Source organism: Tenggerimyces flavus, assembly GCF_016907715.1.
Taxonomy (GTDB): domain Bacteria; phylum Actinomycetota; class Actinomycetes; order Propionibacteriales; family Actinopolymorphaceae; genus Tenggerimyces; species Tenggerimyces flavus.
In genome coordinates this window covers 6884741-6998567 of sequence record NZ_JAFBCM010000001.1, presented here as the reverse complement: position 1 = coordinate 6998567, position 113827 = coordinate 6884741, and the positions used below count along the sequence as shown (strand labels likewise).

The 113827-nt window shown below is 69.7% G+C and carries 105 protein-coding genes (2 of these 105 cut by a window edge); 58 read left to right on the top strand and 47 right to left on the bottom strand.

The genetic code is table 11. The annotated features are described in order from the left end of the window. Positions 1-264: the 5' end (the start) of a serine/threonine-protein kinase gene (locus tag JOD67_RS32645; RefSeq protein ID WP_205121540.1), read on the bottom strand. 711 nt of this gene lie to the left of the window's left edge; 264 of the gene's 975 nt are visible here — the first part of the coding sequence; the start codon lies at positions 262-264; the stop codon falls past the left edge of the window. 143 nt (positions 265-407) lie between these two features. Here JOD67_RS32645 and JOD67_RS32640 point away from each other — a divergent pair, with 143 nt between their 5' ends. Both JOD67_RS32640 and JOD67_RS32635 read left to right on the top strand, forming a co-directional pair. After that, positions 408-2732: a BTAD domain-containing putative transcriptional regulator gene (locus JOD67_RS32640; RefSeq protein ID WP_205121539.1), complete on the top strand. Its 2325-nt coding sequence runs from the start codon at positions 408-410 to the stop codon at positions 2730-2732. A 12-nt stretch (positions 2733-2744) separates the two neighbouring features. Next, complete coding sequence (locus JOD67_RS32635) at positions 2745-3464, top strand: hypothetical protein (RefSeq protein ID WP_205121538.1); 720 nt, start codon at positions 2745-2747, stop codon at positions 3462-3464. Here the strand turns inward: JOD67_RS32635 and JOD67_RS32630 are convergent. The 3 genes from JOD67_RS32630 to JOD67_RS32625 are packed head-to-tail and all read right to left on the bottom strand — an operon-like array spanning position 3461 to position 5477. Continuing rightward, the gene (locus JOD67_RS32630) at positions 3461-3898 is read right to left on the bottom strand and encodes a DNA glycosylase AlkZ-like family protein (protein ID WP_307782637.1); all 438 of its coding nucleotides are present in this window, start codon (positions 3896-3898) and stop codon (positions 3461-3463) included. The two genes, JOD67_RS32635 and JOD67_RS32630, sit on opposite strands and share 4 nt — an antisense overlap. Continuing rightward, positions 3895-4287, bottom strand: a complete 393-nt coding sequence (locus tag JOD67_RS42195; RefSeq protein ID WP_307782636.1) for a DNA glycosylase AlkZ-like family protein — start codon at positions 4285-4287, stop codon at positions 3895-3897. The genes JOD67_RS32630 and JOD67_RS42195 overlap by 4 nt, the downstream gene beginning before the upstream one ends. Further along, positions 4284-5477: an epoxide hydrolase family protein gene (locus tag JOD67_RS32625; protein WP_205121537.1), complete on the bottom strand. Its 1194-nt coding sequence runs from the start codon at positions 5475-5477 to the stop codon at positions 4284-4286. The genes JOD67_RS42195 and JOD67_RS32625 overlap by 4 nt, the downstream gene beginning before the upstream one ends. Before the next feature lie 62 nt (positions 5478-5539). On the opposite strand from JOD67_RS32625, the gene JOD67_RS32620 reads away from it, so the two are divergent. The 6 genes from JOD67_RS32620 to JOD67_RS32595 all read left to right on the top strand — a co-directional run bounded on the left by JOD67_RS32620 (position 5540) and on the right by JOD67_RS32595 (position 13310). Then, positions 5540-6490: a helix-turn-helix transcriptional regulator gene (locus tag JOD67_RS32620; protein ID WP_205121536.1), complete on the top strand. Its 951-nt coding sequence runs from the start codon at positions 5540-5542 to the stop codon at positions 6488-6490. 772 nt (positions 6491-7262) lie between these two features. Further along, the gene (locus JOD67_RS32615; protein ID WP_205121535.1) at positions 7263-8111 is read left to right on the top strand and encodes an alpha/beta hydrolase; all 849 of its coding nucleotides are present in this window, start codon (positions 7263-7265) and stop codon (positions 8109-8111) included. 5 nt (positions 8112-8116) lie between these two features. Next, complete coding sequence (locus tag JOD67_RS32610) at positions 8117-9016, top strand: sensor histidine kinase (RefSeq protein WP_205121534.1); 900 nt, start codon at positions 8117-8119, stop codon at positions 9014-9016. After that, complete coding sequence (locus tag JOD67_RS32605) at positions 9013-9669, top strand: response regulator (protein WP_205121533.1); 657 nt, start codon at positions 9013-9015, stop codon at positions 9667-9669. The genes JOD67_RS32610 and JOD67_RS32605 overlap by 4 nt, the downstream gene beginning before the upstream one ends. A gap of 18 nt (positions 9670-9687) precedes the next feature. Further along, positions 9688-10839: a cytochrome P450 gene (locus tag JOD67_RS32600; protein WP_205121532.1), complete on the top strand. Its 1152-nt coding sequence runs from the start codon at positions 9688-9690 to the stop codon at positions 10837-10839. 83 nt (positions 10840-10922) lie between these two features. Further along, complete coding sequence (locus JOD67_RS32595; RefSeq protein ID WP_307782754.1) at positions 10923-13310, top strand: glycosyltransferase; 2388 nt, start codon at positions 10923-10925, stop codon at positions 13308-13310. Between the two features lie 3 nt (positions 13311-13313). Here the strand turns inward: JOD67_RS32595 and JOD67_RS32590 are convergent, their stop codons facing one another. Genes JOD67_RS32590 through JOD67_RS32555 form a run of 8 tightly spaced genes read right to left on the bottom strand, consistent with a single transcriptional unit; the run spans position 13314 to position 23884 of the window. Beyond that, a complete protein-coding gene (locus JOD67_RS32590) occupies positions 13314-15212 on the bottom strand; it encodes a glycoside hydrolase family 15 protein (protein ID WP_205121530.1) in 1899 nt (632 codons plus the stop codon). A 38-nt stretch (positions 15213-15250) separates the two neighbouring features. Continuing rightward, positions 15251-15967, bottom strand: coding sequence for a TetR/AcrR family transcriptional regulator (locus JOD67_RS32585; RefSeq protein WP_205121529.1), 717 nt, complete (start codon positions 15965-15967; stop codon positions 15251-15253). Next, positions 15964-16725, bottom strand: a complete 762-nt coding sequence (locus JOD67_RS32580) for an enoyl-CoA hydratase family protein (protein WP_205121528.1) — start codon at positions 16723-16725, stop codon at positions 15964-15966. Before JOD67_RS32580 ends, JOD67_RS32585 begins: the two co-directional genes overlap by 4 nt. Positions 16726-16736: 11 nt before the next feature. Beyond that, the gene (locus JOD67_RS32575) at positions 16737-17900 is read right to left on the bottom strand and encodes an acyl-CoA dehydrogenase family protein (protein ID WP_205121527.1); all 1164 of its coding nucleotides are present in this window, start codon (positions 17898-17900) and stop codon (positions 16737-16739) included. Further along, positions 17897-19804, bottom strand: coding sequence for an ATP-binding protein (locus JOD67_RS32570; protein WP_205121526.1), 1908 nt, complete (start codon positions 19802-19804; stop codon positions 17897-17899). The genes JOD67_RS32575 and JOD67_RS32570 overlap by 4 nt, the downstream gene beginning before the upstream one ends. Before the next feature lie 5 nt (positions 19805-19809). Then, positions 19810-21342, bottom strand: coding sequence for an acyl-CoA carboxylase subunit beta (locus JOD67_RS32565; RefSeq protein WP_443735051.1), 1533 nt, complete (start codon positions 21340-21342; stop codon positions 19810-19812). 59 nt (positions 21343-21401) lie between these two features. Then, positions 21402-23093, bottom strand: a complete 1692-nt coding sequence (locus JOD67_RS32560; protein ID WP_205121524.1) for an acyclic terpene utilization AtuA family protein — start codon at positions 23091-23093, stop codon at positions 21402-21404. Continuing rightward, complete coding sequence (locus JOD67_RS32555; protein WP_307782635.1) at positions 23090-23884, bottom strand: TIGR03084 family metal-binding protein; 795 nt, start codon at positions 23882-23884, stop codon at positions 23090-23092. The genes JOD67_RS32560 and JOD67_RS32555 overlap by 4 nt, the downstream gene beginning before the upstream one ends. A 78-nt stretch (positions 23885-23962) precedes the next feature. Between JOD67_RS32555 and JOD67_RS32550 the strand changes: the two genes are divergently transcribed. From JOD67_RS32550 to JOD67_RS32540, 3 genes are read left to right on the top strand one after another with little or no spacing between them, the layout of a single operon-like run. Further along, entirely contained in the window at positions 23963-25177 is a 1215-nt protein-coding gene (locus JOD67_RS32550) for an acetyl-CoA C-acetyltransferase (RefSeq protein WP_205121523.1), read from the top strand. A gap of 26 nt (positions 25178-25203) precedes the next feature. Next, on the top strand, positions 25204-27360 hold the full coding sequence (locus JOD67_RS32545; RefSeq protein WP_205121522.1) for a 3-hydroxyacyl-CoA dehydrogenase NAD-binding domain-containing protein: 2157 nt from the start codon (positions 25204-25206) through the stop codon (positions 27358-27360). Beyond that, on the top strand, positions 27361-27747 hold the full coding sequence (locus JOD67_RS32540; protein WP_205121521.1) for a RidA family protein: 387 nt from the start codon (positions 27361-27363) through the stop codon (positions 27745-27747). On the opposite strand, the gene JOD67_RS32535 is transcribed toward JOD67_RS32540, so the two are convergent. Beyond that, a complete protein-coding gene (locus JOD67_RS32535) occupies positions 27731-28234 on the bottom strand; it encodes a GNAT family N-acetyltransferase (protein ID WP_205121520.1) in 504 nt (167 codons plus the stop codon). The genes JOD67_RS32540 and JOD67_RS32535 overlap by 17 nt on opposite strands. Positions 28235-28363: 129 nt before the next feature. On the opposite strand from JOD67_RS32535, the gene JOD67_RS32530 reads away from it, so the two are divergent. From JOD67_RS32530 to JOD67_RS32520, 3 genes are all read left to right on the top strand, one after another. After that, a complete protein-coding gene (locus JOD67_RS32530) occupies positions 28364-31693 on the top strand; it encodes a BTAD domain-containing putative transcriptional regulator (RefSeq protein WP_205121519.1) in 3330 nt (1109 codons plus the stop codon). A 136-nt stretch (positions 31694-31829) separates the two neighbouring features. Next, on the top strand, positions 31830-33242 hold the full coding sequence (locus JOD67_RS32525) for an IS1380 family transposase (RefSeq protein ID WP_205121175.1): 1413 nt from the start codon (positions 31830-31832) through the stop codon (positions 33240-33242). A gap of 271 nt (positions 33243-33513) precedes the next feature. Further along, a complete protein-coding gene (locus tag JOD67_RS32520) occupies positions 33514-34758 on the top strand; it encodes an IS110 family RNA-guided transposase (RefSeq protein WP_205117517.1) in 1245 nt (414 codons plus the stop codon). A gap of 228 nt (positions 34759-34986) precedes the next feature. Here the strand turns inward: JOD67_RS32520 and JOD67_RS32515 are convergent, their stop codons facing one another. The 4 genes from JOD67_RS32515 to JOD67_RS32500 form a co-directional block, all read right to left on the bottom strand. Then, entirely contained in the window at positions 34987-35655 is a 669-nt protein-coding gene (locus JOD67_RS32515) for an alpha/beta fold hydrolase (RefSeq protein WP_205121518.1), read from the bottom strand. Further along, positions 35652-36074 carry an OsmC family protein gene (locus tag JOD67_RS32510; RefSeq protein ID WP_205121517.1) on the bottom strand — a complete coding sequence of 141 codons (423 nt, stop codon included), beginning with the start codon at positions 36072-36074 and terminating at the stop codon, positions 35652-35654. The genes JOD67_RS32515 and JOD67_RS32510 overlap by 4 nt, the downstream gene beginning before the upstream one ends. Before the next feature lie 26 nt (positions 36075-36100). Continuing rightward, positions 36101-36790, bottom strand: coding sequence for a peptidoglycan DD-metalloendopeptidase family protein (locus JOD67_RS32505; RefSeq protein WP_205121516.1), 690 nt, complete (start codon positions 36788-36790; stop codon positions 36101-36103). A 98-nt stretch (positions 36791-36888) separates the two neighbouring features. Continuing rightward, on the bottom strand, positions 36889-38655 hold the full coding sequence (locus JOD67_RS32500; protein WP_205121515.1) for a hypothetical protein: 1767 nt from the start codon (positions 38653-38655) through the stop codon (positions 36889-36891). Positions 38656-38862: 207 nt separating this feature from the next. Between JOD67_RS32500 and JOD67_RS32495 the strand changes: the two genes are divergently transcribed. The 3 genes from JOD67_RS32495 to dprE2 are packed head-to-tail and all read left to right on the top strand — an operon-like array spanning position 38863 to position 41877. Continuing rightward, positions 38863-39780, top strand: coding sequence for a decaprenyl-phosphate phosphoribosyltransferase (locus JOD67_RS32495; RefSeq protein WP_205121514.1), 918 nt, complete (start codon positions 38863-38865; stop codon positions 39778-39780). After that, positions 39773-41125, top strand: a complete 1353-nt coding sequence (gene dprE1 / locus JOD67_RS32490) for a decaprenylphosphoryl-beta-D-ribose oxidase (protein WP_205121513.1) — start codon at positions 39773-39775, stop codon at positions 41123-41125. The genes JOD67_RS32495 and dprE1 overlap by 8 nt, the downstream gene beginning before the upstream one ends. Beyond that, positions 41122-41877, top strand: coding sequence for a decaprenylphospho-beta-D-erythro-pentofuranosid-2-ulose 2-reductase (gene dprE2, locus JOD67_RS32485; RefSeq protein ID WP_205121512.1), 756 nt, complete (start codon positions 41122-41124; stop codon positions 41875-41877). Before dprE1 ends, dprE2 begins: the two co-directional genes overlap by 4 nt. On the opposite strand, the gene JOD67_RS32480 is transcribed toward dprE2, so the two are convergent. Genes JOD67_RS32480 through JOD67_RS32470 form a run of 3 tightly spaced genes read right to left on the bottom strand, consistent with a single transcriptional unit; the run spans position 41874 to position 45333 of the window. After that, entirely contained in the window at positions 41874-43559 is a 1686-nt protein-coding gene (locus JOD67_RS32480; protein ID WP_205121511.1) for an extracellular solute-binding protein, read from the bottom strand. The genes dprE2 and JOD67_RS32480 overlap by 4 nt on opposite strands. A gap of 19 nt (positions 43560-43578) precedes the next feature. Beyond that, entirely contained in the window at positions 43579-44451 is an 873-nt protein-coding gene (locus tag JOD67_RS32475) for a carbohydrate ABC transporter permease (RefSeq protein ID WP_205121510.1), read from the bottom strand. Continuing rightward, a complete protein-coding gene (locus tag JOD67_RS32470; protein ID WP_205121509.1) occupies positions 44452-45333 on the bottom strand; it encodes an ABC transporter permease in 882 nt (293 codons plus the stop codon). Between the two features lie 236 nt (positions 45334-45569). Here JOD67_RS32470 and JOD67_RS32465 point away from each other — a divergent pair, with 236 nt between their 5' ends. Both JOD67_RS32465 and JOD67_RS32460 read left to right on the top strand, forming a co-directional pair. Then, positions 45570-47315, top strand: coding sequence for an ABC transporter ATP-binding protein (locus tag JOD67_RS32465; protein WP_205121508.1), 1746 nt, complete (start codon positions 45570-45572; stop codon positions 47313-47315). After that, complete coding sequence (locus JOD67_RS32460) at positions 47312-49150, top strand: ABC transporter ATP-binding protein (RefSeq protein WP_239554135.1); 1839 nt, start codon at positions 47312-47314, stop codon at positions 49148-49150. The genes JOD67_RS32465 and JOD67_RS32460 overlap by 4 nt, the downstream gene beginning before the upstream one ends. On the opposite strand, the gene JOD67_RS32455 is transcribed toward JOD67_RS32460, so the two are convergent. Further along, complete coding sequence (locus JOD67_RS32455; RefSeq protein WP_205121507.1) at positions 49147-49749, bottom strand: TetR family transcriptional regulator; 603 nt, start codon at positions 49747-49749, stop codon at positions 49147-49149. The two genes, JOD67_RS32460 and JOD67_RS32455, sit on opposite strands and share 4 nt — an antisense overlap. Positions 49750-49835: 86 nt before the next feature. Here JOD67_RS32455 and JOD67_RS32450 point away from each other — a divergent pair, with 86 nt between their 5' ends. Further along, on the top strand, positions 49836-50696 hold the full coding sequence (locus JOD67_RS32450) for an oxidoreductase (RefSeq protein WP_205121506.1): 861 nt from the start codon (positions 49836-49838) through the stop codon (positions 50694-50696). Positions 50697-50849: 153 nt separating this feature from the next. Here JOD67_RS32450 and JOD67_RS32445 read toward each other — a convergent pair whose 3' ends face one another. Next, a complete protein-coding gene (locus JOD67_RS32445) occupies positions 50850-52103 on the bottom strand; it encodes an HNH endonuclease signature motif containing protein (RefSeq protein ID WP_205121505.1) in 1254 nt (417 codons plus the stop codon). Between the two features lie 602 nt (positions 52104-52705). Here JOD67_RS32445 and JOD67_RS32440 point away from each other — a divergent pair. Further along, positions 52706-53251 (top strand): AAA family ATPase, encoded by a 546-nt coding sequence (locus tag JOD67_RS32440; RefSeq protein WP_307782634.1) that lies wholly within the window; start codon positions 52706-52708, stop codon positions 53249-53251. On the opposite strand, the gene JOD67_RS32435 is transcribed toward JOD67_RS32440, so the two are convergent. Next, positions 53213-56287 (bottom strand): alpha-L-rhamnosidase, encoded by a 3075-nt coding sequence (locus tag JOD67_RS32435; protein WP_205121504.1) that lies wholly within the window; start codon positions 56285-56287, stop codon positions 53213-53215. The two genes, JOD67_RS32440 and JOD67_RS32435, sit on opposite strands and share 39 nt — an antisense overlap. A gap of 101 nt (positions 56288-56388) precedes the next feature. Here JOD67_RS32435 and JOD67_RS32430 point away from each other — a divergent pair, with 101 nt between their 5' ends. The 4 genes from JOD67_RS32430 to JOD67_RS32415 all read left to right on the top strand — a co-directional run bounded on the left by JOD67_RS32430 (position 56389) and on the right by JOD67_RS32415 (position 58870). Then, positions 56389-56883: a DnaJ family domain-containing protein gene (locus JOD67_RS32430; RefSeq protein WP_205121503.1), complete on the top strand. Its 495-nt coding sequence runs from the start codon at positions 56389-56391 to the stop codon at positions 56881-56883. A gap of 66 nt (positions 56884-56949) precedes the next feature. After that, complete coding sequence (locus JOD67_RS32425) at positions 56950-57888, top strand: anti-sigma factor RsbA family regulatory protein (RefSeq protein WP_307782633.1); 939 nt, start codon at positions 56950-56952, stop codon at positions 57886-57888. Between the two features lie 99 nt (positions 57889-57987). Beyond that, the gene (locus tag JOD67_RS32420) at positions 57988-58365 is read left to right on the top strand and encodes a VOC family protein (protein WP_205121501.1); all 378 of its coding nucleotides are present in this window, start codon (positions 57988-57990) and stop codon (positions 58363-58365) included. Between the two features lie 115 nt (positions 58366-58480). Then, positions 58481-58870, top strand: a complete 390-nt coding sequence (locus JOD67_RS32415) for a rhodanese-like domain-containing protein (RefSeq protein ID WP_205121500.1) — start codon at positions 58481-58483, stop codon at positions 58868-58870. Between the two features lie 64 nt (positions 58871-58934). Here JOD67_RS32415 and JOD67_RS32410 read toward each other — a convergent pair whose 3' ends face one another. From JOD67_RS32410 to JOD67_RS32395, 4 genes are read right to left on the bottom strand one after another with little or no spacing between them, the layout of a single operon-like run. Further along, positions 58935-59786: an ABC transporter permease gene (locus JOD67_RS32410; protein WP_205121499.1), complete on the bottom strand. Its 852-nt coding sequence runs from the start codon at positions 59784-59786 to the stop codon at positions 58935-58937. Continuing rightward, entirely contained in the window at positions 59783-60547 is a 765-nt protein-coding gene (locus tag JOD67_RS32405; protein WP_239554134.1) for an ABC transporter ATP-binding protein, read from the bottom strand. The genes JOD67_RS32410 and JOD67_RS32405 overlap by 4 nt, the downstream gene beginning before the upstream one ends. A gap of 10 nt (positions 60548-60557) precedes the next feature. Next, positions 60558-61406: a DUF4097 family beta strand repeat-containing protein gene (locus tag JOD67_RS32400; protein ID WP_205121497.1), complete on the bottom strand. Its 849-nt coding sequence runs from the start codon at positions 61404-61406 to the stop codon at positions 60558-60560. A 9-nt stretch (positions 61407-61415) separates the two neighbouring features. Then, entirely contained in the window at positions 61416-61901 is a 486-nt protein-coding gene (locus tag JOD67_RS32395; RefSeq protein WP_205121496.1) for a hypothetical protein, read from the bottom strand. Positions 61902-62018: 117 nt separating this feature from the next. Here JOD67_RS32395 and JOD67_RS32390 point away from each other — a divergent pair, with 117 nt between their 5' ends. The 8 genes from JOD67_RS32390 (at position 62019) to JOD67_RS32355 (ending at position 70096) form a co-directional block, all read left to right on the top strand. Then, a complete protein-coding gene (locus JOD67_RS32390) occupies positions 62019-62438 on the top strand; it encodes a VOC family protein (RefSeq protein ID WP_205121495.1) in 420 nt (139 codons plus the stop codon). 93 nt (positions 62439-62531) lie between these two features. Next, entirely contained in the window at positions 62532-63392 is an 861-nt protein-coding gene (locus JOD67_RS32385) for a tetratricopeptide repeat protein (protein ID WP_205121494.1), read from the top strand. Positions 63393-63593: 201 nt separating this feature from the next. Next, complete coding sequence (locus JOD67_RS32380) at positions 63594-64271, top strand: TetR/AcrR family transcriptional regulator (protein ID WP_239556105.1); 678 nt, start codon at positions 63594-63596, stop codon at positions 64269-64271. 19 nt (positions 64272-64290) lie between these two features. Continuing rightward, positions 64291-65031, top strand: coding sequence for an SDR family oxidoreductase (locus JOD67_RS32375; protein ID WP_205121492.1), 741 nt, complete (start codon positions 64291-64293; stop codon positions 65029-65031). Between the two features lie 140 nt (positions 65032-65171). After that, positions 65172-65798, top strand: a complete 627-nt coding sequence (locus tag JOD67_RS32370; RefSeq protein ID WP_205121491.1) for a hypothetical protein — start codon at positions 65172-65174, stop codon at positions 65796-65798. Between the two features lie 32 nt (positions 65799-65830). Continuing rightward, positions 65831-67858 carry a right-handed parallel beta-helix repeat-containing protein gene (locus JOD67_RS32365; RefSeq protein WP_205121490.1) on the top strand — a complete coding sequence of 676 codons (2028 nt, stop codon included), beginning with the start codon at positions 65831-65833 and terminating at the stop codon, positions 67856-67858. Positions 67859-67885: 27 nt separating this feature from the next. Beyond that, positions 67886-69511, top strand: a complete 1626-nt coding sequence (locus JOD67_RS32360; protein WP_205121489.1) for an alkaline phosphatase D family protein — start codon at positions 67886-67888, stop codon at positions 69509-69511. A gap of 63 nt (positions 69512-69574) precedes the next feature. Next, positions 69575-70096, top strand: a complete 522-nt coding sequence (locus JOD67_RS32355) for an alpha/beta fold hydrolase (RefSeq protein ID WP_205121488.1) — start codon at positions 69575-69577, stop codon at positions 70094-70096. Here JOD67_RS32355 and JOD67_RS32350 read toward each other — a convergent pair. After that, the gene (locus tag JOD67_RS32350; protein ID WP_205121487.1) at positions 70071-72758 is read right to left on the bottom strand and encodes a helix-turn-helix transcriptional regulator; all 2688 of its coding nucleotides are present in this window, start codon (positions 72756-72758) and stop codon (positions 70071-70073) included. The genes JOD67_RS32355 and JOD67_RS32350 overlap by 26 nt on opposite strands. Before the next feature lie 86 nt (positions 72759-72844). On the opposite strand from JOD67_RS32350, the gene JOD67_RS32345 reads away from it, so the two are divergent. The 4 genes from JOD67_RS32345 to JOD67_RS32330 are packed head-to-tail and all read left to right on the top strand — an operon-like array spanning position 72845 to position 76156. Continuing rightward, on the top strand, positions 72845-73216 hold the full coding sequence (locus JOD67_RS32345) for a VOC family protein (protein ID WP_205121486.1): 372 nt from the start codon (positions 72845-72847) through the stop codon (positions 73214-73216). Beyond that, positions 73213-74790, top strand: coding sequence for an MFS transporter (locus JOD67_RS32340; RefSeq protein WP_205121485.1), 1578 nt, complete (start codon positions 73213-73215; stop codon positions 74788-74790). Before JOD67_RS32345 ends, JOD67_RS32340 begins: the two co-directional genes overlap by 4 nt. Next, complete coding sequence (locus JOD67_RS32335; RefSeq protein WP_205121484.1) at positions 74787-75590, top strand: DUF899 family protein; 804 nt, start codon at positions 74787-74789, stop codon at positions 75588-75590. Before JOD67_RS32340 ends, JOD67_RS32335 begins: the two co-directional genes overlap by 4 nt. Continuing rightward, positions 75587-76156, top strand: coding sequence for a dihydrofolate reductase family protein (locus tag JOD67_RS32330; protein ID WP_205121483.1), 570 nt, complete (start codon positions 75587-75589; stop codon positions 76154-76156). Before JOD67_RS32335 ends, JOD67_RS32330 begins: the two co-directional genes overlap by 4 nt. 226 nt (positions 76157-76382) lie before the next feature. On the opposite strand, the gene JOD67_RS32325 is transcribed toward JOD67_RS32330, so the two are convergent. Further along, positions 76383-77108, bottom strand: a complete 726-nt coding sequence (locus JOD67_RS32325) for an LLM class flavin-dependent oxidoreductase (RefSeq protein WP_205121482.1) — start codon at positions 77106-77108, stop codon at positions 76383-76385. Positions 77109-77237: 129 nt separating this feature from the next. Here JOD67_RS32325 and JOD67_RS32320 point away from each other — a divergent pair, with 129 nt between their 5' ends. The 3 genes from JOD67_RS32320 to JOD67_RS32310 all read left to right on the top strand — a co-directional run bounded on the left by JOD67_RS32320 (position 77238) and on the right by JOD67_RS32310 (position 80038). Continuing rightward, the gene (locus JOD67_RS32320; protein ID WP_307782632.1) at positions 77238-78332 is read left to right on the top strand and encodes a calcium:cation antiporter; all 1095 of its coding nucleotides are present in this window, start codon (positions 77238-77240) and stop codon (positions 78330-78332) included. 66 nt (positions 78333-78398) lie between these two features. After that, positions 78399-79310 carry an aminotransferase class IV gene (locus JOD67_RS32315; protein ID WP_205121481.1) on the top strand — a complete coding sequence of 304 codons (912 nt, stop codon included), beginning with the start codon at positions 78399-78401 and terminating at the stop codon, positions 79308-79310. Continuing rightward, positions 79307-80038, top strand: a complete 732-nt coding sequence (locus JOD67_RS32310; RefSeq protein WP_205121480.1) for a sulfotransferase-like domain-containing protein — start codon at positions 79307-79309, stop codon at positions 80036-80038. The genes JOD67_RS32315 and JOD67_RS32310 overlap by 4 nt, the downstream gene beginning before the upstream one ends. On the opposite strand, the gene JOD67_RS32305 is transcribed toward JOD67_RS32310, so the two are convergent. Genes JOD67_RS32305 through JOD67_RS32265 form a run of 9 tightly spaced genes read right to left on the bottom strand, consistent with a single transcriptional unit; the run spans position 80031 to position 88602 of the window. Continuing rightward, on the bottom strand, positions 80031-80780 hold the full coding sequence (locus JOD67_RS32305) for an SDR family oxidoreductase (protein WP_205121479.1): 750 nt from the start codon (positions 80778-80780) through the stop codon (positions 80031-80033). The two genes, JOD67_RS32310 and JOD67_RS32305, sit on opposite strands and share 8 nt — an antisense overlap. Beyond that, entirely contained in the window at positions 80770-81993 is a 1224-nt protein-coding gene (locus JOD67_RS32300; protein ID WP_205121478.1) for an acyl-CoA dehydrogenase family protein, read from the bottom strand. The genes JOD67_RS32305 and JOD67_RS32300 overlap by 11 nt, the downstream gene beginning before the upstream one ends. 11 nt (positions 81994-82004) lie before the next feature. Beyond that, positions 82005-83000, bottom strand: a complete 996-nt coding sequence (locus JOD67_RS32295; RefSeq protein WP_205121477.1) for a phosphotransferase family protein — start codon at positions 82998-83000, stop codon at positions 82005-82007. Beyond that, the gene (locus tag JOD67_RS32290; RefSeq protein WP_205121476.1) at positions 82997-83479 is read right to left on the bottom strand and encodes a tetratricopeptide repeat protein; all 483 of its coding nucleotides are present in this window, start codon (positions 83477-83479) and stop codon (positions 82997-82999) included. The genes JOD67_RS32295 and JOD67_RS32290 overlap by 4 nt, the downstream gene beginning before the upstream one ends. Continuing rightward, entirely contained in the window at positions 83476-84645 is a 1170-nt protein-coding gene (locus JOD67_RS32285) for an FAD-dependent oxidoreductase (RefSeq protein ID WP_205121475.1), read from the bottom strand. The genes JOD67_RS32290 and JOD67_RS32285 overlap by 4 nt, the downstream gene beginning before the upstream one ends. Position 84646: 1 nt before the next feature. Then, entirely contained in the window at positions 84647-85249 is a 603-nt protein-coding gene (locus JOD67_RS32280; protein ID WP_205121474.1) for a TetR/AcrR family transcriptional regulator, read from the bottom strand. 47 nt (positions 85250-85296) lie between these two features. Further along, entirely contained in the window at positions 85297-87051 is a 1755-nt protein-coding gene (locus JOD67_RS32275) for a SulP family inorganic anion transporter (protein WP_205121473.1), read from the bottom strand. 36 nt (positions 87052-87087) lie between these two features. Continuing rightward, positions 87088-87885 (bottom strand): MBL fold metallo-hydrolase, encoded by a 798-nt coding sequence (locus tag JOD67_RS32270; protein WP_205121472.1) that lies wholly within the window; start codon positions 87883-87885, stop codon positions 87088-87090. A gap of 12 nt (positions 87886-87897) precedes the next feature. Further along, the gene (locus tag JOD67_RS32265) at positions 87898-88602 is read right to left on the bottom strand and encodes a hypothetical protein (RefSeq protein WP_205121471.1); all 705 of its coding nucleotides are present in this window, start codon (positions 88600-88602) and stop codon (positions 87898-87900) included. 104 nt (positions 88603-88706) lie between these two features. On the opposite strand from JOD67_RS32265, the gene JOD67_RS32260 reads away from it, so the two are divergent. From JOD67_RS32260 to JOD67_RS32250, 3 genes are read left to right on the top strand one after another with little or no spacing between them, the layout of a single operon-like run. Continuing rightward, the gene (locus tag JOD67_RS32260) at positions 88707-89009 is read left to right on the top strand and encodes a hypothetical protein (protein WP_205121470.1); all 303 of its coding nucleotides are present in this window, start codon (positions 88707-88709) and stop codon (positions 89007-89009) included. Beyond that, the gene (locus JOD67_RS32255; RefSeq protein WP_205121469.1) at positions 89006-89896 is read left to right on the top strand and encodes a hypothetical protein; all 891 of its coding nucleotides are present in this window, start codon (positions 89006-89008) and stop codon (positions 89894-89896) included. The genes JOD67_RS32260 and JOD67_RS32255 overlap by 4 nt, the downstream gene beginning before the upstream one ends. Positions 89897-89926: 30 nt before the next feature. After that, positions 89927-90415 (top strand): YbaB/EbfC family nucleoid-associated protein, encoded by a 489-nt coding sequence (locus JOD67_RS32250; RefSeq protein ID WP_205121468.1) that lies wholly within the window; start codon positions 89927-89929, stop codon positions 90413-90415. Here JOD67_RS32250 and JOD67_RS32245 read toward each other — a convergent pair. Continuing rightward, the gene (locus JOD67_RS32245) at positions 90412-91923 is read right to left on the bottom strand and encodes a beta-N-acetylhexosaminidase (protein WP_205121467.1); all 1512 of its coding nucleotides are present in this window, start codon (positions 91921-91923) and stop codon (positions 90412-90414) included. The genes JOD67_RS32250 and JOD67_RS32245 overlap by 4 nt on opposite strands. 179 nt (positions 91924-92102) lie before the next feature. On the opposite strand from JOD67_RS32245, the gene JOD67_RS32240 reads away from it, so the two are divergent. From JOD67_RS32240 to JOD67_RS32230, 3 genes are read left to right on the top strand one after another with little or no spacing between them, the layout of a single operon-like run. After that, positions 92103-94061: an ABC transporter substrate-binding protein gene (locus JOD67_RS32240; protein WP_205121466.1), complete on the top strand. Its 1959-nt coding sequence runs from the start codon at positions 92103-92105 to the stop codon at positions 94059-94061. Between the two features lie 2 nt (positions 94062-94063). Beyond that, on the top strand, positions 94064-95056 hold the full coding sequence (locus JOD67_RS32235; RefSeq protein WP_205121465.1) for an ABC transporter permease: 993 nt from the start codon (positions 94064-94066) through the stop codon (positions 95054-95056). After that, on the top strand, positions 95057-96139 hold the full coding sequence (locus tag JOD67_RS32230; RefSeq protein ID WP_307782631.1) for an ABC transporter permease: 1083 nt from the start codon (positions 95057-95059) through the stop codon (positions 96137-96139). Positions 96140-96149: 10 nt separating this feature from the next. On the opposite strand, the gene JOD67_RS32225 is transcribed toward JOD67_RS32230, so the two are convergent. The 3 genes from JOD67_RS32225 to JOD67_RS32215 are packed head-to-tail and all read right to left on the bottom strand — an operon-like array spanning position 96150 to position 98619. Continuing rightward, a complete protein-coding gene (locus tag JOD67_RS32225; RefSeq protein ID WP_205121464.1) occupies positions 96150-97670 on the bottom strand; it encodes an amidohydrolase family protein in 1521 nt (506 codons plus the stop codon). Positions 97671-97724: 54 nt separating this feature from the next. Beyond that, on the bottom strand, positions 97725-97880 hold the full coding sequence (locus tag JOD67_RS32220) for a hypothetical protein (RefSeq protein ID WP_205121463.1): 156 nt from the start codon (positions 97878-97880) through the stop codon (positions 97725-97727). A gap of 1 nt (position 97881) precedes the next feature. Then, positions 97882-98619: a class E sortase gene (locus JOD67_RS32215; RefSeq protein WP_307782630.1), complete on the bottom strand. Its 738-nt coding sequence runs from the start codon at positions 98617-98619 to the stop codon at positions 97882-97884. A gap of 244 nt (positions 98620-98863) precedes the next feature. Here JOD67_RS32215 and JOD67_RS32210 point away from each other — a divergent pair, with 244 nt between their 5' ends. Continuing rightward, on the top strand, positions 98864-99829 hold the full coding sequence (locus JOD67_RS32210; protein ID WP_205121461.1) for an FAD-dependent oxidoreductase: 966 nt from the start codon (positions 98864-98866) through the stop codon (positions 99827-99829). Here JOD67_RS32210 and JOD67_RS32205 read toward each other — a convergent pair. Next, complete coding sequence (locus JOD67_RS32205; RefSeq protein WP_205121460.1) at positions 99811-100809, bottom strand: helix-turn-helix transcriptional regulator; 999 nt, start codon at positions 100807-100809, stop codon at positions 99811-99813. The genes JOD67_RS32210 and JOD67_RS32205 overlap by 19 nt on opposite strands. 76 nt (positions 100810-100885) lie before the next feature. Here JOD67_RS32205 and JOD67_RS32200 point away from each other — a divergent pair, with 76 nt between their 5' ends. After that, positions 100886-102175: an FAD-binding protein gene (locus JOD67_RS32200; RefSeq protein WP_205121459.1), complete on the top strand. Its 1290-nt coding sequence runs from the start codon at positions 100886-100888 to the stop codon at positions 102173-102175. A gap of 359 nt (positions 102176-102534) precedes the next feature. Here the strand turns inward: JOD67_RS32200 and JOD67_RS32195 are convergent, their stop codons facing one another. Beyond that, positions 102535-103002 carry a single-stranded DNA-binding protein gene (locus JOD67_RS32195; RefSeq protein WP_205121458.1) on the bottom strand — a complete coding sequence of 156 codons (468 nt, stop codon included), beginning with the start codon at positions 103000-103002 and terminating at the stop codon, positions 102535-102537. A 98-nt stretch (positions 103003-103100) separates the two neighbouring features. Further along, a complete protein-coding gene (locus JOD67_RS32190) occupies positions 103101-106190 on the bottom strand; it encodes an AfsR/SARP family transcriptional regulator (RefSeq protein WP_205121457.1) in 3090 nt (1029 codons plus the stop codon). Between the two features lie 94 nt (positions 106191-106284). On the opposite strand from JOD67_RS32190, the gene JOD67_RS32185 reads away from it, so the two are divergent. The 5 genes from JOD67_RS32185 to JOD67_RS32165 all read left to right on the top strand — a co-directional run bounded on the left by JOD67_RS32185 (position 106285) and on the right by JOD67_RS32165 (position 109388). After that, a complete protein-coding gene (locus JOD67_RS32185) occupies positions 106285-106809 on the top strand; it encodes a glycosyltransferase family protein (RefSeq protein WP_205121456.1) in 525 nt (174 codons plus the stop codon). Positions 106810-106938: 129 nt separating this feature from the next. Beyond that, complete coding sequence (locus JOD67_RS32180) at positions 106939-107184, top strand: STAS domain-containing protein (protein WP_205121455.1); 246 nt, start codon at positions 106939-106941, stop codon at positions 107182-107184. A 124-nt stretch (positions 107185-107308) separates the two neighbouring features. Further along, a complete protein-coding gene (locus tag JOD67_RS32175; protein WP_205121454.1) occupies positions 107309-108130 on the top strand; it encodes a DUF1206 domain-containing protein in 822 nt (273 codons plus the stop codon). Between the two features lie 39 nt (positions 108131-108169). Continuing rightward, the gene (locus tag JOD67_RS32170; RefSeq protein WP_205121453.1) at positions 108170-108916 is read left to right on the top strand and encodes an ANTAR domain-containing protein; all 747 of its coding nucleotides are present in this window, start codon (positions 108170-108172) and stop codon (positions 108914-108916) included. 214 nt (positions 108917-109130) lie between these two features. Next, positions 109131-109388, top strand: coding sequence for a DUF2188 domain-containing protein (locus JOD67_RS32165; RefSeq protein ID WP_205121452.1), 258 nt, complete (start codon positions 109131-109133; stop codon positions 109386-109388). Here the strand turns inward: JOD67_RS32165 and JOD67_RS40615 are convergent. Then, on the bottom strand, positions 109380-109703 hold the full coding sequence (locus JOD67_RS40615) for a hypothetical protein (RefSeq protein ID WP_239554133.1): 324 nt from the start codon (positions 109701-109703) through the stop codon (positions 109380-109382). The genes JOD67_RS32165 and JOD67_RS40615 overlap by 9 nt on opposite strands. Here JOD67_RS40615 and JOD67_RS32155 point away from each other — a divergent pair. From JOD67_RS32155 to JOD67_RS32135, 5 genes are all read left to right on the top strand, one after another. Further along, complete coding sequence (locus JOD67_RS32155) at positions 109687-110169, top strand: hypothetical protein (RefSeq protein WP_205121451.1); 483 nt, start codon at positions 109687-109689, stop codon at positions 110167-110169. The genes JOD67_RS40615 and JOD67_RS32155 overlap by 17 nt on opposite strands. Before the next feature lie 138 nt (positions 110170-110307). Next, positions 110308-110724 carry an STAS domain-containing protein gene (locus JOD67_RS32150; protein ID WP_307782629.1) on the top strand — a complete coding sequence of 139 codons (417 nt, stop codon included), beginning with the start codon at positions 110308-110310 and terminating at the stop codon, positions 110722-110724. Between the two features lie 13 nt (positions 110725-110737). Next, on the top strand, positions 110738-111028 hold the full coding sequence (locus JOD67_RS32145) for a PadR family transcriptional regulator (RefSeq protein WP_205121449.1): 291 nt from the start codon (positions 110738-110740) through the stop codon (positions 111026-111028). Positions 111029-111161: 133 nt separating this feature from the next. Beyond that, entirely contained in the window at positions 111162-111551 is a 390-nt protein-coding gene (locus JOD67_RS32140; protein WP_205121448.1) for an STAS domain-containing protein, read from the top strand. Between the two features lie 116 nt (positions 111552-111667). Further along, a complete protein-coding gene (locus JOD67_RS32135) occupies positions 111668-113689 on the top strand; it encodes a family 43 glycosylhydrolase (RefSeq protein WP_205121447.1) in 2022 nt (673 codons plus the stop codon). Here the strand turns inward: JOD67_RS32135 and JOD67_RS32130 are convergent. Beyond that, a protein-coding gene (locus JOD67_RS32130; protein ID WP_205121446.1) for a hypothetical protein crosses the window boundary here: on the bottom strand, positions 113640-113827 show its 3' portion. It continues 211 nt past the right edge of the window; the window shows 188 of its 399 coding nt (coding positions 212-399); its start codon lies beyond the right edge, outside the window; the stop codon is at positions 113640-113642. The two genes, JOD67_RS32135 and JOD67_RS32130, sit on opposite strands and share 50 nt — an antisense overlap.

Genomic DNA, 113827 nt, shown 5'->3' with positions numbered 1-113827 from the left:
GGCGTAGTCCATGACGAAGTACGGGCGGCTGTCCTCGAGCTCGCCGATGTCCATCACGCGCACGACCCGCGGATGGTCGATCCGGCGCAGCAGCCGCGCCTCCTCGAGGAAGCGCCCGTGCACGTCGGCCTGATGCGCCCAGTTGTCGGCCAGGATCTTGATCGCGACGGGTGCGTCGAGCAGGTCGTCGTTCGCCAGCCACACGGTCGCGAAGGCACCGGAGCCGACCCGCTTGACCAAGCGGTACCGCCCCACGTGCTCCATCGCCCGAACACCCCTCCCCGTCGGTGTGCGGTTCGACCATACTCGGGACGCGGCGAGCCTTGACCGTTGCCGACCGATGTCCCTAGCGTGATGGGATCTTTCGGTATCGGCCGAATCCACGCAACCTTCCTACGGGGGAAGGCATGAACGAGCCGTCGTACCGGGTGCTCGGTCCGCTCCAGGTCGCGATGAACGGTTCCGCCGTCGCGCTCGGAGGAGTCAAGCCGCGTACCGTCCTCGGCACCCTGCTGCTCAGCCCCCACAAGCCGGTCTCCACTGACCTGCTCATCGACGTCCTCTGGCCGGCGGGGCCGCCGCGCTCGGCGATCGCGAACATCCGCACCTATCTCCATGCGCTCCGCGGCCGGTTGCCCGACACGGTCGCGATCCGGACGACCACGGTCGGATACGTCGCCGAAGTCGCCCCGGATCTGCTGGACGCGGCCAGGTTCGAACGGCTCGTCCACTCCGCGCGACCCGAGGACCTGGACGAGGCCTGCGGGCTCTGGCGCGGCCGCGTCCTGGAGGACCTGCCCGGCAACCCGACCTGGGCACCGACGATCGCGCGCCTCACCGAGCTGCGCCTCGCCGCGGTCGAACGCCGCGCCGCGCTCGCGACCACTCCGGCACAGCACGAGGCCGCGGTCGCCGAGCTGCGCGAGCTGCTCGCCGACCACCCGCTGCGCGAGGGTCTGTGGCGGCAACTGATGGTCGCGCTCCGGCGCTGCGGCCGGACCGCCGAGGCGATGCGCGCGTACGCCGACGCCGAGGTCGTGCTGCGCCGCGAGCTCGCGGTCGGTCCCGGACAGGAGCTGCGGCAGCTGCTCGAGGCGATCCGGGGCGGCGAAACCACGGACCCCACCGACGAGGCGGTGTTCGGCGGTCAGCCGATGCGGCCGCGGGATCTCGTCGAGCTGCTCGCCGGCACCGTGGGTCGCGGCCGGGTCGACCGCGAGCCGGCTGCGGCGGAGGACATCGTGCGGGCGTGCGACCAGCTGCCGCTCGCCGTCCGCGCGGCCGCGAACCGGCTCGCCGCCAGGCCGCACGTCTCGCTCCGGGCGTACGCGGACAGGCTGCGCGACGAACGCCGGCGCCTCGACGAGCTGCGGCCGGTCCGAACCGAGCTGCGCCGGATCACCGAGAGCCTGCCGTCCGCGGCGCGGCGCGCGCTGTGGATGGTGAGCCTGTTCGGGCCCGTTCAGCTCCCCGGCTGGCTGGTCGACGCCGCCGGCGGGCGGGAGGAGCTGGTCCGGGCGCGGCTGCTGGAGACGGTCGGCGAGAGCAGGTACCGGCTGCCCGATCTGGTCCGCTGCTACGGCGCCGAGCTCGCCCGCGAACAGCCCGACCGGCGCGAGGGACTCGCCGGCGTCCTGCAGACCTGGCTGCTGCTCGCCGACGCCGCGCGGCAGCAGATGCCGGTCCGTTTCTTCGGGACGACGCCCGAGCTGCCGCCGGGTCGCCGCACACCGCCGGCGGACGCGATGGCGTGGTTCGAGCAGGAGCTGCCCGGGCTCGTCGCCGCGATCGAGGTCGCGGCCGACGTGGGCTGCGACGAGCTCGCCTGGCAGCTGGCCGCGACGCTCGCCCCGTACTTCGACCTGACCGGCGGGTTCGACCCGTGGGAACGGTCGCACCGCGCCGGGCTCGAGGCGGCGCGGCGCGTACGCGACCTGCGCGGGCAGGCGACGCTGCTGCGCAACCTCGGCCAGCTCGACATCTACCGCGACCGCTACGACGCGGCCGCGACCGCGCTCGGCCGGTCGCGCACGCTGTTCGCGCAGTCCGGCGACCAGGTCGGCGCCGCGGTCGCGACCTGCGGGCTGGCGACCGTGCAGCGGGTGCGCGGCCGGTACGACCCGGCGATCGTGCTGTACGAGGAGGCGCTCGCGCTGCTCGTCGCGGCCGGCGACCAGCACGGCGAGGCCGTGGCGCTCAGCGGTATCGGGCAGGTCTGGCTCGCCCGCGGCCGGCCGGAGCTCGCCGAGCCGATGCTGCTGCGGGCGTACAACCTCGCGCTCGCCCTCGACGACCGGCACCGGCAGGGCCAGGTGCTGCGCCGGCTCGCGATGATGCAGCGCGACCTCGGCCGGGTCGACGAGGCGCTGCTCTCGCTGCGGCGGGCGCTGGCGTTGTTCACCGAGCTCGCCGACGAGCACTGCACGGCGTACGTCCGCCAGCTGATCGGCGAGCTGCACCTCGACCGGCGCGAGCCGACGCGGGCTCGGCCGCTGCTCGTCGACTCGCTGAACGCGCACCGCCGCAGCGGCGACAAGCGCGGCGAGGCCGTGGTGGCGACGTTGCTCGGCGAGCTGCACGGTGCTGCCGGGCGGACGAAGCGCGCCCGTTCGTACCTCCGCCAGGCCCGCACGCTGTGGCAGCAGCTGTCGGCGCCGGCCGAGGAGGCCGCGGTGACGGCCCGGCTCAGCGGGCTGCGGCGGCCATGTATGGATCGTGTATCGGCGGTGTAGATCCTTCGCTCTATGAGGAGCATCGCGTGGCGTTTGATCGCTGTCGCGGCAACCGCGATCGCAGTGTCGTTCCCCATGTCGACCGGTGTCGCGTTCGCGGCCACCGGCGTCGTCGAGACCAGTGGTGCCGCTCTGACCGTCCGAGCCGGCCCTGGAGCCGGGCTGGACGCGTGGTCGAGCGTCGCGAACGGGTCCACCGTGTCGATCGTGTGCCAGACCGAGGGTTCCTCGGTCACGGGCTCGCAGGGCACGAGCACGATCTGGGACATGCTGTCCAACGGTGGCTTCGTGTCCGACGCGTACGTGCACACGGGGTCGGATGGCTACGTCGAGAAGAAGTGCTCGTACGTCGGCGCACCGCCGCGGGCCAATCCGCGCGGCGTGAACGCGGCGATCTCCTGGCAGTTCGCGCGGCTCGGCTCGACTGCGCACGAGGGCTGGTGCATGCGGTTCCAGGCCCAGTCGTACGGCTGGGGCGCGTCGGGCTGGGCGTCCGCCGAGGTCGGCGGCGACTGGATCCAGTCGCACGGCTACATGCGGACGACAGGCATCCCGCCGCGCGGCGCGATCGTCTGGTACCACAACTCCGCCGGCACCGGGCACGTCGTCGTCAGCCTCGGCGAGGGCAAGATCATCGGCACCTCGGTGAGCGGCAAGGTCGGCGTCGCGGGCTATCTGTACCGAACGGGCTACCGGGGCTGGAGCGTCCCGCACTTCCCGGCAGCGGGCTAGCTGTCGCTGACTCGCACGTCGTCGCCGCCGAGGAAGGCGACCAGCCGGTACGCCTCCTCGGAGACGGCGTCCGCGTCGGCCGTGGCCAGCGGCGCGAACGGGGACACCCACAGCGTGGTGCCGTCGAGGTTCCACATGCCGCGGAAGAAGCCGTCGACGAGCAGCGTGCCCCTCTTCGCGCCGTTGCCGGGAGGCAGGGGGACCGCGCGGCCGTCGTCGATCACGCGCGTGCGGTCGTCGTGGGACAGCAGCAGGTTGTCGTACTCCGGCAGGAACCTCGGCGGCGCGGGCGTGTCCGGGTCGGGGAGCGGCGCGTCGGGTACGTCGTACAGCACGCCGCCCTTCTCGTTCGCGAACGTGCGCAGCTTCGGCGCCAACCGGTCGACCACCTCACGCAGCTTGGTCAGCCCGGACCACGCCTGCACGTCCATCACCGTGGCAGGCCAGCGTAGGCGCGTACGGCGTCCAGATCGACCCCGTTCAGGAACCGCCCGAAGCCGCCGCGGAACCCCCGCACGAGCGCCGGCGCCACGAGCGGGCGCAGCAGCAGGCAGTCCGACGCCGTCGCGAGATGGACCGTCCCCCGCATCAGCGAGGCCCGGACCAGCGTGCGGTCGGTCAGCGGCTCGGCCAGGTCCTTCGGGTCGAAGCTCGCGAGCCGGATCCAGAGGCCGACGTACGGAGCCAGCGGTGCCTGCGCCTGCATGCCGACGAGGTGCGCCACGGCCTCGACAGCGGACAGGTCGGCGCGTTCGAGGAGCAGCTGGCGCGCGAGCAGCGCGCGGTTGAGCGCGCGCTGCCCGAGCGTCTGAGCGTGGGTCACCGGTGGCTCCGGAAGAAGGTGCGGATGTCGTCGACCAGCAACTCTGGCACCTCCATGGCGGGGAAGTGGCCGCCGCGGTCGTACTCGGTCCACGCCGTGTACGCGCCGTAAGGGTCGACCTCGCGCCGGACCGACAGGTCGGCCTCGAACACCGCGACCGCGGTCGGCGGCATCGGCGGCGCCTCCCAGCCGCCACCTTCGGCGGCTGGCTCGTCCGAGCGGCTGGCGAACTGGCGGTACGCCTCCATGCCCTCGTACACCGAGTGCGCGCTGGACCAGCCGAGCTCGTTGAACCAGTAGATGCTCACGTTGGTCAGGAGCTGGTCGAGGTCGACCGCGTCCTCGGGCAGCTCGGCCTTGGAGTCGGTCCACTCCTTGAACTTCTCCACGATCCACGCGAGCTGCGCGACCGGTGAGTCGGTGAGGCCGTACGAGAGCGTCTGCGGCCGGGTCGACTGGATGCTCAGGTAGCCGATGCCGTCCTGGCGCCACGCGTTGAACCGCTCCGCCCGCTCCAGCTGGCTGCCTTCGAGCCCGTCGAGCGAGAGCTCCGGACCGAACGGGAACGGGGCCGGGCCGTTGACGTGCGACGCGATGACCTGTCCCGGCGCGACCATCGGCAGCATCCCGACGATGCCGGAGCCGACGTCGGTGCCCTGGGCGAGGAACCGGTCGTACCCGAGCCGGGTCATGACCTCGGCGAACGCGGCGGCGACGCGGAATAGGTTGCCCCAGCCGGCCTCGGTGACGGGGGAGTAGCCGTACCCCGGGATGGACGGGAGCACGAGGTGCACCGCGTCCTCGGCCTTGCCGCCATGGGCGACCGGGTCGGTGAGCGGGCCGACGACATTCGCGAACTCGGCGAACGAGCTCGGCCACCCGTGCACCATCAGCAGCGGCCGGGCGGTGGGCTCGGCGGAGCGGACGTGCGCGAAGTGGATCGGCTGCCGGTCGACCTCGGTGACGAACTGCGGCAGCTCGTTCAGCTGTGCCTCGGCCTTGCGCCAGTCGTAGGTGTGCTGCCAGTAGTCCGCGATCCGCTTCAGGTAGCTGGTCGGGACGCCGCGGGTCCAGCCGACGCCTGGGAGCTCGCCGGGCCAGCGGGTGTGGGCGAGCCGGGCGCGGAGGTCGTCGAGCTCGGCCTGCGGAACGTCGATGCGGAAGGAGCGGATGGCTGTGGTGGTCGTCATGAGAAGGACCCTAGAAACGATTGCGGAACGGTTCTTTCCGCGTTAGTTAGGATTCTGAAGAAATGTTGGAGACCTCGGCTCGACTGCTGCGACTGCTCTCCTTGTTGCAGGCGCACCAGCACTGGACCGGCCCGGCGCTCGCGGAGCGGCTGGGCGTGACCGCTCGGACCGTACGCAACGACGTCGACCGGCTGCGCAACCTCGGCTATCCGGTCGACGCCACGCCCGGTGTGGCCGGCGGCTACCGGCTCGGCGCGGGCGCCGCGCTGCCGCCGCTGCTGCTCGACGACGAGGAGGCGGTGGCGGTCGCGGTCGGCCTGCGGACCGCGGCCGGCGGCTCGGTCGCGGGGATCGAGGAGACCTCGGTCCGCGCGCTGGCCAAGCTCGAGCAGGTGCTGCCGTCGCGGTTGCGGCACCGGGTCAGCGCGCTGCAGAGCTTCCTGGTGCCGATCCCGGGGCAGGGTCCGGTCGTCGATCCTTCGGTGCTGACCTCGTTGGTGGCGGTATGCCGGGACCACGAGCGCCTGCGCTTCGACTACGCGACGCACACCGGCGCCGCCTCGGTGCGCACGGTCGAGCCGTACCGGCTCGCGCACCTGCGCGGCCGCTGGTACCTCGTCGCGTACGACCTGGACCGGTCGGACTGGCGGACGTTCCGCGTCGACCGGCTGACGCCGCGGATCCCGACCGGGCCGCGCTTCGTCCCGCGCGAGCTGCCTCCTGAGGGCGTGGCGTCGTACGTCGACCGCGGCGTGTCGCAGGCGATGTGGGAGTTCCGCGCGCGGATCCGGGTCTTCGCGCCCCTGTCCGTCGCGGCGCGGCTGCCGGCGTCCGCGGGTGTGCTGACGGAGATCGACGAGTCGTCGTGCTACCTGGACGCGGGCTCGGACGATCCGGGCATGCTGCTGCGGTACCTGAGCATGCTCGACCTCGACTTCTCCGTCGCCGAGGCTCCGGAGCTGGTGAACGAGTTCCGCAAGCTCGCCGACCGCTACACCCGTGCGCTGGATTGACGTACGACCTGAGGCTTATGCCGGTGCTCGGGATCTCTCCCCAGAGCTGACGTGGCCGCTCGTGCGGCGGCCATAGCGTCCTAGGCATGATCCTCCTTACCGCGTTGACGATTCTCGCCTCCTTCCTCGGATTGACGGCCACGCTGCGATTCCCCGAGACCCTCCTCGACCCGCCCTCGTTCGGTACCGCGCTCGTGCACGACCGACCGTTCCTCGTCGCGCTTAGCCTCGCCGGACTGCTCGCTTCCGGTGTGCTGGTCGCCGTCGTCGCCAGACGTGGTCCCATGCGATGGCTCGGCATCGTCGGCGGTGGGAGCTGGGCCGTGAGCGCCGTACTCACCGCGCTCTGGGCGTTCGCGGGAGTGCCCGTCGCCACGCCGGCGTTCGTGCTCGCGGCGATCGTCGCCCCGATCGCCCTTGCCGGCTGGACGATCGGCTTGCGCAAGGGCCGCGTGCTCACCGTTCTCGGCGTGCTCGGGCTCGCCGCCGTCGCTGCCCGTTCGGTCGTCTGGGCCGTGAACGCCGCGCTCCCGCCCGCCGAGGGCCTCTACCTCACCAACGCCATCCTCACCACGGTCGCGCTCGTCGGCCTCCCGCTCTGGCTGGCGTGGCTGATCGGCCGTGCCCTCCTTGCCCCCGTCCTCGCGATCGCCGCCGTGGCGGTCACGTTCACCGCGACCCCCATCCCGAACGGCACCGGCGCACCCACCGTCCCCAGCGCCATCTCCTCGGTCTTCTACGTGATGATCGAGGCGTTCCCAAGCTTGTACCGATGCCGCAGAACCTCGCCGAGCTCCAGGTGGACCGCCAACACTCGCGGGCCGAGCAGCCGGAGGTGCCGAACGGTGTCACCAGGCAGCCCGTCGACGCCGACGGTGCGCCGGCCGAACGCATCTGCGCGCGCGGCGCCACCACCGAACGCCAGATCCTCTTCCTCCCCGGCGGTGGCTTCACGTCGATCGCGGGCAACGGTCAGCGCAGGTTCGCGGCCGCGATCTCGCAACGCACCAAGGCGTGTGTCCTCCTCACCCATTATCGCCTCGCTCCCGAACACCCCTTCCCGGCGGGACGCGACGACGGCGTCACCGCCTACCGATGGCTGGCCCGCCAGACGAAGGCCGAGAACCTCGCCATCCTGGGTGACTCCGCCGGCGGCAACCTCACGTTGGCGACCGCGCTGAAGCTCCGCGAGGACGGCGACGACCTGCCCGCCTCGCTCACGGCCACCTCCGCGCCGGCCGACCTGGCCCTGACCGGCGGGACGTTCCGCACGCTGAAAGACCGCGACCCGCTGCTCACCGAGTCACATCGCAAGCTCGTTTACGACTCCTACACGAAGAACGGCACCATCGACGTCGGCGACCCGCTGATGTCGCCGCTACGCGCCGACCTGACCGGCCTCCCGCCCACGTTGCTGATGGTCGGCACCCAGGAAGTCCTGCTCGGCGACAACCTCGCCCTCGGCGACAAGCTGCGGAAAGCGCGCGTCGAGGTCGACGTCCAGGCCTGGCCGGGCCAGGTGCACGCCTGGAGCCTCGTCCTGGAGGAGGCGCCCGAATCCACGATGACGAACGACCAGATCGCCGCGCACCTCCTGCGGGCTTGGGCGTCCGTACGATGAGCGCCATGCGTGGGTGGCCGGTCGCGGCGTACTGGGTCGTGATCGTCGTCGACTTCGCCAGCGCGATCTTCGGCCTGCTGTCCCCGGCCCAGCTGATCGTTCCCATGGTGGCGGCGTACGTCGTCGCGAGGTACGGTCCGCGGCGCCAGCTCTGGCTCACCGCGATCCCGGTCGTGCCGTTCGTCGTGCTCTGGTTGGCGAACGACGGTCCAGCCTGGGACGCCGCGATGCTGGTCGGGATCTACGGCTCCTGCCTGCTGCTCGGCGTCACGGTTGCGGACCGGCGGTCCTACCGGCAGGCGAAGGAGGAGCTCGCCCGCGCCTCCGAACGCAACCGGATCGCCCGCGAGCTGCACGACATCGTCGCGCACAACCTCGCGGTGATGGTCGCGCTCGCCGACGGTGCCGTCGCCTCGGCGGCGACGCCGGAGCGATCGACCGATCTGATGGCGAAGGTGTCGACGACCGGCCGCCAGGCGCTTTCGGAGGTACGGCAGCTCGTCGGCCTCCTGCGCGAGGACTCCCGTTCGGCCGATCTGGACGGTCTCGTCGACCAGGTGCGAGCCGCCGGTCTGCATGTGACGCTGACGAGAACGGGCGACGCGCCGCGGCTCGGACCGGGCGTCGAGCTGACCATCTACCGGATCGTCCAAGAGGCGTTGACGAACACGATGAAGCACGCCGGTCCCGACGCGACCGCCACCGTGCGCGTGCACTACGACGTGGCTGCCGTCGAGGTCGAGGTGGTCGACGACGGCGCGGGACGGGCAGCGGAGGAATCGGCCAGCGGGCATGGCCTGACCGGCATCCGCGAACGCGTCGCCGCGTACGGAGGATCCGTCGACGCCGGCCCCCGAGCCGATGGCGGCTGGCGCGTCAACGCGAGATTGACGGTGCCCTCGTGACGATCCGGGTCCTGCTGGTGGACGACCAGCCGTGGCTGCGCCTGGGGTTCCGCGCGGTGCTGGAGCAGGAGCCCGACCTGGAGGTCGTCGGCGAGGCGGGCGACGGCGAGCAGGCCGTCTCGTCGACGCTCGCGTTGCGGCCGGACGTGGTGCTGATGGACGTACGGATGCCGAAGCTCGACGGCATCGAGGCGACCCGCCGGATCGTCGCCGCCACGGATGCGGCCCGCGTGCTGGTCCTCACCACGTTCGACCTCGACGAGTACGTCTACGCGGCGCTGCGCGCCGGCGCGAGCGGCTTCCTGCTCAAGGACGCGCTGCCCGCCGACCTGATCGCCGGCATCCGCGTCGTGGCCGCTGGCGACGCCGCGGTCGCGCCCGGCGTGACCCGCCGGCTGATCTCCACGCTCGCCTCGCGGCTGCCCACCACGACCGAGCCCGCGACGCTCGACGGCCTGACCGAACGGGAACGCGAGGTCCTCCTCGAGCTCGCCCGCGCGCGGTCCAACGCCGAGATCGCCGCCCGGCTCTACATCTCCGAGGCCACCGTGAAGGTGCACGTCGGCCGCGTCCTCGCCAAGCTCGGCCTGCGCGACCGCGCGCAGGCGGTCGTCTTCGCCTACGAGCACGGCGTCATCCAGCCCGGCTCGTAGCGCGCTACGGTCGAACGAATGGAACGCTCCCCGCTCGGCGCCGCGGTCACGCTCGACGACCTGGCCGGTCCCGACCTGCACGCGACTCTCGCCAAGCTGCGCGCGAGCGAGCCCGTCTCGTGGATCCCCGCGTTGAACGGCTGGCTGGTGACCGACCGGGAGCTCGCCGTCCAGGTCATGCGCGACCCGGACACGTTCACCGTCGACGACCCGCGCTTCTCGACCGCGCAGGTGGTGGGGCCGAGCATGCTCTCCCTCGACGGCGCCGAGCATGCGCGGCACCGCGTCCCGTTCGGGAAGGCGTTCGGGCTGGCCCGGACCCGCGAGCACTTCGCCGAGTTCGTCGAGACGCGGACCGCGAGCCTGATCGACGAGATCGAGCCGACGAACGCCGCCGAGCTCCGGCGCGCCGTCGCCGGCCCGCTCGCGGTCGCCGTCGTCGCGGAGGCACTGGGTCTGGACGACGCCGATCCGACCACGATCCTCGGCTGGTACGACTCGATCGTCCGCTCGGTCTCCGACGTCTCGGCCGGCCACGCGGTCAGCGCGGCCGGCGCCGAGGCGTTCGCCAACCTCGACGTCAGCGTCCGCGGCTCGATCGGCGGCGACTCGCTGCTCGCCACCGCGGCGGATTCGGGCGGGCTGAACGAGACCGAGGTGGTGTCGAACGCCGCCGTCATCATGTTCGGCGGCATCGAGACCACCGAGGGCATGATCGCCAACGCGGTCTGGCATCTGCTCACGAACCCCGAGCAGCTCGCCCAGATCACGGCCGACCCGGGCCTGATCCCGAACGCGGTCGAGGAGTCCCTCCGCCTCGAGCCTGCTGCCGCCGTCGTCGACCGCTACACCACCCGCGCCGTCGAGTTCGGCGGCGCGCGGCTCGGCGAACGCGAGCTGGTCACGGTCTCCCTCGCCGGAGCCAATCGCGATCCCGCGGCGTTCCCGGATCCGGACGCGTTCGACCTCGGCCGGACGAACACGCGCCAACAGCTCGCGTTCGCGCAGGGCCCGCACATCTGCGTCGGCATGCACGTGGCCCGCTCCGAGGCCCAGGTCGCGGTTCGGCAGCTGCTCGAACGGCTGCCGAACCTCCGCCTCGCCGAGCCCACGGCGCCCGTCGGCCTGGTGTTCCGCAAGCCGCCCGCGCTGCATGTCCGCTGGGGCTGAGCGGGTCAGCGATACTGGAGCCGCCGCGACAAGTACGTCGGCTCGCTTCGAACGGGCCGGCGGTGACGTAACGGGGAGTCGTTCTGCCGCCACCGCCGAAGGTCGTCGCCCGTACCGGCGCGGCCCGGTCCGCCCGCAGAGGCGGGCTGGAGATCGCGGTCGCTACGGCGATCATCGGTGCCGTCAGCTACGGCTACGGGATCGTGCTCGCGCACCTGCTGCCCGGCGCCGAATACGCGGTCTTCGCCGCAGGCCAGACGCTGATGCTGCTCGCCGGAACGGCCGCGAGCGCGTGCATCCCGTGGGCGCTGGCCAAGGCCGTCCGAGCCCATCCCGCCGGGTCGACCGAGCGCCGCGAGGCGATGGCGTTCGCCCTCGTCGTCTCCGGCGTCGGCAGCCTGCTCGCGATCGGCGTGCTGGGTACGGTCGCCGCCCTGTTCGCGCCGCTCAACGCCGCGTTCGCGATCGGCATCTCCGGAGCGGGCGTCGTTCTGTCCGGGGTCGCGGTCGGTTGGATGCAGGGCGAGCTGCGGTTCACCAGCCTCGCGGTGCTGCGCGTCGTCGAGGTCGTCCTGCGGGTGCTGGTCGGCGTCGGTGCGGTCACCGTCGGGCTCGGTGCCGCGGGCGCGTTGGGCGGGTTCCTCGCCGGGGCGCTCGCGCTCGGCCTCCTCGGGCTGACCCGGCCGGGCTCCGACGGGCGCCGCGCGTGGCGGGACCTCGCGTGGATCCCGCGGACGCTGACCGAGACCTGGCGCTGGGCCGAGACCGGTGGCCTCGCCGTCGTCCAGATCGGGCTCGCCGCCCTCACCGCGATCGACATCGTGATGACGCCGATCGTGACCGGTGCGAGTCCGGACGCCGGCAGCTTCCAGCTCGCCGCGACGCTCGGCCGCGCGCCGCTGTTCGTCGCCACGGCGCTGGCCGTCGTTCTCTTCCCGCAACTCCCGTCGGTGCCGGCCATCCGGACCGCCGTACGGGGCTTCGGCTGGCTCGCGCTCACCGCCGCCGTCGCGCTGCTCACGCTGCCGCCGACCGTGCTCGGCTGGATCGTTCCGCCGCACCTGCTCGTGGCCTGGCACATCATGCCGGCGGCGACCATAGCGGGCATCGGGTACGGGGTGGTCGCGCTGCTGGTCACCGTGCTGCAGGGCGCCGGGCGGTTCCGCCAGGCGCTGCTGTCGCTGGCGGCGGCCGCGGTGCTGGTGGCGGGTGGGCTGGTCGCCGGCTGGCACCTCGCGGGGATCGTCGGGCTGTCCCGCGGTGTCGCCGTCGCGTCCCTGCTCGCGGCCGCGGGCTTCGTCGCGACCACCTGGCGGCTGCTGCCCCGGCACTTCTACTCCGCGCTGATCGGCCCGGTCCTGACGGTCGGGGCGGGCGGGGTCGTGCTGCTGCTCGTCCGGAACCATCCCATGGCGTGGGTGTTCGTCGGCGCGCTGCTCGGCGTGCTCGCGTTCTGGCGGTCCAAGGGCGGTCGCCATCCGACCCCGCGTGTCCACGCGGTCGATCCGTCCGGCCGGCTGCGCGTTCTGCAGCTCGGCCTCGAAGACCCGCGGCGTACGCACGAGCTCACCCGGCGGCTCGCCGAGCAGCACGACCTCACCGTGCTGACGCCGCGCTACCCGGGCTGCGTCGACGGCGTGGTCGACGGCGTGCGGTACGTCCACGTCGGCCTCGGGTCGACGCGGCTGCGCCGGGTGCTCACGTACGCGACGGTCCTGCCGTTCGTGGCTCGCCGCTACGCCGACCGGCTGGACGTCGACCTCGTCGTGGAGGACGTCGTCGTGCCGACCACCTCTCTCGAGCGGTTCGCCGCCCGCGTGCACCGGCACGTCGTCACGGTGTCGGAGGTGATGGCCCATCGGCCGCACGTCCGCAGCCCGCGCGCGATGGGCAGCGGAGTCGACGAACGCGCGTTCGCCTCCACGCCTCGGCAGGGCGAAGACGTCGTGTACGTCGGCCGGCTCGACCTCGCGCAGAAGGGCGTCGACCTGCTGCTCCGGGCGTACGCACGGGTCGCCGACCGGCTCAGTGGTGCCCTGGTGATCGCGGGGACCGGTCCCGACCGGGCCGAGCTCGAACGGCTGGCGGACGAGCTGGGCATGGCCGACCGGGTCCGCTTCCTCGGCTGGGTCGACGGTCCGGCCAAGTTCGAGCTGCTCGCCGGAGCGCGGGTCGTCGCCGTTCCGTCGCGGTTCGAACCGTTCGGGACCGTCGCGATCGAGGCGCTCGCGGTCGGTTCCGTGGTCGTCGCGTTCGACCTCGACCGGCTCCGTGACGTCGTTCCGGACGACTGCGGCCGGCGCGTCCCGGCGTTCGACGTCGTGGCGTACGGCGAGGCGCTGGTCGACGCCGCGACGGATCCGACCTGGGCGCAGGCGATCCAGCGCCGCCGCCAGTTCGCACGCCAGTTCTCCTGGGGTGCCCTGGCCGAGCGGCAGAACCGCGCCCTTCGAGCCACCGTCAGTCGGTAGCTCTCACGGCCGGATGGACGTGTCGTGGTTGCGGCGTTCGGCGCGGATGACCGCGGTGACTGCGTTGACCAGCGCCAGATGGGTGAACGCCTGCGGGAAGTTGCCGAGGTGCCGTCCGGTGTGCGGGTCGATCTCCTCGGCGTACAGCTGCAGCGAGCTGCCCAACGACAGCAGGCGTTCGCACAGCGTGCGGGCGCGGGGGAGCTCGCCGATCATCGCCAGCGCGGACACCAGCCAGAACGAGCAGATCGTGAAGGTGCCCTCCTCGCCGCTCAGCCCGTCCTCGGTCTCCTCGACCCGGTAGCGCAGCACGAGGCCGTTCTCGGTGAGCTCGTCGGCGATCGCGAGCACGGTCGCCTTCACCCGTTCGTCGGTCGGCGGCAGGAAGCCCATCAACGGGATCAGCAACACCGACGCGTCCAGCGCCGACGTCCCGTAGTGCTGGGTGAACACGCCCCGGTCGTCGAGCGCGTTCGCGAGGATGTCGGCGCGCATCTCCTCGGCCGCCGCGTGCCAGTGCTGCTCGCGTTCCCGGTCGCCGCGCTGCCGGGCGAGCCGCGACCCGGCGTCGGCGGCCAGCCAGCAGGCGACCTTGGACGCGGTGAAGTGCTGCGCGCCGGAACGCACCTCCCAGATGCCCTGGTCGGGCTCGCGCCACCGTTCCAGCGCCCGGTCGACCTGCGTCACGACGATCGCCCACAGCCGGTCGTCCAGCCCGTCGCGGGAATGGGTGTAGAGCTGGATCGACCCGACGACCGCGCCCCAGACGTCGTGCTGGTGCTGGCCGTACGCGGCGTTGCCGACCCGGACCGGCCCGGAGTTCTCGTAGCCGGACAGGTGCGGGAGCGTGCGTTCCTCCAACGAGCGTTCGCCGTCGATGCCGTACATCACCTGCAGCTCGCCCTCGGCGGCGACGTCGGCGACGAAGTGGAAGAAGTCGTTCGCCTCCCAGTCGAAGCCCAGCGTGAACATCGCCCACAGCGCGAACGTCGAGTCGCGGATCCAGGTGTAGCGGTAGTCCCAGTTGCGTTCGCCGCCGAGCGCCTCCGGTAGCGACGTGGTCGCCGCGGCCGCCACCGCGCCCGAGGGGGCGAACGTCAGGCCCTTCAGCGTCAGCGCGCTGCGCTGCAGGTAGGACCGCCAGGGGTGGTCGGGGAACTTGCCGCGGTCCAACCAGTGCTGCCAGTGGTGCGCGGTCCAGCGCATCCGGTCGTCGGCCTCCTCGTACGTCTGCGGCGGCGCGTGCTCACTCCACGACAGCGCGACGAACCGGGTCTGGCCCTCCTTGAGCAGGGTCCGCGCGACCGCGCGTGGACCCTCGAAGCCGATGTTCATGTCCGATGTCAATCGCAGGTTGACGTCGGACTCGCGGCTCGACGCGACGGCGTCCCGGTAGCCGGGGCCGGTGTGCTTCCACTCCGCCTGCTCGCGCCCGTAGTTGAACATCGGGTCGCAGTCCATGTGCACCTGGACCTCGCCGGTGGCGCACCGCACCATCCGCAGCAGCACGTGGTCGGCGTCGTAGTCCGTAGGTGCGCGGCGGTGGGTGTGGGACCGCTCCTCCTCGTGGTGCCACGGGCCCATCAGCAGCGCGTCGGTGACGATCAGCCAGCCGCCGCGGGTCCACCAGCTGGTCTCGAGCACCATCGTTCCGGGCACGTACCGGCGGGCCGCGGGAACGGTCTCGGTCGCCGGGCCGATGCGGAAGCCGCCCGCACTGCGGTCGAGCACCGATCCGAACACGCTCTCCGAGTCCATCCGGGGCAGGCACATCCACTCGATGTTGCCGCTCGGCGCCACCAGAGCCGTCGTCTCGCAGTCGGACAGGAACGCGTACTCCGCGATCGGCGGGAACGGGCTGCCGGAGCCGGCGTGCCGTTCCGTGCTGGGGCCGAAACCCATGGCTGATCTCCTGTGCTGTCGCCTGCGGTCGCCTCGGACTAACGGACCGATTCTGCCCTAGTCGGCCTGGAGCGACCGGCTCGCTCAGTTTCGCTCCGGCCGATCGACTCCTGTCCCAGGTCGGCCGGCTTCTTCGACGAGCCGGCCGCTCTCCCCGCGCTGGCGACGAGTGCAGCGTCGAGCGTTTCGGCCCATTGACGTACGACCAGGCGGCGTCGGCGGGAGTCGTCCTTGAGGATGCTGCCGAGCGCGAGCCCGCGGGCCAGGTCGAGCGTGCCTTGGACGAGCTCGCGTACGCCTGGCCGCGTCTCGTCCGCGCCGAGCAGGTCGACCGCGGTCTGATGGGAGACCCGGCCGATCTTCTGTTCGAGCGGGACGACCCGCGCCCGCAGGCCTTCGTCGGCCGAGGCGGCGAGCCACAGCTGGAGGGCGGCGCGGAACAGCGAGCCGGTGTAGATCCGCACGATCAGGTTGACGACGGCCTCGGTGTGGTTGCTGCCGGTGGGCAGCTTGGTCGCGGCGTCGCGCAGCTCGGCGAGCCGGACGTCGGACATGTGGTCCAGCGCGACCGTGAACAGGTCCTCGCGGGTGGGGAAGTGGTGCTGCGCCGCACCGCGCGAGACGCCGGCGCGCTCGGCGACGAGCGCGACCGTGGTGCCGGCCCAGCCGACCTCGGCGAGGCAGTCGACGGCAGCCTCCAGCAGCCGCTGCCGGGTGGCCCGGCTGCGGTCCTGTTGGGGCTGGCGCAGGCTCACGTGTCGACGTCCCAGCGGGGCCGGCGGCGTTCGAGGAACGCCGACATGCCCTCGCGGGCCTCCTCCGAGGCGAACAGCTTCGCGCTGCGGGTCACGAGTGCTTCGCCGTCGGTGTCGAACGCCTCGAGCAGGTGTCGGGTCGTGAGCGGCTTGGTCTCGCGCAGGCCTTGCGGGGAGGCCTTTCGGAGCGCGGTGAGCAGGGTGTCGAGTGCTTCGTCGACGTTCTCCGCGGCCTCGGTGACCAGCCCGATGCTCGCCGCGGTGGCGACGTCGAACGACTCGCCGGTGAGGTAGTAGCGGCTGGCCGCTCGTTCGGGCAGCCGCGTCCGGGTGCTCAGCGAGATGATCGCCGGCGCGAGGCCACGCAGGACCTCGGAGAACGCGAACGTCGACTTCGGGCCGGCCAGCACGATGTCGCACGCGCCGATCAGGCCGACCCCACCTGCTCGGACATGGCCGTCGACGCGCGCGACGACCGGCTTCGGGTGCTCGAGGACCTGCCTCAGTAGGGCGAGTAGGCGGCGCGTTCCCTGCTCCATGCCTTCGGCGCGCGCCTCGGCGAGGTCGGCGCCGGCGCAGAACGTCCCGCCGGTGTGGCTGAGCACGACCGCGCGGACGTCGTCGTCCTTGGCCGCCGTGTCGAGGTGCCCGGTGAGCTCGGCGAGCAGCCGGCTGGACAACGCGTTGCGGTTGTCGGGCGAGTCCAGCGTGATCGTGGCGATCGCGCGCGTGGTGTCGTAGTGAACGAGTTCGCTCATGTCGTGATTCCCTAGTAGCTCTTGGGCAGGCCGAGGGTGTTCTGGGCGACGTAGTTGAGCAGCATCTCGCGGCTGACCGGTGCGATCCGGCTGACCCGGGAGACGCCGAGCAGCGTGCCGAGGCCGTACTCGCTCGCCAGCCCGTTGCCGCCGTGGGACTGGATGGCCTGGTCGACCGCGCGGACGTTGACCTCGGCCGCCGCGTACTTCGCCATGTTGGCGGCGTCGGCGGCGCCCATGTCGTCGCCCGCGTCGTACAGCGTCGCTGCTTTCTGCATCATCAGCTTCGCGAGCTCCAGCTCGACCTTCACCTGGGCGAGCGGGTGGGCGATGCCCTGGTGGCTGCCGATCGGCCCGGACCAGACCGTGCGTTCCTTCGCGTACGCGACCGCCTTGTCCAGCGCGTACCTGGCGGTGCCGATGGCGAGCGCGGCGACCATGATGCGTTCGGGGTTGAGGCCGGCGAACAGCTGCAGCAGCGCGGCGTCCTCGCTCCCAACGAGCGCGTCGGCGGGCAGCTGTACGTCGTCGAGGTAGAGCATGTACTGCCGTTCCGGCATCAGGACGTCCATCTCGATCGGCTTGAACTCGAAGCCGGGAGCGTCGGTCGGGACGATCCAGAGCGCGGGCTTGAGCTTGCCGGTCTTGGCGTCCTCGGTCCGGCCGACCACCATGACGGCCTCGGCCTGGTCGACGCCGGAGATGAACACCTTGCGGCCGTTGACGATCCAGCCACCGCCGTCGCTGTCGCGGCGGCCCGTGGTGGTGAGCTTGTGCGAGTTCGAGCCGGCCTCGGGCTCGGTGATCGCGAACGCCATGATCGACGAGCCGTCGGAGAAACCGGGCAGCCACCTGCGTTGCTGGTCCGGTGTGCCGTACCGGCTGATGATCGAGGCGCAGATCGCCGGTGTGACGACCATCATGAGCAGACCCGAGCCGGCCGCCGACAGCTCCTCCAGGATCAGCGAGAGCTCGTAGATGCCGGCACCCCCGCCGCCGAACTCCTCGGGGATGTTGACGCCGAGGAAGCCGAGCTTGGCGGCCTCGGCCCACAGCTCGTCGAGCGGCTCGCCGGCCCGGATCTTGCGCAGCGCGTAGTCGTGGCCGTACTTGGTGCCGAGCTCGGCGGCGACCTGGCGCAGGTCGCGGCGTTCCTCGGATTCGACGAAGCTCATGGTCCCTCCTCGGAACGGACGATCGCGAGCACACTGTCCAGGTCTACCTGTCGGCCGACCTCGACCGGAAGCTCGGCAACGACGCCGTTGGCCGGCGCCAGCACGGGGTGTTCCATCTTCATTGCCTCCAGCCAGAGCAGCGGCTGGCCCTTGGTGACCGGATCGCCCACCTGGATGGCGATTCTCGCGACGGTGCCGGGCATCGGCGCGAGCAGCGAACCGGGGACGACGTCGCCGGCCGGGTCCTGGAAACGTGGCAGTTGTTTCAGCCGGACCGCGCCGAGCGCGGAGTCGACGAACACGTCGTCGCCGTACCTCGCGACGGCGAACGCCCTGCGTACGCCGGCAACCTCCAGCACGACCTCGGTGGGGGAGCTGCCGATCAGCTCCATGCCGTCGTGGCCCTCGAGACCTCGCCGGGTGAGCCGGTAGGCGATGTCGTGTCCTTCGTAGCGCTTGCGCTGCGGCTGCGAGCTGAGGTTGCGCCAGCCGCTCGGCAAGCCAGGGTTGACGTTTGCTGCCGTCCGGTTCGCCGCAGCGTCGGCGAGCGCTGCGGCCAGCGCGGACAGCTTCTCCGCTTCCTCGTCGGCGAGCGGTGCGCGCACCTCGTGGCGGTCGAGGAATCCGGTGTCGGTCTCGCCGGCGAGGAACTCCTCGTGCCGCAGGACGTTGACGAGCAGGTCGCGGTTCGTCCGCGGGCCGTGCAGGATCGCGCGTTGAAGGGCGCCGGCCAGCCTGGCCGCCGCCTCCCCTCGGGTGGGTGCGTGGGCGATGACCTTCGCGAGCATCGCGTCGTAGTGCGGGCTGATCGTGCTGCCGTTCTCTACTCCAGAGTCGACCCGCGGCGCGGAGATCTCGATGCGATGCAGCACGCCGGTCTGCGGTTGCCAGTCCTTGGCGGGATCCTCGGCGTACAGGCGGACCTCGATCGCGTGGCGCTGTGGCGTCGGCTGCTGAGCAGGGAGCGCCTCGCCGGCGGCGATCCGCAGCTGCAGGGCGACAAGGTCGAGTCCGGTCACGCACTCGGTGACGGGGTGCTCGACCTGCAGCCTGGTGTTCATCTCCAGGAAGAAGAACTGGCCGTCGTCGTCGGCGAGGAACTCGACCGTGCCCGCGCCGACGTACCCGACCGATCGCGCGGCCACGACGGCAGCGTCGAACAGCCGTTGTCGCAGTCCAACGTGGCGTTCGACGAGCGGGGACGGGGTCTCCTCGACGACCTTCTGGTAGCGGCGCTGGATCGAGCACTCGCGTTCGCCGACCGGCCAGATCGTGCCGTGCTGGTCGGCGAGCAGCTGCACCTCGACGTGATGGCCGCGCTCGACGTACGGCTCGCAGAACACGGTCGCGTCACCGAACGCCGCGAGCGCTTCCGCCTGCGCGGACCGCAGCGCCTCTGGTAGCTCGGCCTTCGTGCGGACGATGCGCATGCCGCGACCGCCACCGCCGGCGGAGGCCTTGACCAGTACGGGCTTGCCGTCGTCGAGCAGCAGCTCCGGATCGAGCTCGGTGAGCACCGGAACGCCCGCGGCGGCCATCGACCGCTTGGCCTCGATCTTGTCGCCCATCGTCTCGATCGCCTTGGCCGATGGGCCGATCCAGACGATCCCCGCGGCCTCGACCGAGCGGGCGAAGTCAGCGTTCTCGGACAGAAAGCCGTAGCCGGGATGGATCGCGGTCGCGCCCGCGCGCCTGGCCGCGTCGATGATCAGGTCGCCGCGGAGGTAGGTGTCGACCGGTGCGTTGCCCGGCAGCCGTACGGCGGCGTCGGCCTCGCGGACGTGTGGCGCGTCGGCGTCCGCGTCGGAGTAGACCGCGACGGTCGCGAGGCCGAGCTCTCTACAGGTACGGAAGATCCGCCGCGCGATCTCACCGCGGTTGGCGACCAGAACGGAGTCGAACATCGCCCTCACATCCGGAAGACGCCGTAGCCGGTGGTGCCCTTGACTTCCGCGTTGTGGATCGCGGACAGGCAGAGGCCGAGCACGGTGCGGGTGTCGCGTGGGTCGATGACACCGTCGTCGTACAGGCGTCCGGACAGGAACGTCGGCAGCGACTCCGCCTCGATCTGGCCCTCGACCGCGGCGCGCATCGCCGCGTCGCCGTCCTCGTCGAACGGTGCTCCGCGCGCTTCCGCCGCCGCGCGGGCGACGATCGACAGCACGCCGGCGAGCTGCTGCGGTCCCATCACCGCGGACTTCGCGCTCGGCCACGCGAACAGGAAGCGTGGTCCGTACGCCCGTCCGCACATGCCGTAGTGCCCGGCGCCGTACGACGCGCCCATCAGCACCGACAGGTGCGGGACGGTCGAGTTGGAGACGGCGTTGATCATCTGCGCGCCGTGCTTGATGATGCCGCCCTGCTCGTACTCCTTGCCGACCATGTAGCCGGTCGTGTTGTGCAGGAACAGCAGCGGAGTGTCGACCTGGTTGGCGAGCTGGATGAACTGCGCCGCCTTCTGCGACTCCGCGCTGAACAGCACGCCGCGCGCGTTCGCCAGGATGCCGATCGGGTAGCCGTGCAGGCGTGCCCAACCGGTGACGAGGCTGCCGCCGTAGAGCGGCTTGAACTCGTCGAACTCCGAGCCGTCGACGATGCGTGCGATCACCTCGCGCGGGTCGAACGGCGTCTTGAGGTCGGGGGGAACGATGCCGAGCAGCTCTTCCTCGTCGTACTTCGGCGGCTCCGCTGCGGTGGGTGTCAAGCCGAGCTTGCGCCAGTTCAGCCTTGCGACGATGCGGCGGCCGAGGCGGAGCGCGTCGTGCTCGTCGGTGGCGTAGTAGTCCGCGAGGCCCGACGTTCTCGCATGCATGTCGGCGCCGCCCAGCGACTCGTCGTCGGACTCCTCGCCGGTGGCCATCTTGACCAGCGGTGGTCCGCCGAGGAAGACCTTGGACTGCTGCTTGACCATCACGACGTGGTCGGACATGGCGGGCAGGTAGGCGCCGCCGGCGGTGGAGTTGCCGAACACCAGCGCGATGGTCGGGATGCCGGCCTTGGAGAGCCTGGTCAGGTCACGGAAGACCTGGCCGCCGGGGATGAAGATCTCCTTCTGGGTAGGCAGATCCGCGCCGCCGGACTCGACCAGGCTGATCAGCGGCAGCCTGTTCTCGCGCGCGATCTCCTGTGCGCGCAGGGTCTTCTTGAGGCTCCACGGGTTGGTCGTGCCACCGCGCACGGTGGGGTCGTTGGCGACGAGCACGCACTCAACTCCCTCGACGACGCCGATGCCGGTGACGACGCTGGCGCCGACGGCGAAGTCACTGCCCCAGCCGGCGAGCGGGGAGAGCTCGAGGAACGGGCTGTCCGCGTCGATCAGCAGCTCGATGCGTTCGCGGGGTAGGAGCTTGCCGCGCTGGTGATGGCGCGCGACGTACTTGTCCCCGCCGCCGGCGATCGCCTTGGCGTGCTCGGCTTCCAGCTCGTCGAGCTTGGCCAGCATCGCGTCCTGGTTGGCCGTGTGTGTTGCCGATCCAGGGTCGAGGGTGGAGCTCAGTGCGGTCATAGCAGTTCCTCGGGTACGTCGACGTAGCGGCTGCGAAGCCACTCGCCGAGCGCCTTCGCCTGAGGGTCGAAGCGGGCGTTGAAGGCCACTCCCTCGCCGAGGATGCCGTCGATGACGAAGTTGACGGCACGCAGGTGAGGGAGCAGGTGGCGTTCGATCGTCAGGCCGCTCGTCTCAGGAAGGAGCTCTCGCAGTCTCCGCACGCTCATCGATCGGACGAGCCATCGATAGGCCTCGTCGCTTCGTACCCAAAGTCCGACGTTCGCACTGCCGCCTTTGTCACCGCTTCTCGCACCGACGACTGTACCCAACGGAACGCGTTTGTACTTGGTGGGCTGTGGAAAGTCGGGGACCTGTGGATCGTCGACCGGTTCCAAGATGCGGTTGTCGGTGGCCGGTGCGATGGTTCTCCTGCTGCCGTCCGGCAGAACCGCGACGTGGTCGACTTGGCTCGCTTCCACGTACGCGGGTTCGAAGACGCCGTACGGAGCGGCATCACCAGGAGGTGCGGTCAGATGGAAGCCCGGATAGCTCGCGAGACCGATTTCGACCGCGGCGTTGGAGAACGCGCGGCCGACAGCTTTGGCGTCGGCACTGCGTGCCACGCAGCGGAGGGTCGCGCTGGCCCGTTCCTCGGTGTCGGCGTCGACGTGGTCGGTGCGCACCAGGTCCCACGTGACGTCGGCGGCGACGGTGTCTTTCAGCTGTTGGCGAACGAGCTCGGCCTTGGCCTCGATGTCCAAGCCGGTAAGGACGAACTCGACCTCGTTGCGGAAGCCGCCGAGCCGGTTGACCGAGACCTTGAGCGTAGGCGGCGGCGGTTCGCCTCGCACACCGGTGATGCGGACGCGGTCCTCGCCGTCGTCGTCGCTGAGCTGGATGGTGTCCATCCGCGCGGTGACGTCCGGGCCGGCGTAGCGGGCGCCGCCGATCTCGTACAGAAGCTGTGCGGTGACGGTGCCTGTCGTGACGGCCCCGCCGGTGCCTTCGTGCTTGGTGATGACGCTGCTGCCGTCCTGGTGGACCTCGGCGATGGGGAAGCCGGGGTGCCGGAGGTCTTTGAGATCGGTGAAGAACGCGTAGTTGCCGCCGGTGGCCTGGGTGCCGCACTCGATGACGTGACCGGCGACGACCGCACCGGCGAGCTGGTCGTAGTCGGTGTGCGCCCAGCCGTGGTGTGCTGCCGCGGGCCCGACGACGAGCGAGGCGTCGGTGACGCGCCCAGTGACAACGACGTCGGCGCCTTCGTTCAGGCACTCGGCGATGCCCCAGGCACCGAGGTACGCGTTGGCGGCCAGTGGCTTGCCTTCGATGCCGAGCTCGGCCACGCGTGGAAGCAGGTCGTCGCCTTCGACGTGGGCGATCCTGGCCTCGAGCCCAAGGCGTTGGGTGAGCTTGCGGATCTCGTCGGCAAGGCCCGCGGGGTTGACGCCGCCGGCGTTCGTGACGACCTTGACGCCCTTGTCGAGAGCGGTGCCGAGGTGCTGCTCGAGCTGGCGGAGGAACGTCTTGGCGTAGCCGAGTGCGGGATCCTTCGCGCGGTCGCGGGCGAGGATGAGCATGGTGAGCTCGGCGAGATAGTCGCCGGTCAGGACGTCCAGCTCGCCACCTTCGAGCATCTCGCCGAACGCCGCGAACCGGTCGCCGTAGAAGCCGGACGCGTTGCCAATCCGGATCGGACTCGTCATCGCGCACCTCCCGCTGGGCGGCCGGCCCCTGGTGGGCCGGCGAAGGTCTGGGCGATGTCCAGCCACCTGTCCGCGTCGGCTCCGTGGGCGACGAGCGCGAGGTCGGTGCGGTGGCGGCGTTGGGTAGCGAGCAGGCAGAGGTCCAGGGCCGGGCCGGTCACCTGCTGATCCGCGTCCTCCGGGCCCCAGGTCCACTCGCTGCTTCCGTCCGGGGCGGTGAGCGCGACCCGGAACTCCTCGGTCGGCGCCGGCAGTTGGCGGAGAGCGAACGCGAAGTCGCGGGTGCGGACGGCGAGGTGCGCCACGTGCCGGAGCCGGTCGGTCGGTTCACGGGTCATCCCGAGGGCGTCCGCGACGTCGAGGCCGTGCGCCCAGGTCTCCATGATCCGGGCGGAGGCCATCGACACGGCGCCGATGGGCACACCGTACCAAGGGAGCTTGGTCCCCGGTGGCGTCGCCCGGAGCGCGTCGGCGAGCGTCGAGCGGCTGCGTCGCCACCGTTCGAGGATCTCGGCCGGCAGCGCCGTCGCACCGGCCTGGGCGCCGCGATCGACGAACCTGTCGAAGTCGTCGAGGGCCTCGCGAATCCGTTCCCCGAAGGCGTCGGGTGCGGTGGCCGCCGTGATCGCGGCTTCCTCGGTCCAGGCCAGGTGCGCGATCTGGTGCGCGATCGTCCAGCCCGGCGCGGGCGTGGGGAGGTCCCAGGACGCGGCAGGCAGGTCGGCGACCAGCCGATCGAGGTCGGCGCATTCGTCGGCCAGGTCGGCCAGTACGGGCGCGAGCTCCACCACGAGGCGCAGCGTGTCACGGACGGTGAAAAGAATCAAGCGTGCTGGTTTTTGCCAGCAATCCCTCACTACAGTGGAGGTGTGACGACCGAGGCGTTTGTCTACGATGCGATCCGGACTCCCCGCGGACGTGGGAAGCAGACCGGTTCCCTGCACGGCACCAAGCCGATCTCCCTGGTGGTCGGCCTCATCGACGAGCTGCGCAAGCGCAACCCCACGCTCGACGAGGACCGGCTCTCCGATCTGCTGCTCGGCGTCGTCTCGCCGGTCGGCGACCAGGGGTCCGACATCGCGCGGACCGCGGTGCTGGCGGCCGGGCTGCCCGACACCGTCGGCGGCGTACAGCTGAACCGGTTCTGTGCCTCCGGGCTCGAGGCGGTCAACATCGCCGCGCAGAAGGTGCGCTCCGGCTGGGACGACCTCGTCATCGCCGGCGGTGTCGAGTCGATGTCGCGCGTCCCGATGTTCTCCGACGGCGGTGCCTGGGCGATGGACCCGGCCACGAACTACGACACGTACTTCGTGCCGCAGGGCATCTCCGCCGACCTGATCGCGACGATCGAGGGCTTCAGCCGCGAGGACGTCGACGCGTACGCCGTCCGCTCCCAGCAGCTCGCCGCGCGGGCCTGGCAGGAGGGCTACTTCGCGAACGCGGTGATCCCGGTCGTCGACCAGAACGGGATCGTCATCCTCGACCGCGACGAGCACGCGCGACCGGACACGACGGTGGAAGGCCTGGCGAAGCTGCCGCCCTCGTTCGCCGGCATCGGTGAGCTGGGCGGGTTCGACGCGGTCGCGCTGCAGAAGTACCACTGGGTCGAACGCATCGACCACGTCCACCACGCGGGCAACAGCTCCGGCATCGTCGACGGCGCCGCGCTGGTGCTCGTCGGCTCGGAGCAGGTCGGCGCCGAGCTCGGCCTCACTCCGCGGGCACGCATCGTGGCCACCGCGACGACCGGCGCCGACTCGACGATCATGCTGACCGGCCCGATTCCCGCGACGCGCAAGGTTCTCGACCGCGCCGGGCTCACCGCCGACGACATCGACCTGTTCGAGATCAACGAGGCTTTCGCCTCCGTCGTGCTCAAGTACCAGCGCGACCTCGATATCCCCGAGGAGAAGCTGAACGTCAACGGCGGCGCCATCGCGATGGGGCACCCGCTCGGCGCGACCGGCGCGATGCTGTTCGGCACGATCGTCGACGAGCTCGAACGCCGCCAGGCCCACCGCGCCGTCGTCACGTTGTGCATCGGCGGCGGCATGGGCGTCGCCACCATCGTCGAACGCATGTGAGACCTTCCACAAGTAAGGGACCAAAGATGATCCGCTGGGAGCAGGACGCCGACGGCGTCGTTGTGCTGACGATGGACGATCCGAACGCGTCGGTGAACACGATGAGCTACGCGTTCGGCGATGTCCTGGGCGAGACCATCGACCGGCTCGAGGCCGAGCGCGACACCCTCACCGGCGTCGTCGTCATCTCGGCCAAGAAGACGTTCTTCGCCGGCGCGAACCTCGAGGAGATCCGCGCGGTCACCCCGGACGACGCGCCACAGCTGTCCGCCCGCCTGGTCCGGATCAAGGATCAGTTCCGCAGACTGGAGAAGCTCGGCAAGCCGGTCGTCGCCGCGATCAACGGCAGCGCTCTCGGCGCGGGGCTGGAGATCGCGCTCGCCTGCCACCGTCGGATCGCGGCCGACGTTTCCGGTTCGCAGCTCGGGTTCCCCGAGGTCACCATCGGCGCGCTGCCGGGCCTGGGCGGGATCATCCGTACGGTCCGCATGGTCGGCATCCAGAACGCGCTGCTCAACTTCGTCCTGCAGGGCCAGCGACTCAAGCCCGCTAAGGCGCTCGAGGTCGGCCTGGTCGACGAGCTCGTCGCGAACGTCGACGACCTGCTCCCGAAGGCGAAGGAGTGGATCGCCGCGAACTCCGAGCCCGTCCAGCCCTGGGACAAGGACGGCCACCGCATCCCCGGCGGCACTCCGGCACAGGCCTCGTTCGCGGCGAACCTCCCGGCGTTCCCGGCCAACCTGCGCAAGCAGCTCAAGGGCGCCAACCTGCCAGCCCCGCGGGCGATCCTGGCCGTCGCGATCGAAGGCGCTCAGGTCGACTTCGAGACCGCGCAGACGATCGAGTCGCGGTACTTCGTCGAGCTCCTGTCCGGCCAGGTCTCGACGAACATGATCAAGGCGTTCTTCTTCGACCTCAACCACCTCAACGCCGGCGGCTCGCGACCCGAGGGGTACGAGCCCTACCGCGCCAAGAAGGCCGGGGTGCTCGGCGCGGGCATGATGGGCGCCGCGATCGCGTACGTCTGCGCGCGTGCCGGCATCGACGTCGTGCTGAAGGACGTGTCGCTCGAGGCCGCCGAGCGCGGCAAGGCGTACTCGGTCGGCCTGTACGACAAGGCGGTCTCGCGCGGCCGGTCGACGCAGGACGAGGCCGCGGAGGGATTGGCGAGGATCGTCCCGACCGCGTCGGCCGACGACCTGGCGGGCTGCGACTTCGTGATCGAGGCGGTCTTCGAGAACCCGGAGCTCAAGCACCAGGTGTTCGGTGAGATCGAGCCGGTCGTGCTGCCGGAGGCCGTGCTCGCGTCGAACACGTCGACGCTGCCGATCACCGGGCTCGCCGAGGGCGTGAAGCGGCAGGAGGACTTCATCGGCATGCACTTCTTCTCGCCGGTGGAGAAGATGCCGCTGGTCGAGATCATCGTGGGCGCGCAGACGTCCGACGCGACGCTGGCGAAGACGTTCGACCTGGCGCGACGGCTCGGCAAGACGCCGATCGTCGTCAACGACAGCAGGGGATTCTTCACCTCGCGCGTGATCGGGCGCTTCTTCGACGAGGCCGCCGCGATGGTCGGCGAGGGGCTGTCGCCCGCGTCGATCGAGCAGGCGGGCATGCAGGCCGGGTACCCGACGCCGCCGCTGCAGCTGAGCGACGAGGTGGCGTTGAGCCTGCTGCAGAAGGCGCGCCGCGCGTCGCGCGCGGCTGTCGAAGCTTCCGGCAGAACGTGGGAGGTGCACGGCGCGGAGGTCGTGCACGACCGGCTGGTCGACGAGTTCGGCCGTCCGGGACGTGCCGGCGGCGCGGGCTTCTACGAGTACGTCGACGGCAAGCGCGTCGGCCTGTGGCCTGGCCTCGCGTCGACCTTCTTGAACACAAGCACAGATGAGGGAATCCCGTTCGAGGACATGAAGGACCGGCTGCTGTTCGCCGAAGCGCTGGACACCATCCGCTGCCTCGCCGAGGGCGTGCTGCGTTCGGTGCCGGACGCGAACATCGGCTCGATCTTCGGCATCGGTTTCCCACCCTGGACGGGTGGAGCGATCCAGTTCGTCAACGGCTATCCCGGCGGTCCCGCCGCGTTCCTCGCACGTGCCCGCGAGCTCGAGTCGCGGTACGGTGCGCGCTTCACGCCCCCCGGGCTGCTGGTCGAGAAGGCCGCACGGAACGAGGTTTTCGAGTAGATGGAAGCGATCCCGCACTCGCCGAGCGAGGGTGTCTATCCGGCCGTGTCGGACTACGTGCACGCGATGGAGGTACGCGGGGCGGAACGGATGCTGTTCGTGTCCGGGACGATGGGGCTCGATCCGTCCGGTGTGCCGGGGTCGTCGCTGGAACACCAGCTCGAGCTGATCTGGAACAACCTGCGGGCGATCCTCGCCTCGGCGGACATGACCGTGGACAACATCGTGCGGCTGACCAGCTACCTGCGGGACGCCTCGTACGCCGGGCCGAACGCCGTGGCACGAGTCGCCGCGCTGGGCGACCGGCTCATTCCGACGACGGCGATCGTCGTCCAGACGCTGTCCGAGGACTGGCTCGTCGAGATCGAGGTCATCGCGGTGGCGTGAGCTCCCGCACCAGGAACCACCCTGGGTCCTCGAACCGGTGCGAGACGCCGTGCTGGTCGCGCATCGACCACACGTCGACGTACTCGACCGCCGGAACGAAGCCGAGCCGTTCGTAGAGGCGAGCCGCTCCCGGATTGTCGGCCCCGACCCCGAGCCCGATCCGCTCACAGCCTCGCGCGGCGGCACGCTCCATGGCCGCCTGGATGAGCGCCGTCCCGATGCCGCGGCCCCGCAGTTCCTCGCGGTACACCACCAGCCCGTTGAGCTCCGGACAGTCCGGCACCGCTTCGAGCACAGTCGGGCTCGCGCACCCGTCCCAGCGAATCTCGCCGTGCCCTACCGGCACGTCGCCGTCCCAGGCGACGAGGTAGGTCGACAGCCCGGCGACCTGACGCTGGTACTTGTGCTCGTGCCACCGGTTCGGCCCGGTCGAGTCGACGCGCTCCAGCACCTCGACGTCCGACGCCCGGCACTCGGTGACCTCCACCCTGCCGAGCCTAGGCGGCCCAAAGGGCCGAAGGTACGTAGAACTACGGATACCGGCGCAGGCGTCGAGAGGCCATGCTCGATAACGGACGCGAGGTGGCACGGCCTCGGGGCGAGCGTTGGAGGCATGATGAGCGGCGGCGACGGCAGGCGTTCGGCCGGCAAGGCCGTACCCCGCGCGGTGCCGCAGGGCACGATCCCGCGGCAGCGGCTGACCGAGCTCCTCGACGAAGGCGCCCGGCGCAGGCTCGTCACGATCACCGCCGACGCCGGGTTCGGCAAGTCCACGCTGCTCGCCAGCTGGGCCGACGACCGCCCGTGCGCCTGGTACACGCTCACCGCCGCCGACCGCCCGCTCGCCGCGATGGTCGCCGGCCTCGTCGACGCCCTACGGCTGCGCGTCCCCGCGCTCTCCCCGGCCGTCGCCGCGGCCCGCGACACCCACCGTGGCCCGGACGCCGACGCCGAGCAGCCGATGCGGGCTCTCGCGTACGCGGAACTGCTCGCCGACGTTCTCCAACGCGAGCTCGCCGACGACCTCGTCCTCGTCCTCGACGACCTGCACGAGATCACCGCCGACGATCCGGCCGCCAAGCTGGTCGAGGGCCTCGTCCGCGTCGCGCCGCCGCTGCTGCACATCGTGTGCGCGTCCCGTACGCAGGTCCCCTTCGGCATCGACCGGCTCCGCGGCCGCGGGCAGGTGCTCGAGATCGACGCGCAGACGCTCGTGTTCACCGCCGACGAGACCGGCGAGGTGCTCCGCGCCGTCCTCGGCAGCGACGGCGCCAAGGAGGTCGCCGCCACCATCCACACCGCGGTCCAGGGCTGGCCGGCCGCGGTACGTCTGGCCGGCGAGGCGCTGCGCACGGTCGGACCCGGCGAACGCAAGGCCCGGCTACGTCGCGCGCTGAGGCCGGGGGCGCCGGTGTACGACTACCTCGCCGAGGAGGTGTTCGCCGGCGAGCCCACGAACGTACGCCGCTTCCTGTCCGTCGCCGCGATCCTGCCGAGGGTCGACGCCGACCTGTGCGAACACCTCGGTCTCGACCGCGCCATCGACGTCCTGGACGCGCTCGACGCCCGTGGCCTGTTCCTCTCCGGCAGCGAGACCGAGGGGTACCAGCTCAACCCGCTCGTCCGCGACTTCGCGCTCACCCGGATGCCGCTGCCCGCCGAGGAGCGCGAGGGCGTCACCGAACGAGCCGGCCGCTGGTACGCCGACGCCGGCGAGCACCGCGACGCGCTCAGCTGCCTGACCGAGCTCGACGACGCCGCGCCGGTCGCCGCGCTGCTGCGCGAGAGCGGCCACGTGATGATCGCGCAAGGAGCCGCCGAGGCCGTGATCGCGGCCGTCGGCAAGATCCCGGACGCACTGCGCGACGCGGAGATGGACCAGCTCGAGGGCGAGGCCCGCCAGATGCTCGGCGACTGGCAGGGCGCGCAGCTCTGCTTCGGCCGCGTCATCGCGCCGACCGGGCCGATCCCGGTCTCCCTGGCTCGCCGCGCCGGCCTCATCTATCACCTGCGCGGACACCTCGACGAGGCGATGGACATGTACTCCCGAGGTGCGCTCGACGGCAGCGACGACCACGAGGAGGCCCTGTTGCAAGCCTGGTGGGCAGCCGCGCACTGGATGCGCGGCGACATCGAGGAGTGCAGGAAGCGCGGCGCGATCGCGTTCGCCAAGGCACGTTCGCTCGGCGACGACCGGGCACTGGCCGCGGCGTACACCGTGCTCGGCATGCTGGCCGGCTTCGACAGCGACCCGCGCGCCCACGCGGCGCACTACCTGCACGCGCTCGACCACGCCGAACGGGCAGGCGACGTCCTGCAGTCGATCCGGATCCGCGTCAACCGCGGCTCCCATCACAACTCCGAGGCGAACTACGCGCGAGCGATCGCCGAGCTCGACGTCGCGATCCGGCTCGCCGATCTGGCGGGCTTCGGGGCGTTTCGCGCACTGGCGTTGAGCAATCGCGGCGAAGCGCTACTCGGGCTCGGTCGGCTCGACGAGGCGATCAAGGAGTTGGAGGCGTCGCGCGCGCTCTACCAACGGCTGGAGTCGCGGCTGGTCGCGCAGCCGCTCACGATCCTCGGTGAGGTCTATCGCGAACGCGGCGACCTCGCGATGGCCCGCGCCTGTTACGAGGAGTCGATCTCGATCGGCAACGACATCGGCGATGTGCAGTCGCTCGTTCCCGCGCTGGCCGGGCTGGCTCGCGTCCTGGTCGAGGAGGAGCCGGAACGGGCGGCCGACCTCGCCGCCCTCGCGCGCCGGGCGGTCGCGTACGGCCCGGTGCTCGGGCACTCGGTGGCGTTGCTCTCGCTCGGCTGGGTCACGTTGCACCACGGGGATCCGGAGGCCGCGATCGAGACGGCCGACGAAGCCGCGGCGGTGTGCCGGCGGCGGCGCGACCGGGCCGGGCTCGCCGCCGCGCTGGAGCTCAAGGCCGCGGCGGTCGGGCACTCCGGCGCCGCGGTCGGCGACCCGTCCGAACAGCTGTTGCTGGAGGCGTTGAGCATCCGGCGCGAGATCGGCGACCCGCTGGGTGAGGCGCGGCTGGAGCTGATGCTGGCGTCGCACGCGGCCGGCTCGTCGGCGGCGCGCGAGCTCGCGGAGAGCGCGCACCAGCGCTTCCTCGCCTGCGGGGCGACGCGGCACGCGGCGACCGCGCAGCTGATCGCGGAACGTTCCGGCCCGCCGGCTGTCGAGGTCGAGTGCCTCGGCGGCTTCCGGGTGCTGCGCGACGGCCGCGCGGTGGCGCTGTCGGAGTGGCCGTCGCGGAAGGCCCGCGACCTGCTGAAGATCCTGGTCGCGCGTCGCTCGCACCCGGTGCCGCGGTCGCAGTTGCTCGACCTGCTCTGGCCGGGCGAGGACGAGGGCGCGGTGTCGCCGCGGCTGTCGGTGGCGCTGTCGACGGTGCGCGCGGTGCTGGATCCGGACAAGCGCTACCCGGCAGACCGGTTCGTGGGCGGCGACCGATCGACGGTGTGGCTGGACGACAGCGTGCTCGCGGTCGACGTCGAGGCGTTCCTGCGCGACGCGCAAGCCGGCCTGGAGGCGCTGGCCGCCGGGCGGATCGCGCAGAGCGTGCTGCTGCTCCGCGCGGCCGAGGCGGCGTACGCGGGCGACTTCCTCGAGGAGGACGTCTACCAGGACTGGGCGACGGGACTGCGGGACGAGGCCCGTGCCCTGTACATCCGGGTCGCGCGGGCGCTCGCCGATCGCTCGGTCGACATTGGCGAGTACGACGCGGCGGCCGGCTATCTGCTGCGGATCCTGCAGCGCGACGCGTACGACGAACGCGCCCACCTCGCTCTGGTCTCGTCGTACGTGGCGAGCGGCGCCCACGGCGAGGCGCGCCGCGCGTACCGCACGTACGCCTCCCGCCTGGGCGAGCTCGGCGTCGAACCCGCCCCGTTCCCCGGCCACACCACCCGCACCGGCGCCGTCGGCTAGCGAGGGTTCGAATGAACCCCGATCCACCGAGTGGGCTGGGTGGTCGGGCGGGTCGTTGCGCACGAATGCCCTTCTGGGCGGGGACGATGGGACTTGTCGAGAGTTCCAGGTCACCGGCGAGAAGGGCATCCGTGAGATGCGAGTCTCTCATAGTGTTTCGGCGGTTTTTGATGATCCGAATCTGGTTTCGTGCGCGGGATTGGTTCCGGTGCTGTCGTTGGCGCGGCGGTGCGGGCTGGCGCAGTTGGCCGGCGCGAGGGTCAGCATCGATGCCCCGGGTGGGGCGAACCCGCAGCTGAAGGTGCCGGCGCTGGTCGCCGGAATGGTCGCCGGCGCGGACTCGATTGATGACCTGGACCTGCTGCGGCACGGCGGGATGGACCGGTTGTTCGGCGGGGTGCGGGCACCGTCGACGTTGGGCACCTTCCTTCGCTGTTTCACCTTCGGCCATGTCCGGCAGCTAGACGCGGTCGCGGCAGCGTTCTTGGTGAACCTGGCCAGGCACACTCCGCTGCTGCCCGACGGCGATGAGTTGGTGTTCGTCGATGTCGACGACACCATCCGGCGAACCCATGGTCACGCCAAGCAGGGCGTCGGCTGCGGCTACTCCGGTGTGAGCGGTTTGAACGCGCTGCTCGCGACCGTGTCCACATCCACCGGCGCGCCGGTGATCGCCGCCACCCGGCTGCGGAAAGGGTCGACGCATTCGGCTCGCGGCGCCGCCACGCTGATCGGCGACGCGATCGGCACCGTCCGGAAGGCCGACGCGTCCGGCATGGTCATCGTGCGTGCGGACTCCGCGTTCTACACCCACCACACGATCGCCGCGATCCGCCGGGCCCGGGCCCGGTTCTCGGTGACGGCCCGGATGACACCGGCCGTGGTCGCCGCGATCAGCGCCATCGACGAGCAGACCTGGACGCCGATCCACTACCCCAACGCGGTCTTCGACGAAGCCGAGCAGTGCTGGATCTCCGATGCCGAAGTCGCCGAAATCGGCTACACCGCCTTCGGTAACCGCCGCGCCGGTGAACAGGTCACCGCCCGACTGATCGTGCGCCGAGTCCGCCGCCTCAACCCCACCAGCCACGTTCCCCGCAACATCCAACGCCACCTCCAAACCGACGCGGTGCAGGGCGAGTTGTTCGCGGCCTACCGCTATCACGCGGTGTTCACCGACTCTCCGATGCTGCTGCTACAGGCCGAAACTCAGCACCGCGGCCACGCCATCGTCGAACAAGTCATCGCCGACCTGAAGAACTCCGCCCTGGCCCACCTACCGTCCGGCCGGTTCAACGCCAACGCCGCCTGGCTGGTCTGCGCCGCGATCGCGTTCAACCTGACCCGCGCCGCCGGCACCCTCGCCTCGACCTTCCACGCCCGCGCCACCACCGCGACCATCCGCGCCCACCTGATCAACCTGCCCGCCCGGATCGCCCGATCCGCCCGCCGCCTCACCCTCCACCTACCACGGAACTGGCCCTGGGAACACGACTGGCAACAACTGTTCACCACCGCTGCTCAGCACGCCCCACCACACCCCGCCTAATGGGACCTGATCGGCGAGCCTCGAACGGATGATGTCTGGTTGGAGGAACGCTGGTCGCCGAGCCGCTGGCCGGTGAGCACTTCTGCCGCCTGGATCGATGTTCGACTCCTAGGGTTAGATCGTGCGCCGGCCGGTTGGTGAGGCTTCCTGTAGCGCTGATGGGGTGTCGTGCCCGTCGATGATGGCGTGAGCACTGATCCATTAGGTTGCCGCCGGGTTGCCTTCGGCTCGGACAGGTTCCAGCGACTCGGCGCACCTTGGGAGGTGATCGATGATCTTCGTTGGCGATGACTGGGCCGAGGATCATCACGACATTCACGTGATGGACGACAACGGTGAACGGTTGGCCTCGCGCCGGCTGCCGGAAGGGCTGCCCGGGATCCGGGCGTTGCATGACGTGGTCGCCAGCCACGCCGCCGTCCATGCCGAGGATCATGGCGTGGACCCGGCCGGGGTGGTGGTCGGGATCGAGACCGACCGTGGTCTGTGGGTCAACGCGTTGGTCGCGGCCGGGTACCAGGTGTATGCGATCAACCCACTGGCGGTGGCCCGCTACCGCGACCGCCACCATCTGTCGGGAGCCAAGTCCGACGCCGGTGATGCGAAACTGCTCGCCGACCTGGTCCGCACCGACCGCCACAACCACCGGCCGATCGCCGGTGACAGTGCGGGTGCTGAGGCTGTCAAGGTGTTGGCCCGCGGCCACCAGAACCTGATCTGGGCCCGCACCAGGCAGACCAACGCGCTGCGCTCGGCGCTGCGCGAGTACTACCCGGGCGCGCTGGTCGCCTTCGACGATCTCACCGACCGGGACGCGCTGGCCGTGCTCGAGCGCGCGGCGACCCCCGACCAGGGTGCCCGGCTGAGCGTCTCGTCGATCCGGTCAGCGCTGAAGCAGGCCGGGCGCCGCCGCAACCTCGACACCCGGGCCCGCGAGATCCAGGCCGCGTTGCGCACCGAGCAGCTGGCCGCACCCGTCCCAGTGGCGGCCGCGTTCGCGGCCACCACCCGCGCCGCGGTCGGCATCATCGCCGAGATGAACCGCCAGATCAGCGAGCTCGAAACCGAACTCGCAGCCCATTTTGAGCACCACCCGGACGCCGACATCTACCGCTCCCTGCCAGGACTCGGTGTCATCCTCGGCGCCCGGGTGCTCGGTGAGTTCGGGGACGACCCCACTCGCTACACCACCACCAAGTCTCGCAAGAACTACGCCGGCACGTCACCGTTGACCATCGCCTCGGGCAAGAAACGCGCCGTGCTCGCCCGCCACGTCCGCAACCGCCGCCTCTACGACGCCATCGACGCCTGGGCCTTCTGCTCCCTCACCCGAAGCCCCGGAGCACGCGCCCTCTACGACCAACACCGCGCCGCCGGCGACCTCCACCACCAAGCCCTCCGCGCCCTCGGCAACCGCCTCGTCGGCATCCTCCACGGATGCCTACGCCACCACACCCACTACGACGAACACACCGCCTGGGCCCACCGAAACCAAGATCAACAAACCGCCGCTTGACAACTTACGGACCTGGGGTGTCTAACCACCCCGACCACCCGGCCCTCAACGGGCCCGACCGAAGACCACACATGGAACAGCCGGCACCGCCCGGCAACCTCCTAGCGCCCAAACAACACCAGCCACAACAACGAACAGCAAACCCCCCGAAAACCGCACCACCAAACCCGAACGGTGGATCCGGGATGAAGGGCACCTTCATTCGAACCTATTGAATGAAGGTGCCCTTCATTCGAAACGGTGGGGGCTGCCGGCGAGGAAGGTGCGGACGAGGTGGACGAACGCGTCCGGGTCCTCCTTGTGGATGCCGTGGCCGACGGGGATCGAGACGAACTCGCCGCGCGGGATGCGTTCGGCAACCAGGCGCATTTGGTCCTGCGGGAACGGGCTCGTCGGACCGCCGCCGAGCACCAACGTCGGCACGGTGATCGAGCCGAGCTCGTCCAGCCAGGTCGCACCGGGGTTGTTGACCTCGGCCAGCAGGTCCACCCGCGCAGTCCAGTCGTACGGCAACGGACCCGGCGGGCGCTCCGGGACGGGACGCTGCTGCGGGAACGGCGGCGGCGTCTCCTCGAGCACCAGCGCCGAGAGCCGGGTGGGATGCCGTGCGGCCAGGAGGTAGGCGGCCACGCCACCCATCGAGTGCCCGACGAGCACCGGCCGAGCCAGTCCCTGCTCGTCGAGGAGCGCCAGGATGTCGGCGGCCAGCAGCTCGAACGAGTAGCGCTCCGCCCGCTCCGAGGCGCCGTGGCCGCGCAGGTCAGGGACGTACGACCGCCACGAAGACAGCAGAGGCAGCACCGAATCCCAGGACGAACGGTCCGACGTCAGCCCGTGCAGCAGCACCATCGGCCGCCCAGCGGCAGGCCCGTGGATCGAGAACGCCAGCGCGCTCACTCGATGGTCGTGGCGATCGGCGTTCCGGCCTCGACCGTACGGCCGACCGTGCACAGCCGGTCGTGCGACCGCTGCACGATCTCCGGCAGCACTGCACGAGCCGCGTCACCGGCGGCGTCGTCGGGGAACTTCACCCGGAACGTCACCCCGATGTCGGTCAGCCGGTTGCCCGATTCGTCGCGCAGCTTCTGCGCGTCGACGTTCACCTCGAACGACTCCGGCGTGGCCCGCCGGCCGGTCACCGTCTCGACGTCGAGCGCCGTGCAGGCGCCGATCGCCGCGAGGAGGAGCTCGACGGGGGTGAAGTCGGTGTCCGCGGAGCCCACCGTGACCGTGCCGCCCCGGACGTTGGTCGCGGTGAACGCACCGTCACCGACGTGGGACAGGGACACGGAGCGGAGCGAGGAGTCGTTCGCCATGCCTCAACCCTGCCAGATCGGCTGAGCTACAGCGTCTGCCAGTGGATGACGTACGGCGGGTTCGGGAACAGCCGCCGCGTCGTCTCGCGCCCGCCGCCCTGCCGCTCGGGGTCGTAGATCAGTCCGTCCGCGTCGGCGCCCACCCAGTGCTGCGCGAGCTGGAACTTCCGGACCGCCGCCTTGGTCAGGTCGAGGTAGTTGCCGGTGACCGGCAGCCCGGCGCGGACGACCCCGTTGAGCCGCGCCTGCAGCGCGCGCACCGAGTCGGAGTCGCGGGTCCCGAACGCGAGCCGCCGCCACCAGATCGGGTGCACGAGCGGCGTCGCGGTCGACGTGCGGTCGAGCCGCGGCTTGCGGTGGTTCAGGTAGCGGTACGGGCTGTGCCGCTCCTCGTAGTGCAGGTGCGGGCCGGTCGTGTTGCCGGTGTTGCCGGACTCCGCGAGCTGCTCGCCCGCCTTCACAGTCTCGCCCACCTCGACGAGGATCTTGGACAGGTGCGCGTACAGGTGCCGGATCCCATCGGTCTCCAGCCACACGTACCGCCCGTACGACCCGTCGGTCCCGGGATGCAGCTTGGCGACCCGCCCCGTCGCGGTGGCGAACACCGGCGTCCCCGTCCGCGCCCGGTAGTCGCGGCCGGTGTGGTAACCCGCCTTCCAGTCGCCTGGAACGCCGAACTCGCAGGTCACGTGCGGATCGGGGACTGGTGCGGCCATGTCTGTTCCCTCCCTGGGAGCTGTTCGGAACCATCGTCCGCAGGGGAGTTCAGGCAGCCTTCGAAGCGCCTTCAGCCAGTCTTAAAGTCCCGTGCAAGCTACGGGTTCTGGACGCCCATGCGGCTGGGGGAGCCCGGGGTCATCGGGCCGCACGAGGCGAGCTGGTGGGACTTCCGCCACGACCACAGAGCCGCCTCGGCCACGGGGGCGGAGTTCCTCAGGAAGTAGTAGCCACTCAGGTTCCGCACGGCGTCCTTGCGGACGTAGTCCTGGCTCGGGACGATCGGCAGGTAGTCCGTGTCCAGCCGCGGGTCGGAGAAGATCGGCTCCTTGAACGACCCATGGATGTGGATGAACGTCGGCTTGGTCTCGGTGAAGACGTACTCCGCGAGCGCCTGGTGGTCGCCGGTGTTCATCGCGCGGGCGATGTGCGCGTCCATCAGGCCGCCGAGGTCGTAGATCTTGTGCCGCGACGTGAGCAGCGTGCCGCCGAGGTCGGGGGTGAGGTACGACGCGTTCTGGATCCCGAGCAGGTCGGCGTAGGTGTTCCACATCCGCCCGTAGCGCTCGGCGACGAAGCAGGCGGTCAGCGTCGGGCGGGTCCGCCAGGTCTGCGACTTGTCGGCCATGATCAACAGCGTCGGAACGACCGCCGCCAGCGTCAGTACGCCGACCACGACCTGCGTCCGCCGGTGCGGCATCGCCAGCCAGTGCACGAGGAGCGCGGCGAGCAGCGGCGCCGACGTCACCCAGAACGGCGTCGCGAACCGCAGCTGGATCATCCAGTCCTCGTTGAGCAACGCGTACGCGGCGAACGAGGGCAGGAACACCGCGGTCAGCCCGTACAGCCCGAGCTTGAACGCGGACGACACCCGCCACGTAGGCGCCGGCCGAAGCAGCTGCACGAACGTCATCCCGACCAGCAGCAGCGCGAGGAACGTGACCGGCCAGCCCACGTGCTCGACGAGCTGGGTGACCTTCGCCAGGCCCGCGAAGTCCAAGCCGTTCTGGGACTTCGCCACCGCGGTGTTCGGCACCAGCAGTCCCCAGGTCTGGTACCGCAGGAACAGCAACGCGGCGGCCGGGATCGCGAACGTCGCCCCGGCGATCACGAGAGCCTTGAACGAGCGGCCGAGGTTCGGCCGGCGCAGCTGGCTGGCGACGAGCAACGGGTACGCCAATACGAAGATCAGCCCGTCCGGCCGGGTGAGGGCGAGCAGCAGCACGAGCACCGACGACAGCATCGCGACCCTGGCGGACAGCACGTTCCGCTTGACGGCCGCGGTCACCAGCAGCGCGGCGAGCAGGGCGACCAGCGCGGCGTAGAGCGGGTTCTCCATGCCGGAGACGGTCCAGCCGACGAACGACGGGTTGATCGCGAGGATCAGTCCGGCCACCAGCGTCGCCACGATCGCCCGCCTGCGCGGGAAGATCTGGCCGAAGATCCGCCGCAGGCAGAGGAAGATGACGATCACGCAGACGACGGCGATCGCGCGCGGGACGTACGCGTAGTCGGGGATTCCGCCGAGCGTGTTGGTGCCGTCGTCCAGCACGCCGAAGTAGTGCAGCACGGTGAGCAGTGCGGTCCACAACGGGTTGGAGTAGCCCTCGACCGACTCGGCGCCGGGCTGGTGGACGATGCCGTACCCCTCGGCGATGTTGCGGGCGTACGCGAACGAGATCGCGGCGTCGTCGACGATCCAGCGGCCGAAGAGGGCCGCGTGGAAGAGGTACGCGCCCAGCGGGACCAGGAACGAGCCGGCCAGATCCACCACGAAGGCGACGAACGACGATGAACGGGGGGTCGGGTGTCGTTCCACGTCAGGGTCCACCGCCGAGTCGGTGGGCGCCAGGCTGACAGACACGAGAACTCCTCGTCGGGTCTTGCGATGGATTCTTGTTCGCTCGGGGTGAGCCTGCCCACGAAACGGGGAACGCTCACCACCAGATCCCGCTGAATCCCCGGTAGATCCCCCCGGTCGGCCGAAATGCGCTGACTCTGTGTTGTTATCGTGCCGACCGCAAAGCGATGCTTTCCCCGTGCGTGACGATAGCGTGAGTTGATTCCTTCGGTGACAACGGACGTCGACAAGAGCACACCTACGGCATTTGTCCGTGGGCGTTCGCTCCTGGGCGCATTGATCCGTTCCGCGCGTCCCCGCCAATGGGTGAAGAACGTCCTCGTCTGCGCGGCCCCGTTGGCCTCTGGGCAGATCGGCGAGCTGGACGTTCTGTTCGGCACGCTGGTGGCGTTCGTGAGTTTCTGCCTGGTCGCCTCCGCGATCTACTTGATCAACGACGTCAGGGATGTCGAGGAGGATCGCCGCCATCCGGTGAAGCGGTTCCGCCCGATCGCCGCCGGCCTCGTGTCGCCGCGCGCGGCCGTCGTCCTGGCGGTCGTCCTGCTCGCAGGAGGGCTCGGGCTCAGCCTGCTGGCGAGCGTCTATCTCACCGTGACGCTCGGCGTGTACGCGGCCGCGTCGCTCGCCTATTCGCTGTGGTTGAAGCACGAGCCGGTGATCGACATCGCCGTCGTGGCTTCGGGATTCCTGCTCCGCGCGATCGCCGGTGGCGTCGCTGCGGGCATCCCGTTGTCGCAGTGGTTCTTGCTGGTCGCGAGCTTCGGCTCGCTGTTCATGGTCGCGGGGAAGCGCTACTCGGAGCTGCGCGAGCTCGGGCCTGGATCGGAGACGCGTCGTTCGCTCGAGGGGTACTCGACGACGTACCTGCGGTTCGTCTGGACGCTGTCGGCGACGGTGACCGTGGCGGCGTACAGCCTGTGGGCGTTCGAGATGGCGAACCAGAGCGTCGGCATCAAGTGGGAGGCGATCTCGATCGCGCCGTTCGTGCTGAGCCTCCTGCGGTACGCCGTCGACGTCGACAAGGGCGAGGCCGGCGAGCCGGAGGACATCGTGCTGCGCGATCGCGGCCTTCAACTGTTGGGAGTCGCGTGGCTTCTGATCTTCGTCCTAGGGGTGTTCGATGACTGAGCGACGGGTGCTGCACGGCTGGGGCCGGACGGCGCCGACGATGGCGAACGTCGTACCCGTGACCTCGTACGACGCCGTCGCCCACGCGCTCAAGGACGCGGGGCCGCGCGGAGTGGTCGCGCGCGGACTGGGCCGCAGCTACGGCGACGCCGCGCAGAACGCCGGCGGACTGGTCATCGACCTCACCGGGCTGGACCGCGTGCACTCGGTGGACGTCGACGGCGCGACGGTCGACGTCGATGCCGGGGTCAGCCTGGACACGTTGATGCGTGCGCTGTTGCCGTGCGGGCTCTGGCTGCCGGTCATCCCCGGCACCCGGCAGGTGACGGTCGGCGGCGCGATCGCGGCGGACGTGCACGGCAAGAACCACCATGTCGACGGCAGCTTCGGCAACCACGTGCTGTCGATGGAACTGCTGACCGCCAACGGCGAGGTTCGTACGCTCATGCCGGAAGGTCCGGACGCCGCCGCGTTCTGGGCGACGGTCGGCGGGATGGGGCTCACCGGGATCGTGCTGCGGGCGCGGATCCGGGTGAAGCGGGTCGAGTCGGCGTACTTCGTCGTCGACACCGAACGCACCGAGAACCTCGACGAGCTGATGGACCGGCTCTCCGACGGCGACGACCAGTATGCGTACTCGGTCGCGTGGTTCGACTCGGTGACGACCGGGCCTCGCTTGGGGCGCGCGGTGCTGACCCGCGGCCGATCGGCGCTGCGCGACGATCTTCCTCGCAAGCTGCGTTCGGCTCCGCTGCGGTTCGCCGCTCCTCAGCTGGCGACGATGCCGCCGCTTTTCCCCAGTGGGTTGGTGAATCGGCTGACCGCGTCGGCGTTCAACGAGCTGTGGTACCGCAAGGCACCGAAGAACCGGCACGACGAGGTCCAGAACATCACCCAGTTCTTCCACCCGCTGGACATCGTCGCGGAGTGGAACAGGGTGTACGGGCCGCGCGGCTTCGTGCAGTACCAGTTCGTGTTGCCGTTCGGCGCGGAGTCCACGTTCCGGGCCTGTGTGTCGGCGATCGCGTCGTCGGGGCACGTGTCGTGCCTGAACGTGCTCAAGCGCTTCGGTGCCGCGAACCCCGCGCCGCTCTCGTTCCCCAACCCTGGTTGGACTCTCGCGGTCGACATCCCCGTCGGCCCGGGCCTCGGTGACCTGCTCGACGCGCTGGACGCGATGGTGCTCGAGGCCGGTGGCCGGGTCTATCTCGCGAAGGACTCGCGGGTCGCGCCGGAGACGCTCCGGGCGATGTACCCGCGGCTCGACGAGTTCAACCGGGTACGTTCAGAGCTCGATCCCGACGGAGTGTTCTGCTCCGACCTGTCCCGGAGGCTGCAACTGTGATCAACGCGACCGGCAAGCCCCAGTCGATCCTGCTGCTGGGTGGCGGCTCCGAGATCGGCCTCGCGATCGTCGAGGCGCTCGCGGGCGGCCAGCCGCTGCGGGTCGTCCTGGCGGGGCGTCCGTCGGCCAACCTCGACGCTTCTGCCGCGCATCTGCGCGGGCTGCGATGCGACGTCGAGGTGCTGCCGTTCGAGGCGCGTGCGACCGAGACGCACGAGGAGGTCGTCGCGAAGGCGTTCGCCGGCGGGGACATCGACGTGGCGGTGGTGGCGTTCGGCCTGCTCGGCGACAACGAACAAGCATGGACGGACGTGTCCGCGGCGGTCGAGCTGGCGGAGGTCAACTATGTCGGCGCGGTGTCGGTCGGAGTGGCGCTGGCGGACCGGATGAAGCAGCAGGGGCACGGCGTGATCGTCGCGATGTCGTCGGTCGCGGGGGAGCGGGCCCGGCGTTCGAACTTCGTGTACGGGTCGACGAAGGCGGGGATGGACGCGTTCTACACGGGTCTGGGCGACGCGGTGCGCGAGTTCGGCGTGCGGGTCGTGGTGGTGCGGCCGGGCTTCGTGACGACGAAGATGACAGCCGGCTTGCAGTCCGCGCCCTTGTCGGTGTCCGCGGACGAGGTGGCGGTGGCGGTCCGTACGGCGGTGGCAGGCCGCGCGGAGACGGTGTGGGTCCCCGCCACGTTCCGCGTGGTGATGTCAGCCCTGAGACACCTGCCACGCCCGATCTTCCGCCGCCTGCCCCTCTAGGACGGACCCTCGCGTTCGTCCAGGGCCTTGCTGAGCTCGGAGATGATCTGGTCGCCTGCGCGCTTGTGCCACTGGGCTCGGTATTCGGCCAACGCTGACACGGGTTTGCGGCCGGTCACGATCTGGTTGACGTAGTCCTTCTCCAACGTCTCCAGCACCCCGCTCTGCCGGCTCGCCGTCTGGGAGAACAGGCCGGCGGCGGGGTTGGCGACGGAGTTCTGGACCATCTTCTCGCAGTACGCGACGGCATCGCGGATCGGCTTCTCGCCGCCGACGGAGTAGTAGTAGAACGGCGCTGTCCACGACGAGAAGCCGATCACGTCGTTCGCCATCGCACCCTCCGAGCGCGGGAGCGGCGCGCCCTTCTTGCTGGGGTCGCGGTCGTACGTCACGCCTTCCTTGCCGAACGAGCCGATCATCCGCTCCACCGAGCCGTACGCCGCCCAGAGGTAGTCGATGACCGACAGCACCTCCTCCAGCCGCTTGCGGTCCTTGCCGACCGAGGCCGGGATCACCGTCCGCGCCCACCAGCCAGACGTCCGCGGGAACGTGAACTTGCCGTCCTTCCCCGGCGGAGTGATCGCGCGGATCAGCGGGTTCTTCGCGTACATCCCGACGAACGGCTCGTAGATCGACCCCGCGATCCCGGTCTTCACGAACCCGAGCTCGCCACCGATGAACTTGTCGATCGCCTTGGCCTCCTGCGTTCCCAGCGCCAACGCGTCGGGGTGGAACGCGCCCGCCTTCCACAGCTCGGCGGTGTACTCCAGCGACGCCTCGTACTCGTCGGTGTCCAACGCGGGCGTCAGCTTGCCGGCGTCGAGCCGGAACTCGTTCGGCACCATGAACATGCCGCTGAGGAAGATCCGCAACGCGCCCGGGTACGCGCCGAGCCCCCACGTCCGCTTCCCGGACACCGGATTCCCCTTGGAGATAGCGGACATCACCGTGAGGAACTCCTCCGGCGACGACGGCACGTCCGGGTAGCCGAGCTTCGCGGCCCAGTCGCCGCGGTAGCGGAACTGCATGTCGGCGTACGGCAGGTCCACCGGCACGCCGAAGATCCGCCCGTTGATCGACGAGTTCTCCCACTGGTCCTGACGAATGTGCACGAGGTTCTTGTACTTCTTCACGCCGTCGCCGGCCAGGATCTCGGTGAGATCGGCGAACGCGCCCTGCCGAATCGCCTTGTCCGACGCGGGAGTCGGCAGCATCTCGGTGATGTCCGGCAGGTCGTTGCTCGCGAGCATCGTCGAGAGCTTCTGGTCGTACGCGTCCGCCGGGACGAAGATCGCCTTGTACTCCGTGCCGAGCCCCTCGTTCAACGCCTGCCAGTACTTGTTCCCGGTCAGCGGCGTCGGCGCGTTGCCCCACACGATCTGGAACACGCTGACCGGCTTGACGCCCTTGAACGGCGCGGACGTCGACGTGAACAGCTCCTTCGGGAACGTCACGTACCCCGGCGGCACGCCGTCGACGGTGCTCACGATCGCCCCGTCCACCTTGGGCAGCGGGACGAACGCGGGCGGGTCCGGCAGCTTGCCCGCGCCCTTCTGCGGTCCGGCCGAGCTGGAGCCTGACCCGGACCCGCCACACGCGGCGAGGGCGAGCGAGGCGGCAGTCCCGAGGCCGAGGGAGAGCGCGGCGCGGCGGCTCAACGGTGCTGGACTCGATGGATTCATGGCAGTCTCCTTCCGCCGATCAGCCCTTGATGGCGCCGGTCAGCACGCCTTTCGTGAAGTAGCGTTGGGCAAACGGGTAGATGACGAGGATCGGAAGAGTGGCGAGGACGACGACCGCCATCGACACCGCCTGAGCGGGCGGCGGCACTGAGTTGGGATTCTCGAACTGCGACAGCGGCGTGCCCTGCAGCACGTACTGGTTGAGCACGAGCTGGATCGGCCACTTCGACGCGTCGTTGAGATAGAGCATCGCGCCGAAGAACGAGTTCCAGTAGCCCACCGCGTAGAACAACGCGATCACCGCGACGACCGCCTTCGACAGCGGCAGCACGATGCGGGTGAAGATCCGTACCTCCCCGGCGCCGTCGATGCGCGCCGCCTCGAACAGCTCGGTGGGGATCTGCATGAAGAAGTTGCGGACCACGACCATGTTGAACGCCGAGATCAGCCCGGGCAGGATCAGTGCCCAGTACGTGTCCAGGAGGCCGAGTCCCTTGACCAGCAGGTAGTTCGGGATGATGCCGGCACCGAACAGCATCGTGAACAGCACCAGGTAGAGGATCGGCTTCGCGCCGGGCACCTCGCGCGTCCGGGTGAGCCCGTACGCCAACGTGATCGTGAAGAACACCGACATCGCCGTCCCGACCAGCGTGACGCCGGCCGACACCCACAGCGCGCGGGTGACCACTCCGCCCTGCAGGATCGCGCGGTACGCGTCGAGCGTCCACTCCGACGGGATCAGCGACGCCTGCATCGTCGAGCCCGCGGCTGAGAACGAGGCGAAGATCACGTACGCGAACGGGTACAGCATCACCAGCACGATCGCCGCGATCACGAGCGCTTTCACGCCTCGGATCGGTGCGCTCGGCGGCCGCAACCAGGGGGACGCCATCTAGAACAGTCCTTCCGCGCCGGAGCGTTTGGCCAGCTTGTTCGCGGCCAACACCAGCAGCGTGCCGACGATGCCCTTGAGCAGGCCGGCCGCGGTCGAGATGCCCCAGTCGCCGCCGAGCACGCCGCGGTAGTAGACGAACGTGTCGAGTACCTGCGCCGCGTCCGCGCCAACTGCGGGCTGCTGCAGGATCAGCTGCTCGAACCCGACAGACAGCACCGAGCCGAGCCGCAGGATGAGCAGCAGCATGATCACCGGGACGATGCCGGGCAGCGTCACATGCCAGATCCGGCGCAGCGGCCCGGCGCCGTCGCAGGCGCTCGACTCGTACAGGTCCTGCGGGATCGCGGTGATCGCGGCGAAGAAGATGATCGTTCCCCAACCGGTCTCCTTCCAGATCACCTGCAGCGTGACGAGCAGCTGGAACGTGTCGGGGTTGGACATCACGTTCACCGAGTCGCCACCGAACAGCTGAGCCAACTGCGAGACCGCGCCGGCGCCGCCGAGCACCTCCTGCCAGATCGAGATCACGATCACCCAGGAGATGAAGTGCGGCAGGTAGACGATCGACTGCACAACGCGCTTCACGCGCTCCGACAGCAGCGAGTTGAGCAGCAGCGCCAGCGCGATCGGCGCCGGGAACGCGAACACGATCTGCAGCAGCGAGATGATCAACGTGTTGCGCAACGAGTCGATCAGCTCGGGACCTGTCAACAGGGCTTGGAAGTTCGCCATCCCGACCCACGGTGAGCCGGTGAAGCCGAGGAACGGCGAGTAGTCCTGGAACGCCACGACGTTCCCGAGCAGCGGCACGTACGCGAACACCACGAAGAACAAGAAGCCGGGGATGATGAACGCGTACATCCAACGGACACGCAACATCCGGTGCAGCAAGGTGCTGAGCCTTCCTGGACGACTGCTCAGCACAGTAGGAGCGGGCCTGGTTCACGCCTAGGTGGCCGGTCGTTTGCGGGGAGACCACTGGTGCGTCCACCGCTGGACAATCCCCGCGTGCCGGCGGCGACTCGGGCAGACAACTGGTCTCCTCCGATTGGGACCAGGCGCGGGCTAAAACCGTTTGTGGGCGACGCCTCGCGATCCGTAGCGTGAGGCATTCCATGTCAACGCCGACCAACCGCCGCCGTTCCGTGCTGCGTCACCTCTGGCCTGGGCGCCGGGCGGCCGCAGCGCTGGCCGCTGCCATCCTCGCCACGACCGTGCTGCCGCTGCTCGCGCCCCAGTTCACCAAGGCCTTCGTCGACGGCGCGATCGCGGGGGAGAGCGCTCAGCAGCTCATCCTCATCGCCCTCGGCTACCTCGGCCTCGCGGTCTCCGGCCAGGGCGCCCGGGTCGTCACCGCCTGGCTGGCCAGCCAGCTCGCCTGGGACGGCACCAACCGCATGCGCGAGGGCCTCGCCGAGCACGCGATGAGCCTGGACATGGCGTACCACGGCAAGCGCACGCCTGGGGAGATGATCGAGCGCGTCGACGGCGACGTCGTGGCGCTGGCGGAGTTCGTCGTCGCGTTCATGCTCGACGTCGTGGCCAGCCTGCTCTTGCTCGTCGGCGTGATCGCGGTCGTGCTCACGGTCGATGTACGCATCGGTGGCGTCCTGCTCGTCTACTGCGCGCTGGTCGGGCTGGCGATGGTGCGCGCGCAGCGGCTCGCCGTCCCGGCGGCGACGAAGGTGCGCGAACGGTTCGCCGCGCTGTTCGGCAGCCTCGAGGAGCAGCTCGCGGGCGCGGAGGACATCCGGGCGAACGGCGCCGGTCACCACCTCGTCAACCGCTACCACGGCAAGGCCGCCGAGGTCTATCGCGCCGACCTGAAGGCCGAACGGATCGGCGGCGCGCTGTTCGCGGGCACCAACATCGCGTTCGCGCTCGGCACCGCGATCATCCTCGGCCTCGCCGCGTGGGTGCAGCAGAACGGCACGCTCACGGTCGGTACCGCGGTGCTGCTCTTTCAGTACACGCAGATGGTGCGGGCGCCGTTCGAACGCATCATCGACCAGATCCAGCAGTACCAGAAGGCGCTCGCCGGCGTCGCGCGGATCGGCCAGCTGTTCGCCGAGCAGCGCACGCTGCCCGAGCCGGAGGAGCCGCGGCCGCTGCCCGCGCACGGTCCGCTGAGCCTGGAGCTCGACCACGTCGGGTTCGCCTACGCCGACGACGACGAGCAGGTGCTGTCCGACATCACACTGTGGCTGGAGCCGGGGGAGACGCTCGGCCTGGTGGGGCGGACAGGCTCGGGCAAGACCACGATCGCGCGGATGGTGCTACGGCTGTACGACCCGACCCAGGGCACCGTTCGGCTCGGCGGCGTCGACCTGCGCGACACCGATCTCGCCTCGGTCCACCGCCGGATCGCGGTGGTGACGCAGGACGTGCAGCTGTTCGCGGCGAGCGTGCGGGACAACCTGATGCTGTTCCGCGGCGACGCCGATGACGACCGGCTCCGTTCGGTGCTCGAGTCCGTGGGACTCGGCGACTGGCTGCGGGACCTGCCGAACGGGCTCGACACCGAGCTCGGCGCCGCGGGCAGTGGCGTGTCGGCCGGCGAGGCGCAGCTGCTGGCGTTCGCGCGCGCGTTCCTCACCGATCCGGGGCTGGTCGTGCTCGACGAGGCGTCGAGCCGGCTCGACCCGGCGACCGAGCTGCACATCGAGGACGCGATCGAGCAGCTGCTGACGAACCGGACGGCCGTGCTGATCGCGCACCGCCTGTCGTCGCTGGCGCGGGTGGACAAGATCGCGGTCGTCAACGACGGCCGGATCGTGGAGTACGGACGGCGCGTGGAGCTGGCCGCCGACCCGAGCAGCCGGTTCTCCCATCTGTTGGACGCGGCGGGAGTTGCACGATGAGCCGGATCTCCGACGCACTGCTGGTCGTCGGACGGATGACGACGTTCACCAAGAAGCGGTACTTCGGCGGCACCGTGATGTGGGCCGCGTTCATCATCACGCCGATCGTGACCGGGCTGGTGCTGAAGTCTCTGTTCGACGTGATCAGCGGGCAGAAGGCCGCCACGCTGGAGAACGCGATCTGGCTGTGCGCGGCGTTCGTCGCGGTCGAGACCGTACGCGGTGGGCTGCTCTGGCTGGCGCTGAACTTCTTCTGGCCGTACTGGTGGAACGGCGCCTCGACGATCCTGCAGACCAACCTGCTGCGCTCGATCCTCACCGCGCGCGGTCCGGCGGCGAGCCGGCTGCCGCACTCGTCGGGCGAGGCGGTGTCGCGGTTCCGAGACGACGTGCACGATCTGGTGGTCCTCGCGGACAACCTGGTCGACCTGGTGTCGGCGTTCGCGTTCGCGGTGATCGCGTTCATGATCATGCTGGCGATCTCCCCGGTGATCACGCTGGCGCTCGTGCTGCCGATGATCGTCGTGATCATCCTGACCCGGCTGCTCAGCGACGTGATCCGGCGGATCCACTCGCGGGCTCGCGCGCTCGGTGCCGCGGTGACGGCGTACATCGGCGAGATCTTCAGCGGCGTGCTCGCGATCAAGACCGCCGGGGCCGAGGACGCGGTGCTGGAGCGGCTGCGGGCGCACAACCGGGCGCGGCGGGAGGCGGCTGTCAAGGACAGGTTGGCGATGGACCTGCTCGACACCGCGACCGGCGCCTCGGTCGAGATCTCGATCGGGCTGATCCTGCTGCTCGCCGCTCCGGCGATGCGGCAGGGGACGTTCACCGTCGGCGACCTGGCCCTGTTCACGTCGTACGTGGGATGGCTGACGTTCCTGCCGCGGATGATGGGGCGGATGCTCTATCGCGTACCGCAGGCGGCGGTCGCGACCGAGCGGCTGAGCCGGCTGATGGCCTCGCACGAGTCGGTGGACGACATGTCGAAGCACGGTCCGCTGTGGTTCGGTCAGGAGGCGCCGCCCGCGTCGCTGCCGGTGCCCACGCGGTCGGATCCACTGCACGTGCTGGAAGCCTCCGGGCTGACCGTGGTGCACGGGGACACCGGGCGGGGGATTCGCGAGGTGTCGTTGCGGATTCCGCAGGGTTCGTTCACGGTGGTGACGGGCGCTGTCGGTGCCGGCAAGACGACGCTGGTCCGGGCGCTGTTGGGGCTGTTGCCGGTGTCCGCGGGCGAGGTGCGGTGGAACGGGTCGGTGGTGGACGATCCGGGGACGTTCATGGTCCCCGACCGGGTGGCGTACGCGGGTCAGGTGCCGCGGCTGTTCTCGGAGTCGCTGCGGGAGAACCTGCTGCTCGGTTGGCCCGCCTCGGATGCCGACCTCGGTCGGGCGGTCGAGCTGGCGACGTTCGAGCAGGATCTGGCGGACATGCCGGAGGGCCTGTCGACCGTCGTGGGCCCGCGCGGTGTGCGGCTGTCGGGTGGCCAGGTCCAGCGGGCGACCGCGGCACGTGCGCTGGTCCGTACGCCCGACCTGCTCGTGGTCGACGACCTCTCGTCGGCGTTGGACGTGGAGACCGAGCACCAGCTGTGGGACCGCATCGCCACCGCGGCGTCCGTGGGCCGCGGCCCGTCGACCCTGCTGGTGGTGTCGCACCGCCGCGCGGCGTTGGAACGAGCCGACCAGGTCGTCGTCCTGGACCGCGGCGAGGTCGTCGGCTCCGGCCCGCTGGACCACCTCCTCCGCACCTGCCCCGAGATGCGGCGGCTGTGGTCGGAGGAGTCCATCGTCGAAGCCGAAGAGGAACAGCCTGCCCAGACCCGGGTCTAGCTCGGCTGAGCAGGGACCTCGTTCGTCTGCGCCAGGAGGGCGACGGCGGTGGTGATGCTCTGGCGGAGGCGGACGGGATCGGCGAGGGACTGCTGGTCCAGGACGGGGCCGAAGGGGCTGACCGCGGACCAGGCGGTGGCCAGCGACATGATCGCGGTCAGCAGGAAGTTCGGGTCGAACGTGCTCGCCAGCTGACCGGAGCGTTGGGCGGCGGCGAGCTCGGCCACCTTCCCGCTGTGGGCGGCGCCGCGGGACTGCACGGCGCCCGCTTCCGGCGTCCGCTCGAGGGCGAACCAGGCCATCAGCCGCATCACGTCCGGCCGCGCCAGCGCGAACTCGAACACCCGGGCCGCGTACCCCGGCAGGTCGTCTGGCGTGAAGTCCACCGCCTCGTACACCTGCAGCAGGCTGCGGTCGAGCACGGCCGCGAACAGCTTCTCCTTGCTGCCGAAGTAGATGTAGATCAGGTTCTTGTTGCAGCCCGCGGTCTGCGCGATCCGGTCGACGCGCGCGCCGGCGATGCCGTACGCGGAGAACTCCGCCATCGCGGCCGCGACGATGTGCTCCTTCGTCGCCTCGGCGTTGCCCACTGCAGCCATGCCGGCCATCCTAGCGAAGCGTTGACTAACTGGTTAGCGAGCAGGTAGCTTGCTGGCTAACCAGTTAGTTAGGAGACCTGAATCCCATGACTGCTCCCGGAGGCGTCCTCGCCCTCGCGTCCGATCTGACGATCAGCCGGATGGGCTTCGGCGCCATGCAGCTCGCCGGCCCGAACGTGTTCGGCCCGCCCCGCGACCGCGACCAGGCGCTCGCCGTCCTGCGCGAGGTCGTCGACCTCGGCATCACCCACATCGACACCAGCGACTTCTACGGCCCGACCGTCGTGAACGCTCTCATCCGCGAGGCGTTGTCTCCGTACCCGGCCGACCTGCGCATCGTCACCAAGGTCGGCGCCCGCCGCGACTCCGCCGGCGCGTGGCTGCCGTCGTTGGACAGCGCCGACCTGGAGAAGCAGGTCCACGAGAACCTCGAGCACCTCGGCGTCGAGTCCCTCGACGCGGTCAACCTGCGGCTCGCGACGTTCGAGGGCGACAGCGACGAGTCGATCGCCAAGCCGTTCGAGACGTTGGCTGCCTTGAGGGAGCAGGGCTTGATCAGGCACCTCGGCCTCAGCGGCGCGTCTGGCGCGCAGCTCACCGAGGCCCAGTCGATCGCACCGGTGGTCACCGTGCAGAACCTCTACAACGTCGCGCACCGCCGCGACGACGCGATGGTCGACCGCTGCGCCGCGGAGGGGATCGCGTACGCCGCGTTCTTCCCGCTCGGCGGCATGCTGCCCCTGCAGGCCGAGACCCTCGCCAAGGTCGCCGCCCGCCTCGACGCGACCCCGCACCGGGTCGCGCTCGCCTGGCTGCTGCAACGCTCGCCGACGATCGCCCTGATCCCCGGCACCTCGTCCCTCGCCCACCTCCGCGAGAACGTCGCCGCCGCCGACCTAGCCCTGCCAACCGAAGCAGTCGCGGAGCTCGACGCCATCACCGCCTGACAACCGACCTGGGGGCGCGTCGGGGCCAATGATCGTGCTTACATGATCATTTGGCGCTTTACGTGGGGTGGACGCCAGGTAGAGGGGTGGTTGCCGTGTGAGGTGCCCCAGCCGGCGGCGCGCGCTCCGCCGGCCCCGGCCCCGGCCGCTGCTCTAGGCGGCTGGGGTGAGGCGGTGGTTGCGGAGTGGTTGTTGGTGGGGGTCGATCCAGTCGGGGGGTAAGAACTCGGGTAATCCGTCTCGTGCGATGCGGACTTGCCAGGCGCCTTGGTGGATGAGGCGGTGGTGGTAGCCGCAGAGTAGGACTCCGTTGTCGCGGGTGGTGGGTCCGCCCTGGCTCCACGGGGTGAGGTGGTGGGCGTGGCACCAGCCTGGTGGGCGGTCGCAGCCGGGGAACGCGCAGCCGCCGTCGCGGAGTTCGAGGATGCGGCGGAGTTTGCCTTGGAAGAGTCGCTGTTGGGTGTCGGTCAGCAGTGTGACGCGGCCGGGCTGGTCCTCGGGCTTGACCAAGAATGCCCGGTCCGCTTCGCACATGAGTTGGTCGACGAGTTTGCGGGACAGTTCGATCCCGGTGTGCAGGGTCCGTCCACCGGTGTTGGTGAGGGTGACGACCAGTTGGGTGGGGTTCCCGCCATGGGAGGGGACGAGCCGCTCGGCGAGGAGTCGGCGGCAGGCCTCGTCCATTGCGTCGACGTTGCGTTGTTCGGGGAGGCGGGTGTCGCGGCCGTCGGGTCCGGGCTGCGGCGCGGCCAGCGGGTCGAGAACCAGCTTGAGGCGTTCCCCGACGAGTTTGGGGAGCCGGGCGGTGACCCGCCACGTCCCTGACGTGGCGTCGAAGGACATGCGGAGGAACCGGTCCCGTTCGGCGCTGGCCTCTTCTTGTTTGAGCTTCAACTCCAGGACCTGGTCAGCAAGATCCGGCGCGACGGTCTCCAAGAGCCTGTTCCCGACCTTCGACAAGACCTTCGGGTCGAAGATGGCGGCGTTCTTCAGCAGGGTCGCCTCCACCTCGGAGCGGAGTTCCGGGGTGGCGATGTGGGAGGGCAGCATCGTCACGACCCGGGAGATCACTCGTGCGTGCGGAACAGAAATCTCGCCGCTAGCCAACGCTTGCGCGGTGGCCGGCAACTCCGCGTCGAGATGAGAGGCCAGTTTCACCATCGCCCCGGCCTCCGCAGTCGGGACCCGAAGCCGACCGGCGACCCACTGCGCGGTGTTCGCCGCACCAGCGGTGACGGCGAGGTTGCGGGCGTCGGCCTCGCGGATCAGTTCGAGCTGGCGGCCCTCGAGCCGGTTCAGCTGGGTGGCGTTGTCGAGGAGTGCGGTGGTGAGTTGGTCATCGGACATCGACCACGCCGAGACACCATCGGCGGTGCCGGTGGTGTTCGAGCGGGTGGTCGATTCCATAGCAGAATTCTACCAGCCGAGTCAGGCTAATGCCCAACCCAGCAAGGGAAACCTCCCGACATCATCCGCCACCACAAGAAGCCGAGGGCTCCACAAGAAGCCGCAACACGGCCACAGACCCAAGGCGCAGGCAGGCCTTGCCCGGGACACTGTTCCCGGGGCAGGGGCGGCGCGTATCAAACTGGTGGCCGGGCCGGGGCGAGTCAAGGGCCGCAAAGCGGTCGCGAAGCGACGCCTCTCTCCTCCGCGAAGCGCCCCAGAGAGGCGCCCTTGACGCGCCCCGGACCGGCCACCACACTCGACCGCCGCCACAGCCCGCCCAGCTACTTGCCCAAGCACAGCAGGGCAAAGCAACAACAAGAGCAGAAGACCAGCACGCCCCCAAAGAGGCGGAGGTGAAGAGGATGGGAGTAGCGGGCTAGGACTTGCGGGCGCGGGGGTGAAGTAGTGGTCGCGAGGTGCGCAAGGTGGCCAACCGGCCACCACAATCGACCGCCGCCACAGCCCGACCAGCGAGCCCGACCAAGCACAGCAGGGCAAAGCAACAGCAACAGCAGCACCCGAGCCCCCGCCACGTCGGTGGCCGCCCCTAGGCTCGCGGGGTGAAGATCGGCAGCCCAAGAACGCGGCTCGTCGTCCTCCGCGGCCCGTCCGCGTCCGGGAAGAGCTCGGTCGCCCACGCGCTGCGGATGGCCTGCGAGCGCTCGATGGCGTGGGTCGGCCAGGACGTGCTCCGCCGGACGATCCTGCGCGAGCGGGACGTCCCTGGCGGCATCAACATCGAGCTGATCGAGCACACCGCGCGGTTCGCCCTCGACCGCGGCTATCACGTCGTGGTCGAGGGCATCCTGGACGCGGCCAGGTACGCGGAGATGCTCGATCGGCTCGCCGCCGCCAACAGAGGGCCATCGTTCTTCTACTACTTCGACGTCCCGTTCGACGAGACCGTCCGCCGGCACGCCACCAAGCCAGAGGCGGCCGTGTACGGGCCGGACGTGATGGCCGAGTGGTACCGGGACCGCGACCTGCTCCCGGGCGACCGGGAGCAGGTCATCGACCAGCACAGCGAGCTGGACGCCACCGTCAAGCGGATTCTCGCCGACACCGGCCTACCGCTCGAGCCGGGCCCGGAGCCGATGCCGGCCTGAGCCCAGCTCGCGCGTCCGCCCGTCCGGCAGCACCACCGAGGCCACCGCGTTGACCGGCACCTCGACCGACAGCGTGAACGAGGAGCCGCGCCGCCGCCACGACACGGCTACCCGGCCGCGCACTGTCGACAGCACGACCGAGCCCGACGGCAGCGAAGCGGTCACCGCGGGAGCGACCCGGAACCGAGCCCAGCCAGCGGCCAACGGTTCCACGCCAGCGGCGCGCTCCACCAGCCACTTCACCGGTCCGCTCAACGTCGGGTCCTGCCGCGCCCGCGCGATCGCCTCCCAGCGCTCCCAGAATGTCGTCGCGCCGAGCGACCGCAGATACCCGTACCCCGGGTACGTCTTCTGCCCGAGCACCGCCACCGCCAGGTCCGGCCGCCCGAAGTCCGACAGCGCGTACGGCAATGCGCCCGTGCCCATCGAGCCGGTGTCAAGGTGGCGTTGCTTCGACTCCACGTCGGCCGCCAGCCCGGCGGCAACGCGAGCGACCGACCCCGAAGGCACCAGGCCCAGAGCCAACGGCACCGCGTTGCTGGTTTGCCGGTACGCCGTCGGCACCTCGGTCTCGTAGACACCTGACGACTTCAGGAACGCTGAGTTGAACCGAGCCACCAACGCACGCTCCCGTGCCCGCAACGACGAGGCCACCGAGTCCCTGCCCAGCACCGAGGCCAGCGCGGCGGTGTTCCGGACCGACTTGATCACGTACGCCGTGCCCACGAGCTTCCCGCCCTCGGGTCCGCGCGGGTACGACTGCGGGTTCGGCGGGTACCAGTCGCCGAACGTGTCGTCGGCCAACCCGTCCCGCAGCTGCGACAGCATCCAGTCCACCGACCGCTTCACGCCGTCGAAGTGCCGAGCCACGACCGAACGGTCGCCGTACGTCAGCCAGTACCGCCACACCAGATCCGCGTACACGCTGACGTATCCAGGCGACAGCAGGAACTCCGCCGGCGGCCCACCGAGCGGCGCGACGAGCGGCAGCGCACCGCTCGGCGACTGCGTCGCGGCGATGTCGTCGAGCCAGCGCGCGAACACGCTCGCCATCCCGAACTGGTACAGCAGCGGCGGACCCTGGTTCGTCACCGTCCCGAGCCAGCCCACCTTCGAGAACGGTGACGCGTCGGGGAAACCGTGGATGCTGTTCTTCGCCGTCTGCAGGAACGCGTCCGCGATCCACTGCAGCTCGCGGTGCTCCACCGACAGCTTCATCGTCACGGGCACGTCGCTGCGCACCGGAACGGCAACCAGGTCGAGCGGTTCCGAGACACCGGTCACCTCGACGTACTGGAAGCTCTTGTAGGTGAACGACGGCTCCCACGTCTCGCGACCAGCACCGGAGGCGACGTACTCGTCCACCTGCAAGCGGCCGTTGACGGACGGGTTGTCGTTCCCGCCGGCGATGCCGAGGTACACCCGCCCGTCCGGGCCGAGCTTCTCCCCGGAGAGCAGCCGTATCTTCGCGCCGGCGGGGAGGCGCCCACACAGCCGCACCCACCCGGCGAGCACGCGCCCGAAGTCGTACAGCCGCACGCCCTCAGCCGGGGAAGTCACCCGTACCGGCGATACCGAAGGCTGACGGCGCATCGGCTCCCCGGCGTACGCCACCAGCCGCCCGGCCGGCGCGGGGACGACGGCGGCCCGCCGCCACGAGGCGGCGTCGTAGCCAGCGCGCGTCCAACCCGACAATGCGGCGGCGCGGCGCGCGTCGTACGACTCGCCGGTGTACGGGCCGTCGTACGTCGTCGGGCCGTCGGCCACCGACCAGTCGGGACCCGTACCCACGACCACGCGACGGCCGTCGGACAGGAGAATCTCCAAGCGGGCAAGCAGTTGCGGCTCCGCGATCCAGGCCGCCAGGTTCGCGCCGTCGCTGTCCGGAGCCCGCGTCGAGAAGAAGCCGCGGCCCAGCTCGACGCCGATCGCGTTCGCGCCGCGCCGCAGCAGCGAGGTCACGTCGTGCGTCCGGTAGAGCACCCGCTGGTCGAAGTTCGTCGCACCGGGCTCGAGCACTGCGTCGCCCACGCGCTCGCCGTTGACGTACGCCACCGCGTGCCCCAGCCCCACGACGTACAGCCGCGCCGACTCGACGCGCGCGGGCAGCGCGAACTCCTTGCGGAGAACGGGATCCGCCGGCGGGTCCGGCGGCAGTCCGAACACCCACCGGTCCTCGCCCGGCCGCTCGGCGCCATCGACGTACGCCACGCCGTCCGGATACAGATCCTCGGCCAGCCCCTGCCACGCCACCGACCCTTGTGCGTCGGACAGCTCCAGGTAGTACGTGCCCGGCGCGAGCTCGGGTGAGAACGCGAGCCGGCCGATCGCGTTCCCGTAGTTGTCCGGCGTCAGCCCGGACAGCACCGCGCGCGCCACGACGGCGCCGGAGGGATCGGTGCGGCGCAGTGTCATCGTGCAGCCCGCCGTCCCGACCACGTCGAGGAACACCGACAGCGCGTCGAGCGGCCCCTCCGACACGAACGTCTGGCCGAGCGTGTGGCCCGGCTCGAGCGGAGTGGGGGAGTACTGGCGCGGCGGCAGCACCCGCAGCGGCTTGGGCAGGACGATGCCGGTGCCGATCCACGACGCGCCCCACGCATCAGCGGGAAGGCCGGTCTCGAACCAGGCTGGCTGGCTGTCCGACCCGCTACGTCCGGACTCGTCCCAGACCGAAACGGACCAGTAGTACCGCGACTTTGGTCGCAGTGCGCGCCCGCCGTACGCGACTCCCGTCTGGCCCGGGGACGACACTCGGCCCGAGTCCCACAGGTCCGGCCGGGCCAGAAGTCGTGGCGAGCTCGCCACCCGGATCCGGTACGCGCTCTGCGCCCGGTCCGTGCCGTTCGCCCGGAGCTGCCAGCCGAACGACGGCATCGGAGCGTCGATGCCGAGGGGGTTGGTCAGGTGCTCCGTGGTCAGTCGGACGGGTCGGAGCCGGTCGACGCTCGCTTGTGCCGTGGTCGCGGGCAGCCCGGACAACGCGGCCGCGCCCGCTACGGCGCCGAGGACACCTCGGCGAGTCACCTCAGTCATGCCCTGCAGCCTGCCGATCCGGGGAGCCCGGTACGTACAGCGAGAAGCGGCTTGTGAGCTACCTCCTAGGACGTACGTCGAGTGTCGTAGAAGATGGCTGCATGACCGAGCGCAAGCCGCCCGGCGTCTCGTTCGAGAACTGGGTGGACAAGCAGATCCGCGAGTCCATGGACAACGGCGGGTTCGACAACCTGCCCGGCGCTGGCAAGCCGATCCAGGATCTGGAGCGGCCGTACGACGAGCTGTTCGTCCAGCGCAAGCTCAAGGCGGAGGGTGTGCCCGCCGACGAGCTGTTACCGACGCCGTTGAAGCTGCGCAAGGAGCTCGAGGATCTGCGCGGGCGGGTGGCGAAGCTGCACGCCGAACGTTCGGTCCGCGAGGTCGTCACGGAGCTGAACGACCGCATCCGCGACTGGATCCGGTTCCCGATCGGCGGACCTCCGGTCCATGTGGTCCCGGTCGACATCGAGAAGGTCGTCGAGCAGTGGCGCGAGGACCGTGCGACCCCCGCCGAACCGACCACAGCCGCTCCGAAAGTAGCGGTCCGAAAGCGTTGGTGGCACCGACTTCTGGGTGGGGCCGAGCCCAACGGATAGCCCACCTGGCGGGATATCCGGTGTGGTGATCGGCCAAGCACCCTCCGATCTGGCGATAATGCCCCGGTGGGGGCACGATCGACCTTCATTCACGAGGCTTTGCTGTACGGAGACGTGAGCGAGTTTCTGGCCGGCACGGTGGAGTTCGTTCGCGCTGGTATGAGGGCTGGCGAAGCCGTTCTCGTGGCCCTTCCCGAGCCGAGACTGGGGCTGCTTCGCGAGCAGGTCGGCGACGAGGGCGACGTCCGCTACCTGGACATGGGACAGATCGGCGGCAACCCCGGCCGGATCATTCCGACCGTCCTGCATCCATTCCTCGCCGAGCAGGAGACGCGCGGCGCCCGCGTCCTCGGCGAGCCGATCTGGCCGGGCCGACCCGCGTCGGAGTACTCCGCCGCCGTCCAGCACGAGGCGCTGATCAACCTCGCGTTCGCCGGCCACCACGTCACCATCCGGTGCCCGTACGACACCACCCAACTCGCCAAATTGGTCAAGAACGACGCCGAACGCACCCATCCCGTCATGTTCCACGGCAAATCCGGCCGGCCAAGCACCGCTTACGACGACCCGGCCCGCGTCGCCGTCACGGCCACCGCGAACCTCCCGCCCGCGCCGGCGAACCTGGTCGAGCGCGACTTCGGCGTCGGTGAGCTCGGCGCTGTCCGAAGGTTCGTCCGCGAGCAGGCGAAGAACGCGGGCCTGCCGCAGACGAGGATCGACGACCTGCTGATCGCGGTGAACGAGATCGCGGGCAACACGCTCGCGTACGCCGGTGGCTTCGGCATCCTGCGGACCTGGCAGGCCGACGGCAGCCTGGTCTGCGAGATCCGCGACCACGGCACGATGACCGACCTGCTCGCCGGCCGGCAGATCCCCGGCGCGGACGCCCTCGGAGGGCGCGGGTTGCTGATGGCGAACCAGCTGAGCGACCTCGTTCAGCTGCATCCCGGTCCCGCCGGGACGACGGTCCGGCTGCACTTCCACCTGCCGACCAAAAGATCTTGAAAGAACTCCGCGCGCGGATGTCGAGAACGTCGAGCCGGTCTCTACGTCCGGGGTGAGAGCTGCCCTTGGAACGGGGCGGCGAACCCGAAGGGCATCGACATGAGCACGCAGATCAACGACCTTCGCACCATCGCGATCCCCGTCCGCGACCAGGACAAGGCACTCGAGTTCTACCGGAACACGCTCGGCTTCGAGGTCCGACTGGACGGCGCGTTCGGCGACGGCCGCTGGCTCGAGGTCGCCGCACCGGGCGCGTTGACCTCGATCGCCCTCCTCGCCGACCCCGCCCGCGCGGGCGTCGACACCGGCATCCGCCTCACCACCTCGAGCGCCGACAGCGACCACGCCCACCTGCTCGCGGCCGGCGTCGATGTCGATGCCGAGGTCCTGCGGATGGGCGACTTCGTCCCGCCGATGTTCACCTTCCGCGACGTCGACGGCAACACGCTCGTGATCGTCGAGGTGACCGACCACTGACGATCGCGGTCGGACTACGGGGCCGACTTCCGTACTCAGCACGGATGTTCCCCGAAGCTGGTCGCGGTCGAATGGCTGCCAAGCGGAGAGACGAACTTTCGGAAGGAAGAGACCAATGGCGAAGACCGTGAAGCAGCTGGTGACCGAGGCCAAAGGCCAGATTCGCAACCTGAACGTCGACGAGGTGGCGCGGCAGTTGGAGGGCGCCCCGATGACACTCGTCGACATTCGCGAGCCCGACGAAGTGGCTCGCGACGGGCACATCCCCGGCGCGGTGCTCGCGCCGCGGGGGATGCTCGAGTTCTACGCCGACCCGGAGAGCCCGTACCACCGTGCGGAGCTCAGCCCCGCGGCTCCGACCGTCGTGTACTGCGCCTCCGGCGGCCGCTCGGCGCTCGCCACGGCGGCGTTGCAGAACCTCGGGTACAGCGACGTGGCGCACCTCGACGGCGGGCTGAAGGCCTGGATCGAACAGGGCCGCCCGGTTACCCGTCAGGTGTCCTGACCTCCAGAGGCGTCAGGGGGACGAGGACCCCAGCCGGTGCGACCCGGCCGGGGTCCTCGTACGTTCACCGCGTCCGCTGCAGCATCTGCTCGCGGCGCTTGGCGAGCGCTGAGCCGGACTCGCGGCGCGCCATCCTGCGCAGCACGATCGGCGCGAGAACGAGGCCGGCGATCGCCCAGATTCCCAACACCCCAACGGTTTCCAGCGTCCGCCACGACGAGCCGAGCTCCACCGCGGCCGCGCTGTCCGGCAGCAGCACCGAACGGGCGCCGAGGCCGAGCCAGTAGACCGGGAACACCTGCGCGATCCACTGCACTAACGTCGGCAGCGCGGTCAGCGGATAGAAGATGCCGGAGATCCCGATGACGCCCAGCATCAGCAGATTGGCGAGCCCGGCGTTGCGCGGGTTGTCGAACAGCGAGCCGATCACGAGACCGATCGGCAGCGTGGCGACGATGCCGAGCGCGACGATCCCGGCCAGCCCCACCCACGCGCCGACGCTCCCGATCGCGAGCCCGTCGACGAGGAAGACGCCCGGGATCAGCACGACGAGGAGCGCGATCAGGGTCGTCCCCGCGACCGTGACGATCTTCCCGACAACGTAGCCCTGCATGCCGTTCGGCGTCGCCTTGGCGCGGAGCAGCGTGCCGTCCTCGCGTTCGATCGCGAGCAGCCCCGCGGTCGTGAGCATGCCGTTCGCCGCGATGTTCATGCCGATCACGCTGGGCAGGAACAGCGTGCCGAGGAGCAGCCCACTGGAGCCGAACTCGCTGTCGCGTACGAAGATCAGCACGACCACCATGAGCAGCGGCCAGAACAAAGTCGAGAACAGGTCGCCCGGGCTGGTCAGGGACTGCCGGAACTCGACCAGGCCGCGGTGCCAGCCGGCGCGGTACGCCGCGGTCGTCGCGCTCATGACGCGACCTCCGCCGCGCGAACCCAGGACAGGTAGGTCTCCTCGAGCGTCCGCCGCTCGCCGTCCGCGGCAACCTGGCGGGTGAGCTCGTCGACGGTGCCGTTCGCCATGATGCGGCCGCCCTTCAGGATCATGATCCGGTCGGCGAGCTTCTCCGCTTCGTCCAGATCGTGCGTGGTGAGCAGGATCGTGGTCGCCTGGATCGTCGCGAGCTCACGGACGAGCTCGTGGAAGTCGTACCGAGCCTCCGGGTCGAAGCCCGCCGTCGGCTCGTCGAGGAACAGCAGGTCCGGACGCCCGACGATGCCGATCGCGACGTCCAGTCGCCGTCGCTGACCGCCGGACAGCCGCATGATCTTCTGCCCTGCTTGCCTGGTCAGCCCCACCGCGGCGACCAGCTCGTCCGGATCCCACGGCCGGCGTACGGTGTCGGAGGAGTACGCGGTGTAGAACGAGCCCAGGTGTGCCAGCAGCTCGCGGACGCGCCACTTGCCGTGGTCGCGCCACGACTGCAGCACGATCCCGAGCCGGGCTCGCCAGGCCTCGTCCCCGTGCGCGGGATCGACGCCGAGCACCTCGACGCGGCCCGCCGAGCGCATCCGGAAGCCCTCGAGGATCTCGATCGTCGTGCTCTTTCCGGCACCGTTCGGCCCGAGCAAGGCGAGGACTTCGCCCTTCTGTACTTGGAAAGTCACGTCGTGCAGAACGTCGTACGAGCCGTACCGCATGCGCAGCCCCTCGACGTCGATCACAGCGTTCATCGTCGTCCCCTCAGACATCGACGCGGCGGATCAGGATGTCGCCGCGGTGCGTCCGTGCGCGGATCTCGACGGTGGCCTCGGACTCTTCCGGTCCGTCCATCACCGTCAAGGCGTTGTTGACAGTGCCGACGTTCGTGGCGGCGTCGAACCAGACTGCGACACCGTCGCTGACGCCGACCTCGAGCTCGCCGTCGGCGGTCTCCATCGTGATCGAGCCGCTGCTCACCTCGCCGATCCGGATGTCGCCGAGGTTCGACTTCGCGACGACGTCCGCCTGGGCACGGTCGACCGTGATCTCGCCCGACGCGGTCACGCGCAGCGCGCCGGTGACCTCGGCGACCGTCGCGGTGCCGTGGTCGCTCTGGACCCTGGCGTCGCCGTCGACGAAGCCCACCCGGACAGTGCCGATCGACGACGTGACCTCGGCGTCGCCGTCGACGTGGTCGACAGTCAGCTTGCCGCCGCCGGTACGCGCCTGGAGCGGGCCGGTGTGATCGAGATCGAGGTTGCCGTAGTAGGTGGTGAACCGGCATTCGCCGAGCCGGCCCTCGGTGTGGAAGCCGCCGTGCGCGGAGTCCGCGACGACCTTGGAGTCGTTCGGGAGCTCGATGGTCAGGTCGACCGAGCCGTCGGTGCCGAACCAGTTGGCCTGCCTCGAACCGAGGACCAGCAGGTTGCGGCCGGTGAGCGTGATCTCCGTCTTCGCCGCCGCCTTGACGTCGAGCGAGCGGCTCGGGTCGGACGGCGTCACCTCGACGATTGTGTCGGCGCGGTCGGTGGCGACCAGTCGTACGTTGGCGACCGAGGCGCCGAAGTCGAGCTGGACGGAGATCGGGTCCGGGGTGTCGAACGTGGTCATCGTCGCCTCCTACCGGGCCCAGCCGGACTGGTGGTCGCCGCCGCGGGGAGCGCGGCGGATCGGTCGGCGGCTCTCCCGGTTCAACGTCGCGGAGACGGAACGGACGAGCCACGCGTTGACCGACATGCCCTCGCGGCCCGCGGCCTCCTCGATCCGGCTCTTGAGCTGCTCCGGAGGCCGGAAGTTGATCCGGGCGGTGGCGCCATCGTCCGCCGTCGTTGGCGCCACGTACTCCTCGTCGGCCGGCGGAACGGGGGAGGAGGTGACGACGAAGCTCGGGTCGAGGCCACTGAGCCGCAGCTCGACCGAGCCGGCCGGGAGGTCCCGGCTGATCTCCTGGGCAGCGCTCGACAACGCCTTCAACAGCACCAGTCTCACCGAGGACTCCAGCGGCGCGACCAGCCGTTCGGCGATCGCCTCGGCCTCGGCGCCACCTACCGCGGCGTTCACCATGAGCTCGCGGCGCAGGCTCGCTACATACGATTCCAACTCCATGGCGCCATTCTGGCGCCAGATGGCGTCATAGGCAACCCGAAACTTCCATCTCAAAGTGATCAGTTGGTGAGCACTTTGACCGGAAGACTGGTCTCACCCACCGAGAGAGGAACCGAAATGTTGCGAGGACTCACCACCGTCAGCTTCTACGCCGACGACCTGACCGCCGCCAAGCAGTGGTACTCGGAGTTCCTCGGCGTCGACGCGTACTACGCGTACCCGCCGGAGAGCCCCGCGTACGTCGAGTTCCGGATCGGCGACTACGAGCACGAGCTCGGCATCATCGACGGCAAGTACCGCGTGCACCCCGCGACCGAGCAGGCCGCCGGCGAGATCGTCTACTGGCACGTCGACGACCTGCAGGCCACGCTCGACCGGCTGATCGAGCTCGGCGCCACGCTGCACGACAAGATCACTCCGCGCGGCGCGGCCGGCGACTTCATCACCGCCTCGGTCGTCGACCCGTTCGGCAACGTCCTCGGCATCATGTCGAACCCGCACTACCTGCAGATCCTGGCGCGCGGGCCGCAGGGCTGACCGAGGGCTGGCTGACCGCCCAGCGGCTGCCCAGCGTTTGTCCAGCGTGGACAGGGACTCTGGTCGGAGACACGTCCGACCAGAGGGGCCGTCATGTCGATGCGAGCGGGGTCCGCGCCGGTCACGGCGCGGAAGTGGAGGGCGGTGCGAGCCGTCGAAGCGGCCTGCGGTCGCGGCGAGGAGCTGCTCCGGTCTGGGCGGTACGGCCAGGCTCGGCGCGTGTTCGTCGCCGCCCTCCGGATCGCCGAGACCGACCTCGGCGACGATGCGCGCGAGCTCGTACGGATCCTCAACGGGCTCGGGCTCGTCGGCAAGTACAGCGGCGACTTCACCGGCTCGGAGCTCGCGTACCGCCGCGCGCTCCGGCTGGCTCGCGCGGACCAACCGGACGTCCGCGCGAGCCTGCTGCACAACATCGCCGGCGTCCTGCACGCCCGCGGCGACTCCGCGGCGGCCGAGCCGATCGCGCGCGAGGGCATCGCGCTGAGAGGTCCCGGCGTCAACCTCGACCGGACCGCCGACGAGGCGGCCCTCGCCGCGATCCTGATCGACCTCAGCCGGCTCACCGACGCCCGCGAGCTCCTGGCCCGGGTGCTCGTCGCGTATGAACGCGCGTACGGCGACGAGCATTACGAGCTCGGCGTCACGCTGCACAACCTCGGCTCACTGGAGTTCCGGCTCGGTCACCACGCCGAGGCCGCCGGGCTCCTCGATCGCGCGGTCCGGCTCAAGGAGGCGCACCTCGGTCCGTACGACCCGGACCTCGCGATCACGCTGCACAACCTCGGCTGCTGCCAGGCGGTTCTCGGGCAGGGGCACGCGGCGGTGACCTCGTTCCGCCGCGCCCTCGGCCTGCTGCGAGGCAACGTCGCGGCAGACCATCCAACTATGCGGTCGTGCGAGCGGCGCCTCGCCGAGCTGGCGTTCAGTCCCACCAGAAGAACCAGCCGTTGAGGTCGGCGATCCTTCCGGCGTAGCTCTCGAGCGTCGTGGACCTCGACTCGTGATCATGTACGTGATCGTGAAGCGGAGCCGTCGTATACGCCCGGTTTACCTTCATGATCACGTACATGATCACCGCGCAGCGGGGGTTAGCGGTGATCTGGCGGCGGTGTTGTCATCGATCCAGAAAGTGTTATCGTTGATATCGTGGACATGAGATCAGCGATCATCGAGGCCGCCGCCAGGCTGCTGGCCGAGTCGCCGACCGGGGACATCTCGACCCGGGCGGTCGGCGAGGCGGCGGGTGTGCAGCAGCCCGTTCTGTACCGGCACTTCGGCGACAAGGACGCGCTGCTCGCGGCCGTCGTCGACCACGGCTTCGAGCGGTACCTCGAGTCGAAGCGCGGCGCGACCAGCTCCGGTGACCCCGTCGCCGATCTGCGGGCGGGCTGGGACAACCACGCCGAGTTCGCGCTCGCGCACCCGAGCTCCTACCGGCTGATGTTCTCGCCGACGCTCCGCAAGACGCCGGAGGCGGCGTACGAGATGCACCGGCTGCTGCTCGGCATCCTCCACCGTATCGCCGAGCAGGGCAGGCTCAAGGTCCCGCCCGAGACCGCCGCGCAGCTCGTGATGTCCGCCAACACCGGCGTCTCGCTGTCGTTGATCACCCGCCCCGAGCTCTATCCCGACCGCTCGATCTCGCGCACCGTGCGCGACGCGGTGTTCGCGACCGTCCTGACCGATCACGTCGAGCCGGCCAGCAAGGAGAACGCCCAGGCCGCCGCTGCGACGACCCTGCTCGCGAGCAAGCTCGACAAGTTCACGCCCGCCGAGGCGGGGCTGCTCAAGGAGTGGCTCGAACGCCTCACCACGACGAGCAAGCCTTAGCAACAAGGAGAAACTCACCATGACCGAGACCACGCATGCCCGCGTCGCCCTCGTCACCGGCGGATCCGGTGGCATCGGCCGAGCCGTCGCCGAATGCCTCGCCCAAGACGGCCAGCGAGTCGCCGTGCACTACGCCGGCAACCAGACGAGGGCCGAGGAGACCGTCCAGGCGATCGAGGCAGCCGGCGGCAGGGCCATCGCGGTCGGCGGAGACGTCGCCGACGAGAACGAGATGGCCGCCGCGTTCGACCAGACAGAGCAGGCGTTCGGCGGCATCGACGTCGTCGTCAACACCGCCGGTCTCATGGTGCTCGGCCCGCTGGCGACGTTCGACCTCGACGACCTGGACCGCATGCACCGCACCAACATCCGCGGGACGTTCGTCGTCTCCCAGCAGGCGGCCCGGCGCGTCCGGAACGGCGGCGCGATCGTCAACTTCTCCACCTCGGTGTCGAAGCTGCAGTTCCCCGGCTACGCCGCCTACGCGGCGAGCAAGGGCGCGGTGAACGCGATGACGCTCATCCTCGCCCGCGAGCTCCGCGGGCGGGACATCACCGTCAATGCCGTGGCGCCCGGCCCGACCGCGACGAAGCTGTTCCTCGACGGCAAGGACCAGGCCGACATCGACAACCTCGCGAAGGCGCCGCCGCTCGAGCGTCTCGGCACCCCCGACGACATCGCCGAAGTCGTCGCGTTCCTCGCCGGCCCGGGCCGCTGGGTCAACGGCCAGATCCTGTACGCCAACGGCGGGATCATCTAGCCCAGCAAGCGAACGGCAGCAAGCTGCCACCTACCGACGGCCAGCCGAACAGACCTTGACGCGCCGCCGTCGCCAACTCATGCTCCGAGCAGCCGGTGCGGACCGGTGAACGATTGAAACGTTCCAACATCGGAGGGGTCATGGGGCGCACCCTGCTCGCGCTGGCGGCCGTGGTCACCACGCTCGTGCTGGCCGCCGCCTGTTCCCCCTCCAGTAGCGCGGTGACCTCGCCTGACATTCGCGTGGCTACCGTCGACGGACTCCCTGTCGTTGTGGGCGAGCTGCAGCGCGAGCTGCGCCGTTCGAGGGGCGCGATCTCCGCGGACCAGGCGCTGCGCCGGATCGTGGAGATCAAGGTGCAGCAGGCCAGGATGCTGCGCGAAGGCGTCATCCAGACCGCGGACTACAGCAGCTACCTCGGCGGCGCGGAGAAGGAGAACGCGAGGCGGAAAGCCGCACTCCACAAGGGGGAAGCGGTATACGGCCCCACCGAGCTCGAGCCCGACTACTACTTCGGCTACCGCTTCGACACCGAGGTCGTCGCGCTCAAGGAGCGCCTCGCGGCCCGTGAGCTGCGCCCCGCCGAGGCCGACCTCCGCGCGTTCCACGAGTCCGTCAAGACGCACTTGACGGACTTCGAGCAGAACAAGGAACGGATCCACGCGCTCTGGCTCGACCAGGAGTACCGAGCACTGATCCAAGCCTGGGTCCGGCAAGCCGAGGTTGACATCGACCACGAGGTCCTCGACCGGATCCCCCTCCAGTGACGCCCACGAGAATGGAGTCGACGATGAGGCGAATGGCCGCTGTTCTCGCCTTGCTCCTCGCGGCAACGGCATGGATGCTGGCAGCACCTCCCGCGAACGCGGCGCCGGCGACGTACTACCTCGACGCCACCAACGGCAACGACACGAACAACGGCACCTCGCCGAGCACGCCTTGGCGCTCGCTGCAGAAGGCCAATGCGACGACGTTCCAACCCGGCGACGCCCTGCTGCTGAAGGCCGGCGCGGTCTGGAACGGCCAGCTCTGGCCGAAGGGCTCGGGGACCAGCGCCGCGCGGATCCGGATCGACAGGTACGGCGACGGTCCCAAGCCGCTGATCCATGGCGGCGGCGACATCCAGGGCACGGTCCAACTGCTGAACCAGCCGTACTGGGAGGTCCGCAACCTCGAGGTGACCAACAACCGAAGCGACGGAGCGAGGGAGACGCTGGTCGGCATCAAGGCGCACAACAACGGCGGTGGCCGGCTCGACGGCATCACGATCGCGGGCAACACCATCCACGACGTGCGCGGCTACCAGTCGGGCTTCTACGGCCAGAACGGCGGCATCGCGGTCGTCTCCGACATGAACGGCTCGTACTGGAACGGCGTCCGTATCGAGAACAACACCATCCGCACCGTCGACCGGATCGGCATCTTCGTCGGACCTGCCATCCAGACCGGCAACGCCGCGTTCTGGCAGTCGTTGCCACACACGAACGACGTCGTCATCCAGAACAACACGGTCGACGACTCCGGCGGCGACGGCATCCTCAACTTCATCACGTCCAACACTGTGGTCCAGCACAACGTCGTCTCCAACAGCGGCGGCCGCGCGCACAACCGCGACTCCGACCACACCGGCTACTGGAACACCGCGTCCGCCGGCATCTGGAGCGCCATCGCCACCAACACGCTGATCCAGTTCAACGAGGTCTACAACGACATCGCGGTCAACGACGGCCAGGGGTACGACATCGACCTGGGCAGCCGATCGACGTACGTGCAGTACAACTACAGCCACAACAACCTCGGCGGGTTCGTGCTGCTGTGCGAGATCGCCGACCAGGGCGTCGACATCGACGACGCGCGCGTCCGGTTCAACATCTCGCAGAACGACAAGCGGGGCGTCATCACCCTCTGCGGCGACTACCCCAAGGGACCGGACCGTCCCGACATCAACAACAACACGATCTACCTCGGGCCCGGATCGACCGCGGCGGTGATGCGCCGCTACTCCGGCGAGCCGGCGTTCGGCCGGGCGTACGTCTACAACAACATCTTCTACACCCTTGGCAACAACAGCTACCTGCCGCTGCCCGACACCGTCTTCGACTACAACACCTTCTACGGCAAGCACCACGCGAGCGAGCCGGTCGGCGGACATCGGTCGACGGCCGATCCGCTGCTCGTCGCGCCCGGGTCCGGGTACCTCGGTCGGGACACGGTCGACGGTTACAAGCTCGCCACCGGGTCGCCCGCGTTGGGTAGTGGTACGAACACCGGCGTCCTCGGCGACCGCGACTACTGGGGCAACCCCGTCGGCTCCGGCGCCCCGAACCGCGGCGCGTACAACGGCCCGGGCGTCGCGCCCGGCCCGGTCAACCACGCCTTCAACGCCAGGGTCACGTCGTCCAGCTCCGTGGAGTGCTGCTCGTTCCACCGGCCCCACCTGGTGGACGGTTCGCGCAACAGCATTCCCCAGGAGTCGGGCGGATTCTCCAGCGCGTTGGGGAACTTCAACCAGCACGAGGAGTGGGTGGCGGTGCGGTTCGCCGCCCGTCGTACGTTCTCGTCGGTCGTGCTCTACCCGCGCAACGATCCCGGCACCGTGGGCCGTGGATTCCCGCAGCACTTCCACATCCAGGTCTGGGACGGTGCCCAGTGGCTGACCCGCAAGACGGTCACCGGCGGCGGGTCGCCGAGCACGCCTCAGACGTACAGCTGGGGGTTCTCCGACACCACCGACCAGGTCAGGATCATCACCGACCGGACCGACGGGCTCCAGCTCACCAGCGAGGGCTACGTCCTCCAGCTCGCCGAGGTGGAAGTGCGCCCTTAAGCGTGCGGCGGGGCTAGAGTCCCACCGGTGAGCTCGATCGTGATGGGCCCGCTGCTGCGGTACGTCGACGAGACGACCGCCGCGGTCTGGGTGGAGACCAGTGAGTCGTGCACGGTGCGGGTGCTCGACACCGAGACGCCGACGTTCACCGTGCACGGCCACCACTACGCGCTCGTCGAACTCACCGGCCTGACGCTAGGCACCAACGTCCCGTACACGATGGCGCTGAACGGCGAGCAGGTCTGGCCCGAGCCCGGCTCGACGATGCCCGCATCGACGATCCGCACGCTCGATCCCGCGTCGGACCGGTTGCGGCTGGTGTTCGGGTCGTGCCGGCGGAGCGTTCCGCACGACGCCAGGCACAACCGGACGTACGGGTTCGACGTGCTGCGGGCGTACGCACGCCGGCTCGCGACCGCGCCGGAGGAGGACTGGCCGACTGCCGTTCTCCTCCTCGGCGACCAGGTCTACGCGGACGCGACCTCGCAGCCGATGCAGGACTTCCTCAAGGCGCGCCGGAACGTCAATGAGCCACCAGGCATGGAGATCGCGGACTTCGAGGAGTACACCGAGCTCTACCGGCTCGCGTTCTCCGAGCAGTGGATCCGCTGGCTGCTCTCGACGGTCCCGTCCGCGATGATCTTCGACGACCACGACATCCGCGACGACTGGAACACCTCGCGCGTCTGGCGGCAGCAGATGGCACGCAAGCCCTGGTGGCGCAAGCGCGTGACCGGCGGGCTCGGGACGTACTGGCTGTACCAACACCTCGGCAACCTCTCGCCGGCCGAACGCGCGGAAGACGAGGTGTACAACGCGCTGCGCCGGGGCGACGGGGACATCGGGCACGTCCTGGACGAGTTCGCGTACGAGGCCGACCGGAACCCGACCAGCAACCGGTGGAGCTACACGCGCGACTTCGGCCGGGTGCGGTTGGTGATGGTCGACTCCCGGTGCGCGCGCGAGCTGACGCCCAAGCGGCGCAGCATGCTGGACGAGAACGAGTGGAGCTGGCTCGCCGACAAGGTCCACTCCTCAGGAGGCAAGGACCATCTGCTGATCGGGACCTCGCTGCCGTACCTGCTGCCGGTCGGCCTGCACCACATCGAGTCCTGGAACGAGGCCGTCGCCGAAGGGCACTGGGGCCGGAACCTGACGCGGTTCGGCGAGTCCGTACGGCAGAGTGTCGACTTGGAGCACTGGGCAGCGTTCGGCAGCTCGTTCGATCGGCTGGCCGACCTCGTGACCGACGCGGCGACCGCTCCGGACAGTCCCGCGACGGTGACGTTCCTGTCCGGGGATGTGCATTTCTCCTACGCCGCAAGGGCATCCTTCCCCAGCGAGTCGACGGCGAACAGCCGGATCTGGCAGCTGGTGTGCTCGCCGATCCGCAACCCGCTGGCTCGGGCCGTGCGCTTCCTCAGCGGGTTCGCGGCGATCGGGCTGGCCAAGTTGATCGGTCGTGGCCTCGCCTGGTCGGCACGCGTACCGTCGCCGCACCTGGACTGGTCGCTGGAGTCCGGGCCACGGTTCGAGAACGCGCTCGCGACGCTCGAGCTGAACGGTCGCTCGGCCTCGGCGCGGTGGGAGACGGCGAGCGCGGACGAGGACGACCAGCCCCAGTTGACCGAACTCGCCTCGATCGACCTGTAGTCGCCCGGTCGGATCCTCGGTCGCGTCATCCGGAGGACACCTTGGCCCCGTAGCCTGCCGGCCATGAGCGATCCGCATCCCCGGCGACGCGTCGGGGCACTGGACGCCGAGGTCAGCTACGTCGAGGTCGGTACGGGCGGGCCCGTGGTCTTCCTGCACGGCAATCCGACCTCGTCCTACCTGTGGCGCAACGTGATTCCGTACCTCGCGTCGACGAACCGCGTCCTCGCGCCGGACCTCGTCGGCATGGGCGACTCGTCGCCATCGCCGCGCGGCGGGTACACCCTCGCCGACCACATCGCGTACCTCGACGCCTGGTTCGAGGCGGTCGATGCCACGCGCGACGTCGTGCTCGTCGCGCACGACTGGGGCTCGGCGATCGCGTTCGACCGCATCGCCCGCCATCCCGAGCAGATCGCCGCGGTGGCCACGGATCGAGCTCGCGCGTTCTGTCGTACCTGGCCTCACCACCAGGAGGTGACGGTCCCGGGCATCCACTTCCTCCCGGAGGACTCGCCGCACGAGATCGGTGCGGCGTTGGCTTCGTTCGTGGCGACCGTCATCGGGGAACCAGGACGTCGGTGAGCTCGGCGCGGGAGCGGATGCCGAGCTTCGGGTAGGCCTTGTACAGGTGGTACGCCACCGTGCGCGGGCTGAGGAAGAGCTGCGCCGCGATGTCGCGGTTGGCCATCCCGGAGGCCGCGAGCTCGGCGATCTGCAGCTCCTGTGGCGTCAGCCCGCCGGCATCGGCCGACGTCGTACGGAGGCGGGTCGATCCGTCGACCGCGGCGAGCTCGCCGGCGGCGCGATCGGCCCACGGTCTCGCGTCGATCCCTTCGAACACCTCGCGAGCGTTGAGGAGTTGGTGCCTGGCGTCGGCCTTGCGGCGGGCGCGGCGCAGCCATTCGCCGTACAGCAAGGTGGTCCGGGCGCGATCGAAGGGCCGTTCGTCGAGCGGGTGAGCTGCCAATGCCGCGACGTACAGGTCCTCCGCCGAGTCGTCGGCCGCAAGCAGGGCTTGACACCGCAACACCAACGCGTCGGTCCACGGTTCGTCCATCACCACCGCCCAGGTCGCGCATCGCCGCATCGCCTCGGCGGCCTCGTTCGCCCGGCCCATCCGGACCGCGGCCTCGACGAAGTCGGGCACGCTGCGCTGGACCGAGGACAGGTGCCGGACGGGTCCACGCTGCACTCCGGCGAGTTGCTCGTAGGCCTCGGCGATCCGGCCGAGCCCGAGCTCGAGGAGGCCGAGGGCGGCGCGAGCCTGGGTGCCGGTCGCACGCTCGTCGCCCGGCGTACCCGGACCGAGGCCGGCGAGCTCGAGGCAACGCGCCTCGTCACCCTGGATCGCCGCCAGGTACGCCAACGCGGAGCTCGCGTACGCCGCCCACAACTCCTGACCGGTGTCGCGCCCCAGCGTGACCGCCTCGGTGCCGCTGATGAGCGCGTCCCGATACCTTCCGAGGACGACCTGGCACAGGCTCAACTGGGCGAGTGCCGAGGGAAGGACCGCGACAGCACCACGTTGCCGGGCGTCTCGGATGAGCTCGGCTGCGATGTCCGCCGCGGTCTGGTCCCGGTTCACCATCACCGCGAAGCTCATCACCTCGACCAGTGCGTGCGGTCCACGTTCCCTCGCGACCTCGGCTGCTCGCGCGATCAGCGGATCCAGGTCGGGGTGGTCGCTCCGGTCGCTGCCGGTGGCTGCCAGCGCGGCCCATTTCGCCAACCAGGCAACGGCATCCAACGCCGACCCCGGCGGCGTCAACGCGGCAAGGTGATCCACCGTCGAGACGAGCAGGACGGGGTCGGTGGGCATCGACCAGACGGTGTGGACGGCGGTGAGGCCCAGCCAGAACGCACGTTCCGGGTCACGTGCCGCCATCGCGTCGCTGGCCGACAGGAGGTGGGCGTGGGCTCCGTGCAGGTCGCGGGCCACGAACTCGGCCCGGCCGGCGATCTCGAGCAGCCGTGCGCGCTGCAGTTCGTCGCCGGTCGTCGGGAGCGTCTGCAGCGCTGTGACGTTGGCCCATTCGACCCGGCCCGCCGTGACCGCGGCCTCCGCGGCGTCGGTCAGGCGACGAACGGACTCGTCCGCGTCGGTCGACAACTCAGCGGCCCTGGCCCAGGCCGACGACGCCGCACCGTGGGCACCTCGGGCCGTCGCTCGCCTGCCCGCCTGCTCCAGCGCGTCCGCGATCGCGTCGTTGGGTCCGATCGTCGCCGCGGCCAGATGCCACGCTCGCCTGTCCTCGTCGCCCGTCACTGCGGCCAGGACGCGGTGCGACTCGAGCCGATCGGCCAGCGACCCACCGTGGTACGCGGCGGAACGCAGCAGCGGGTGCCGGAAGATCAGCGCGCCCTGCGTGACCCGGACCAGCCCGGCGGACTCGGCAGCGCTCAGGTCGGCGATCGACGTACCGACCGCCGGAGCCGCTCGGTGGATGGTCGCGAGGTCACCGGTGTCGTCGGCCGCCGCGAGGGTCAGGAACCTGCGCGTACCGGACGGGAGGGCCTCGAGCTGACGCCCGAACGCCTGCCGCAGCCGATCGGTCAGCGGCACCGGCCCGTCGTACGACATCGGACCGGCGGCAGCCAGCTCGCGCAACGCCAACGGGTTGCCCTCGGTCGACGCGACCAACTCCGAACGGGCGACTCCCGCGACGCCGAGATCGTCGAGCAGCAGCGCGGCCTCGTCGGCCGGGAGGCCGGCGAGCTCGAGCTCCGGGAGCCCCGCCGCATCTGGTGCGCCGGGTTCGTTCCGGGTGGCGATCAGGACGCCGACCGCCTCGTGCTCCAGCCTGCGCGCGGCGAACATCCACGCGTCCAACGACGCCCGGTCGAGCCAGTGCGCGTCGTCGACCAGCACCAGCAGCGGCGACTGTTCTGCCGCCTCGGCCAGCAGCGACAACACCGCGGCGCCGATCATGAACCGGTCGAGGGCCGCCTCGCCGAGACCGAACGCCCCCGACAACGCCCGCCGCTGCGGCTCGGCCAACGCCGGCAGCTGGTCGAGGACCGGCCGGAGCGCCTGGTGCAGTCCGGCGAACGGCACCTGACTCTCCGACTCGTAGCCCGCGCACCGCAGCACCCGTACGTCCTCGCTTTCCAGCGCGTACTCCAACAGGGCGGTCTTGCCGATCCCGGGCTCCCCGCGCAACACCAGCACGCCACCTACCGCGCGCCGGATCTGTTCCAGGAGGGCGTCGATGGCGGCACATTCAGCCTGCCGGCCACGAAGCATGACGGCGACACTATCTGCGTAGCGGTCCCGCGAGTACTGATATCGATGCGGATTCCTCGTCCGCGCGATCTCCCTAGCGTCGAGGCATGTCCCACCCGGTCGTGCACTTCGAGATCGTCGGCGGCAACGCCGCGGCGTTACACGCCTACTACGCCCAGTTGTTCGGCTGGAGGATCGAGCCCGGCGGCCCTGCCGGCTACGGCGTGGTGCGGCCGGGTGGGCCGGACGGCATTACCGGAGGAATCGGCTCCGGTGACGGCGGCAGCCGGCACGTCACGGTGTACGTCGAGGTGCCCGATGTCGGGGCAGCCCTGGACCGCGCCGAGGAGTTGGGCGGCCGGCGGATCTTCGGCCCGGACACCGTGCCGGGCACCAACCTCGAGCTGGGCCAGTTCGCCGATCCCGAAGGTCATGTGATCGGCCTCCAAGCTTCTCCTACTGACGGGATCAGATCATGAGTACTGCTAGTCCCCGAGCGGGGTGGCGGGAATGGCTGGGGCTGGCCGTACTCGGCGTGCCCACGTTCCTCGTCACGATGGACTTCTCCGTGCTGTACCTGGCCGTTCCGCGGCTCACCGCCGACCTCGCGCCGAGCGGCATCCAGCAGCTGTGGATCGTGGACATCTACGGTTTCCTGATCGCCGGCCTGCTGGTCACCATGGGCACCCTCGGCGACCGGATCGGCCGGAAGCGGCTTTTGCTCATTGGCGCAGCGGCGTTCGGCGTCGCCTCGGTTGCGGCGGCGTTCTCCACCAGTCCGGAGCTGCTCATCGCCAGCCGGGCGCTGCTCGGCGTGGCGGGTGCCGCGGTGACGCCGTCGGTGCTGGCGCTGGTCACCGGCATGTTCACCGACTCCAGGCAACGCGGCCGTGCGCTCGCGATCTATCTGGCCTGCTTCATGAGCGGTGCGACGCTCGGCCCGCTGGTCGGTGGGGTGTTGCTCGAGTACTTCTGGTGGGGGTCGGTGTTCCTGGTGTCCGTGCCGGGGATCGTGCTGCTGCTGGTGTTCGGGCCGTTCCTGCTCCCCGACTACCGTGCGCCTTCGGTGGGCAAGCTGGATCCGGTCAGTGTCGTGCTGTCGCTCGCGGCGATCCTGCCGTTCGTGTACGGGCTCAAGCAGCTGGCCCGCAACGGGTTCGAGTGGTTCCCGGCCGTGGCGTTGGCGTTCGGCCTCGCGGCAGCGCTCGTGTTCGTGCGGCGGCAGCGGCGCCTCGAGCACCCGCTGCTGGACCTGCGGATGTTCGGCAACCGTACGTTCAGCTCCGCGCTGACCCTGATGTTCATGACCGCGCTGGTCGGTGCGGCCACCATGTTGCTGGTCACGCTGTACCTGCAGAACGTCGTCAACCTCTCGCCACTCGCCGCGGGCATGCTGCTGTTGGTGCCGAACGTGGTGATGATCATCGGCAACCTGACCACGCCAGCGGTGGCGAACCGCATTCGTCCGGCGTACCTGATCGCGGGCGGCCTGACCGTCGCGGGCGTCGGGTACGTGATGTTCACGCTGGCCGACTCGACATCGGGGCCCGTGCCGATCTTCGTCGCGATGTGCGTCGTCATGCTCGGCACCGCACCGCTGGCCGCGCTCTGCAACCACCTCGCGATGAGCGCCGTGCCGGCGGAGAAGGCCGGCTCCGGGGCGTCGATCGTGCAGACCAGCGCCGAGTTCGGCCTCGGGCTCGGCATCGCCACCCTGGCCACGCTCGGGACCGCGGTGTATCGGAACAACGTGGACGGCACGCTCGGCGCGCTCCCTCGCGAGGCCGCCGACGCGGCGCGGGAGAGCATCGACCGCGCGGTCGCGGCCGCTGGTCAGCTGCCCGCCGAGCAGGCCGGCGCCCTGCTGGCCTCGGCCCGTGACGCGTTCACCTCCGGGCTGCACGTGGTGGGCATCGTGAGCGCGATCGTCTACGCCGTTCTCGCCGTGCTCACCATCCGCGCGTTCCGGCACGTACGGAACTCGCAAGGCGGCGTGGACGCCGCCACTGTGTCCACCGAGTCCACCGATGAACGAGAGAAGGTCACCGCATGACCATTCGCCCCGCCGATGCGTCCCGTCCTCCGGTTGTGGATCGGGCGACGTTCCAGGCCGAGCTCGATCGGTTGCAGGTACGGGAGAAGGCTCACACCCGCGAGGGTGACGCGATCGCCGCGGCTCGGCGTCGGTTGCCGATGGTGGAGGTCGACGCTTCGACGCCGTTGGTCGGAGCGAACGGCGCGGTGTCGTTGGTCGATGTCTTCGAGGGCCGGACGCTGTTGGTGGCGTACTACCACATGTGGCATCCCGGTAGGCCGGCTGCGGAGCAGTGCGAGGGGTGCACGTTCAACTCCTCGAACGTGACCGAGTTGAACTATCTGCACTCCCGTGACGTGAGCTACGCGGTCTTCTGCGAGGGCCCGTACGAGGAGGCGTCGCGGTATCGGGAGTTCATGGGCTACCCGGCTCCTTGGTACTCGGTGCCGCCGGAGTCGGTGGCGAAGCTGGTCCCGCATTTCGGCATCCTCGCGGCCTATCTCCGCGACGGAGACCGTGTCTTCGAGACCTGGTGGACGACCGCCCGGGGCGACGAGGCGATGGACCCGTCGTACGCGCTACTGGACCGGACCGTGTACGGCCGGCAGGAGGCCTGGGAGGACTCGCCCGAGGGTTGGCCGCAGGGCTGGCCCGCCGGCGGCGGCCAGTTCCGCGTCAATGGGAAGGGACGCCCCATCGCCCAGGTCTCCCGCATCGAGGAAGGCCGTGACGACGACCTCGGCCCGCTGCCCGAAGGCTGGACCGCCTGCCCCTGCGAACTGCACCACGATCAAGAAGACTTGAGGAGCTCGTCATGACCGCGACGTACACATTCGACATCCTCTGCAGCCTCGACGGCTTCGGCTCGTACAACGAGAACGGCGACTGGGGCGGCTACTGGGGCAAGGCGGGCCCGGAGTTCCTCGACCGCCGGCTCGCTCAGTACAACGAGGAGCAGCGGCTGGTCTTCGGGGCCAACACCTTTCGGATGATGGCCGAGACCGATCCCGCCCTGGTGACCGACGCGGTGAACACCCGGATGCGGAACCTGCCCACGACCGTGGTGTCGAGGACCCTGCAGGGGCCGATCGACTGGCCGGACCTGACCCTCGTGAACGGTGACGCCGTCGACATCGTCGCCCAGCTCAAGAAGGAGTCCGACGTACCGCTGCGCTCGCACGGCAGCGTGTCGATGAACCGGTCGCTGATGGCCGCCGGGCTGGTCGACCGCGTGCAGGTGACGATCTTCCCGGTGATCACGGGGCAGACCGGGATCGACCCGATCTTCGCCGGTGCGGCCGACTTCGACCTCGAACTGCTCGAGCAGCGGACGCTCGACGGCCACACCCAGGAGCTCACCTACCGGCCCACCCTGCACGGTTGAGGATCCCTTACGCCTAAGGCCATGTCTCTCAAGGTAGCGTCGGTCATCGCGCGCGTAGCGCGATGGCGCGCGGCCCCAAGCGTCGCGGTCGCCTTACCCGGCCAGTGATCCCTCTACCTGGCGTCCACCCCACGTAAAGCGGCCAATGATCATGTAAACATGATCATTGGCCCCAGGGCGGGGCGGGCCGGACCGGTCGAACCCACCGCTGGACGAAAGATCGAGGTCAAGGCAGAAACGCCTCGGCGAACGAACGGACCAGCGTGGCGTCGGTGGGGTCTTCGAACCCGATCACGAGCTCCTGGACCCCCGCCGCCTCGTACGCGGCGAGCCGTTCGCGGACCGTGTCGACGGTCCCGATGAGCAGGTACGACACGAGGTCACCGGGGTAGGCGAACTCGAGGCCGGGCGGAAGCGAGGCGCGTGCCTCGGCGTCGGTGTCGCGGATGATGCAGACCGTCGTCGCGGTGCGGTGGATCGTGGCGTCGTCGCGGCCGACGTTCGCGCAGTGCTCGGCGAGGATCGCGTACTTGTGGGCGATCACCTCCGGCGAGGCCATCACGTTGCAGGCGTCGGCGTACTGGGCGACGAGCTTGAGCGTGACCTTCTCACCGCCGCCCGCGATCAGCAGTGGGATGTGCGGTGACTGCACACCCTTGGGCTGGTTGACCACATCCTGAACGCGGTAGTAGGAACCTTCGAACGAGGTCTTCTCCTCGGTCCACATCGAGCGGATGATCTGCACCGCCTCGCCGAGCTGCCGGAGCCGCCCGCCGGCGGTGCCGAACTCGTAGCCGTACCCGACGTAGTCCGGCTCGTACCAGCCCGCGCCGATGCCGAACGTGAGGCGCCCGTGGGACAGAACGTCCACGGTGGAAGCTATTTTCGCCTGCAAGGCGGGGTTGCGGTAGCCGTTGCCGGTGACGAGCTGACCCAGCCGGATGCGCCGCATCGGGAACGCGCGCGAACTCCTGGCCGAAGCCGGTGGGCAGGAAGATGCTGTGCTTCATCGAGGCGGTCATGCACGTACAGACCAGCCTGGTGCCAAGAAGGAATTGGTGCCATATGCCAGGGTGGAAGGGTGAACCGCCTGCGTCGTGTGTCCTGGACCACAGTTGTGCCGCTGCTCGCCCTTGTCCTGCTCGCGATCACCTGGGGGCGCGGCAGGGAGCTCGCCCCGCCGGTGGTCGCGGTGGTGGCGCTCGTGCTCGGCGGTACGGTCCTCGCCGCGGTGCATCACGCCGAGATCGTGGCGCTCCGAGTGGGTGAACCGTACGGCTCCCTCGTGCTGGCGGTCGCCGTCACCGTCATCGAGGTCGCGCTGATCGTCACGATGATGGCCTCCGGCGGACCCGAGACCGCGTCCCTCGCCCGCGACACCGTCTTCGCGGCGGTGATGATCACCACGAACGGGATCGTCGGACTCTCCTTACTGCTGGGCGGACGCAAGTACGGCATGACGCTGTTCAACAGCGAGGGCAGCGGGGCAGCGCTCGCCACGGTGGCCACGCTGGCGACGATGAGCCTGGTGCTGCCGACGTTCACAACGAGCCAGCCTGGGCCGGAGTTCTCCTCGCCCCAGCTCATCTTCGCCGCGCTCGCGTCGCTGGCGTTGTACGCGGTCTTCGTGCTCACCCAGACCGTCCGGCACCGCGACTTCTTCCTTCCGGTCACGGCCGACGGCACCGTCGAGGAGGAGGCGCACGCCGAGCCACCCAGCGGGCGGACGACGTTGATCAGCCTCGGGCTCCTCCTCGTCGCGCTTCTGGCCGTGGTCGGGTTGGCGAAGGTCGAGTCGCCCGCGATCGAGTCCGGCGTCGAAGCGGTGGGCTTCCCGCCCTCGTTCGTCGGCGTCGTGATCGCGCTGCTCGTGCTGCTGCCGGAGACGCTCGCGGCGGGGCGGGCCGCCTTGAAGAACCGGGTTCAGACCAGCCTCAACCTCGGGTACGGCTCGGCGATCGCCAGCATCGGCCTCACGATCCCGGCGATCGCGATCGCCTCGATCTGGATGGAGGGCCCGCTCGTCCTCGGGCTCGGGCCCCTGCAGATGGTCCTGCTCGGCCTCACCGTCGTGGTCAGCGTCCTCACCGTCGTCCCCGGCCGTGCCACCAGGCTGCAGGGCAGCGTGCACCTCGTGCTGCTGGCCGCGTTCCTGTTCCTCGCGATCAATCCTTAGGTCAGGCGGGATGTGGGGGTGTCGCGCGCCAGGCGATCTCTGCCCGACACGGCCTAGGGTGGGAACGTGACTGGAGCACATGCCGCCGATGACGACCCGCGGAACGCCGATGTCCTCGTCTACCTGAACGGTGAGCTCGTGCGCCGCGACCTCGCGGTCGTGTCGGTGTTCGACTCGGGCTTCGTGTTCGGCGACGGTGTGTGGGAGGGCCTGCGCATCCACAACGGGCATCCCGCGTTCCTCGACCAGCACCTGGATCGGCTGTACGAGGGCGCGAAGGTGCTCGTGCTCGACATCGGGCTGACCCGCGCCGAGCTGGCCGACGCGATCTACCAGACGCTGCGCGCGAACGAGATGACCGACGGCGTACACCTCCGGCTGATGGTGACCCGCGGCGTCAAGCACACGCTGTACCAGGACCCGCGCCTCGCGCCGGGCCCGGCGACGATCGCGATCGTGCCCGAGTACAAGGTGCCGAGCGCGTCGTCCGTACGGCTGTTCACCGTGCACGTACGCCGCTGCTCACCCGACATCCTCGACCCGAAGCTCAACGTACACAGCAAGTTGAACGACATCACCGCGTGCATCCAGGCCTACACGGCCGGCGCCGACGAGGCGCTGATGCTCGATCCGCATGGCTTCGTCGCGACCTGCAACTCCACGCACTTCTTCATCGTCCGGCGGGGCGAGGTGTGGACGTCGACCGGAGACTACTGCCTCGGCGGCATCACCCGCGGCAACATCGTCCACGTCTGCAAGGAGGCTGGAGTCCCTGTGTACGAACGGAACTTCAGCCTCACCGACGTCTACGGCGCGGACGAGGCGTTCGTCACCGGAACCTTCGGCGGCGTCGTGCCCGTCCGCGAGGTCGACGGTCGTACGATAGGCGACGCGCCGCCCGGACCGATGGTACGAAGGCTGCGCGACCTCTATCGGGAGCTGGTCGACCGCGACGTCACCGAGCGGGCCGGCGCATGACCGGCGTCGTACGGCTCGCCATCTGGTCGGGGCCGCGCAACATCTCCACCGCGATGATGCGGGCCTGGGAGAACCGCTCGGACTCGGTCGTCGTGGACGAGCCGCTGTACGCGCACTACTTGGCTGAGACCGGGCTCGACCATCCCGTCCGCGAGGAGGTGATCGCGGCCGGCGAGCCCTCGTGGGAGCGCGTCGTCGAGTCGCTGCTCGGACCGGTGCCGGACGGCGTACGCGTCTTCTACCAGAAGCACATGAGCCATCACCTGTTGCCCGGCATCGACCGCGCGTGGATCGGCCGGCTGTCGAACGTGCTCCTGATCCGCGACCCGCGCGAGGTCGTCGCCTCGTACGTCAGGAGCCGGGCCTCGGTCGAGCCGGACGACATCGGGCTGCGCCAGCAGGTCGTTCTGTACGACGAGCTGGCCGCCGCGGGCACGCCGCCGCCCGTCATCGACGCCGCCGACTTCCTCCGCGACCCGGAGAATCACCTGCGTGCGTTGTGCGAACAGCACGACCTCGAGTTCACGCCGCGGATGCTCAGCTGGCCCGCCGGACCGCGCGACAGCGACGGCGTCTGGGCGCCGCACTGGTACGACGCGGTGTGGCGCTCGACCGGCTTCGAGCCGTACCGGCCGCGCAATCCCCAGTTGACAGGGCAGCCGGCCGAGGTCGCGGAGGTCTGCCTGTCGCACTACACCTACCTGCGCGAGCGATCCGGCCTCAGATGAGGCCGCCCGACAGCGTCAGGCCGCCGTCGAGGACGAACGTCTGCCCGGTGATCCACGACGCCTCCGGCGACAGCAGGAACGCCACGGCCCCGGCGACGTCGGCTGGAACGCCCAACCGCCGCAGCGGATAACGCGCCGCGACCTCCTCCTCGCGACCCTCGTACAGCTTCGTCGCGAACGTCGTCTTGACCACGGCCGGCGCGACCGCGTTCACCCGCACCTGGGGGCCGAGCTCCGACGCGAGCTGCGCGGTCACCTGGATCAGCGCCGCCTTCGTGATGCCGTAGAAGCCGAGGCCTGGCGTCGTGCGCAGGCCTGCGATGGACGCGACGTTCACGATCGCCCCGCCGTGTTCGCCCATCCAGGCTTGGTGAACGTGGCGTGCCCAGCTCATCGGCGCGAGGACGTTGACCTCGAGCATCTTGCGCGCCGCGTCGAAGTCCAGGTCCAGCAACGGCCCGTACACGGGGTTGATGCCGGCACTGTTCACGAGCAGGTCGACCCGCCCGAACGCCTCCATCGTCGCCTGCACGCAGGCGGACTGGTGTTCGACGTCGTCCGCCCGCCCGGCGACGCCGATCGCGGCGCCGCCCAGCGACGCGACCGCGGCCTCGAGCCCCTCCGGCTTGCGGCCCGTGACGCAGACCCGGTCGCCGCGATCGACCAGTGCCTGCGCGATCGCGAGACCGATGCCGCGGCTCGCCGCAGTGACGATCGCGACCCGACTTTGCTCAGTGGGCATGGGGATCCTTCCGGTAGGCCCGGAGCTCGCGGCGGGCCAGCGAACGCCGGTGCACCTCGTCCGGGCCGTCCGCGAGCCGCAGCGAACGAGCAGCGGTCCACAACGAGGCAAGGGGAAAGTCCTGCGACAGCCCGGCCGCGCCATGGGCCTGGATAGCCTTGTCGATGATCCACTCGACCGAGGACGGGGTCGCGATCTTGATCGCCTGGATCTCGGTGTGCGCACCCTGGTTGCCGACCGTGTCCATCAGCCACGCGGTCTTGAGCACGAGGAGCCGCAGCTGCTCGATCCGTACCCGCGACTCCGCGATCCAGTCCTGAACGACGCCCTGCTCGGCCAGCGGTTTGCCGAACGGCGTCCGCTCGACCGCTCGGCGGCACATCAGCTCCAGCGCGCGTTCGGCCATGCCGATGAGCCGCATGCAATGGTGGATGCGACCAGGTCCCAGCCTGGCTTGCGCGATCGCGAATCCGTCGCCCTCGTTGCCGATCAGGTTGCCCTTCGGTACGCGGACATTGTCGAACACCACCTCGGCGTGGCCGCCATGCGCGCTGTCGGTGTAGCCGAACAGCCGCATGCCACGGCGTACGTCGACGCCGCTCGTCGAGCGGGGGACGAGCACCATGCTCTGTTGGCGATGCTTGGCCGCGTCCGGGTTCGTCCGGCCCATCACCACGAGCAGCTCGCACACTGGTGCCATCGCGCCGGTGGACCACCACTTGCGGCCGTCGATGACGTAGTCGTCGCCGTCGGCGGTGATGCTGGTCGCGATGTTCGTCGCGTCGGAGGAGGCGACCTCCGGCTCGGTCATGCAGAACGCGGAGCGGATCGTGCCGTTCAGGAGCGGAACGAGCCACGTGGCTTGCTGTTCTGGCGTACCGAACTCTTGGAGCAGCTCCATGTTTCCGGTGTCGGGAGCCGCGCAGTTCAGGGCTTCCGGCGCGAGGTCCGGGCTGCGGCCGGTGAGCTCGGCGAGTGGCGCGTACTGCAGGTTGCTGAGGCCGGCGCCGTTCTCGCCTGGCAGGAAGAGGTTCCAGAGACCGTGTCGTTTGGCTTCGGCCTTGAGGGTTTGGACGATCGGCGGCCGTTCCCAGGCCGGCGTCGTCTCGAGCTGCTCGGCGAAGACCGGCTCGGCGGGATAGACGTGGTCGCGCAGGAACGTGTCGAGTGCGGCGCGCAGCTCCTCGGTGCGAGCGTCGTAGGCGAAGTCCATCCCGGCCTTCCTTAGCTGAGCAGCTCGAGGCCGCTGCGGGCGAGGGGCACGACCAACTCACCGATGCGATCGAAGCCAGGTCCTACCGTCAGCCCTCGCAGGTCGCGGTAGTGGATTCCTTCGGCGATGACGGCGAGCTTGAAGTGGCCGAACGCGCGGTACCAGGGCAGCCGTTCGGGCTCGACGCCGCTCTGTTCGGCGTAGTAGGCGACCAACTCGTCCGAGGTCGGGAAGCCCGCCTCTCGCGTGACCCCACCGCCGACGGGGTTGTGCGGGTTGGCCATCGAGAGGTCCCAGTAGACGGTGAGCAGGCCGATGTCGGCGAGCGGGTCGCCGAGCGTGGCCATCTCCCAGTCGACGACCGCGGCGATGCGGTCCTCTCGCACGATCGTGTTGTCGAGGCGGTAGTCGCCGTGCACGATCGAGTGCCTGCTCGTCCGGGGCACGGTGCTGTGCAGCCGCTCGACGAGCGTGTCGAGGTCGGGCAGGTCGCGGCTCTTCGAGGCCTCGAGCTGCTGGCTCCAGCGGCGGAGCTGGCGTTCCAGGTAGCCGTCTGGGCGGCCGAAGTCCGCCAGGCCCACGGTCGCGGGGTCGACGGCGTGCAGGGTGACGAGGACGTCGACGAGGTGGTGGCTGATCGTCCTGGCCCGTTCCCGGCCGAGGCCGGCGGTCTGCTCCGGCGTACGGAAGACGGTTCCCTCGACGTACTCCATCAGGTAGAACGGTGGGTCCTCGTGCGGCAGGAGCATGCGCGGTACAGGTACCGCCGTGTCCGCGAGCGCCGCCATCACCCGGTACTCGCGGCCCATGTCGTGTGCGGTGGCGAGAACGTGGCCGAGCGGCGGGCGGCGGAGGATCCAGCTCGCTGCGCCGTCGGTGACGGCGTACGTGAGGTTCGACTTGCCGCCCGTGATCAGCTCCGCTGTCAACGGGCCGTTGACGAGGCCGGGGCGCTCGCGGTCGAGGAGGTTCCGGAGGCCCGCCAGGTCGAGCTCAGCCGCGGTCATTCCACCAGCGCGCGTGCGTAGTTGGCCATCGAACGCTGGTAGCGCGGCAGGTGGCGGGCGAGCGCGCCGACGACGAGCGAGACGGCCTCCCGTTCGCGACCGACATCGGTGAGCGCGAGGGCGAGCACGCACTTGACGGCGTCGTCGAGCTCGTCGGACTCCGCGTCGAGCTCGGCGGTGAGGATCTCGACGCTCTCCTGCGGCCTGCCGAGGTTGCGGATCGAGCTCGCCAGCTGGATCTTCGCCCGGCGCCGACGGAGGCCGGTCAGCCCGGTCTCGAGCGCCTCCTGGTAGAGCGGAACGGCCTGGTCGGGATGCCCGGTCGAGTCGAACGCGCAAGCCCGTTCGAACGCGGCGATCGCACTCCCCGCCGGCAACTCGGCGGCCAGCTTGTCGATCAGGACGCGGAACGCGACCTCGTCATGCTCGTCGATCTCTGCCCACGCCGCTGCTACCCGCTGCTCCCAGTCGTCGGTCATCCAGCCAGCATGTCACGCCGCGATCCCGCGCTCGCTTCGAGATCCCGGACGACGGTGACGACCTTGCCGGTGAACGCGCCGACGATGAGGTGGTCCATCCCGGGGAGCCGCGACACCTTCATCATCGTTCGCCTGGTCCACAGGTCGAAGCGGCTGCGGGGCAGGAACCACCGGACGCCCTTGCGTCCCGCCTCCTGTTTCTCCTCCGCGACGGGACGCCACACCTGCTCGTAGCCGGTGAGCGCGTCCGCGACGGTGCCATGTCGCGCGAGCTGGTCGGCGAGGACGTACGCGCCGGAGATCGCGAGCGACGCACCCTGACCGGCGACGAGGGAGACCGCGTAGCAGGCGTCGCCGACGAGCGCGACGCGTCCCTTGCTCCACTTCGGCAGGACGGCCTGCGCGACCACGTCGTAGTAGACCTCGTTGCCTGGTGGACACTTCTCGAGGGTTTGCGGAACGAGCCAGCCGAGCCCGGCGAACTCGCGGCGGAGTGCCTCGCGCGGGTCCTCCGGAAGGTTCGGGTCGTCGGAGCGGTGCACGGTGAACGCCGCGACCCGGCCGTCGCGCATCGCGTAGAGGCCGACCTGCCGGTCGACGGTGTCCGTCAAGCAGAACTTGCCCTGGACCGCGGCGTGAATCTCGGGATCGTCGAAGATGAACGCGGCGGTATGGAATCCCAAGTGGCGCAGGTAGTCGCTGTCGTCGCCGCCGAACGTACGGTGACGTACGGTCGAGTGGATGCCGTCCGCGCCGACGACCAGGTCGGCGTCGAGCTCGTCCAGGTCGACGAAGCTCGTGCCGTACTGGACGTCGACCCGCGCGGGCAGGCTTTCGCGAAGCGCGCGCTCGATGTCGGGACGCATGATGCTCATCATCCGGCCCTCGATCTTCGCCGAGAACACGCCGAGATCGAGCGTGGCCCGGCGCCGTCCCTTCGCGTCGTACCACCCCGCTTCGGCCAGCCGGTAGCCGAGCTCGCTCATGCGGGGGAGGACACCCATGGCCTCCGCCGCGTCGTAGCCCGGCCCGAAGAAGTCGATCATGTAGCCCTGCTGGCGCGGACCGTTCGACCGTTCCAGCACGGTCACCTCGTTGCCCTGCGCGTCGAGCCGCTGGGCCAGCGCGAGCCCGGCGATGCCCGCTCCGATGATCACGACTCTCATCTCACTTCTCCTTCCTCAGTCCGTCGATGCACACGGCGACGATCGGCTCGGCGAGACCTGGGAGCGAGATCCGCGGGTCCATCACCCACTGGAGCATGCAACCCTCGATGGCGCCGACGAGGACCATCGCCTCCTGCTCGCCGACGTCCTCGCGGACCGTTCCCTCGGTCGCGGCCTCACGGAGCAACGCGACGATGACGGCCCGGTAGTCGACGTACAGCTGGGCCATGTCGATCGGCTGCGGCGCGTCGCCGAGACGTCCTGCCGCCCAGAAGTCGAGCAGGACCACGGACAGGTCGGGGTCGCTCGCGATCATGCCGAGTACGTCGCGGATCAGCCCGGCGAGCCGCTCGAGCGGTGTGCCGGCTCCCTCGCGTGCCGCGTCGAGGACGCCCTGCGAGGCGGTCGTCATCGCCTGGAACGCGCTGTGGAGCAGGGACTCGCGGCTGTCGAAGTACAGGTAGACGCTGCCCTTGCCGATCCCCGCTTCCGCGGCGACGTCCTCGATCCGGGTGGCGGCGTAGCCCTTGCGGGCGAACGTGCGGACGGCGGCGGCCAGGATCTCCGTCCGCCTTGCTTCGGCGTCGACGCGGCGTGGAGCCATGCCTTCGTTCTATCATGACTGACCAGTCAGTCACAAACCGCTGGGCTTTAGATGGGTGGCCGGGGTGGCTCTTGGATGGTCACGCCCTCGGGTGGCGCGCCGTGGCGTGCGACGTACGCCTCGACGTACGCCTGCACCGCGGTCGGGAGGGTGGGGAAGATGCGGTTCTCGCCGACGCGTTCGACGATGCCCGCGGCCTCGAGCTCGGTGCGCAAGTCCTGCTTGACGCGGGCCAGCGCGAACTCGATGCCGCGCCGCTCGAGCTCCTCGTGGAGCTCGTCGAGGGCGTCGACCCCGGTGATGTCGATCTCGACGTTCGCCTCCGCGTTGAGCACGAACCACTCCACGGGTTGGTCCGCGGCGTCGATGGACTCGAGCGCGCGCTTCTTGAAGTTCTCGGCGTTGGCGAAGAAGAGCGGCGAGTCGTACCGGTAGACGACGAGGCCGGGAACGAGCTTGGTGCTGGGGTAGTCGTCCACGTCGTGCATGCCGGCGAGGCCAGGTACGTACCCGAGGATCGCGTCGTGCGGGCGGGCGACGCGGCGGAGCAGGTTGAGGATCGAGAGGCCGACCGCGACGAGGATGCCGTAGAGGATGTCGAAGACGAGCACGGAGATCGTCGTCGCGATCGCGATCACGAACTCGCTGCGGCGGAACCGGATCAGACGTTTGAGCTCGGCGAGGTCGATCAGCCTGATCGCGGCGTAGATGACGATCGCGCCCAGGGCGGCGGTGGGGAAGCTGGCCAGGACGGGGCGGAGGAACAGCACTGTGACGATCACCACAGCCAGCGCCACGAGGGAGTAGAGCTGGGTGCGGCTCTTCAGCGAGTCGCCGATCGCCGTACGGCTGCCGCTGCTGCTGACCGGGAAGCCCTGCATGACGCCGGCCGCGACGTTGGCGGCACCGAGCGCGAGCAGTTCCTGGTTGCCGTCGACCGCGTAGCTGTTGCGGCTCGCGAACGCACGGGCGGTGAGGATGTTGTCGTTGTACGCGACGATCGCGAGGCCGACGGCGGGGAGCAGGAGCACGGACCAGTCGTGGGCGGTGACGTCGGGGACGGTGGGGACGGGGAAACCGGCGGGGATCGTTCCGACGACCTCGATGCCCAGCTGCTGCAGGCCGAACACCATCACGACGCCGATGGCGAGCAGCATCGCGATGAGGGGGATCGGTGCCCGCGGGAACATGCGGCCGACGACGAGCAGGACAGTGAGCATGCCGGCAGCGAGCAGGAGCGTCGGGAGGTGCGTGTCGGCGAGGTGGGTGGCATAGAAGGCGAGGTCTCCGAGGAACGAGTCGGCGGTGGAGTCGAGGCGGGTCACCTTGCCGATCTGGCTCACGATCATGATCACCGCGACGCCGGCCATGTAGCCGACGAGGACGGGCTTGGAGAGCAGGTCGGAGAGGAACCCGAGCTTGCCGAGCCTGGAGACGATGCAGAGCGCGCCGACGACGATCGCGAGGGCCGCGGCGAGTCCGGCGTACTTGCCCGGATCACCCGCGGCGAACGGCGCGATGGCGGTGGCCGTCATCAGCGCGGTGGTGGACTCGGGGCCGACGGACAGCTGACGCGAGGAGCCGAGGATCGCGTAGACGACGAGCGAGCCGGAGATCGCCCAGAGGCCAGTGACGGGTGGGAGCCCGGCGACTTCGGCGTAGGCCATGACCTGCGGGATGAGGTACGCCGCCACGGCGACCCCCGCCACCACATCCCCGCGCAGCCACCCGCGCTCGTAGCGCCGGAGCTCGGACAGGCCGGGAGCCCACCGCCCCAGCCCACGGGTCTCGCCAGTCGACATTCGCTCAGGGTAGGGCTCGAGGCCAGCCGCGAGGGCTCAGATATGCCAGCGGCGGCTGGCCTTGCCCTCGAGGAGACGGCCGAAGCGGAGGTCGGGAAAGTGTGCGCCGGTTCCTACCGTTCCTTCCTGCTCGAGCTCGCGCCACATCAGCTCGCGGGTGCGGTTCGCGAGGGCGGGGTCGACGTCTCCCAGGGAGTGCCAGGTCGGCTCGTCGAGCTGGATCGGGCAGGTGATCGCGTCACCCAGCAACAGGGCGCGGGAGGGGCCGGACGAGACCACGACGCACAGGTGCCCGGGCGTGTGGCCGGGCGTACGGAGCACGGTGACACCGGGCGCCACCGTCACGTCCTCGTCCACCAACCGGAGCCGGGAGCTGTCGGAGAACCCCGACCGAATGTGCGGCTGCATGAACCCCGCCCCGCTGACGAAATGCTCGAAGTCCCCGAGCCCGAACCAGATCGTTGCCCGCGGGAAGACCGGCACCGACGACAGGTCGAACAGCCACCCCACGTGGTCGCTGTGCAGGTGACTGCACACGACATCCGTCACATCAGACGGACCGACTCCCAGCGCGTGCAGCCCCGTGAGGAGCTGCCCGCCGACCAGCAGCATGCCCTCGGCGACGTCCTCCAGCGACGGCCCTAGCCCGGCGTCGACCAGCACGACCCGCGAGCCCGTACGGACGAGGAAGCACCCGATCGGCAGCCAGGCCGCACCGTGGCGGGAGAACAGCTCCGGATGCGCGTCGGGCGGAACGTGCGCACCGAAGTACGCCGGCCGGGCGACGAACGAGCCGTCCGCCACCGGATCCAGTGCGATCTCTCCGACCCTCACGAAACGAGGCGCCTAACCCTCGCGCGGAAGTGACCGACCGAGGAGGTAGCGGACCAGCTGGAGGATGCCGATGACCACGGCCGCGATCGGGATGCCGATCCAGGGGCCGCGGATCACCAGCAGGAGGATCGCTACCAGGCCGAGGCCGGAGGCGAAGTGCAGCCAGCTGCGGGTGTTCCGCAGCGACGCGCGGCGGCGGAAGTCCTGAGCACCGAGAGGCAGGCTGCTCTCGGTCAGCGACGGCTTGACCACGCTGGGTTGCGCGGTCTGGCCGGGAACGACGTACGGGACGCCCAGCCGCTGGGCGAGCGCGCGGTGCTGGTCCTGCGGCGTGCCGGCGCCGGCCTCGAGAGCCTTGGCCTGGCTGCTGCCGCTCTCGTCCTCGGCGGCGAGCGTGGTGACGCTGTCGGTGAACGCCTTGACGAGCCGGTCGACGTCCTCGGCGCGGTCGGAGGCCTCGATCGGGTCGCCGGTCGGCCGGTAGTACGTGACCCGGCAGCGCGTGTCGTCGACCGACCACGCCAGCACGGGGACCTTGAGCAGCCCGACGAGCAGCGGGCCGAAGCTGCCGGCGGCGGCCTCGTTCTCCAGCCGCACGCTGGTCCAGCCATGGGAGGCCTGGACTCCGGCCTGGTCGGGCGTGCCGCTGCCCACCGAGGCGAGCGCGTCGACGACGTGGGCCGGATCCCCGGGGGTCTGCAGGATCGTGTAGTTCATCCCGAGCACCCTAATGCGTGACCGCTCGACGTCGTACGGCAGTTATCCACAGCTCACCGACGGGTCCGTGGGCGAGCGCCGGCTCCGCCGCTAGGCTTCCCCGCATGACAAAGCGGGTCGACTGGGAGTTCGTGAGCGAGCTCGGCAAACGGATCGAGCGATCCGCCGAGGCGCACATGCCGCGTGCCAAGCAGCTCGCCGCCGATGCCCAGAACGACATGATGGGCGCGGGCTCCGGCGGGGGCATGTTCGTCGTGGCGGCGTTCTTCTTCGGTGCGGAGTACGTCGAGCGGTCGTACGAGATCAAGCAGGAGGTCTCCGTCGAGATCAACGAAGCCGCGCAGAAGACGTCGAAGAACTGGGCGTACGCCGAGGGTACGGCGCCGATGCCGGGGGTGCCGCGATGAGCAATCCGTACGACTCGATGGAGGGCGTCGTCAGCCCCGGCGAGGCCTTCGGCAACATCGCGTTCTACTCCTCGCTGGCTGCCTGTACGGCGTTCTGGGAGCTGTTGATGCCCGTGCCGGCGGCGAAGAGCGGTCTGATGCTCAACAGCCTGCAGAAGATCGCGACCAGGGCGTCGAACAAGGGGATGCGGCCGACGCGCGTGATCCGGCTGCCCAAGTCGGCGAGCATCGTCACCCAGATCATCCCGACCGACGTGATGACGAGCGTTCCGGTGCGGCTGTTCCTGATCAAGACCGACACCGGGGCGATGATGCGCGCCTGCTCGAAGATGCACGAGTCGGCGAAGATCGGTGGCGATCTGCACAACGAGCTGGAAGAGCATGCCCAAAGCATCACCGACCAGCAGTGGGCGGCCGACGACCAACAGGCGTTCAGCCGGCTGCTCACCTCGCACCGGGTAGGCATCCTCGGAACGTCCCACCTCGGCTACGTGAACGCGGCCATGACCGGGACCGTCGCGATGCTGCGGTTCGTCCAGCTGTCGATCTCGATGGCGCTGATGGTCTTCCTCGCGGCGATGGCGATCGTGTTCTGGGCGCTGATGCTCATCCCCGTCGTCGGCCAGGGCACGGCCATGTCGTTCCGTACCAGCCTCAAGCCGGTCGTCGAGATCGCGCGCAAGGTCATCCAGGTGATGGACGAGATCATGGTGAAGGTCGGTTGGGCACACGCCGGCATCGTCGGCCTGATGACCCTCAACGCCGCCGGCACCGACGCGTACAAGATCGGCGACATCGAGGGCGGAGGCTGGGCGAATCTGGGCCAGTCCGGGGTCGACATCGTCAAGGACATCGCCGAGAAGTACCTTCGTGCGGTCAAGGTCTGAGTTCGCTCATCATGCTAGGAGAGTCGGGGAATGTCGGCGTCGGACAGCTTTGATCTGAGGGACCTGCTGCAGTCTCCGGAGGAGATCATCGCCCAGCAGCGGGAGCAGCTCGCCCGCGCGGAGGAGCTGCAGGCCAAGATCAACGAGGTGACCGGCACCGCCAAGAGCGACGACGAGCGCATCCAGGTGTCGTTCTCCGAGTCGGCTGGCGTCACCTCCCTGACCCTGGACCCGCGCGTCCTTCGGATGCCGTCGGAGGACCTGGCCGCCGAGATCGTGCGGCTGGTGAACGCGGCTCGGCAGGACACGCACGCGCAGATCCAGGTCGTGCTGGACGTCACGCTCGGCGAGGACGGCCGTCCGGACATGGAAGAGCTCAACGAGCAGGTCACGGCGATGAAGCAGCAGATGAACGAGTTCATGCAGGACACGGTCCGGATGGACGGCGAGCTGGACGTGTACATCGAGAGGATGCGCAAGCTCGCCGAGGACGCCAGCCCGCCGCCGCCCTCGTCCTAGCGAGGTCGGCGGAAGCGGCCCGTCCCACCGCGTTGCCACGGGTGCGGGCCGTCCAGCGGCCGGTAGTTGACGCCGAGCGCGTCCAGCCGGGGCAGGTGCGCGCGCAGCCGAGGGAGGAAGTCGGCGTACGAACGGCTCTGCGTCGTCCGCCACGCGGCCTCGGCGAACGCGCACAGGCGCGGGAACACCATGTACTCCACCCGCGCTGGCGTCGGCAGGTACTCGGTCCAGATCTCGCTCTGCGTCCCCAGGATCCGCTCCGCCTCCGCCGCGGACAAGGACGGCGGAACGGGCGCGTACTCGACGAGCGACTCCACGGTCGTGAGTCCGCCCATCACCATCGGTTCGTCGTCGCTCTCGGACTGGTAGGCGTCGAAGTAGGTCGGCGACGCGGGTGCCATCACCGCGTCCCGCCCGGACCGTACGGCCTCGACGCCGGCCTCGATGCTCTGCCATGACATCACCGCCGCGTTCGGTGGCGCGAAGCGGGGATCGAGTCCACCCCAGGTGACCATCCGCCGCCCTCGTGCGGACAACCAGCGGCCGACCTCACCCATGAACCAGTCCCGCAACAGTGCCGCGTCCGTCAGCCCCAGCGCCCGCATCCGCGCGAGCGCACCCGGATCCCGCTCCCACGGTCCCGGCGGGACCTCGTCGCCGCCCACGTGCACGAACTCGCTCGGAAACACCGCGAGCACCTCGTCCAGCACGTCGAAGACGAACGAGAGCGTGGAGTCCTCGACGTTCAGGACGGTCGACGGCTCCGCGGTCCCCAGCGCCGGGTACGCCCTGATCGCCGCGGCCGCGTGCGCCGGCAGCTCGATCTCCGGCACGACGGTGACGAACCGGCGCGCCGCGTACGCGACGATCTCGGCCAGGTCGTCCTGGGTGTAGAAGCCGCCGTGCGGCGTGCCGTCGCCGGTCGGCTGAGCATGCATCCGCGTCTCGGGCCGCCAGCCGCCGACCGAGGTCAGCAGCGGGTACCGCGCGCAGTCGAACCGCCAGCCCTCGTCGTCGGTCAGGTGCAGCTGCAGCACGTTCAGCTTGTGCAACGCCAGCAGGTCGATCAGCTTGAACAGGAAGTCCTTCGGCATGAAGTGTCGCGCGGCGTCCATCATCAGGCCGCGCCACGACAACGACGGCTCGTCCGCGATCTCGCCACCCGGCAACGACCAGTCGTGGAAGCCCTGCGCGCGCCGCAAGGCCGACGCCGGCAACAGCTGCCGCAGCGTCTGCAGTCCGTAGAACACGCCGGCCGCGGATCCGCCGGAGAGCTGGACGGCGTCGGCTGAGATCCGCACGACGTACCCCTCGCGGGCGAGCGCGGGATCGAGACCGACAGCCAGGGCGGGGATCTCGCCCGTCGACGTCTCGCACCAGCCGACGCCGAGGTCGCCGAGCTCCTGCCGGACCAGCGCGGTGAGGTCGGGCGGACCTGTGAGTCGCATCGCGGGGGCGAACGCGAACCGCCCATCGGACAAGGAGAAACGCTGAGGCAACGGGATCATCGACTCGACCCTAGGCAATCGTTTTCTCGCTCTGCCAGTCCGAGGACCGAACGGGAAGGCAAACCTGCCCGATCGGGCAGACTCAGGCCGGCTTTTGGTCAGCTTTGTTGTCTTGGGCAATTTCGCAACTATCGTTCCCAAGATCCGGGCGCCTCCTCCTCGGCAAGGAGCGACTCACCTTGGCAATCGATATCTCACGCCGATCGCTGCTTCTGACAGCAGCACTTGTCGGCGGCAGCTCCGCCCTGGCTGGCTGCTCGTTCCTCTCCACCGATCCCGAAGGGCCGGACGAGGGAAAGGGCAACGGCAACACCGGCGCGGACGCCGGCGCCAAGGAGTCGCCGATGCTCGCGGCCCTTGTGCAGCAGGGAAAACTCCCCAAGCTCTCCGAACGGCTGCCGAACAAGCCCCTCGTGGTGCAGCCCATGACCAAGCCCGGATCGTTCGGTGGAACGTTCCGCAAGGGCCAGATCGACGCCGCGGACGGCTACCCGATGCGCAACCTCGGCAGGTCGTGCCTGGCCGAGTGGAACCTCGAGTCCACCGCCCCGCAAGCCGGGCTGGCGGAGTCGTGGGACATCGAGGACGGCGGCCGTACGTACGTCTTCCACCTCCGCGAAGGCGTCAAGTGGTCCGACGGCACACCGTTCACGACCGACGACCTGATGTTCGTGCACGACCACGTGCTGCTGAACAAGACCCTGACTCCGCAGCCGTGGGGATGGCTTTCCCAGCAGGGCAAAGCGGTCGACTTCGAGAAGATCGACGACCACACGATCGCGTTCAAGTTCGCCGCCCCGCACGGCCTGCTGCTGAAGTTCTTCTGCTTCCCTGACGCGGCGCTCGGTCTGATGCAGCCCAAGCACTACCTGAGCAAGTTCCATCCCGACTTCACCGACCTGGCGTCGCTCACCAAGCAGGCGAAGGCGGAGGCGTACAACGGCTGGAACGACCTGTTCGCCGCCAAGAACGACTTCTGGCTGAACCCCGACCGCCCCGTGCTGGGGGCGTGGAAGATCGCCAAGCCCGCCAAAGCCGGCGGCCAGGCCGTCGCCGAACGCAACCCGTACTACTGGAAGGTCGATCCGGACGGGCGGCAGCTGCCGTACGTCGACAGGATCACCTGGTTCTTCGCCGAGCCGGAGACGATCGTGCTTCGGGCGGCGAACGGCGATCTCGACATCGGCACGGCCGCGTTGACGTTCCGGGACATGCCCGTGCTGCTGCGCAATGCCGACAAGAACGGCTACCGCGTCCTGTCCTGGAAGGACGACGCCGCGCTGCCGGCGATCAGCCTCAACCAGAACCATCCCGACACGATCCTGCGCGACCTGTTCGGCAAGGCCGACTTCCGCGCCGCGCTCTCCCATGCGATCAACCGGCAGGAGCTGAACGAGACGCTGTACGTCGGCCAGGGCATCATCCAGCACCCGTGCGGCCAGGCCGAGGACATCTATTTCGTCAAGGGCATGGGCCAACGCTTCATCGAGTACGACGTCGCCAAGGCGAACAGCCTGCTCGACGGCCTCGGCCTGACCGAGCGCGACAAGGACGGCTTCCGGCTCCGCCTCGACGGGAAGAAGCTGCGACTGGAGCTGATGATCCAGCAGCAGGACCTCGTCGAGCTCTACCAGCTCGTCGTCGACTACTGGGCGAAGGTCGGGATCAACGCGTTCGCGCACCTGATCGCCGGCGAGCTGTGGTGGCAGCGCGTACCCGAGGCGAAGTACGACATCGCCTGCAGCACAACCGAAACCTACATCTGGGACATCGACCCGGGGTCGGTCGTCCCTACCGCGCTCAGCGCGTTCTGGGCACCGATGAACGGCGTGTGGTACCAGTCGAACGGTGAGCAGGGCACCGAGCCGACCGGCGACATCCGCAAGCTGCAGGAGCTGTACGACCAGCTGAAGCAGGAGGTCGACGAGGCCAAGCGGCTCGAGCTCGGACGGGCGATCCTCGACCTGCACGACAAGAACGTCTGGGTGATCGGGACCGTGATGACGCCGACGCACCCGATGGTGGCGAACGCCGATCTGTACAACATCCGCGAGCACGCGATGGAGAGCTATCACGTCGGCGGCGACATGGCGACGCTGCTGGAGCAGGTCTCGTACGAGGACCCGTCGAAGCACTGAGCATGGGCTACTTCGTTCTGCGGCGGCTCACGTACATGGTCCTGACCGTGTTCGGGATCTCCATCGTGGCGTTCCTGATCATCCAGCTGCCGCCGGGCGACTACCTGACCACGCTGGCCGCGAACCTGGAGAAGTCCGGCCAGGGTGCGGATCCTGCGTACCTCGCGTCGTTGCGGGTGCGGTACGGGCTCGACCAGTCCGTTCTCACGCAGTACTGGAAGTGGATCAGCAACATCGTGCTGCACGGCGACTTCGGGCAGTCGTTCAAGTACGGCCGGCCGGTGTCGGCGCTGCTCGCCGAGCGACTGCCGTGGACGATCGTGCTCGGTGTCTCGACGCTCTTGCTGGGTTGGCTTGTCGCATTGCCGGCGGGCATCTACTCGGCGATCAAGAAGTACTCCGTCGGCGACTATGTGCTGACCAGCTTCGCGTTTCTCGGCATCGCGGTGCCGGGGTTCATGGTGGCGCTCGCGGTGTCGTACCTGATGTTCCGCTTCGCCGGGGTGTCCGTCGGCGGATTGTTCTCGCCGGAGTGGGTGGACGCGCGCTGGAACCTCGGCAAGGTGCTGGATCTGCTTGCCCACTTGTGGCTACCGGTCCTCGTGCTCTCGCTGGAAGGCGTCGGCGGAACGATCCGGGTACTGCGGGCGAACCTGCTCGACGAGCTGCACAAGCCGTACGTCGTCACGGCACGAGCGCGTGGGCTGACCGAACGTCAAGTGCTGCTGCGTTATCCGGTCCGGGTGGCGCTCAACCCGTTCATCTCGACGGCCGGCTGGATCCTGCCGGGGCTGTTCGGTGGCGAGGTGATCGTGGCGCAGGTGCTCGGGCTGCCGAGTACGGGACCGTTGCTGCTCGGCGCGCTGCAGGCGCAGGACATGTACCTGGCGGGCTCGATCATCCTCATCGTCTCGGTGCTGACCGTGTTCGGGACGCTGGTGTCGGACATCCTGCTCGCGGTCGTCGACCCGCGCATCCGATCGGGGCTGATGTAGGTGGCCGAGGTCTCGTTCGCGTCGCCACGCCAGCTGATGTGGTGGCGGTTTCGCAAGCACCGGTTGGCGGTCGTGTGCATGGTGGTGGTCGGACTGGCGTACGTCGGCGCGGCGACGTGTGAGTTCTGGGCACCGACGACGCAGAGCGCGTACCACTCGACCTACGCGTACGCGCCGCCGCAGCAGGTGCGCGTCGGCTTCGAGGGTGGGCCGCGGCTGTACGTCGACGGGTATCGGTCGTCCGCGGATCCGAAGACGATGGAACGGCGGTTCACCGTCGACGAGTCGAAGCCGATCGCGCTGCGGTTCTTCGCCAAGGGTGCTTCGTACAAGCTGTTCGGGCTGATCCCGTTCGACCGGCACTTCCTCGGTCCGGTGCGGGCGGGGGAGCCGTTCTATCCGCTGGGTGGCGACGCGCAGGGGCGGGACCTGGCGAGCCGGCTGCTGTATGGGGCGCGAATATCCTTGTCCGTAGGGCTTTTCGGCGTCGTCGTGGCGTTGGTACTAGGGGTGTGTCTGGGCGGGGTGTCGGGATACTTCGGTGGCGCGCCGGACACGGTGATCCAGCGGGGGATCGAGTTCATCATGTCGATCCCGACGTTGCCGCTGTGGCTGGGGCTGGCCGCCGCGGTGCCGCCGGGGTGGGGGCCGGTGCAGACGTACTTGGCGATCACGCTGATCCTGTCGCTGATCGGATGGACCGGTTTGGCGCGGGTGATCCGGGGGAAGTTCCTCGAGCTGCGTACGGAGGACTACGTACTGGCGGCGGAGCTCGACGGGGCCGGCCGGGGGCGGATCATCGTGCGGCATCTGCTGCCGGGCATGACGAGCTACATCATCACGACGCTCACGTTGGCGGTGCCGTCGGTGATCCTGGCCGAGACGGCGCTGTCGTTCCTCGGCCTCGGCCTGGTCCCACCCGCGGTGTCCTGGGGCGTGCTGCTGCAGGACGCGCAGAACATCCGCGTACTGGCCAGCGCCCCGTGGCTACTCCTCCCCGGAGCCGCCGTCATCGTCACCGTGATGGCCCTCAACTTCGTCGGCGACGGCCTCCGCGACGCCGCCGACCCCTACGGCAGCTAGCCGGGTGCGGCTAGTGGCGGACGTAGATGCCGGTGGTTCCGCAGCAGTTGGCGGCCGGGGCTGCCGGTGGTGGGGTGACCTGGGCCTCGGCCGCGACGGCGGCGAGCATGCGTTCGCGTTCGGCCCGCGTGATCAACCGGCCGCGGGTCACGACGGCGTGGATGCGCTGGGTGTTGCGGATGTTCACCAGCGGGTCCGCGTCGACCACCAGCAGGTCCGCCCACTTGCCGGGCTGAACGGTCCCGCTCAGGTGCCCGAGGCCAACCATGCGGGCGGGGTTGCGGGTCGCGGCGAGGATGGCCTGCATCGGCGTGAGGCCGCCGTCCACCAGCCAGCCGAGCTCGTCCTGCAGGCTGAAGCCGGCGAATTGGTACGGCACCAGCGAGTCCGAGCCGGCCAGCTGGACCACCTCGGCCTCGTTGATCGACCCGACCAGCTCCAGGACCGCGCGGTAGTACGCCTGCCCCGCCTCGATCTGCGCGGGCGTCCACTCCGGGCCCATGTTCGCGTTCCACGACTCGACCAACCACGGCGGCATGTACTTCACCCGCGGGTCCGCCCGGTGGAACGACGGCGGGAACGTGAAGAAGCGCTGCACGGTCATCGTCGGCGTGAGCACCGTACGCGAGCGCCGGAGCGCGGAGAACAGCCGTTCCGCGCGGCGCAGGGCGTACGACTTGATCGCCTCCATCTCCAACTGGCGCACGAAGAAGTAGTACGCCGCCGGGTTCGCCGGATCGACCGGCGTGCTGTTGATCAGCGCGCGGAACTCGTCCCGCCGGGACGACACGTCGAGCGGGATGCCGTGCAGGTGCTCCATCGTCGTCATGCCGGCCCGGATGCCGTCGAGCACCGGCACGCGGTCGGGCAGGTGCCCGGAGAGCGGCAGCCCGCGCCGGTGTGCCTCGGTCGCGATCGCCTCGAACAGCTCCGGCTCCAGCAGCGACCAGATCTTGACGAAGTCGGCGCCGCTGTTCTTGGCCGCACGGACCGCGGCGCGCGCCTCCTCGGGCGTACGGACGACGGCCGCGTTCGACGGGACGCTGGACCCCGCGTACGGGCCGTCCATCATCTTGCTGGCGATCACCATCCGCGGCCCGAGGATCTCGCCGGCCTCGATCCGCTCCCGCATCGCGGGCAGGTGCGCCAGGCCCCACATCTCGCGGACCGAGGTGACGCCGTTCGCGATCCACAGCGGCAGGTGGATCTTCGGCAGGTTGTCGGTGTGCGCGTGGGAGTCCCACAGGCCGGGGAGGACGTACTTGCCGCGCAGATCCACGACCTTCACGCCCTCGGGCAGCGCGTGCCGGGGACGGCCGATCGCCACGATCCGGTCGCCGACCAGCACGATCGTCGCGTTGTGCCGCGGCTTCCCACCCGTACCGTCGATCAGCGTCCCGCCGGCGAGCACGAGCACGTCCTCGCCGCCCCGATCGGCCGAAGCCGGCTCAGTCAGCGCCGCGACGCCCGTAAGCGCGAGCCCACTCGTCGACAGCCACGACAAGAACGCCCGCCTGTTGATCACTGCCATCGGTCCTCCAGCCGACCCGAACACTTCCGGGGACAGGCTTCCAGGCGAATGGCCTTACGTCCACAACGTGCCGCTGAAACCGAGGTGGTCGTCCAGCCACGGGAAGACGTAGCCGAACAGCAGCCACAGCACGACCGCTCCGAGCGCTACGGCGCACAGCAGCTTGGTCGGCACTCCGCCGGGCAGCCTGCGCCAGATCCAGGCGTACATCTCACACCTTCCCGGGCAGCCGGCGCGGGGTCGAGCTCACCAGCGTGGTGTACGTGATCAGCCGCGAGGTCGAGCCCCAGCGCGGGTGGCAGGTCACCAGCGTCAGGTGCGCCTGCGTCGGCTTTGCGCCTGGCTTGTTCGGTACGGGCAGCAGCACGCTGATCCGCGTGGGCGGGACGATCTCGGCCGCGTCCACGCGGTAGACCACCCGCCTCGATGCCGTCTCGAGGACGAGTTGGTCGCCGTTCCGCAGCCGGTCGAGGTGCGCGAACGGCTCTCCGTTCGTCGTCCGGTGCCCGGCGATCACCACGTTCCCGACCTGGCCGGGCCGCGCCGTGTCGGGGTAGTGGCCGGGCCCCTTGCGCAGGTCGTCCCTTCGAACGCCCTCGTACACCGCCCACTGCCACGCGTCGCCCAGGCGCGGGATCCGAAGCATCGCGAACGGTTCGCCCAGCTTGGGCGCGGGGTCAGCCGGGACGCCCTTGCTCGACGGAGTCGACGGAGTCGACGGTGGTGGCGGTATCCAGGCCCGCTGCAACGACGACGCGGCCTCGCGCTGCGCCTCGCCGGTGACGTGGCTCGTCCACAGCAGCTCGTACCCGACGAACAGCGCCACCAGCACGCCGAGCGTCAGGCACACCTCGGCGGCGACCCTCAGTGCGAAAGATATGTCCCTTTTCAAGGCCGATGTCCATAACCACTCTTCGAAGTCACTCGTTAGCCGAAAGTAACACTTCACCACCGCACGCCAGCACCGATCCCCATGGACTGACCAGATGAGCGTTACTGGTCGCGGCTGTCTTCGAGCCGAGCCGAGCCGGCTGGTCGGCCCCGGCGCGATGCGCCGCGGCCACGACCGTCTGACGCGACTCGAGCCGTCAGGACGTCGGAGGACGGGGGCCCGGACCAGCCAGTACCCGGTCCGGGCCCCACGCGGTTAATCGGGTTCGCTGGCTCCGGCCGGCTGGATAGGGTGCCTCGTCGTGGATTCTGTTGTGGTGGTGGGAGCCGGCATCGTCGGCGCGTCGATCGCGTATCACCTTGCTCAGCGGGGGATTCGCGTGCGCCTGGTCGAGCAGCACGCGGCTCCGGCGCAGGGAGTGACGGGTGGCTCGTTCGCCTGGGTGGGCGACACCGCCGGCGGGGACTGGCCGGGCGGGGCCGACGAGCTGCGCCTGTTCGTGCACGCGGACTACGAACGCCTGGCTGTGGAACTTCCGGACTTCTCCCTGCGACGTTCCGGCTCGTTGGTGTGGACGGAGGGGTCGACGCGGCCGGGTGTGACGATGTCGGTCGGCCCTGGTCAGCGGCTGGTTTCTGCGGAGGAGATCGCTCTTCTCGAGCCCTCGTTGCTCGCTGTGCCCGACTTCGCTGTCTTCACGCCGGGGGATTTCGCGGTCGATCCGGTCCGGCTGACGGCCTTGCTCGTCGAGGGTGCGGTCTCGTTCGGTGCGGAAGTTTCGTACGACTTTCCGGTCACGTCGTTGGACTTCGGCGCTTCGACGGTGGTGTTGGCGGCGGGGACCGGGGTGGCGGGGCTGTCGCCCGTTCCGGTGGAGGAGGCACCGGCGTTGTTGCTGTGGGCCTCGGCGCCTGAGGGGCTGGTACGGACGATCATCGCCACGCCTGACTTCGAGGCGCGCGAGGTGCGGCCCGGTGAGTTGCGGCTGACGGCTCCGTTGTCAGTGGATATGGAACGGACGTTCGCCACGTTCCAGGCGTCGTTCTCCGGTGCGGACTCGGCGCGGTTGCTCGGGCACGCGGTGGGGCTTCGGCCGATGCCTCCGGCCGGGCCGGTGATCGGATACGTGTCGCCGTCGTTGTACGTGGCGGTGCTGCACTCGGCGCTCACACTGGGGCCGACGGTGGGGCGGTTGGTGGCCGAGGAGCTCGCTTCGGGCTCTTCGCCCGCGGCGTTGGCGCGCTGCCGTTACAACCTCGGGGCGTAGTGCTCGAAGAAGATCCGCGCGACGAGCTCGCCGCGGGTCTTCGTGCTGGTCTTGTCGAAGATCACCTTGAGGTGGTCCTGCACGGTGTATGGGGACAGGTGCAGCTGCGTGGCGATCTCGTTCGTCGCGTGGCCCTGCGCGATGAGCTCGGTGATGGCGCGTTCGCGTGCGGTGAGTCCGTAGGCGTCGGCGATCAGCGGGGCGAGCTCGTTCGCCTGTGCAGGTTGGATGGTGACGGTGACGGCGTGGTCGTGCTGGGTGGCTCTGAGGGCGAGCCAGGTGCCTTGCTCGGTGCGGGCTCTGGCGTAGGCGTCGCCGGTGGATCTGGCTTGGTAGACGACGGAGTCGACCGCGACGGGTGAGAGCTCGTCGAGCCAGCGCTTGGCGGCGTGGTTGGCTTTCGTGCCGTCTCTGGTGACCGTGAGGACGCCGACGGAGTCGTCGTGCGGCGCGTTGGTCCGTGCGGCGCGTTGGAGGCCCTGGGCGAGGTCTCCGGCGAGGGTGGCGACGAGGTCGACTTCGGCTTTGGTGAAGCGGGGTTGGCCTTGGGTGCGCATGAGGGTGAGCGCGCCCCACGTTCCGGAGCCGTCGACGAGCATGGCGCGGAGCTCGTCGTCGAGGCCGTAGCGCTTGCGTACTTCGCGGTGCCGGAGGCTGCGGTCGAGGTCGCCTTGGGTGGCTGCGCTGAGGCTGGCAGCTCTTGCCGTGCTGGTCGTGCGGGCGAGGGCGGCGAACTTGTTGACGTCGTGGTCGAGGAGCTCGATCTCGAGCAGGCGGGTTCTGGTGCTGGGTGGGAGGCCGTTCTCGACGTACTCGCCGGTGGGGAGGAGCGTGGCGGGGTCGAGGGTGAGCAGGCAGGCGCCTTCGTACGGCACGAAGCGGCGGAGGGCGCTCGCGGCGTTGCTCGCGAACTCGCGCGGGCCGAGGCCACGGCTGACCAGCTTCGTGACCGCTTTGCGAGCTACCTGCAGCGTGGCCACGTTCTTCAGGCTAGCAACGGTCCCCAGGATTCTGGGGTGGTGCGGATCGGGCTGGCGGGGAACGTTGTCAAGTGTGATGGAGATCGCTGGGTTCTCTGGTTCGGTGCTGACCTCGCCGTCGGCATTGGCGTTGGCCGCGGACGACTTCGGGCATGTGGTGCGGTCCGTGCCCGCGGTGGTGGCGCGGCCGGCGTTGGTCTCGGACGTGGCTGTGGCCGTCCGGTGGGCCGCGGCGCGGGGATGGCAGGTGGCGGCGCGCGGGCTGGGGCACTCGGTCTATGGGCGGAGTCAGGTGGCCGGTGGGGTCGTGGTGGACCTCGCCGAGCTGTCGTCGGTGTCCGTGGTGGGTGCCGACCGGGTCGTGGTGGAGGCGGGGGCTTCGTGGCGTTCGGTCGTCGCCGCTGCGCTGTCCACCGGGTTGACGCCGCCGGTGTTGCCGAACTTCCTCGACCTGTCCGTCGGCGGGACGTTGTCGGTCGGGGGCGTGGGTGGGGCGACGCATCGGTACGGGTTCCAGACGGACAACGTGCTGTCGCTGGAGGTGGTGACGGGATCGGGGTCGGTCGTGACGTGCTCGCCGACGGTCAATCCGGCCTTGTTCGACGCTGTGCGGGGTGGGCTGGGGCAGTTCGGGATCATCGTGCGAGCGGAGCTGACCCTCGTACCCGCGCCGTCGTCGGTGCGGCTGTACACGTTGCCGTACCCGTCGCTGGCGGCGCTGGCTTCCGCTCAGCTGAGGTTGCTGGAGCGCGGAGGGGTGGATCATCTGCAGGGCTCGGTGCTGGTGGGCGACTCCCGGCAGTACGTGCTGGAGGTGGGGGTCTTCGATGGCGCGGCGGAGCTGGATGCTTCGGCGCAGGTCGACGAGCTGCCTTATGCGGCGTACGTCCATGGGTTCGACCGGTTCACCGAGCTGCTGCGGTCGACGGGGGAGTGGTCGCTGGCGCATCCCTGGTTCCTGACGTTCCTGCCCTCGTCGACGGCGGTGGAGGTCGCCTCGTCGATCGTTCACTCGCTGCAGGCGTCCGACCTGGGTGCGCACGGGCGGGTGTTGTTCTACCCCGTGCCCACGGCTGCCCTGCGCACTCCGCTGCTGCGGGTGCCGTCCGAGCCGGTGGCCTTCGTGTTCAACCTGATCCGCTTCGGGCCGGAGTCGTTGGTGGCGCAGAACGCGCGGTTCTACAAGCAGGTAAGAGAAGCCGGTGGTGTGCTGTATCCGGTCAGCGCCCTGCCGTGGAGTCCCGCCGACTGGCGGGAGCACTTCGGGGTGCTGTGGCCGGGGATCGTGCAGGACAAGGAGCGGTTCGACCCAGCGCACCTGCTGACTCCGGGCTACGAGCTCTTCGCCCGCTGGGGTGCCCGCTGAACAGCGCGCCGGGGGTGAGCGCGAGGGGTGGCGGGGTAGGTCACCCGGTCTGTTCAGCGAGCACCGGTTCGCGGGGTGAGGGTTGGCCGGGCGGGATGAGCACCTCTCAAACTCAGCCCTGCCCGACCGTGCGGCGTGGCACCGGACAGCTGTCGGTGCCACGCCGCGGCTCTGTGGTGGATGGCTGGGCGGGGTGGGCCCGTCGCGTGGTGTGGGGCACGCGGTGAGCCCAGTCCCCGCCCAGCCGGTGCGGCGCGTCACCGGGTCAGGCGGTGAGGGCCGCGGGGTTGGGCGGCTTGGCGCGGTGCCGCCCGGGGTGGGTGCGGCCGGGGGACCGCACCCGGTCTGGGGGTGCTTGGTTAGGCGGCTTCGGGCTGCTCGTCGGCCGCCGGTTCTGGCGCCGCCTCCGTTGTGCGATCCCATGGTGGGGACTCGGACGCCGTGGAGCGGGCGACGCGGACTCGGCGGAAGGCTGACGTTCCCCACGAGAGGTTGTGGCCGACCGCGTACGCCGACACTTCGGCCTCCCCGTACTTCCTCGCGTTGATCTCCTTCTCCTCCACGCGTAATCGCCCGACCACCAGCACCGGGTCGCCCTTGTGCAGGCTGGACGTGACGTGCCGCGCGAGCTCCCAGTTGCACCACACCGTCACGAAGTTCCCACCCCCGAAGTCCACGTACGTCCCCCGCTCCTTGTCGAACCGACGCTCCGTCCACACGAACCGAAACGCCGCCCAGGGACGCCGCTGGTCCTCGGACATTCCGTAACGCACCTCACCGGCAACCCAGCCAGCAGCGCTGAATGGTGACTCGTTCTGCAGTGACATCGCGTACCTCCTCGGAAACCGGCTGTGACACAACCGTGCCCGAAGAACCACCCCGAAAAGGGTCCCGGAAGGCGAATTGTGGAAAACTCGCCGAAACCTCACCCTGTGGACGAAATCCCGGCCAGCGGAGCCGCGTCCTCCAGCAGATCGCGCAGCAACGAGGCGGCACCGCGCGCACCGAGCCGCTGCCCCGCCAGATACGCGGCTGAGTACGCAGCCCCACCAAGCGACGCCAGCGCAAGGCCGCGCGCACCGTCCAGATCCGCCGCCTTCACCGGCTCGTGGGCGAACAGGATCGCCTCCCGCAGCCCGTCGGCCGCCCCCAACAGCCGGGCGACGAACGACCACGCGGACACCGCAGCGGCAAGCCGTACGCCGGCCTCCACCAGCTCGATCAGAATCCAGCGGTCGTCAGTGCCAGTCACCGAGGCAAGCCCCTGAGAGAGCTCCGAAGCCGCGTCCGCCAGGCGGTCCTCGTCCAACGCGAGCTCGGCCAGCGCATGCCGAGCCAAAATCGTGTCGCCACGGGCTCCAACGGCCTCGCCAATGGTCAGACTCTCCGTCGCGGCAGCGCGAGCCCCTTGCCGATCGCCGAGGCAGCGCAGGACGTGAGCATGGCGATGCAGGGGCTCGCAGAGACTCGGCGCATAACCGAAGGAGCGAAAGAGCCGCACGGCACGACCGAGGGTGTCGGCGGCCGTTTCCAGATCGCGGAGCCGATAGGCGACGAGCCCCCGCGACGACAGCACAGAGGCCTCGTCCGCACTGCCGAAGGACGAGTACGCGACAGCCGCCGAGTCGAGCAGCCTGATCCCGCGGTCGTACTGGCCCTGGTCGGTGAGCAGAACGCCCAGGAAATACATCGTCCTGGCCGTGAGGTACGTGTTCTTCGCTGCCTGCGCGACAGCGAGTGAACGTTCGTACCAATGCAGGGCGGTCGAGGGGTCGTCGCCGAGGTGGGCAGGTCGGGCCATCGTGAAGAGCGCCTGACTGAGAACCAACCGATCATCAAGCCTGGAAGCGATCCTGAACGCCTCCTCGGCAGCCTCGCGGGCAAGTTCCAGCTCGTATCCCTGCAGCCGCAGGTGCGCGAGAGCCATCAGCGCGCGGGCCCGACCTACGCCGGTGGATCGCGGCTCGGTGTTCACGGCGCGCTGCAGCCACTGTCGTCCCTCGTGAGGCGCACCAGATCGCAGGTACCCCCACGCAGACGTCAACAGCTCTGTCACCAGGATCGCCTCTCCAGACGCCAGGCCCCAGTCCACCGCGGCCCGAATGTCCGCGAGGTAGCCAGCGACACGGTCGACCTCGGCATACTTCGCGGGCAGCGACATGTCCGCGACGGCGAGCAGCTGCCGCAGGTGACGACGCCTGGTTTCCGCTGTCTCACCAGCACGATCCAGCTGCACCCGCGCGTAGTCCCGCATCGTCTGCAGCATCCGGAAGCGCCGCTCACCCAACGCGCCGTCGACCGTCACCAGGCTCTTGTTCACCAACCCCTGCAGGACGGACAGCACCGGAAAGACCAGAGCAGGAGCCAACGAACGGTCGACGCAGACCGCCTCCGCGTCGGCCAGCGAGAACGCCCCGGGGAACACCGACAGTCGGCGAAACACCAACCGAGCAGGGGCATCCAGCAGCCCGTGGCTCCAGTCCATGGCCGCCTGCAACGTGCGATGCTGCGGCAGGGACGTACGACCACCACCGCCGAGAACGCTGAACGGATCGTCGAGCCGCGTCATCAGTTCGTCCAACGACAGCACGGGAAGCTGCGCGGCGGCCAGCTCGAGCGCGAGGGGTACGCCGTCCAGCCGGTGACACACCTCGGCCACCCGCAGCAGCGCGGCACGGTCGAACGTCAGCCCCGGTGTCGCGGACAGAGCACGCTCACAGAACAGCAGCACCGAAGGAATCTCGCTCGGATCGTCCGCCCCGGTGAGGCTCGACGCGTCCGGCGCCGCCAGAGCGGGTACGGGCCATACCCGCTCGCCGTTGATCGCGAGCCGCTCCCGGCTGGTCGCCAGCACCCGCACCCCACGAGACCGGCGCAGCAGAGCGTCAGCGAGAGCGCAAGCCTGATCGATCACATGCTCGCAGTTGTCCAGAATCAGCAAGCCCGGCTGACGATCCAGCGCCGACACGATGACCTCGATCGGATCGTCGGACGTCGTCGCCGGACTCACCGAGGCCGCGACGGTAGCGGCCACGGCGGCGCCGTTGTCGAGCGGCGCGAGCTCGACCAGCCACACCGGGCGACCTGTCGCCCGCAACCAAGCCTCGCCGACCGCCAAGGCCATCCGGGTCTTGCCGATCCCGCCCACCCCGGTCAACGTCACCAACGGGCTGTCCGAGACGAGCTCGAGCACCTCGTCAACGTCGTCTTGACGGCCGATCAGCGACGTAACGGTCTGCGGCAACGGCGATCGAGGGGCGCCAGGAACGGGAGCCCCGAGAGACGGATCCTGCTCGAGGATCGAACGTTCCAGCGCCCGCAGCTGCGGGCTCGGCTCGAGGCCGAGCTGCTCGACCAGCACCGTACGGGCCCGGCGGTACGCGTTCAGCGCGTCCGCCTGCCGGCCGCTGCGGTAGAGCGCGAGCATCAGCTGCGTCCACAGCCGTTCGCGCAACGGGTTCGCCGCGACCTGGCTCTCCAGCTCGGCGACCAGCTCCTGGTGCCGGCCGGCGGCGAGCTCGGCGTCCATCGCGTCCTCGCGGAGCACCGTACGCAACTCGTCCAGCCGCGCCGCCTCGCTCGCCAACGCCGGCAGCGCGAGAAACTCCGACAGTGACCGTCCCCGCCACAGCGCCAATGCCTCCTGCAGGCAGGCGAGCCGGCGCGAGGTGTCCCCGGAACGAGCGGCCGAGTCCGCCTCCGCCCGCAACCGCGCGACCACGCCGACGTCGGTCGTGTCGGGTCCGCCGCGCAGCAGGTACCCGCGGGTCACCGTCTCGATCGCCAGCAAAGGGGCCAGCCGTTTGCGTAGCCGGAGGACATAGTTCTGCACCGTCTTGACCGCCGTACGCGGCGGCTCACCAGGCCAGACGACGTCCACGAGCCGGTCGATGGGCACGACGCGGCCGGCGTCGAGCGCCAAGGTCGCGAGGACCGCGCGCTCCTTCGCCCCGCCCAGCGGAATCGGCCGGTCTCCGTCCAAGACGACCAGCGGACCCAAGATGCCCACTCGCACATAAATGAAGATAGAACGTCGGATACCCCGTGTAAGCCCCACGCTGCGACCAACATGCGACTCGGCTGCGACCGGGCGGCCTCATAGTCGGGCCATGGCAGACCACGACCTTGTGGTGACTGTCTCTCGGACCGACGCGTTGTCGGTGGGCGAAAGCAGTCTTCCGACGTACACCGTGCTCGTTCCGCTCACGCACGGATCGCCCGGCCGGGTCCTGCGCGCGCTCGCGGCGGCCCAGTACCCGCGGCGGCGGCTCGACGTGAAGCTGCTGTCGTCGACCGCCGACGGTGACGTGGTGCCGATGTGGGCCGAGCAGGTCCGCGCGGACGGTCCCGCGCTCGGGGCGCTGTACGCGTCGGGGCTGGCGCGAGCCCGTGGCCGGTATGTCGCGGTGTACGAACCGGCCGACGAACCCGAGCCCGAGCAGCTGCGGAGTGCGGTGGTCGCATTCGAACGCCTGGGCATGGCGTGCGCCGGTTTGTGGGTGGATGGACGGTTGCACGTCCGCCGCTACGCCGCCGTCTCCGTCGGCGGTTGGAACGCGGACACCAGCGACCACGACGACCTGGTGTGGCGGTTGCGGCGGGACGGCTTCACCATCGCCGCCGTCCAGAGATAGCGCTCACCCCGTCCGGCCGAAGTCGCCGACCGGCTTGGCGACACGCCGGGAGGTGTTTCCATGCGGCGATGCAGGGCAGGCAGATATCAACACACCCGATGCGGGGAGGATCGAGGAACCACCGTGAGTTTGGAGATCAACGTCGACAGGGGACGCGACGAGGTGGGCATTCACCTCAAAGGCGACATCGACGTCGACAGCATCCAGCAGTTGCAGACCGAACTCCTGCGCGCCGTTCAGGATCGCCCGCGCGAGTTGGTCGTGGACCTCACCTATGCCGAGATCGGCGACGCGATGGGCGCCTCCACGTTCATGCTGGCGAGACGCGAAGCCGACATCGCCGGCGTCAATCTGCGCTTGACGAACGACAGCTAGCATAGCATCGGTCCCAGGCGAAAACCGCGCACAGCAAGGCGAATCGGGACACTTGCCGCAAGGGTCAACGAGGCAGCGGTGGGTAGAACCATGGCTTGCAAGCTGTCTTTCTGGGGAGGAACCCATGAGTGCGGGCAACGCCGAGGCCACTGCCCATGAAGCCGCCCGAAGTAAGCCGGTCCGGTTGCTGGGACGGGTGGGTCTGGTCGCGTACGGGCTCGTCCACGTGCTCGTGGCGTTCCTGGCGATCCGGATCGCGATCGGTGAGTCCGGCTCCGCCAAACCCAGCAAGGGCGGCGCGTTGCAGACCATCGCCGAGCAGCCCGGGGGTGTGGTCCTGCTCTGGCTGATCGTCGTCGGGCTCGCCGCGTTCACGGTCTGGCAGCTCGCGGTGGCGATCTGGGGACACCGAAACATCCAGGACCGAGGCAGCCGCACGAAACGCCGAGTGTCCAGCGCCGCGCACGCCCTGGTGGTCGCCGCGCTCGCCTTCACCGCCGCGAAGACGGCCCTCGGCAAGAGCTCCAGTGGCGGAGGCCAGCAGACGTTGACCGCCAAGGTGCTGGCGATGCCCGCGGGGTTCCTCTTGGTAGGAGCCGTCGGAGTCGCCGTGATCTGCGTCGCCGCCAACCTCGTCTACCGAGGCTGGAAGAAGAAGTTCACCGAGGAACTGGACTTCAAGGGCGCGTCGCCCGCCGCCGTCAAGAGCGCGATCAGACTGGGACAGATCGGCTACGGCGCCCTCGGCGTCGCGTACGGAACGGTGGGCATGCTGATCGTGGTCGCCGCCGCGACCCATGACGCGAACAAGCAGACCGGGTTGGACGCGGCGCTGAAGACGTTGGCCGAGCAGCCGTTCGGCAAGATCCTGCTCGGCATCATCGCGGTCGGTCTCGCCTGCTTTGGGCTCTATTGCGTCCTGGATGCCAGATATCGCGAGGATTGACGCGGGCACCGCAGCGGTAATCTGGGCGGGTGATCCACCATGGCTGAGCTCGACCTGTCCCCAGAGCGCGACGACGAGTACGACGGCGTCGACGTCGCCGCCACCATGGGCGACCTCTGGAACACCCTCGGCGGTGACGACGAGCTCGCCCCGATGCTGCAGCGGCTGACGACCATCGCCTCGCGGCTGTTCCCTCCGGGCTACGACGCGAGCATCACGGTCTACGCCTCGCACGGACTGCCGGAGACCGTCGCCACGACCAGCGTGGACGTGATGCCGCTCGACCGGGCGCAGTACGAGGCGGGAGCCGGTCCATGCCTGGAGGCGGCGGAGACCCGCCAGCCCGTCCGTACCGACATCGACGGCGCTCGCGAACGGTGGCCGCACTTCGCCGAAGCCGCGGAGAAGGCAGGTGTGCTGGGCTATCTCGCCGCGCCGCTGCTGACCGACTCCAGCGTGATCGGCTCGTTCAACCTGTACAGCAACAAACCTGAGCGATTCGACGGCATGGAAGCTGCTCTGCTCGCCCTGTTCACCAACTCGGCGCTGGCCGCCGTCGCGAACGCTCAAAGGCACGCGCGGACCCGCAAGCTCGCCGAGGATCTGCAAGCAGCGTTGGACAGTCGGTCCACCATCGACCACGCGATCGGGATCTTGATGGCGCGGAGCGGAATCACCGCCGAGCAAGCCTGGACCGAGCTTTCCAAGCAGTCGCAGAACAGCAATGTCAAAGTACGAGAGCTCGCGGCCAAGATCGTGCGAGAGCTCCCGAACCCACCGAGCTGAGGTTTAGCGGACCGCCTCGACGGGGCAGTATTGCCATTGCGAGGGCGGTCAAACAGTGCGCTTCCCTCCTCCAGGTGGCGAGGAGGCGGAAGCGTTGGTGGCCAAGTGAATTCCACCTCGCGTTCCCCGGCACGCCAATCGCGTTGTGATGGCTCAGCGCGCCTCGGATCCAACGAAGGTCGCGCCCGCCAAGAACACGACAAGGAGTGCGGAAATGCATACCCAGGCACCGACAGTTCGTGTCCTGCCCGTCGACCACAAAGGCCAACAGATGTGGGCCATTCATCGCGACGGCGCGAGCCGCGCGTCCCGGGTCTACCCCAGTCGTCTCGACGCCGTTGCCGTCGCGCGGCGGATCGCCCGTCGGGAACGTGCGGAGATGTTCGTCGAGGATCTCAACGGAACGACCGAACGTCACGATCCGACCGCGCGGCACGGCAAGGTGGTCTCCCGCGAGTCAGCCTCAGCGTGACGGCTGGGGGAGCGTGCACTTGATCTTCGGGTTAGCGCCGACGTAGTTGAGCGGTCCGGCGACGATCGTCACGATAGTCGTTCCGGCTTTCGCGCAATTCGTACTGGATCCTCCGAAATAGCCGCGTTGAACGGCGGCAAGGACACCGATGACCAACCAGATGACGACGATGACTGCGGCAATGCGCACGACGGCCTCCATACGGATGGCGGATGCGGATGAGCAAAGTCGTCGTACCCGCTCGGCTCCCGGATAGTCGCGGCGATCCCTCCTCGCAGGCGGGAAGAACGGAGTGTGAATGTCGACCGACTCCATGGAGATCTATCTGAACGATCACCTTGCCGGTGCGACGGCGGCCATCCAGCTGATCGAACGGATGCAGTCCGACGAGGCCGACGAGCGGTTGGCGAAGCAGCTCGCGCAGTTGCGCAACGAGATCGAGGACGACCGGGACACGCTGCTCGCCATCGTCGACCGGGTCGAAGCGCGACAGCATCGGGTCAAGCACGCGGCGGCGGCCGTGCTGGAGCAGTTGGGTCAGCTGAAGCTGAGCAAGGCCGCGACCGGCAGCACCGAGCTCACCCGACTCCTCGAACTCGAGACGCTGTACCTCGGCGTCCACGGCAAGCGCGCTCTCTGGCGCGCGTTGCGCGCGGTGGCGGTCCGCGGGCCGACGCTCGCGACGTTCGACTTCGACGAGCTGATCGACCGGGCGAACCACCAGTTGGAGGCGCTGGACGGCCTGCGTATCGAGGCCGCGACAGCCGCGCTGGTGGTGTGATCGGTGGTCGCCCGTATGCTCACGTTAGGTGACAGAGTGGTTGCGGAGAAGTTGTCTGTGTTGCCCCGGGCCGTCCTGGGTACGTGGCAGGCGTACGGGCGGGCAGCCGGCTCAGCACCGTAGAGCCCTGTCATCGTCGTGCATCGAGGGAGGTCGCGCGTGGAGGTCACTGTGAGCCATGTGGGAGCGGCTGCAGTGGCTGCGCCGGAAGGGGAAGTCGACACCGGGACCGCGTCGTCGCTGCGAGAGAAGCTCATCGCCGCGATGACGTCGCGCGTCACCGGTACGGCGCTGGCGGCCGACGCCGCGTCGCCGAGTGCGCTGATCGTCGACCTGTCCAAGGTCACGTTCCTGGACTCGTCCGGCCTCGGCGTCCTGTCCGCCACCGCCCACCGCGCCGCCTCGTTGGGCTGCGCGTTCAGCATCGCCGAGCCGTCTCCGACCGTGACGCGGATGCTCGCGATCACCGCGCTGGACCGCGCCTGGCCGGTCTTCCCCTCGTTGCCCGCGGCCCTCGCCGCGGTCATGTCCGACGGCAGCCGCGGCGGCTCCTGACTCGGTCGATAGCTTGGAAAAGGTACCTGTTGTAGGGCTGCAGCAGCTCGCCAGGCATCGGGGCAACGACCTGCTGGCCGAGCACAAGAGCGGGTCGCTGTACGGGGTCGTCGAACGGCTGGTCGCCGAGGGGCTGATCGAGCCGGCCGCGGTGAACCGGGCGGGCCGGCTGCCGGAGCGGACGGTCTATCGCGTGACCTCCGCCGGCCGGACTCGGCTGGCGGAGTGGCTCCGCGCTCTGGTCGCGGACTTGGCGAGCGGCGAGCTGACTTGGAGTCCGTCCGGAAGGGACTTGGAACATTGAGAAAGGTGCCCCTTCGGCCGTCGGTTCCGCGGATGGGTGCGCGGGAGGTGCCGCGGGCGTAGAGTCCGCATCAGGTCCAGCAGCGAGGCCGACCGCGGCGCAGGCCGCGTTCGCCTATGAGTCAGGGGAACGTATGACGATCCACGCTGCTTTCGACGCCAGCAAGGGCGACTTTCCGCGCACGCTCGGGACCCTTCGCACCGAGCCGCTCGCCCGGGCTGACGCCGTCGTGATGAGAGCGTCGGGTGAGTTCGACCTGTCGAACTGTGAGAATCTTCGCGATCAGCTCCTGGCCACCATGTCCGAGCCACTCCCGTTGCTGGTGCTGGACCTGAGCGGGGTGCGCTTCATCGACTCCGCCGCGTTGAACACGTTGCTGATCGTCGGCAGGCATGCGGAGGCCGTACGGACGACCCTCCGCCTCGCCGCCCCTTCGCCGATCGTCGCCAAGCTGCTGCACCTGACGTCGCTGGACACCGTGTTCGACGTCCATCCCGACGTCGACGCCGCACTCACCGTCTAGTACTGGCAGCTTGCTGACAGACAGCTGACAGGGATTGTTTCCGGCGTCAATGATCTAGGGCATGCGCCGGACCCTGTTGCTCGGACTCGTTGCCCTGGGCCGCTGCTGTCGCCACCGTGGGAGTCGTTCCGCACGAGGGCGTGGCGGCGGAGTCGCGTTCGACCGCGGCGGGGTTCCGCAATCCCGTACGGGAGGTCGCCTCCGACCCGCAGCTGTTCACCCACAACGGGACCTACTACCTGACCGCGACGCGGAACGACCGGATCACGCTCGTCCGCGGCGCCTCGGTGACGGACCTCGCGACCGCACCCGAGACCACCGTGTGGCAGGACTCGAGCTCGTCGCGTTGCTGCGGCATCTGGGCACCGGAATTTCATTACCTGCAAGGGAAGTGGTACGGCTACTACACCGCGACCGACTCGAGCAACGCGGTCGGCAACCACCGGATGCACGTGATCGAGAGCGCCGGCGTCGACCCACTCGGCCCGTACACGTACAAGGGCCAGCTCGCCGCCGCGGCCGACCACTACTCGCTCGACGGCTCGATCCTCACGATGCCCGACGGGCGGCTCTACGCGATGTGGTCGGGCTGGGAGCCGGGGACGACCGGGCCGCAGAACCTCTACATCGCGCCGATGAGCAACCCGTGGACGACGAGCGGACCGCGCGTGCTGCTGTCCCGCCCTCAGTTCGCGTGGGAGCTGGACCACGCCGCGGTCAACGAGGGGGCGGCCGCGTTGTGGCGGAACGGGCGGTTGTTCGTGGCGTACTCCGCGAGCGGCTGTACGAGTCCGAACTACGCGCTCGGGCTGCTGACGTTCAACGGTGGCGACGTTCTGAACCCCGCCGCCTGGTCGAAGTCGCCACAGCCGGTGTTCGGTGCGAACCCGGCGAACACGGCCTACACCACCGCGCACAACAGCTTCTTCACCTCGCCCGACGGCAGCGAGACGTGGATGGCGTACCACGGCGTCGTCAACCCGGCGGGGAGCTGCGGCGGCGACCGTTCGACGCGGATCCAGAAGGTGAACTGGCGCGCGGACGGGACGCCGGACTTCGGGGTGCCGGCGTCGTTGGGACAGACTTTGGCCTTGCCCGCTGGGGACCCCGGCGCCTTGGTGGTGCCTGCCGACGAGTACGTCCTGACGGCGACGCACTCCGGCAGGGTGCTCGACGTCGCGGGCCCGAGCACCGCGGACGGCGCGGACGTCTTGCAGTGGGACTACCACGGCGCGACCAACCAGCAGTGGCAGGTGCTCCCACAGTCGGACGGGTCGTATGAGCTGCGTGCGGTGCACAGCGGCAAGTCGCTGGACGTCGCGGAGAGCGCGGACGTCGACGGCGCCGACGTGATCCAGTGGATGGCGAACGGAGGCGCCAACCAGCGTTGGTACCTGGACTCCGTGGGCGACGGCGTCTACCGGGTGTCGTCGAAGCTCGGCGGGCGCGCGTTGGACGTCGACCACGGGGCGACGGCGAACGGCGCGAACGTGCTGGTGTGGCAGTACCTCGCGGCGGCGAACCAGAAGTGGCGGCTGTCGCGGGTCCAGCGGGTGATGCCGGCGGGCGACTCGATCACGTACGGCTCGGCTGCCGGCGTCAACTACCGCACCGAGCTGTGGCGGCGGCTGATGCTCGACCCGGCCGTGAAGCCGGACTTCGTGGGATCGGTCGTCATCGGCAACCTGCCCGACCAGCAGAACGAGGGCCATCCCGGGTGGCGCATCGACCAGCTCGCGGGCAGCATGAACGGCTTCCTCGACACGTACCGGCCGGACGTCGTGCTGCTGCACATCGGCACGAACGACCTGAACCAGAACTTCGACGTCGCGAACGCGCCGGCCAGGCTCGCCGCGCTGATCGACCAGATCACGAGCCGGGTCCCGCAGGCCTCGGTGATCGTGGCGTCGATCATCCCCGCGGCCGACGTGGCGATCGAGTCGCGCATCCGTACGTACAACGCGTCGATCCCGGGCATCGTGGAGGTGCGCGCGAACGCGGGGAAGAAGGTGTCGTACGTCGATATACACGCGGCGCTGACGACCGCGGACCTCGCCGACACCCTGCACCCGAACGCGGCCGGCTATCTCAAGATGGGCGTTGCCTGGCACGGGGCCATGCAAGCCCTGCCCGGCTGAGGGTCGAGGCGAGGAACATGCACGGGAGCATGAGGGCGTGGGCGACGATCATCAGCGTGTCGCCGTCGATGCCGGCCCCGTAGTAGAGCGGGGCGAGCAGCAGGAACGGGACGCCCATCGCGGCGATCATGGCGGCGA

Excerpts from the sequence above, each read along its gene's own strand:
- JOD67_RS32185 (WP_205121456.1), top strand. The coding sequence starts at position 106,285 with ATGGCAGACCACGACCTTGTGGTGACTGTCTCTCGGACCGACGCGTTG.
- JOD67_RS32400 (WP_205121497.1), bottom strand. The coding sequence starts at position 61,406 with ATGACCACGTTCGACACCCCGGACCCGATCTCCGTCCAGCTCGACTTC.
- JOD67_RS32350 (WP_205121487.1), bottom strand. The coding sequence starts at position 72,758 with ATGCTTCGTGGCCGGCAGGCTGAATGTGCCGCCATCGACGCCCTCCTG.
- JOD67_RS32505 (WP_205121516.1), bottom strand. The coding sequence starts at position 36,790 with ATGGCCGCACCAGTCCCCGATCCGCACGTGACCTGCGAGTTCGGCGTT.
- JOD67_RS32415 (WP_205121500.1), top strand. The coding sequence starts at position 58,481 with ATGGCGAAGACCGTGAAGCAGCTGGTGACCGAGGCCAAAGGCCAGATT.
- JOD67_RS32460 (WP_239554135.1), top strand. The coding sequence starts at position 47,312 with ATGAGCCGGATCTCCGACGCACTGCTGGTCGTCGGACGGATGACGACG.
- JOD67_RS32540 (WP_205121521.1), top strand. The coding sequence starts at position 27,361 with ATGGAAGCGATCCCGCACTCGCCGAGCGAGGGTGTCTATCCGGCCGTG.
- JOD67_RS32305 (WP_205121479.1), bottom strand. The coding sequence starts at position 80,780 with ATGCCCACTGAGCAAAGTCGGGTCGCGATCGTCACTGCGGCGAGCCGC.
- JOD67_RS32450 (WP_205121506.1), top strand. The coding sequence starts at position 49,836 with ATGACTGCTCCCGGAGGCGTCCTCGCCCTCGCGTCCGATCTGACGATC.
- JOD67_RS32410 (WP_205121499.1), bottom strand. The coding sequence starts at position 59,786 with ATGAGCGCGACGACCGCGGCGTACCGCGCCGGCTGGCACCGCGGCCTG.
- JOD67_RS32470 (WP_205121509.1), bottom strand. The coding sequence starts at position 45,333 with ATGTTGCGTGTCCGTTGGATGTACGCGTTCATCATCCCCGGCTTCTTG.
- JOD67_RS32355 (WP_205121488.1), top strand. The coding sequence starts at position 69,575 with ATGAGCGATCCGCATCCCCGGCGACGCGTCGGGGCACTGGACGCCGAG.
- JOD67_RS32290 (WP_205121476.1), bottom strand. The coding sequence starts at position 83,479 with ATGACCGACGACTGGGAGCAGCGGGTAGCAGCGGCGTGGGCAGAGATC.
- JOD67_RS32580 (WP_205121528.1), bottom strand. The coding sequence starts at position 16,725 with ATGAGCGAACTCGTTCACTACGACACCACGCGCGCGATCGCCACGATC.
- JOD67_RS32385 (WP_205121494.1), top strand. The coding sequence starts at position 62,532 with ATGTCGATGCGAGCGGGGTCCGCGCCGGTCACGGCGCGGAAGTGGAGG.
- JOD67_RS32155 (WP_205121451.1), top strand. The coding sequence starts at position 109,687 with ATGTCGACCGACTCCATGGAGATCTATCTGAACGATCACCTTGCCGGT.
- JOD67_RS32405 (WP_239554134.1), bottom strand. The coding sequence starts at position 60,547 with ATGAACGCTGTGATCGACGTCGAGGGGCTGCGCATGCGGTACGGCTCG.
- JOD67_RS32455 (WP_205121507.1), bottom strand. The coding sequence starts at position 49,749 with ATGGCTGCAGTGGGCAACGCCGAGGCGACGAAGGAGCACATCGTCGCG.
- JOD67_RS32345 (WP_205121486.1), top strand. The coding sequence starts at position 72,845 with ATGTCCCACCCGGTCGTGCACTTCGAGATCGTCGGCGGCAACGCCGCG.
- JOD67_RS32235 (WP_205121465.1), top strand. The coding sequence starts at position 94,064 with ATGGGCTACTTCGTTCTGCGGCGGCTCACGTACATGGTCCTGACCGTG.
- JOD67_RS32170 (WP_205121453.1), top strand. The coding sequence starts at position 108,170 with ATGGCTGAGCTCGACCTGTCCCCAGAGCGCGACGACGAGTACGACGGC.
- JOD67_RS32250 (WP_205121468.1), top strand. The coding sequence starts at position 89,927 with ATGTCGGCGTCGGACAGCTTTGATCTGAGGGACCTGCTGCAGTCTCCG.
- JOD67_RS32570 (WP_205121526.1), bottom strand. The coding sequence starts at position 19,804 with ATGTTCGACTCCGTTCTGGTCGCCAACCGCGGTGAGATCGCGCGGCGG.
- JOD67_RS32300 (WP_205121478.1), bottom strand. The coding sequence starts at position 81,993 with ATGGACTTCGCCTACGACGCTCGCACCGAGGAGCTGCGCGCCGCACTC.
- JOD67_RS32260 (WP_205121470.1), top strand. The coding sequence starts at position 88,707 with ATGACAAAGCGGGTCGACTGGGAGTTCGTGAGCGAGCTCGGCAAACGG.
- JOD67_RS32430 (WP_205121503.1), top strand. The coding sequence starts at position 56,389 with ATGACCGAGCGCAAGCCGCCCGGCGTCTCGTTCGAGAACTGGGTGGAC.
- JOD67_RS32615 (WP_205121535.1), top strand. The coding sequence starts at position 7,263 with ATGCCGCAGAACCTCGCCGAGCTCCAGGTGGACCGCCAACACTCGCGG.
- JOD67_RS32420 (WP_205121501.1), top strand. The coding sequence starts at position 57,988 with ATGAGCACGCAGATCAACGACCTTCGCACCATCGCGATCCCCGTCCGC.
- JOD67_RS32295 (WP_205121477.1), bottom strand. The coding sequence starts at position 83,000 with ATGACCGCGGCTGAGCTCGACCTGGCGGGCCTCCGGAACCTCCTCGAC.
- JOD67_RS32545 (WP_205121522.1), top strand. The coding sequence starts at position 25,204 with ATGATCCGCTGGGAGCAGGACGCCGACGGCGTCGTTGTGCTGACGATG.
- JOD67_RS32475 (WP_205121510.1), bottom strand. The coding sequence starts at position 44,451 with ATGGCGTCCCCCTGGTTGCGGCCGCCGAGCGCACCGATCCGAGGCGTG.
- JOD67_RS32625 (WP_205121537.1), bottom strand. The coding sequence starts at position 5,477 with ATGACGACCACCACAGCCATCCGCTCCTTCCGCATCGACGTTCCGCAG.
- JOD67_RS32565 (WP_443735051.1), bottom strand. The coding sequence starts at position 21,342 with ATGCTGGCCAAGCTCGACGAGCTGGAAGCCGAGCACGCCAAGGCGATC.
- JOD67_RS32165 (WP_205121452.1), top strand. The coding sequence starts at position 109,131 with ATGCATACCCAGGCACCGACAGTTCGTGTCCTGCCCGTCGACCACAAA.
- JOD67_RS32220 (WP_205121463.1), bottom strand. The coding sequence starts at position 97,880 with ATGTACGCCTGGATCTGGCGCAGGCTGCCCGGCGGAGTGCCGACCAAG.
- JOD67_RS32370 (WP_205121491.1), top strand. The coding sequence starts at position 65,172 with ATGGGGCGCACCCTGCTCGCGCTGGCGGCCGTGGTCACCACGCTCGTG.
- JOD67_RS32640 (WP_205121539.1), top strand. The coding sequence starts at position 408 with ATGAACGAGCCGTCGTACCGGGTGCTCGGTCCGCTCCAGGTCGCGATG.
- JOD67_RS32600 (WP_205121532.1), top strand. The coding sequence starts at position 9,688 with ATGGAACGCTCCCCGCTCGGCGCCGCGGTCACGCTCGACGACCTGGCC.
- JOD67_RS32310 (WP_205121480.1), top strand. The coding sequence starts at position 79,307 with ATGACCGGCGTCGTACGGCTCGCCATCTGGTCGGGGCCGCGCAACATC.
- JOD67_RS32435 (WP_205121504.1), bottom strand. The coding sequence starts at position 56,287 with ATGACTGAGGTGACTCGCCGAGGTGTCCTCGGCGCCGTAGCGGGCGCG.
- JOD67_RS32330 (WP_205121483.1), top strand. The coding sequence starts at position 75,587 with ATGACCGCGACGTACACATTCGACATCCTCTGCAGCCTCGACGGCTTC.
- JOD67_RS32280 (WP_205121474.1), bottom strand. The coding sequence starts at position 85,249 with ATGGCTCCACGCCGCGTCGACGCCGAAGCAAGGCGGACGGAGATCCTG.
- JOD67_RS32590 (WP_205121530.1), bottom strand. The coding sequence starts at position 15,212 with ATGGGTTTCGGCCCCAGCACGGAACGGCACGCCGGCTCCGGCAGCCCG.
- JOD67_RS32325 (WP_205121482.1), bottom strand. The coding sequence starts at position 77,108 with ATGCGGCGCATCCGGCTGGGTCAGCTCGTCACCGGCAACGGCTACCGC.
- JOD67_RS32635 (WP_205121538.1), top strand. The coding sequence starts at position 2,745 with ATGAGGAGCATCGCGTGGCGTTTGATCGCTGTCGCGGCAACCGCGATC.
- JOD67_RS32275 (WP_205121473.1), bottom strand. The coding sequence starts at position 87,051 with ATGTCGACTGGCGAGACCCGTGGGCTGGGGCGGTGGGCTCCCGGCCTG.
- JOD67_RS32375 (WP_205121492.1), top strand. The coding sequence starts at position 64,291 with ATGACCGAGACCACGCATGCCCGCGTCGCCCTCGTCACCGGCGGATCC.
- JOD67_RS32465 (WP_205121508.1), top strand. The coding sequence starts at position 45,570 with ATGTCAACGCCGACCAACCGCCGCCGTTCCGTGCTGCGTCACCTCTGG.
- JOD67_RS32285 (WP_205121475.1), bottom strand. The coding sequence starts at position 84,645 with ATGAGAGTCGTGATCATCGGAGCGGGCATCGCCGGGCTCGCGCTGGCC.
- JOD67_RS32365 (WP_205121490.1), top strand. The coding sequence starts at position 65,831 with ATGGCCGCTGTTCTCGCCTTGCTCCTCGCGGCAACGGCATGGATGCTG.
- JOD67_RS32510 (WP_205121517.1), bottom strand. The coding sequence starts at position 36,074 with ATGGCGAACGACTCCTCGCTCCGCTCCGTGTCCCTGTCCCACGTCGGT.
- JOD67_RS32610 (WP_205121534.1), top strand. The coding sequence starts at position 8,117 with ATGCGTGGGTGGCCGGTCGCGGCGTACTGGGTCGTGATCGTCGTCGAC.
- JOD67_RS32335 (WP_205121484.1), top strand. The coding sequence starts at position 74,787 with ATGACCATTCGCCCCGCCGATGCGTCCCGTCCTCCGGTTGTGGATCGG.
- JOD67_RS32245 (WP_205121467.1), bottom strand. The coding sequence starts at position 91,923 with ATGATCCCGTTGCCTCAGCGTTTCTCCTTGTCCGATGGGCGGTTCGCG.
- dprE1 (WP_205121513.1), top strand. The coding sequence starts at position 39,773 with ATGACTGAGCGACGGGTGCTGCACGGCTGGGGCCGGACGGCGCCGACG.
- JOD67_RS32175 (WP_205121454.1), top strand. The coding sequence starts at position 107,309 with ATGAGTGCGGGCAACGCCGAGGCCACTGCCCATGAAGCCGCCCGAAGT.
- JOD67_RS32480 (WP_205121511.1), bottom strand. The coding sequence starts at position 43,559 with ATGAATCCATCGAGTCCAGCACCGTTGAGCCGCCGCGCCGCGCTCTCC.
- JOD67_RS32530 (WP_205121519.1), top strand. The coding sequence starts at position 28,364 with ATGAGCGGCGGCGACGGCAGGCGTTCGGCCGGCAAGGCCGTACCCCGC.
- JOD67_RS32395 (WP_205121496.1), bottom strand. The coding sequence starts at position 61,901 with ATGGAGTTGGAATCGTATGTAGCGAGCCTGCGCCGCGAGCTCATGGTG.
- JOD67_RS32380 (WP_239556105.1), top strand. The coding sequence starts at position 63,594 with ATGAGATCAGCGATCATCGAGGCCGCCGCCAGGCTGCTGGCCGAGTCG.
- JOD67_RS32520 (WP_205117517.1), top strand. The coding sequence starts at position 33,514 with ATGATCTTCGTTGGCGATGACTGGGCCGAGGATCATCACGACATTCAC.
- JOD67_RS32390 (WP_205121495.1), top strand. The coding sequence starts at position 62,019 with ATGTTGCGAGGACTCACCACCGTCAGCTTCTACGCCGACGACCTGACC.
- JOD67_RS32200 (WP_205121459.1), top strand. The coding sequence starts at position 100,886 with ATGGAGATCGCTGGGTTCTCTGGTTCGGTGCTGACCTCGCCGTCGGCA.
- JOD67_RS32195 (WP_205121458.1), bottom strand. The coding sequence starts at position 103,002 with ATGTCACTGCAGAACGAGTCACCATTCAGCGCTGCTGGCTGGGTTGCC.
- JOD67_RS32525 (WP_205121175.1), top strand. The coding sequence starts at position 31,830 with ATGCGAGTCTCTCATAGTGTTTCGGCGGTTTTTGATGATCCGAATCTG.
- JOD67_RS32340 (WP_205121485.1), top strand. The coding sequence starts at position 73,213 with ATGAGTACTGCTAGTCCCCGAGCGGGGTGGCGGGAATGGCTGGGGCTG.
- JOD67_RS32560 (WP_205121524.1), bottom strand. The coding sequence starts at position 23,093 with ATGACGAGTCCGATCCGGATTGGCAACGCGTCCGGCTTCTACGGCGAC.
- JOD67_RS32140 (WP_205121448.1), top strand. The coding sequence starts at position 111,162 with ATGACGATCCACGCTGCTTTCGACGCCAGCAAGGGCGACTTTCCGCGC.
- JOD67_RS32225 (WP_205121464.1), bottom strand. The coding sequence starts at position 97,670 with ATGGCAGTGATCAACAGGCGGGCGTTCTTGTCGTGGCTGTCGACGAGT.
- JOD67_RS32620 (WP_205121536.1), top strand. The coding sequence starts at position 5,540 with ATGTTGGAGACCTCGGCTCGACTGCTGCGACTGCTCTCCTTGTTGCAG.
- JOD67_RS32265 (WP_205121471.1), bottom strand. The coding sequence starts at position 88,602 with ATGAACTACACGATCCTGCAGACCCCCGGGGATCCGGCCCACGTCGTC.
- JOD67_RS32575 (WP_205121527.1), bottom strand. The coding sequence starts at position 17,900 with ATGAGCTTCGTCGAATCCGAGGAACGCCGCGACCTGCGCCAGGTCGCC.
- JOD67_RS40615 (WP_239554133.1), bottom strand. The coding sequence starts at position 109,703 with ATGGAGTCGGTCGACATTCACACTCCGTTCTTCCCGCCTGCGAGGAGG.
- JOD67_RS32445 (WP_205121505.1), bottom strand. The coding sequence starts at position 52,103 with ATGGAATCGACCACCCGCTCGAACACCACCGGCACCGCCGATGGTGTC.
- JOD67_RS32255 (WP_205121469.1), top strand. The coding sequence starts at position 89,006 with ATGAGCAATCCGTACGACTCGATGGAGGGCGTCGTCAGCCCCGGCGAG.